General features: G+C 65.0%; 105 protein-coding genes, 3 tRNA genes, 3 pseudogenes and 1 riboswitch (1 of these 112 cut by a window edge). Of the genes and pseudogenes, 45 read left to right on the top strand and 66 right to left on the bottom strand.

Annotated features, from left to right (window positions below; all coding sequences use genetic code 11):
• Positions 1-223: 223 nt before the first annotated feature.
• The 5 genes from clpX to SCLO_RS05005 form a co-directional block, all read right to left on the bottom strand.
• Positions 224-1492 (bottom strand): ATP-dependent Clp protease ATP-binding subunit ClpX, encoded by a 1269-nt coding sequence (gene clpX, locus SCLO_RS04985; RefSeq protein WP_066514248.1) that lies wholly within the window; start codon positions 1490-1492, stop codon positions 224-226.
• 133 nt (positions 1493-1625) lie between these two features.
• Positions 1626-2261 carry an ATP-dependent Clp endopeptidase proteolytic subunit ClpP gene (gene clpP / locus SCLO_RS04990; protein ID WP_066514251.1) on the bottom strand — a complete coding sequence of 212 codons (636 nt, stop codon included), beginning with the start codon at positions 2259-2261 and terminating at the stop codon, positions 1626-1628.
• Positions 2262-2354: 93 nt separating this feature from the next.
• A complete protein-coding gene (locus SCLO_RS04995; protein WP_066514324.1) occupies positions 2355-3332 on the bottom strand; it encodes a glycosyltransferase family 2 protein in 978 nt (325 codons plus the stop codon).
• A 372-nt stretch (positions 3333-3704) separates the two neighbouring features.
• A complete protein-coding gene (tig, locus tag SCLO_RS05000) occupies positions 3705-5318 on the bottom strand; it encodes a trigger factor (RefSeq protein WP_066514253.1) in 1614 nt (537 codons plus the stop codon).
• Between the two features lie 66 nt (positions 5319-5384).
• Positions 5385-5469 (bottom strand) — tRNA-Leu (locus SCLO_RS05005).
• Between the two features lie 128 nt (positions 5470-5597).
• Here SCLO_RS05005 and SCLO_RS05010 point away from each other — a divergent pair.
• Positions 5598-5795 carry a hypothetical protein gene (locus tag SCLO_RS05010; protein WP_066514259.1) on the top strand — a complete coding sequence of 66 codons (198 nt, stop codon included), beginning with the start codon at positions 5598-5600 and terminating at the stop codon, positions 5793-5795.
• Positions 5796-5810: 15 nt separating this feature from the next.
• Here the strand turns inward: SCLO_RS05010 and SCLO_RS05015 are convergent, their stop codons facing one another.
• Positions 5811-6512: an NAD-dependent deacylase gene (locus SCLO_RS05015; RefSeq protein WP_066514261.1), complete on the bottom strand. Its 702-nt coding sequence runs from the start codon at positions 6510-6512 to the stop codon at positions 5811-5813.
• An 85-nt stretch (positions 6513-6597) separates the two neighbouring features.
• On the opposite strand from SCLO_RS05015, the gene dapB reads away from it, so the two are divergent.
• The 5 genes from dapB (at position 6598) to SCLO_RS05035 (ending at position 8835) form a co-directional block, all read left to right on the top strand.
• A complete protein-coding gene (gene dapB, locus SCLO_RS05020) occupies positions 6598-7362 on the top strand; it encodes a 4-hydroxy-tetrahydrodipicolinate reductase (protein ID WP_066514263.1) in 765 nt (254 codons plus the stop codon).
• 4 nt (positions 7363-7366) lie between these two features.
• Positions 7367-8023, top strand: a complete 657-nt coding sequence (gene nth, locus SCLO_RS05025; protein WP_066514264.1) for an endonuclease III — start codon at positions 7367-7369, stop codon at positions 8021-8023.
• 98 nt (positions 8024-8121) lie between these two features.
• Entirely contained in the window at positions 8122-8520 is a 399-nt protein-coding gene (locus tag SCLO_RS05030) for a hypothetical protein (protein WP_066514326.1), read from the top strand.
• A 72-nt stretch (positions 8521-8592) separates the two neighbouring features.
• Positions 8593-8701, top strand: a tRNA-Arg gene (locus tag SCLO_RS23245).
• A gap of 57 nt (positions 8702-8758) precedes the next feature.
• Positions 8759-8835: transfer RNA gene (locus SCLO_RS05035), tRNA-Arg, on the top strand.
• Between the two features lie 139 nt (positions 8836-8974).
• Here the strand turns inward: SCLO_RS05035 and SCLO_RS05040 are convergent.
• The 12 genes from SCLO_RS05040 to SCLO_RS05090 all read right to left on the bottom strand — a co-directional run bounded on the left by SCLO_RS05040 (position 8975) and on the right by SCLO_RS05090 (position 18828).
• On the bottom strand, positions 8975-10390 hold the full coding sequence (locus SCLO_RS05040) for an argonaute/piwi family protein (protein ID WP_066514271.1): 1416 nt from the start codon (positions 10388-10390) through the stop codon (positions 8975-8977).
• Complete coding sequence (locus tag SCLO_RS05045) at positions 10387-11400, bottom strand: hypothetical protein (protein WP_066514273.1); 1014 nt, start codon at positions 11398-11400, stop codon at positions 10387-10389. The genes SCLO_RS05040 and SCLO_RS05045 overlap by 4 nt, the downstream gene beginning before the upstream one ends.
• Before the next feature lie 183 nt (positions 11401-11583).
• Positions 11584-12312: an IS21-like element helper ATPase IstB gene (gene istB / locus SCLO_RS05050; protein WP_096362194.1), complete on the bottom strand. Its 729-nt coding sequence runs from the start codon at positions 12310-12312 to the stop codon at positions 11584-11586.
• On the bottom strand, positions 12299-13813 hold the full coding sequence (istA, locus tag SCLO_RS05055) for an IS21 family transposase (protein WP_096362065.1): 1515 nt from the start codon (positions 13811-13813) through the stop codon (positions 12299-12301). The genes istB and istA overlap by 14 nt, the downstream gene beginning before the upstream one ends.
• A gap of 112 nt (positions 13814-13925) precedes the next feature.
• Positions 13926-15197: a tyrosine-type recombinase/integrase gene (locus SCLO_RS05060; RefSeq protein ID WP_066522486.1), complete on the bottom strand. Its 1272-nt coding sequence runs from the start codon at positions 15195-15197 to the stop codon at positions 13926-13928.
• Complete coding sequence (locus SCLO_RS23250; RefSeq protein ID WP_157080368.1) at positions 15190-15336, bottom strand: hypothetical protein; 147 nt, start codon at positions 15334-15336, stop codon at positions 15190-15192. The genes SCLO_RS05060 and SCLO_RS23250 overlap by 8 nt, the downstream gene beginning before the upstream one ends.
• Entirely contained in the window at positions 15333-17039 is a 1707-nt protein-coding gene (locus SCLO_RS05065) for a recombinase family protein (RefSeq protein ID WP_096362092.1), read from the bottom strand. Before SCLO_RS05065 ends, SCLO_RS23250 begins: the two co-directional genes overlap by 4 nt.
• A 16-nt stretch (positions 17040-17055) precedes the next feature.
• Positions 17056-17358, bottom strand: a complete 303-nt coding sequence (locus tag SCLO_RS05070) for a HigA family addiction module antitoxin (RefSeq protein ID WP_231923350.1) — start codon at positions 17356-17358, stop codon at positions 17056-17058.
• A 19-nt stretch (positions 17359-17377) separates the two neighbouring features.
• The gene (locus SCLO_RS05075) at positions 17378-17674 is read right to left on the bottom strand and encodes a type II toxin-antitoxin system RelE/ParE family toxin (protein WP_066521714.1); all 297 of its coding nucleotides are present in this window, start codon (positions 17672-17674) and stop codon (positions 17378-17380) included.
• A gap of 81 nt (positions 17675-17755) precedes the next feature.
• Positions 17756-17974 carry a hypothetical protein gene (locus SCLO_RS05080; RefSeq protein WP_066521717.1) on the bottom strand — a complete coding sequence of 73 codons (219 nt, stop codon included), beginning with the start codon at positions 17972-17974 and terminating at the stop codon, positions 17756-17758.
• Between the two features lie 8 nt (positions 17975-17982).
• Positions 17983-18195 carry a helix-turn-helix transcriptional regulator gene (locus SCLO_RS05085; RefSeq protein ID WP_066521719.1) on the bottom strand — a complete coding sequence of 71 codons (213 nt, stop codon included), beginning with the start codon at positions 18193-18195 and terminating at the stop codon, positions 17983-17985.
• Between the two features lie 168 nt (positions 18196-18363).
• On the bottom strand, positions 18364-18828 hold the full coding sequence (locus tag SCLO_RS05090) for a hypothetical protein (RefSeq protein ID WP_066521722.1): 465 nt from the start codon (positions 18826-18828) through the stop codon (positions 18364-18366).
• 47 nt (positions 18829-18875) lie between these two features.
• Between SCLO_RS05090 and SCLO_RS05095 the strand changes: the two genes are divergently transcribed.
• The 3 genes from SCLO_RS05095 (at position 18876) to SCLO_RS05105 (ending at position 24838) form a co-directional block, all read left to right on the top strand.
• Positions 18876-19736 (top strand): hypothetical protein, encoded by an 861-nt coding sequence (locus SCLO_RS05095; protein ID WP_123905446.1) that lies wholly within the window; start codon positions 18876-18878, stop codon positions 19734-19736.
• Between the two features lie 81 nt (positions 19737-19817).
• Entirely contained in the window at positions 19818-20618 is an 801-nt protein-coding gene (locus SCLO_RS05100; protein ID WP_123905447.1) for a hypothetical protein, read from the top strand.
• Positions 20619-20881: 263 nt separating this feature from the next.
• Positions 20882-24838, top strand: coding sequence for an NACHT domain-containing protein (locus SCLO_RS05105; RefSeq protein ID WP_231923351.1), 3957 nt, complete (start codon positions 20882-20884; stop codon positions 24836-24838).
• A 68-nt stretch (positions 24839-24906) separates the two neighbouring features.
• On the opposite strand, the gene SCLO_RS05110 is transcribed toward SCLO_RS05105, so the two are convergent.
• The 5 genes from SCLO_RS05110 to SCLO_RS05130 form a co-directional block, all read right to left on the bottom strand.
• Positions 24907-25641, bottom strand: coding sequence for a hypothetical protein (locus SCLO_RS05110; protein WP_066521730.1), 735 nt, complete (start codon positions 25639-25641; stop codon positions 24907-24909).
• A complete protein-coding gene (locus SCLO_RS05115) occupies positions 25619-26950 on the bottom strand; it encodes a PepSY-associated TM helix domain-containing protein (protein WP_231923352.1) in 1332 nt (443 codons plus the stop codon). The genes SCLO_RS05110 and SCLO_RS05115 overlap by 23 nt, the downstream gene beginning before the upstream one ends.
• 113 nt (positions 26951-27063) lie before the next feature.
• On the bottom strand, positions 27064-29523 hold the full coding sequence (locus tag SCLO_RS05120) for a TonB-dependent siderophore receptor (protein ID WP_066521731.1): 2460 nt from the start codon (positions 29521-29523) through the stop codon (positions 27064-27066).
• Positions 29524-29644: 121 nt separating this feature from the next.
• Complete coding sequence (locus SCLO_RS05125; protein WP_066521732.1) at positions 29645-30619, bottom strand: FecR family protein; 975 nt, start codon at positions 30617-30619, stop codon at positions 29645-29647.
• Positions 30620-30727: 108 nt separating this feature from the next.
• Positions 30728-31213, bottom strand: coding sequence for an RNA polymerase sigma factor (locus tag SCLO_RS05130; protein ID WP_231923353.1), 486 nt, complete (start codon positions 31211-31213; stop codon positions 30728-30730).
• Between the two features lie 224 nt (positions 31214-31437).
• Between SCLO_RS05130 and SCLO_RS05135 the strand changes: the two are divergent.
• Positions 31438-31899 (top strand): annotated as a pseudogene (locus SCLO_RS05135) (tyrosine-type recombinase/integrase); the annotation flags it as partial.
• Between the two features lie 107 nt (positions 31900-32006).
• On the opposite strand, the gene SCLO_RS05140 reads toward SCLO_RS05135, so the two are convergent.
• Positions 32007-32639 (bottom strand): tyrosine-type recombinase/integrase, encoded by a 633-nt coding sequence (locus tag SCLO_RS05140; protein ID WP_066521736.1) that lies wholly within the window; start codon positions 32637-32639, stop codon positions 32007-32009.
• A gap of 117 nt (positions 32640-32756) precedes the next feature.
• Between SCLO_RS05140 and SCLO_RS05145 the strand changes: the two genes are divergently transcribed.
• Positions 32757-33047, top strand: a complete 291-nt coding sequence (locus tag SCLO_RS05145) for a type II toxin-antitoxin system RelE/ParE family toxin (RefSeq protein ID WP_007014453.1) — start codon at positions 32757-32759, stop codon at positions 33045-33047.
• Entirely contained in the window at positions 33037-33339 is a 303-nt protein-coding gene (locus SCLO_RS05150) for a HigA family addiction module antitoxin (RefSeq protein ID WP_169925551.1), read from the top strand. Before SCLO_RS05145 ends, SCLO_RS05150 begins: the two co-directional genes overlap by 11 nt.
• 40 nt (positions 33340-33379) lie before the next feature.
• On the opposite strand, the gene SCLO_RS05155 is transcribed toward SCLO_RS05150, so the two are convergent.
• The 10 genes and pseudogenes from SCLO_RS05155 to phaR form a co-directional block, all read right to left on the bottom strand.
• On the bottom strand, positions 33380-34450 hold the full coding sequence (locus SCLO_RS05155; RefSeq protein ID WP_066522499.1) for an IS630 family transposase: 1071 nt from the start codon (positions 34448-34450) through the stop codon (positions 33380-33382).
• Between the two features lie 144 nt (positions 34451-34594).
• A pseudogene (locus SCLO_RS05160) lies at positions 34595-35280 on the bottom strand (IS5 family transposase); the annotation flags it as partial.
• 229 nt (positions 35281-35509) lie between these two features.
• On the bottom strand, positions 35510-35836 hold the full coding sequence (locus tag SCLO_RS05165) for a hypothetical protein (RefSeq protein ID WP_066520735.1): 327 nt from the start codon (positions 35834-35836) through the stop codon (positions 35510-35512).
• 161 nt (positions 35837-35997) lie between these two features.
• Positions 35998-37219, bottom strand: a pseudogene (locus tag SCLO_RS05170) (putative DNA modification/repair radical SAM protein).
• A gap of 153 nt (positions 37220-37372) precedes the next feature.
• Entirely contained in the window at positions 37373-39061 is a 1689-nt protein-coding gene (locus SCLO_RS05175) for a thiamine pyrophosphate-binding protein (protein ID WP_066520733.1), read from the bottom strand.
• A 106-nt stretch (positions 39062-39167) separates the two neighbouring features.
• The gene (gene cbiB, locus SCLO_RS05180; protein WP_066520731.1) at positions 39168-40109 is read right to left on the bottom strand and encodes an adenosylcobinamide-phosphate synthase CbiB; all 942 of its coding nucleotides are present in this window, start codon (positions 40107-40109) and stop codon (positions 39168-39170) included.
• Positions 40102-41082: an aminotransferase class I/II-fold pyridoxal phosphate-dependent enzyme gene (locus tag SCLO_RS05185; RefSeq protein WP_066520729.1), complete on the bottom strand. Its 981-nt coding sequence runs from the start codon at positions 41080-41082 to the stop codon at positions 40102-40104. The genes cbiB and SCLO_RS05185 overlap by 8 nt, the downstream gene beginning before the upstream one ends.
• Positions 41079-41831, bottom strand: a complete 753-nt coding sequence (locus SCLO_RS05190) for an adenosylcobinamide-GDP ribazoletransferase (RefSeq protein WP_322788838.1) — start codon at positions 41829-41831, stop codon at positions 41079-41081. Before SCLO_RS05190 ends, SCLO_RS05185 begins: the two co-directional genes overlap by 4 nt.
• Positions 41832-42035: 204 nt before the next feature.
• Positions 42036-42221, bottom strand: a riboswitch (cobalamin riboswitch).
• A gap of 67 nt (positions 42222-42288) precedes the next feature.
• Complete coding sequence (gene proS, locus SCLO_RS05195) at positions 42289-43815, bottom strand: proline--tRNA ligase (RefSeq protein ID WP_066520727.1); 1527 nt, start codon at positions 43813-43815, stop codon at positions 42289-42291.
• Positions 43816-43908: 93 nt separating this feature from the next.
• A complete protein-coding gene (gene phaR / locus SCLO_RS05200) occupies positions 43909-44484 on the bottom strand; it encodes a polyhydroxyalkanoate synthesis repressor PhaR (RefSeq protein WP_066520724.1) in 576 nt (191 codons plus the stop codon).
• Positions 44485-44575: 91 nt separating this feature from the next.
• On the opposite strand from phaR, the gene SCLO_RS05205 reads away from it, so the two are divergent.
• Positions 44576-45571: an alpha/beta hydrolase gene (locus tag SCLO_RS05205; RefSeq protein WP_231923354.1), complete on the top strand. Its 996-nt coding sequence runs from the start codon at positions 44576-44578 to the stop codon at positions 45569-45571.
• Between the two features lie 48 nt (positions 45572-45619).
• The gene (locus SCLO_RS05210) at positions 45620-46792 is read left to right on the top strand and encodes an acetyl-CoA C-acetyltransferase (RefSeq protein ID WP_066520722.1); all 1173 of its coding nucleotides are present in this window, start codon (positions 45620-45622) and stop codon (positions 46790-46792) included.
• A 43-nt stretch (positions 46793-46835) separates the two neighbouring features.
• On the opposite strand, the gene SCLO_RS05215 is transcribed toward SCLO_RS05210, so the two are convergent.
• From SCLO_RS05215 to SCLO_RS05240, 6 genes are all read right to left on the bottom strand, one after another.
• On the bottom strand, positions 46836-47207 hold the full coding sequence (locus tag SCLO_RS05215) for a tRNA-binding protein (RefSeq protein WP_066520745.1): 372 nt from the start codon (positions 47205-47207) through the stop codon (positions 46836-46838).
• 127 nt (positions 47208-47334) lie between these two features.
• Complete coding sequence (locus SCLO_RS05220) at positions 47335-49347, bottom strand: acetyl-CoA carboxylase biotin carboxylase subunit (protein ID WP_066520720.1); 2013 nt, start codon at positions 49345-49347, stop codon at positions 47335-47337.
• A gap of 140 nt (positions 49348-49487) precedes the next feature.
• Positions 49488-50480 (bottom strand): biotin synthase BioB, encoded by a 993-nt coding sequence (gene bioB / locus SCLO_RS05225; protein ID WP_066520718.1) that lies wholly within the window; start codon positions 50478-50480, stop codon positions 49488-49490.
• Positions 50481-50485: 5 nt separating this feature from the next.
• Positions 50486-52639, bottom strand: a complete 2154-nt coding sequence (gene scpA / locus SCLO_RS05230; protein WP_066520711.1) for a methylmalonyl-CoA mutase — start codon at positions 52637-52639, stop codon at positions 50486-50488.
• A 127-nt stretch (positions 52640-52766) separates the two neighbouring features.
• Positions 52767-53204: a methylmalonyl-CoA epimerase gene (gene mce, locus SCLO_RS05235; protein WP_066520709.1), complete on the bottom strand. Its 438-nt coding sequence runs from the start codon at positions 53202-53204 to the stop codon at positions 52767-52769.
• Positions 53205-53217: 13 nt separating this feature from the next.
• Complete coding sequence (locus tag SCLO_RS05240; RefSeq protein ID WP_066520706.1) at positions 53218-54750, bottom strand: acyl-CoA carboxylase subunit beta; 1533 nt, start codon at positions 54748-54750, stop codon at positions 53218-53220.
• A gap of 121 nt (positions 54751-54871) precedes the next feature.
• On the opposite strand from SCLO_RS05240, the gene SCLO_RS05245 reads away from it, so the two are divergent.
• Together SCLO_RS05245 and SCLO_RS05250 are read left to right on the top strand one after the other, a co-directional pair.
• A complete protein-coding gene (locus SCLO_RS05245; RefSeq protein WP_066520698.1) occupies positions 54872-56287 on the top strand; it encodes a helix-turn-helix domain-containing protein in 1416 nt (471 codons plus the stop codon).
• A gap of 57 nt (positions 56288-56344) precedes the next feature.
• Complete coding sequence (locus SCLO_RS05250; RefSeq protein WP_066520695.1) at positions 56345-57064, top strand: 2OG-Fe dioxygenase family protein; 720 nt, start codon at positions 56345-56347, stop codon at positions 57062-57064.
• A gap of 10 nt (positions 57065-57074) precedes the next feature.
• Here SCLO_RS05250 and gorA read toward each other — a convergent pair whose 3' ends face one another.
• Entirely contained in the window at positions 57075-58421 is a 1347-nt protein-coding gene (gorA, locus tag SCLO_RS05255) for a glutathione-disulfide reductase (RefSeq protein ID WP_066520692.1), read from the bottom strand.
• A 147-nt stretch (positions 58422-58568) separates the two neighbouring features.
• Positions 58569-60074 (bottom strand): glucose-6-phosphate isomerase, encoded by a 1506-nt coding sequence (gene pgi, locus SCLO_RS05260; RefSeq protein ID WP_066520687.1) that lies wholly within the window; start codon positions 60072-60074, stop codon positions 58569-58571.
• Between the two features lie 177 nt (positions 60075-60251).
• Between pgi and lepB the strand changes: the two genes are divergently transcribed.
• The 6 genes from lepB to SCLO_RS05290 all read left to right on the top strand — a co-directional run bounded on the left by lepB (position 60252) and on the right by SCLO_RS05290 (position 66302).
• On the top strand, positions 60252-61076 hold the full coding sequence (lepB, locus tag SCLO_RS05265; RefSeq protein WP_066520684.1) for a signal peptidase I: 825 nt from the start codon (positions 60252-60254) through the stop codon (positions 61074-61076).
• Positions 61073-61744: a ribonuclease III gene (rnc, locus tag SCLO_RS05270; protein ID WP_083949179.1), complete on the top strand. Its 672-nt coding sequence runs from the start codon at positions 61073-61075 to the stop codon at positions 61742-61744. The genes lepB and rnc overlap by 4 nt, the downstream gene beginning before the upstream one ends.
• A gap of 273 nt (positions 61745-62017) precedes the next feature.
• A complete protein-coding gene (locus SCLO_RS05275) occupies positions 62018-62698 on the top strand; it encodes a DUF6975 family protein (RefSeq protein ID WP_066520682.1) in 681 nt (226 codons plus the stop codon).
• A 96-nt stretch (positions 62699-62794) separates the two neighbouring features.
• Entirely contained in the window at positions 62795-63640 is an 846-nt protein-coding gene (locus SCLO_RS05280) for an AAA family ATPase (RefSeq protein WP_066520741.1), read from the top strand.
• A 194-nt stretch (positions 63641-63834) separates the two neighbouring features.
• Positions 63835-64743 carry a GTPase Era gene (era, locus tag SCLO_RS05285; RefSeq protein ID WP_066520681.1) on the top strand — a complete coding sequence of 303 codons (909 nt, stop codon included), beginning with the start codon at positions 63835-63837 and terminating at the stop codon, positions 64741-64743.
• Positions 64744-64793: 50 nt separating this feature from the next.
• Entirely contained in the window at positions 64794-66302 is a 1509-nt protein-coding gene (locus SCLO_RS05290) for an ABC1 kinase family protein (RefSeq protein ID WP_066520680.1), read from the top strand.
• 36 nt (positions 66303-66338) lie between these two features.
• Here the strand turns inward: SCLO_RS05290 and topA are convergent, their stop codons facing one another.
• The 3 genes from topA to plsY all read right to left on the bottom strand — a co-directional run bounded on the left by topA (position 66339) and on the right by plsY (position 70699).
• A complete protein-coding gene (gene topA / locus SCLO_RS05295; RefSeq protein ID WP_096362093.1) occupies positions 66339-68894 on the bottom strand; it encodes a type I DNA topoisomerase in 2556 nt (851 codons plus the stop codon).
• A 126-nt stretch (positions 68895-69020) separates the two neighbouring features.
• Positions 69021-70103: a DNA-processing protein DprA gene (dprA, locus tag SCLO_RS05300; protein WP_066517525.1), complete on the bottom strand. Its 1083-nt coding sequence runs from the start codon at positions 70101-70103 to the stop codon at positions 69021-69023.
• Positions 70100-70699, bottom strand: coding sequence for a glycerol-3-phosphate 1-O-acyltransferase PlsY (gene plsY, locus SCLO_RS05305; RefSeq protein WP_066517523.1), 600 nt, complete (start codon positions 70697-70699; stop codon positions 70100-70102). Before plsY ends, dprA begins: the two co-directional genes overlap by 4 nt.
• A gap of 129 nt (positions 70700-70828) precedes the next feature.
• Between plsY and murI the strand changes: the two genes are divergently transcribed.
• Positions 70829-71632 (top strand): glutamate racemase, encoded by an 804-nt coding sequence (murI, locus tag SCLO_RS05310; RefSeq protein WP_066517556.1) that lies wholly within the window; start codon positions 70829-70831, stop codon positions 71630-71632.
• Between the two features lie 129 nt (positions 71633-71761).
• On the top strand, positions 71762-72982 hold the full coding sequence (gene hemA, locus SCLO_RS05315; RefSeq protein ID WP_066517554.1) for a 5-aminolevulinate synthase: 1221 nt from the start codon (positions 71762-71764) through the stop codon (positions 72980-72982).
• 48 nt (positions 72983-73030) lie between these two features.
• Here the strand turns inward: hemA and SCLO_RS05320 are convergent, their stop codons facing one another.
• Together SCLO_RS05320 and SCLO_RS05325 are read right to left on the bottom strand one after the other, a co-directional pair.
• A complete protein-coding gene (locus SCLO_RS05320; protein WP_174521961.1) occupies positions 73031-73654 on the bottom strand; it encodes a class I SAM-dependent methyltransferase in 624 nt (207 codons plus the stop codon).
• A 20-nt stretch (positions 73655-73674) separates the two neighbouring features.
• Positions 73675-74898, bottom strand: a complete 1224-nt coding sequence (locus SCLO_RS05325; RefSeq protein ID WP_066517552.1) for a DUF3419 family protein — start codon at positions 74896-74898, stop codon at positions 73675-73677.
• 133 nt (positions 74899-75031) lie between these two features.
• Between SCLO_RS05325 and SCLO_RS05330 the strand changes: the two genes are divergently transcribed.
• From SCLO_RS05330 to SCLO_RS05355, 6 genes are all read left to right on the top strand, one after another.
• A complete protein-coding gene (locus SCLO_RS05330; RefSeq protein WP_066517521.1) occupies positions 75032-76024 on the top strand; it encodes a ligase-associated DNA damage response exonuclease in 993 nt (330 codons plus the stop codon).
• A complete protein-coding gene (locus SCLO_RS05335; protein ID WP_066517520.1) occupies positions 76021-77604 on the top strand; it encodes a cisplatin damage response ATP-dependent DNA ligase in 1584 nt (527 codons plus the stop codon). Before SCLO_RS05330 ends, SCLO_RS05335 begins: the two co-directional genes overlap by 4 nt.
• A 31-nt stretch (positions 77605-77635) precedes the next feature.
• On the top strand, positions 77636-77986 hold the full coding sequence (locus SCLO_RS05340) for a GFA family protein (RefSeq protein ID WP_066517519.1): 351 nt from the start codon (positions 77636-77638) through the stop codon (positions 77984-77986).
• A 115-nt stretch (positions 77987-78101) separates the two neighbouring features.
• Positions 78102-79319 carry a saccharopine dehydrogenase family protein gene (locus tag SCLO_RS05345; protein WP_066517517.1) on the top strand — a complete coding sequence of 406 codons (1218 nt, stop codon included), beginning with the start codon at positions 78102-78104 and terminating at the stop codon, positions 79317-79319.
• Positions 79320-79425: 106 nt separating this feature from the next.
• A complete protein-coding gene (locus tag SCLO_RS05350; protein WP_066517516.1) occupies positions 79426-80613 on the top strand; it encodes a carboxynorspermidine decarboxylase in 1188 nt (395 codons plus the stop codon).
• A 146-nt stretch (positions 80614-80759) separates the two neighbouring features.
• Positions 80760-81953, top strand: coding sequence for a type III PLP-dependent enzyme (locus tag SCLO_RS05355; RefSeq protein ID WP_066517515.1), 1194 nt, complete (start codon positions 80760-80762; stop codon positions 81951-81953).
• Positions 81954-82007: 54 nt separating this feature from the next.
• Here the strand turns inward: SCLO_RS05355 and SCLO_RS05360 are convergent, their stop codons facing one another.
• The 8 genes from SCLO_RS05360 to SCLO_RS05395 are packed head-to-tail and all read right to left on the bottom strand — an operon-like array spanning position 82008 to position 91613.
• Positions 82008-83213 (bottom strand): class I SAM-dependent RNA methyltransferase, encoded by a 1206-nt coding sequence (locus SCLO_RS05360; protein WP_066517514.1) that lies wholly within the window; start codon positions 83211-83213, stop codon positions 82008-82010.
• Positions 83210-84568: a bifunctional ADP-dependent NAD(P)H-hydrate dehydratase/NAD(P)H-hydrate epimerase gene (locus SCLO_RS05365; RefSeq protein ID WP_066517513.1), complete on the bottom strand. Its 1359-nt coding sequence runs from the start codon at positions 84566-84568 to the stop codon at positions 83210-83212. The genes SCLO_RS05360 and SCLO_RS05365 overlap by 4 nt, the downstream gene beginning before the upstream one ends.
• Positions 84569-84600: 32 nt before the next feature.
• On the bottom strand, positions 84601-84972 hold the full coding sequence (locus SCLO_RS05370; protein WP_066517511.1) for a hypothetical protein: 372 nt from the start codon (positions 84970-84972) through the stop codon (positions 84601-84603).
• Positions 84953-86674 carry a dihydroxy-acid dehydratase gene (gene ilvD / locus SCLO_RS05375; RefSeq protein WP_066517509.1) on the bottom strand — a complete coding sequence of 574 codons (1722 nt, stop codon included), beginning with the start codon at positions 86672-86674 and terminating at the stop codon, positions 84953-84955. The genes SCLO_RS05370 and ilvD overlap by 20 nt, the downstream gene beginning before the upstream one ends.
• 45 nt (positions 86675-86719) lie before the next feature.
• A complete protein-coding gene (locus tag SCLO_RS05380) occupies positions 86720-87436 on the bottom strand; it encodes an N-formylglutamate amidohydrolase (RefSeq protein ID WP_066517508.1) in 717 nt (238 codons plus the stop codon).
• Positions 87433-88329 carry a 4-(cytidine 5'-diphospho)-2-C-methyl-D-erythritol kinase gene (locus SCLO_RS05385; protein WP_083949084.1) on the bottom strand — a complete coding sequence of 299 codons (897 nt, stop codon included), beginning with the start codon at positions 88327-88329 and terminating at the stop codon, positions 87433-87435. The genes SCLO_RS05380 and SCLO_RS05385 overlap by 4 nt, the downstream gene beginning before the upstream one ends.
• The gene (locus tag SCLO_RS05390) at positions 88316-89941 is read right to left on the bottom strand and encodes a tetratricopeptide repeat protein (RefSeq protein WP_066517545.1); all 1626 of its coding nucleotides are present in this window, start codon (positions 89939-89941) and stop codon (positions 88316-88318) included. The genes SCLO_RS05385 and SCLO_RS05390 overlap by 14 nt, the downstream gene beginning before the upstream one ends.
• 19 nt (positions 89942-89960) lie before the next feature.
• Positions 89961-91613, bottom strand: coding sequence for an electron transfer flavoprotein-ubiquinone oxidoreductase (locus SCLO_RS05395; protein WP_066517507.1), 1653 nt, complete (start codon positions 91611-91613; stop codon positions 89961-89963).
• Between the two features lie 127 nt (positions 91614-91740).
• On the opposite strand from SCLO_RS05395, the gene SCLO_RS05400 reads away from it, so the two are divergent.
• Genes SCLO_RS05400 through moaB form a run of 3 tightly spaced genes read left to right on the top strand, consistent with a single transcriptional unit; the run spans position 91741 to position 94779 of the window.
• On the top strand, positions 91741-92460 hold the full coding sequence (locus SCLO_RS05400) for a uracil-DNA glycosylase family protein (protein WP_066517506.1): 720 nt from the start codon (positions 91741-91743) through the stop codon (positions 92458-92460).
• Complete coding sequence (locus SCLO_RS05405) at positions 92457-94250, top strand: lytic transglycosylase domain-containing protein (protein WP_066517500.1); 1794 nt, start codon at positions 92457-92459, stop codon at positions 94248-94250. Before SCLO_RS05400 ends, SCLO_RS05405 begins: the two co-directional genes overlap by 4 nt.
• 1 nt (position 94251) lies before the next feature.
• Positions 94252-94779, top strand: coding sequence for a molybdenum cofactor biosynthesis protein B (moaB, locus tag SCLO_RS05410; RefSeq protein WP_066517498.1), 528 nt, complete (start codon positions 94252-94254; stop codon positions 94777-94779).
• Positions 94780-94861: 82 nt separating this feature from the next.
• Here moaB and SCLO_RS05415 read toward each other — a convergent pair whose 3' ends face one another.
• Positions 94862-95371 (bottom strand): YbjN domain-containing protein, encoded by a 510-nt coding sequence (locus tag SCLO_RS05415; RefSeq protein WP_066517496.1) that lies wholly within the window; start codon positions 95369-95371, stop codon positions 94862-94864.
• 84 nt (positions 95372-95455) lie between these two features.
• On the opposite strand from SCLO_RS05415, the gene SCLO_RS05420 reads away from it, so the two are divergent.
• Entirely contained in the window at positions 95456-96547 is a 1092-nt protein-coding gene (locus SCLO_RS05420; RefSeq protein WP_066517544.1) for a PA0069 family radical SAM protein, read from the top strand.
• Between the two features lie 75 nt (positions 96548-96622).
• On the opposite strand, the gene SCLO_RS23260 is transcribed toward SCLO_RS05420, so the two are convergent.
• On the bottom strand, positions 96623-96793 hold the full coding sequence (locus tag SCLO_RS23260; RefSeq protein WP_157080312.1) for a hypothetical protein: 171 nt from the start codon (positions 96791-96793) through the stop codon (positions 96623-96625).
• Between the two features lie 2 nt (positions 96794-96795).
• Here SCLO_RS23260 and SCLO_RS05425 point away from each other — a divergent pair, with 2 nt between their 5' ends.
• On the top strand, positions 96796-97287 hold the full coding sequence (locus tag SCLO_RS05425) for a flavin reductase family protein (protein WP_066517495.1): 492 nt from the start codon (positions 96796-96798) through the stop codon (positions 97285-97287).
• A gap of 126 nt (positions 97288-97413) precedes the next feature.
• Positions 97414-98001 (top strand): malonic semialdehyde reductase, encoded by a 588-nt coding sequence (locus tag SCLO_RS05430; protein ID WP_066517494.1) that lies wholly within the window; start codon positions 97414-97416, stop codon positions 97999-98001.
• Between the two features lie 249 nt (positions 98002-98250).
• Here the strand turns inward: SCLO_RS05430 and SCLO_RS05435 are convergent, their stop codons facing one another.
• From SCLO_RS05435 to ccmC, 8 genes are all read right to left on the bottom strand, one after another.
• Positions 98251-100179 (bottom strand): potassium transporter Kup, encoded by a 1929-nt coding sequence (locus SCLO_RS05435; RefSeq protein WP_066517493.1) that lies wholly within the window; start codon positions 100177-100179, stop codon positions 98251-98253.
• Positions 100180-100319: 140 nt separating this feature from the next.
• Positions 100320-100964 (bottom strand): tetratricopeptide repeat protein, encoded by a 645-nt coding sequence (locus tag SCLO_RS05440; protein ID WP_066517492.1) that lies wholly within the window; start codon positions 100962-100964, stop codon positions 100320-100322.
• Positions 100961-101371, bottom strand: coding sequence for a cytochrome c-type biogenesis protein (locus SCLO_RS05445; RefSeq protein ID WP_066517490.1), 411 nt, complete (start codon positions 101369-101371; stop codon positions 100961-100963). Before SCLO_RS05445 ends, SCLO_RS05440 begins: the two co-directional genes overlap by 4 nt.
• Positions 101368-101895 (bottom strand): DsbE family thiol:disulfide interchange protein, encoded by a 528-nt coding sequence (locus tag SCLO_RS05450; RefSeq protein WP_096362204.1) that lies wholly within the window; start codon positions 101893-101895, stop codon positions 101368-101370. Before SCLO_RS05450 ends, SCLO_RS05445 begins: the two co-directional genes overlap by 4 nt.
• Positions 101892-103820: a heme lyase CcmF/NrfE family subunit gene (locus SCLO_RS05455; RefSeq protein WP_066517486.1), complete on the bottom strand. Its 1929-nt coding sequence runs from the start codon at positions 103818-103820 to the stop codon at positions 101892-101894. The genes SCLO_RS05450 and SCLO_RS05455 overlap by 4 nt, the downstream gene beginning before the upstream one ends.
• Entirely contained in the window at positions 103817-104263 is a 447-nt protein-coding gene (gene ccmE / locus SCLO_RS05460; protein ID WP_066517484.1) for a cytochrome c maturation protein CcmE, read from the bottom strand. The genes SCLO_RS05455 and ccmE overlap by 4 nt, the downstream gene beginning before the upstream one ends.
• A complete protein-coding gene (locus SCLO_RS24175; protein ID WP_255210239.1) occupies positions 104260-104388 on the bottom strand; it encodes a hypothetical protein in 129 nt (42 codons plus the stop codon). Before SCLO_RS24175 ends, ccmE begins: the two co-directional genes overlap by 4 nt.
• 4 nt (positions 104389-104392) lie before the next feature.
• On the bottom strand, positions 104393-105115 hold the full coding sequence (ccmC, locus tag SCLO_RS05465) for a heme ABC transporter permease CcmC (RefSeq protein ID WP_066517479.1): 723 nt from the start codon (positions 105113-105115) through the stop codon (positions 104393-104395).
• Between the two features lie 189 nt (positions 105116-105304).
• On the opposite strand from ccmC, the gene purF reads away from it, so the two are divergent.
• Together purF and SCLO_RS05475 are read left to right on the top strand one after the other, a co-directional pair.
• Positions 105305-106765: an amidophosphoribosyltransferase gene (purF, locus tag SCLO_RS05470; RefSeq protein WP_231923355.1), complete on the top strand. Its 1461-nt coding sequence runs from the start codon at positions 105305-105307 to the stop codon at positions 106763-106765.
• A gap of 79 nt (positions 106766-106844) precedes the next feature.
• Positions 106845-107558, top strand: a complete 714-nt coding sequence (locus SCLO_RS05475) for an SDR family NAD(P)-dependent oxidoreductase (RefSeq protein ID WP_066517477.1) — start codon at positions 106845-106847, stop codon at positions 107556-107558.
• A gap of 1 nt (position 107559) precedes the next feature.
• Here the strand turns inward: SCLO_RS05475 and SCLO_RS05480 are convergent, their stop codons facing one another.
• Positions 107560-108825: an SAM-dependent methyltransferase gene (locus tag SCLO_RS05480; RefSeq protein ID WP_066517474.1), complete on the bottom strand. Its 1266-nt coding sequence runs from the start codon at positions 108823-108825 to the stop codon at positions 107560-107562.
• A 161-nt stretch (positions 108826-108986) separates the two neighbouring features.
• On the opposite strand from SCLO_RS05480, the gene SCLO_RS05485 reads away from it, so the two are divergent.
• From SCLO_RS05485 to SCLO_RS05515, 7 genes are all read left to right on the top strand, one after another.
• Positions 108987-109463 carry an RNA pyrophosphohydrolase gene (locus tag SCLO_RS05485; RefSeq protein ID WP_066517472.1) on the top strand — a complete coding sequence of 159 codons (477 nt, stop codon included), beginning with the start codon at positions 108987-108989 and terminating at the stop codon, positions 109461-109463.
• Between the two features lie 54 nt (positions 109464-109517).
• Positions 109518-110417 (top strand): DUF481 domain-containing protein, encoded by a 900-nt coding sequence (locus tag SCLO_RS05490; RefSeq protein ID WP_066517466.1) that lies wholly within the window; start codon positions 109518-109520, stop codon positions 110415-110417.
• Positions 110418-110556: 139 nt separating this feature from the next.
• Positions 110557-111780, top strand: a complete 1224-nt coding sequence (locus tag SCLO_RS05495; RefSeq protein WP_066517464.1) for a hydrolase — start codon at positions 110557-110559, stop codon at positions 111778-111780.
• Positions 111777-112796, top strand: a complete 1020-nt coding sequence (locus SCLO_RS05500; protein ID WP_066517462.1) for an arginine N-succinyltransferase — start codon at positions 111777-111779, stop codon at positions 112794-112796. Before SCLO_RS05495 ends, SCLO_RS05500 begins: the two co-directional genes overlap by 4 nt.
• Positions 112793-114055, top strand: coding sequence for an N-succinylarginine dihydrolase (locus SCLO_RS05505; RefSeq protein WP_066517457.1), 1263 nt, complete (start codon positions 112793-112795; stop codon positions 114053-114055). The genes SCLO_RS05500 and SCLO_RS05505 overlap by 4 nt, the downstream gene beginning before the upstream one ends.
• A gap of 32 nt (positions 114056-114087) precedes the next feature.
• A complete protein-coding gene (locus tag SCLO_RS05510) occupies positions 114088-114309 on the top strand; it encodes a hypothetical protein (protein WP_066517456.1) in 222 nt (73 codons plus the stop codon).
• Between the two features lie 285 nt (positions 114310-114594).
• Positions 114595-114903, top strand: the 5' end (the start) of a protein-coding gene (locus tag SCLO_RS05515; protein WP_066517454.1) for a PAS domain-containing protein. It continues 594 nt past the right edge of the window; only the first 309 of its 903 coding nucleotides appear in the window; its start codon is at positions 114595-114597; its stop codon lies beyond the right edge, outside the window.

Below are 114903 nucleotides of genomic sequence, written 5' to 3' on the forward strand. Positions count from 1 at the left end.
GCTTTTCTCTACCTCCGTTCGCCCTGAGCTTGTCGAAGGGATGTCTGGAATCACTCAAAATTGAAATGTTCCGCGCTCCTGCCTTCGCAGAAGCACGTATATGTCTAGGTGTTCAGTCCGCAACCCACCCAAAAGCCGCCTTTGGCATTGAGGGACTATGCAAATCATGAAAAGCCCGCCAGGATCGCTCCCGGCGGGCCTTTTTCCATCCGATGCTGCCCGGTCAGGCGGCGTCTTCGGCGCGCTTTTTCTTGTCGCTGAAGACGCGGATCGGTTCCTTGCTGCCCGCGACCACATCCTTGTCGACGACCACTTCGCCCACGCCCTCCATCGAGGGCAGGTCGAACATGGTGTCGAGCAGGATCGCTTCGAGGATCGAGCGCAGGCCGCGCGCGCCGGTCTTGCGTTCGATGGCCTTTTTCGCGATCGCCGTCAGGGCGTCGTCGGTGAAGCTGAGTTCCACATTCTCCATGTCGAACAGCTTCTGATACTGCTTCACCAGCGCGTTCTTCGGCTCGACCAGAATCTTGACCAGAGCGGTCACGTCGAGGTCTTCCAGCGTTGCGATGACGGGGAGACGGCCGACAAATTCGGGGATGAGGCCGAATTTCAGCAAATCCTCAGGCTCGCTCTGACGCAGCAGTTCGCCGGTCTTGCGCTCCTCCGGCGCGGCGACGTGGGCGCCGAAGCCGATGGACTTGGCTTCCAGACGGTCGCCGATGATCTTTTCCAGGCCCGCGAACGCGCCGCCGCAGATGAACAGGATGTTGGTCGTGTCGACCTGAAGGAATTCCTGCTGCGGGTGCTTGCGGCCGCCCTGCGGCGGGACGCTGGCGGTGGTGCCTTCCATCAGCTTGAGCAGCGCCTGCTGCACGCCTTCGCCCGACACGTCGCGTGTGATGGAGGGGTTTTCCGCCTTGCGGCTGATCTTGTCGATCTCGTCGATATAGACGATGCCGCGCTGGGCCTTCTCGACATTATAGTCGGACGCCTGGAGGAGCTTGAGGATGATGTTCTCCACATCCTCGCCCACATAACCCGCTTCGGTGAGCGTGGTCGCGTCCGCCATGGTGAAGGGGACGTCGAAGGTCTTCGCCAGCGTCTGCGCCAGCAGCGTCTTGCCGCAGCCGGTGGGGCCGACGAGCAGGATGTTGGACTTGGCGAGTTCGACCTCGCCCGCCTTCGCGCCGTGGTTGAGGCGCTTATAATGGTTGTGGACAGCGACCGACAGGACGCGCTTGGCGCGCTGCTGGCCGATCACATAATCGTCGAGCACGTCGCAGATTTCCTGCGGGGTCGGCACGCCGCCATCCTTCTTGCCGACGAGACCGCCCTTGGTCTCCTCGCGGATGATGTCGTTGCACAGTTCCACGCATTCGTCGCAGATGAATACGGTCGGCCCCGCGATCAGCTTGCGTACCTCATGCTGCGACTTGCCGCAGAAGGAGCAGTAAAGCGTGCTTTTGGAATCGGAGCCCGTCAGCTTTGTCATTCGTCATTCTTCCTTCCCTGCCGCCCGCGAAAAGCCGCTTTTGGCGAGGGATATTGATCCAAGGACCATCCTAGCCCGCGGCGCGCCCGTTTCACAAGGGGTGAAAATGGATACGCCGCGGGACAGGAAAGCATCAACCCTCGAATGTTTCCGTAACTGCCGGACGGCTGCTCCATACCTCATCTACCAAGCCAAATTCCTTGGCTTCCTCAGCCTCCAAGAAGGTGTCGCGATCCATCGCACGTTCCACTTCCTCCAGCGTGCGGCCGGTATATTGCACGTAGAGATTGTTGAGGCGGCTGCGGATTCGCAGGATTTCCTTGGCCTGGATCTCGATGTCGGACGCCATGCCCTGCGCGCCGCCGGACGGCTGGTGCACCATGATGCGCGCGTTGGAGAGCGCGATGCGCTTGCCCGGTTCGCCCGCCGCCAGCAGGAAGCTGCCCATGGAGGCAGCCTGCCCGATGCAGACCGTGCCGACCTGGGGCCGGATATATTTCATGGTGTCGTGGATCGCCATGCCGGCCGTCACCACGCCGCCCGGCGAGTTGATGTACATCCAGATGTCCTTCTTCGGATTTTCCGATTCGAGGAACAGGAGCTGCGCCACGATCAGCGAGGCCATATGATCTTCCACCTGGCCGGTGACGAAGATGAGCCGTTCACGCAGCAGCCGCGAATAGATGTCGAAGCTGCGCTCGCCACGGTTGGACTGTTCGATGACGATGGGGACCAGCGCGGCCATGGGGTCGGACATGATATCGGTCATTTTTGCTCTTTTCCGGGTAATTGCTTTTGCCCGATCCCTACATCGGCACAAAAGCGGAATGGTTCAAGGGGGGCCGTGCGCGCTTCGCCCCGTTCAGTCGCGGCGGGCATAGTCCGAAGGCGCGCGAAAGGCCAGATAGGCGAGCCGCCGCACCTCCCTGCGCCCGCGCACCACCGTGTCGAGGATGAGGCCGCACATCGCAGACAGGGTGGCGAGGATCATGAGCCCCGTCACGAGGATCGCGGTGGGGAAGCGTGGCACGAGGCCGGTCCGCATGTAGGTGACGATCAGCGGTTCCGCGAGGATCAGCGCGGCCACCGCGAGCAGCGCCGCGATGACGCCGAAGAAAAGGACGGGGCGCTCGACACGGTAGAGGGTGATGATGGTCCGCAGGATGCGCCAGCCGTCGCGGTAAGTGGAGAGCTTGCTTTCCGATCCTTCGGGCCGCGCGCCATAGGCGGTGACGACCTCCGCCACCGGCATGGCGAGTTCGAGGGCGTGGACGGACATTTCCGTTTCGATCTCGAAACCCGCCGAGAGGACGGGGAAGCTCTTCACGAAGCGGCGGGAAAAGACGCGATAGCCCGACAATATATCGGTGAAGCTGCGGCCGAAAAGCTGCTTCAGAAGGCTGGTGAGCGCCCAGTTGCCGAAGCGATGGCCGCGGCGATAGGCTTCCTCGACCCCGCTCCTGCGGGAACCGACGACCATGTCGAGATTGTCGGCGAGCATGGCGGCGACCATCCGGGGCGCGGCGGCGGCTTCATAGGTCGCGTCGCCATCGGCCATGACGTAGATGTCGGCGTCCACGTCGGCGAACATGCGGCGCACGACATGGCCCTTGCCCTGCTGGCTCACGCGGCGGACGATGGCTCCGGCTCCGGCGGCGAGTTCGCGGCTGCCGTCCGTGCTGTTGTTGTCGAAGACATAGATGTCGGCATGGGGCAGCGCGCGGCGGAAATCCTCCACCGTCCGCACGATCGCGCCCGCTTCGTTATAGCAGGGAAGGATGACCGCGATGCGCGGCGTGGCGATCCCCTCCCCGCTGCTGATTGCCGGAAATTCCTTCATCTGTTCTTCGACCCCTGCCCGTTCATGGCCGTCATGCCCGAACATCCGTTAAAATGGGGTCTGCCATGACGGGCCGGAAATGAAAAGCGATTGCATGTTCTGCAAGGCCATCGTCGGGGGATGGCTGGTTTTGGCCAAAAGGCGCTCATTCAATCTCCGTTCGGGCTGAGCCCTTCACTGAGCGGAGCGAAGTGGCCTCCCTACGGTCGGCCGTGCCCTTCGACTTCGCTCAGGGCGAGCGGAGTTAGGAAAGCAAACCATCCGCTAACCACCCAAAAATCGGCATTCAACACACATGGCAGGATCGCCAAAGGAAAAGCGCCCGGACTTCGCGGGGAAGCCGGGCGCTTGCTCGGTCAAGCCGATATGGCCTTATTCAGCCTTGGCAGCGGCCTTTTTGGGTGCGGCCTTCTTGGCGGGAGCCTTCTTCTCCGCCTTTTCGGCGGCAGGCTCAGCGTCGGCGGCAGCGGCCTTCTTCGCCGGAGCCTTCTTCGGCTTGGCGGGAGCTGCCTCGGCCTTCTCCTCGGCGGCAGGCGCTTCCTCGGCCTTTTCAGCGGCGGCCTTCTTGGGCGCGGCTTTCTTGGCTTTGGCAGGCTTTTCGTCGTGATCGTGGTCATGACCGCAGCCGGGGCCGTGGACGTGGGGCTTCAGGTCCCCGTCATCGGCTTCGATAGCGGCTTCCAGTTCCTCGCGGCTGACGGCGCGGTCGGTGACTTCGGCCTTGTCGAAAAGGAAATCGACGACCTTGTCCTCATAAAGCGGGGCGCGAAGCTGAGCGGCGGCCATCGGGTCCTGACGGACATATTGGACGAATCGCTCGCGGTCCTGCGGACCATATTGCTGCGCGGCCTGAAGGATCAGGCGGTTCATTTCCTGATCGGACACGACGACGCCATTGGCCTGACCGATTTCCGAGAGCAGCAGGCCCAAACGGACGCGGCGCACGGCGATGGCGCGATAATCGTCCTTCTCCGCTTCCATTTCCTTGAGGGCCGCTTCGGGATCTTCCTCATGGCTGGCTTCGTGCTGAAGCTGCGCCCAGATCTGGTTGAATTCGGCTTCCACCATGCTGGGCGGCACGTCGAAATCGTGCGCGGCGGCCAACTGGTCGAGCAGCTTGCGCTTCATATAGGTGCGGGTCAGGCCGTTATGTTCCTGCTCGATCTGGCCCTTCAGAAGCTCCTTGAGCTTGTCGAGGCCTTCCAGACCCAGCGACTTGGCGAAATCATCGTCCAGCTTGGGCTTGTCGCCGTTCAGGATCGCCTTGACAGTGACGTCGAAGGTCGCCGCCTTGCCCGCCAGATGCTCCGCGCCATAATCCTCGGGGAAGGTGACGGTGATGGTCTTCTCGTCGCCCTTCTTGACGCCGGTCAGCTGCTCTTCGAAGCCGGGGATGAACTGGCCCGAGCCGATCTTGAGCTTGATGTCCTCGGCCGAACCGCCTTCGAAGGGTTCACCGTCGATCTTGCCGACGAAATCGATGGTCAGCGTGTCGCCGTCCTTCGCCTTGTGCGAGGCGGCATATTCCTCCAGCGCGCCCTGCTGGGTCGCGATGCGGCCGGCGGCTTCATCGACCTGAGCGTCGGATACTTCGACGGTCAGACGCTCCAGCTTGATGCCATCGGTGCTGGGGGCCGCGATTTCGGGCAGCACTTCCAGTTCGACCTTCACCTCGGCGTCCTTGCCGAACTCGAACGTCTCGTCCAGCTCGACGGAGGGCTGCATGGCGGGGCGCAGCTTCTGATCGGAGATCAGCTTCTGGATGCTTTCCTGAATCGAGCTGTTGAGCGCGTCGCGCTGCAGCGATTCCCCGTGCATCTTGCGGACCAGATTGGCGGGCACCTTGCCGGGACGGAAGCCGGGCATGCGGACCTGCGGCGCGATGGCCTGCACTTCCTTTTCCACGCGGGCGTCGATGTCCTTCGACGTGATGGTCACGGTGTAGGCGCGCTTCAGGCCCTCGTTCAACGTCTCGACAGTCTGCATCTTTTCTCTCAAACGCTTTCTAAGCTGAATATCGTTGGCGCCCGCGATGCGAGGGGCCTGGCGCACTGGTGCGGGCGAAGGGACTCGAACCCCCACATCTTGCGATACCAGAACCTAAATCTGGCGCGTCTACCAGTTTCGCCACGCCCGCATCGGTCGCCGGTCGGCGCGGCATAGAGAAAAGCGCGCGGGAGGGCAAGTGATAGTCGAGAAAAGGCGGGAACCGGCGTGATGCCCGGTGCGTAGAGGAGGAAACGCCCCTTTTTCAGGAGAGAGAATTTGGCCACGCAACCCGATGGCATTCCGCCGCCCGACACGATCGAACCGCAATCGCCGCCCGAAGCGCCTCCCCCCATCGGCCCGGATGAGACGCCCGCCGGCCAACCCGACGAGATCGAGCCGCAGCAGCCCGATTACGACCAGCCGGATCGCGCGCCGCCCGAGGTGCCGCCGGACAGCTTCCCTTCGTCGGAATAATCCACCAAAGCGGTTCTATGCAAGCAGTTCGCGCACCAATTCGGGCACCAGGCTGCTGGCGGGTCCCATGCGGCTTTCGTCGAAATAGACGCTGCCCGCCGAGGGATCGAGATTGAGTTCCAGCGTCCGCGCGCCGACATGCCGCGCTGTCTGCACAAAACCCGCCGCCGGGTAGACCGCGCCGGACGTGCCGACCGAGACGAACAGGTCCGCCTTGCGGATCGCCTCGTCTATGACCTCCATTTCATAGGGCATTTCGCCAAAGAACACGATGTCCGGGCGGAGCCGGAGTTTGCCGCAGCCCGTGCAGGCCGTTTCCGGGGGTAGCGAGCCTGTCCATGGCACCGCCTTCCCGCAGGCGGCGCAGAGGGCGGAGCATAGCTCGCCATGCATGTGGATCAGGCGCTTCGCCCCTGCCCTTTCGTGCAGATCGTCGACATTCTGCGTGACGATCAGCAGGTCGCCCGGCCATGCGGCGTCGAGGGCGGCGAGCGCCTCATGGGCGGAGTTGGGCTTTACGGCGGCCAGCTTCGCGCGGCGCTCGTCATAGAAGCGATGGACCAGCGCCGGATTGCGGGCCAATGCTTCGGGGGTGCAGACATCCTCGACGCGATGGCCTTCCCATAATCCGTCCGGGCCGCGAAAGATGGCGAGGCCGCTTTCGGCGGAAATGCCCGCGCCGGTCAGAATCACGATGTTGCGAATTTCGCTGTCCATCGCACGGATTTAGCGGATGAGCGGGGGATGACAAAGCCCGCTCGCTCTGGCATCGGCGGGCGATACTTCATATTCGGACAGTGACATGACCAGCATAGGCATTTTCGGCGCGGCGGGCCGCATGGGACGCGCCATAGCGCAGGTGGCGGCGGAGGCGGGCATCGCCGTCGCGGGCGGCACGGATCGCGACGGCAGCGGAGAGCTTGCGCCCGGCATCGCCATCGGCTCCGATCCTGCCGCGTTGGCGCGGGAGAGCGACGTGCTGATTGACTTTTCGGTGCCTGCCGCGCTCGCCGCGCATCTGGACGCCTGCGTGGCGGCGGGGAAGCCGGTGCTGGTCGGCACGACCGGGCTGGAGGCCGGGCATCATGCGCTGATCGATAAAGCCGCGAAGGCCATTCCGGTGCTCCAGACAGGCAATACATCGCTGGGTGTCAATCTGCTGGCGGCGCTGGTGGAGCAGGCGGCGGCGCGGCTGGGTGACGATTGGGACGTGGAGATCGTGGAAATGCATCACCGGCATAAGGTGGATGCGCCGTCCGGCACGGCCCTGCTGCTGGGCGAGGCGGCGGCGCGGGGGCGCGGCATCGCTCTCGCCGACCATAGCGAGCGCGGGCGCGATGGCATCACCGGCGCTCGGGCGAAGGGCGCGATCGGTTTCGCGGCGCTGCGCGGCGGATCGGTGGCGGGCGATCATCAGGTGATCCTGGCCAGCGAGGGCGAGCGGATCGAGCTGGGGCATCGCGCCGAGAACCGCGTGATCTTCGCGCGCGGGGCGGTGAAGGGCGCGCTGTGGCTGGGCGGGCAGCCGGCGGGGCGATACGACATGAAGGCGGTGCTGGGCCTCTAGGCGCATGAACAAGGCGCAGATCTTCGAATTTTTCAGCCGTCTGGCGGAGGCGAATCCGGCGCCCCGCACGGAGCTGGAATATGGCAACGACTATCAGTTGCTGGTCGCGGTGGTGCTCTCCGCGCAGGCGACGGACGTAGGCGTCAACAAGGCGACCCGCGCCCTCTTCCGCGAGGTGGAGACACCCGCGCAGATGGTGGCGCTGGGCGAAGAGGGCCTCAAGCAGCATATCAGGACCATCGGCCTCTACAACGCCAAGGCGAAGAATGTGATCGCCCTGTCGGACATACTGGTCCGCGATTTCGGGGGAAAGGTGCCGCGGGATCGCGATACGCTGACCACTCTGCCCGGCGTCGGGCGCAAGACCGCCAATGTCGTGATGAACACCGCCTTCGGGGAGGAGACGTTCGCGGTCGACACGCATATCTTCCGCGTGGGCAACCGGACCGGACTCGCGCCCGGGAAGACGCCGCTAGCCGTGGAGCAGAAGCTGGAGGCGCGCGTGCCGGGGCCGTTCCGGCGGGACGCGCATCACTGGCTGATCCTGCACGGCCGCTATGTGTGCAAGGCGCGCAAGCCCGAATGCTGGCGCTGCGTCGTCGCCGACCTGTGCCGCTACAAGCCCAAGACGCCGCCGCCCGCCGCCGCGAAGGCCGCCTGATCCATTCCGTTCTCGTCCGGTTCAGACAAGTTGTGGCAGGAAAGAGACGGATCGCCATGCCCCGCGTCGTCGTTATGGCATGGCAAAGGAGAATGAACATGCCTTCTCATAACAGCTATCGCCGCCTCGCTTCGCTGGCGCTGGGCGCCGCGCTCATCTGCTCCGCCCTTCCCGCCGGCGCCAAGACGAAGCCCGACAACCTCGTCCCGGCGGGCGATCCGGTCGATTGCGTCCAGATCGTCAATATCCGCAACAGCGACGTGCGGGACGACCGGACGATCGACTTCGTGATGAACGGCGGGAAGGTCTATCGCAACACGCTGCCCAACAGCTGCCCCAGCCTGGGTTTCGAAAAGCGATTCACCTATGCCACCAGCCTGTCGCAGCTTTGTTCGGTGGACATCATCACCGTGCTGCAAGGTGGCGGCCCCGGCCTGATGCGCGGCGCAAGCTGTGGCCTCGGCCAGTTCCAGCCGATGCAGAAGACCGCGAAATAAGATTGCCGCGAAAGGCATTTTGATGCTGGCGCGGGCCGCTTCCCTTTGCTAAGCGGCCTGCCACGGCGATATGCACTCGTAGCTCAGCTGGATAGAGCGCTGCCCTCCGAAGGCTGATGTCAAGCGGAACGAATGTGAGAAGGAGGTCGAAAAACACTTGAAATACAGCGCTTTGAGAGCACCGAGGTTGGCGCTTTCAACTCTCAGATTTTTCGCGTAAGCACCGCGTAAGCATAATGCACCCGTAGCTCAGCTGGATAGAGCGCCACCCTCCGAAGGTGGAGGCCACACGTTCGAATCGTGTCGGGTGCACCAAATTCCGCCGCCGGGCGCCGTTTATGCGCGTAAGCCGCACAGGCTACGATCGGCGCAAACTCAGTGTTTGCATGATCGTAGGCACGGCGGTCATCGACGGGAAAAAAGTTCGAGTCCTGTGGGGTGCAACGAACTTTCATTACATGAAGAATCGGAATTGGTAGGGTGTGCTGCCAAGATTCGTCATGCGCTTGAGGACACGCGCAAGCACCTTCGCATAACTCATCGTTACGGGTAGCGGATCATACAGCCCATCATTGTTCCAGTTCATCTTCGACAAGGCGAGCGCCGCGCGGGCGCTGTCGTCCCACGTGCCGTGCCCGGCATGGCGGACAAGTCGGATCGGACGCGGCGTGCCGCGCTGACCCTGAAAATAGGTTTTCGATCCCAAAGTCTCCACGGCGCCGTGCATCCACAGTAGTGCCTCGCGCTCGCCAAGCCCGATCAGTGAGCCACGCTTGACTGGAAACGCCGCCGCCTTACCTCCGGGACTGGCCTGGTCGCGTTCCCAACGCGCGCCGCGCCAGCCCACATCCTCGACCACTTGGATCAAATCGACCGCTTCGCACAGCGGTAGCGCCTCGAAACAGCCGAGCACTTCGGCATCTTTGAACTCGGTTGATTTGTGGACCATCACCCGGCGCGGCGAGCGTCCGCCATGTCGGTGGCGATACAGCGTCATCGACCGCGTGATGACACGGAACATCTCGGCCTGTGACAAAAAGGGATTATCGCGTTGCACCTGCACATCTGCCGTGTCGTAGGCGATAAATTCCAGGCCAGCGCCCTCCGCGTCGAACACCTGGCTACAACAAGTCACAAATCGCGGTTTGTCGGCACCGTTCGACCGCACCGCATAGGAAATGCCGATATAGGCTGTTTCTGGATCCACGTCGGCTAGCTTCCAGGGAACGCCGCCGGCCTTGGCATACAGCGCCAGCCCGACTCGCCACATCACGCTCGCACGGCAGCGATAAGCGAGCGCCTTGTCTTCGCGAACGATCTGGATCGGCATCCCGCGCGCGGCCGTATAGGCTTTGAGATGATCGTGGAGATCGAAATCGTCCCCCGTGCCATAGAAGCCACGCTCCCATCGCTGCGGTAGGTAGATGAACAAGACGTCGAACTCGCTGCGGAACGCCTCAAGCGGCTGGATCGCACGAACGAGCTGTTCGGCGAGCAACACGTGCGGCATCGCCGATTGCGCCATCTCGCTCTCAAACGATCCGTCCAGCTCGACACGGCATTTCTTGGTTGCCGCCGTCACGCGCATGTCGAACACGGTATTGAAGCCCGGCCAATCCGGCAGATAGTCGGTTCGCTCGACCGGGCGCACGCTCTGGCTCAGCTCACGCATGAATGCGAACAGTCGCTCGGACTCGCCCTTCGGGGCCAGCGTCGCTACGCGGATCGGCGATTGCACCAAACCGCGCGAATGGGGGCCGAACCGCTTGAGCCCGCGCAGCGGATGAATGTCCCGCTCGCTCGTTCGCTCGGGATGAAACACCAGCTCGGGTTCCGGATACCATATGGTCGGGGCGATCTCGCTCGTCATGGCTGTACCAGCTTAGAGAAGGCCGTGTTTTTCCCGACTGCGAAGCGAGCATCGATCCCGTCGCCAATCGACAGCGCCGGAAGCGCTTCGCCGGCAAGGTGCTTTGCCCAAAAATCGATAAGCCGATCGAGGTCACGATTATAGCGTTTCACCGTCCGTTCGCGCGCGAAATCGGCGGTGATCGCTTTGGTCGCGTCCGTGACACCCTCAAACACGATCTTTGGATCAAGCAGCAGCCAAAGACCGTCGTCCGCCCAGTCAAGCCGGACCCCGACCCCCTCGTGCCATTTCAGGTCCGGGTGTTTGGGCATGGTGCCAGTCGTCTGACGAGTTATCGCGCGAAGCCCATCCCATGCGCTGTCGGCGGCATCTACTGGCACGAGCAAATCAGCGCTGCGGCGGCGGATCGCACGAACATTCTTGGCGGCACACAGCGCCTCTACCAAGGCGTCGCGTAGCAGGCCACGTTCGCCGGACTCATAGCGCAGGCGCCGCTTCTCGAAGGTGGCCAGATCGAAAGCAGTGATTCCGAACGGGTCGAACACTCGACGGAACTCGGCATCGCTGCCGAAACCGAGCACGCCCGCTTGCGTGCGCGTCACGATCAGGCGTGCGTTCGCCTCGGCGACAGCGGAGCGCGCCGCTGCGACACCCTCGATCGTGCATACCAGCTTGCGGCAATTGGCCGGGATGGTGACGGCAAGCCCGTTGAGCCGAATGAGGGGCCAGCCCCGCTGGCCGGAGGGCTCGGGAGCGCCCGACACGCGCGACCGTCCTGTTGCCAGTGCGTTGAGAGCGGATGTGTCGAGCGCGGGCAGCAGCCGCACGAGATCACGCAATATCTCATCGAAGCTCTCAATCCGCACCAGCCCGCACTCAACGCCCGCGTCGCTGGCGCGCTGGAGAAGTCGGATGACCCGTCCGAGCGGTGGATCGCTGCCGCGATGCAGCCAGAACAGTCCGCCAGGATAACCGCCCGGCTGATCGAGCGCCGTTTCAAGCGCGTCCATCACTGAATGTCAAACGGCGTTCAAAAGGGACCCCCGATCGGCGTCGAAGAGGGACCCCCTTTTTCGGATATGATGTTGGTTTGTTGAAGATGGCCTTGCGCTGCGTGCGGCGGAGGGCGGGCGTAGCCCGACCGGAGGCGCGCGCAGCGCAAGATAGATTTTTGAAGGCGCCGAAGGTAGCGGTCAGCTGCGGTTTTTGAAGCGCCAGCTGTCGTTGCCCGTCTCGATGATATCGCAGTGGTGGGTGACGCGGTCGAGCAGCGCCGTAGTCATCTTGGGATCCCCGAAGACGGTAGGCCACTCGCCGAAGGCAAGGTTGGTGGTGATGATGACGCTGGTGCGCTCATAAAGCTTGCTGATGAGGTGGAACAGCAACTGCCCTCCCGAGCGTGCGAACGGCAGATATCCAAGCTCGTCGAGCACGATCAGATCGAGCCGCGACAGCTGCGCCGCCAGGGTCCCGCCTTTGCCGATCCGGGTCTCCTCTTCGAGGCGTGTCACCAGATCGACGGTGTTGAAGTAGCGGGCGCGAGCGCCCCTTCGCACGACATTGGCGGTGATCGCGATGGCGAGGTGGGTCTTGCCTGTCCCCGTGCCGCCGACCAGCACGATATTGCGGCGAGGCGGGAGGAAGGAGCCATCGTGAAGGGAGCGGATCATCTCCTCATTGATCGGTGTGCCCTCGAAGCTGAACCGCTCCAGGTCCTTCACCACGGGCAGCCTCGCAGCCGTCATCCGATAGCGGATGGAGGCTGCATCCCGGTGGGTCGCCTCAGCACGGAGCAGGTCGGTCAGTATCTCCATGGTGGTGCGCTTGCGCTGGAGGCCGGTGGTGACCGCCTCGTCGAACGCCGCCGCCATGCCCTTGAGTCCGAGGCCGCGCATCGTGTCGATCATATCATGCCGCTGCATCATAGCCTCGCAGCAGATCATAGCGGGCACAGTCGGCGAGCGGAGGATGCTGCAGCATCCGGTCTTCCGAAGTGACGATGCTGTGGGGTGTCGCCGGCTCGCGGCGCCGGGAGAGGATGTTGAGGATCAGCTCGTCGCTGGCCGTTCCGTTCGCCAACGCTTCGCGCACGGCAGCCTCTACCGGCTCCAGGCCATCGGTGAGCACCGCCGAGAGGACCCGCACGAACCTGCGATCGGCCTCGTCCCCGGTGCCGAGCCTTCGCCGTAATCGGTGCAGGGCGGGCGGCAGATCCCAGTCCTGGAACGGTGCGCCGTTACGCAGCGCGCCGGGCTTGTGCGCGAGGACCGGCAGATAATGCCAGGGATCGTATATCGTGCGGTTCCGACCGAAGTGGCGCTCATGCTCCCCGACGATCGCATCGCCGCAGCGTATGACGATGCGATCGGCATAGGAGCGCACCTGAACGGTCCGGCGTGCGGCCGTCGACATGACCGAGTAGCGGTTGCGATCGAAGCTGATGAGGCAGGTGCCGGTGACGGCATGCTCGCTCTCATGGAAGCCGTCGAACGGTGCCAGGATCGGCTGCAGGGCCGGTCGCTCCATATCCAGCGCCTCGGCGACGGTAATATCCCCGCGTTCGGGATGGGCATGATGCTCGGCCCAGCGCCGGCACTCGGCCTCCAGCCACCCGTTGAGCTCGGCCAGGCTGGCGAACCGGAGTCGCGGCTGGAAGAAGCGGCCTCGGATCGTCTGGACCTGCTGCTCGACCTGGCCCTTCTCCCATCCCGCCGCCGGCGAGCAGGCGGTCGGCTCGACCATGTAATGATCGGTCATGATCAGGAAGCGGCGGTTGAACACACGCTCCTTGCCGGTGAACACGGCCGTCACCGCCGTCTTCATATTATCGTAGATACCGCGTCGCGGCACACCGCCGAAGAACGCGAACGCCCGGGCATGGGCATCGAACAGCATCTCCTGGCCCTCGCGCGGATAGGCCCGGACATAGGGTGCGCGCGAGTCGCAGAGACGCATATGCGCCACCTTCACCCGCATCGGCTTGCCGGCGATCTCCACATCCTCGTGGCTCCAGTCGAACTGGTAGGCCTCACCCGGCTGGAAGGTCATCGGGATGAACGCCGGTGCGCCTTCGCCAGCATCCTTCCGCCGCGCAGCACGCCAGCGCGCCGCATAGCGGCGCACCGCATCATAGGATCCATCGAACCCCTCGCGCACCAGCAGGTCATGGATACGCGTCATCCGTAGCCGATCGCGGCGGCCGCGCCCCTCGTTCTCCTCAAGCAGCGCATCGAGACGATCCTGATAAGGACCGATCCGCGGCAGCGGCTGGACTTTGCGCTGATAGTTGAACGCCGCCTCCGGCGACCGGATCGCCTTGCGGACTACCTTCCGCGACAAACGAAGGTCGCGCGCGATCGCCTTGATCGCCTTCCCCCCTGCATGCTCACGCCGAATCCGAACCACTGTCTCCACGATCAACATCCCGTTCTCGCCAACTGATCAAAACCAGTCGGCCGACTAAATCCCCGGGATGAAGGGGTCCTTTTTGCACGCCGATCACCCCACGAAGGGGGTGCCTATTGCACGCTGATCCTCAGTCCCGGTCCAGGGCGTAGGCCGTCTGTTTGAACTCGATCCCATCCAGAAGCCCCTGAATGTAGCCCGAGATAGTGTCGGCGGCCATGATGAGCGCGGTATCGAGCGTATGGATGTAGTTGCTCGTGACCGATCCCTTCGCATGCCCGACCAGCGCGGCGATCGTGACTTCGGTGAAGCCGAGATCGTTGGCGATACTGGCGAAGCTGTGCCGCAGGACGTGTGGCGTGATGTCGGCGAGCGCGGTGTCCGCGAATATCTGCTCCCAATGGTTGGGGAAGCTCCCGAACGCATTGTCATCACCCTGGCCGGGAAAGACGTAGGTGCCGGTCTGCTCCTTCCGGCGGTTTTCGAGATACTCCACGACAGGCAAGCCGATCGGACGGATCGAGCTTCCTTCCTTACTGTCGATCAGCCGGAGACAGCTTGAATCGGTGTCAGCCTCGCTCCAAGCCAAGGTGATCATCTCGGTCCGACGGCATCCGGTGAGCGCGAGCTGCCGGATGATGTCGACCGACAACTCATACTTCCCGTTCTCTGCAGCCTTGGTCAGGATGTCGCCGAGCAGGCGATATTCGGCCTCGGTCAGGCGCCGTCCGCGCACATTGTCCTTCGGCCGCCGGACGCCGTGGACGGGATTGAGGTCGATGATGCCTGCTTCAACCGCGTAGGTGAGGATGCCGCCGAACAGTCCGATCGTCCGGGTAGCCGTTCCGGCACCGCCGCGTACGATGGCGCGGCCGCGCAGCTTCTTCGTCTTGACGCTGCAGCGGGTCTTGCCGGCCATGATGTCTTTCAGGGCCTTCGTGATGTCGGCCTTCACAAGGTCCTTGACCCTCCGAGTGCCGAGCAAGGGCACGATGTGGCGCTCGATGCGTCCTGTATCCGAGAGGATCGTGCTCGCCTTCTTTGGCCGGCCACCCTTACCCAAGATGAGGCCAGCCTTGAGATCAGCGACGTAGAGGTCGCACAGCTCCTTGACGGTGATCGCCTTGTTGTCGAGCTGCTTCTCCTCGGCGGGATCTTCACCCTGAGCGATGCGGCCTAGTTGGACCTTCGCTTCCTGGCGCGCGCGCTCGGGCGTCCAGATGCCATGCAAACCGATGGTGAACCGACGCGAACGCTTGCCGAGGCGATACTGGATGACGTAGCTGCGCTTTCCCGACGTGAAGACACGGAGGCCGAAGCCGGGAAGTTCGTCGTCCCAGATGACGTAATCTTTGGAGCGGCTTTCAGCGGCGTCAACGACCCTTTTGGTGAGCTTAGACATGGGCTTTCTCCGAGCCGACAGCGCTCTCTCGCGTAAGCATCACGTAAGCAAGCGGGCGAAAACTGTGGCGAGACAGAGCGTACTTCCGGCGGAAGCCGAAATCAAATTCTTTAGCGATTACAGGGAGATAGGCGGTCATCGGCGGCTCCTGGCGTTTATTGGCGGAGCCAGCGATAATCCCTCCGAAGGCAGAGGCCACAGGTTCGAATCCTGTCGGGTGCACCACTTCGGAACAAAGCTGGGCACTGGCCCCAGCTTTGTTCCCGGACCCGGTTTTCCGGCGAGAACCTCGAACAGCCGCGATTTCGAGCCGATGATGCGAACCTCGCCTTCGTCCACTTCCACGTGCTGGGCGAGCGCACGCAGGTGATCGCGGCGGTAGCCGCCACCCTCGATCCTGATTCTCTGACGGGCGGTGCTGGCGAAGCTGGCGAGCATGTCCGGGGTGATCGACTTGCGCCCTGAGCTGTCCAGCGAGGCGATGGCCCGCTCGGCATCGACGCGGGCCTGATCGCGGGTCGCCTTCAAGGTGGCGATGCGATCCTTGAGATCGGCATCGTCGAGGTCGGCGATGCCGGATTCTATCGCGTCGAACAGCCGCTTCAAGCGCTGGTCGGCTTCCGTCGCCCGCTTGTTGAGTTCAGCGATATGCGCGCGCTTGCGTGTGGTGCGCTCCTCACGCCGGTCCAGCACGCTGGTCAGGATGGTCTCCAGCCGCTGCGGCTGCAACAGGCGGTCCTCAAGGTGCCCCGCGACGAGATCGTCCAGCTTCTCCATCGGCACGGTCATGCCGGTGCAGCCGGTCACGCCCTGCCGCGCCTTGGTGGAACAGGTATAGTAGCGATAGCGCCCGCCCTTGCCGGTGCGGATGGTCATGGCCCCGCCACATTTCGCGCAGTGGATGAGGCCGGTCAGCAGAGTGGGGCCGCCCACTACCTGCGGCGGCGCAACCCTGGGATTGCGGGCCTTCATGCGGGCCTGAACGGCATCAAAGATCGCCTGATCGATGAGGGCGGGCACGTCAACGACGACAATCTCGGAAGCCGGGTTCCGCTTGCGGCCCTTGCCGGTCCGGTTGAACTCGTGGCGGCCGGTGTAGGTCGAGCGGGTCAGAATCTGATGGACCGCGCCGACACCCCAGCGCCCGCCGTCGCGGGTGGTGATCCCGTTGGCATTGAGCCAGGTGGCGATGGCCTTGACGCCCATAGGGCCGTTGGTGCCGTCACCCTGCGAAGCGAGACTGAATATCCGCCGCACGGTATCGGCGTGCAGCGGGTCGATCTCGATCTTCTTCTTGGCCTTGGCCCCGCGCTGCTCGGCCACGACCGTGCGATAGCCGATGGGTGGGAGCGAGCCGTTCCAGAAACCCTGCCGTGCATTCTCGCGCATGGCGCGCAGCACATGCTTGGCGGTTTCCTTGGACTGGTATTCGTCGAACAGCGCCATAATCTGCCGCATCATGTTGTGCATCGGATCGTCGCCCATTTCCTGGGTGATCGAGACGAGGCGGACGCCGTTCTTGGCGAGCTTGCGGATGTAGAACTCCAGCTCGAAGTGATCGCGGAAGAAACGTGAGAAGCTGTGAACGACAACGACATCGAACGGAGCGGGCTTGGACGTGCCCGCCTCGATCATCCGCTGGAACTCCGGGCGGCGATCATTGGTGGCGGTGGCTCCCGGCTCGATGAAGGTTTCGACGAGCTGGTAGCCGCGCGCCTCGCAATAGGCTTCTCCCTGCCTCTGCTGATCGGGAAGCGATACGGCATGTTCGGCCTGCCGGGCGGTCGAGACGCGCAGGTAAAGCGCCGCGCGCTGCTGGATGGTGGAAACAGGGGCGTTCATCGAGATATCTCGCTACTCAGGCTGCGTGCTTCAACGGGCGGGCACGCTCGACCCGCTCACGTTCCCTTGGCGTGTTCATCACTTCCCACAGGTCGTTGCGCCGCTGGAGGTTGAGCCAGAAGTCGGGAGTGTTGCCGAATACGCGGGCAAGAATGAGCGCGGTCGCAGCGGTGATGTTCCGGCGGTTTCCGCACAGTTCGTTGACGTGCTTGCGCTGCACGCCCATCGCTTCGGCCAAGGCGCCCTGGGTCAGCCCCATCGGCTCCATGAATTCCTCGGTCAGGATTTCGCCGACAGAGGCCGGCTTGCGCTTAGTCATCAGCATTGTCGCCTCGCTTTCATCGGTAGCTGTGGTCGTCCAGATAGATCCCGTCCGCCTCTCCGTGCTCCCCGTCCCAGCGGAAGATCAACCGCCATTGCTGGTTGACACGGATCGAATGAAACCCCGCCAGATTGCCGCGCAGCTTCTCGAAATGATTACTGGGCGGCACGCGAAGGTCCGAATCGGATACGGCATCGTCAATCATCTGGAGCTTGCGGAACAACCGGGCTTCGAGGTCGGACGGGATATTGCGGGAGTGGACATCATCCACGAAAAAGGCCCGCAGCCAGTCATCCCGAAAGCCGACGATCATTCGCTTCTCCGTTGTTGAGGCTATGTACCGCACTATGACCCAAATAACAAGGGTTAGTTGGGGCCCTGCCGGGCAAAGCGTTCAGATGTCGCCGAACAGTTCGTCGAACAGGTCGCCGAACCATGCCTCGAACACGTCGATTTCGGCCTCGCTGACCGGCACCGGGTCGAGCCAATCGTCCGTGACCGTCCAGGTCGCAAGGTCATGCTTGGGCGGACGGCCCATTGGCAAGCGGTAGCCCAGCAGCGCCTCAAGCTGCTCGGAAGCGGTCGGCGGATATTGCTTGCGCGGGCGGACCATGAGGCGGTTCAGGCGCGCGGGCGATGGGCGCTGCGATGCCAGCCCGCCGGGTCGGCGATCCAGGCGTCGATGGCGCTCTCGTGCCACCCCGCGCCGTGGGTGCCGATCTTGAGCTGCGGCGGGAACGTGCCCTCGGCGATCTTGCGGTAGATGCTGGATCGGGACAGGCCGGTGCGGTGAAGCACGGTCCTCATGCGGATGATACGCTCGGGAGGCTGCATAGTTTTGGAGTCGCTCGCTGGATCGTTGCAACATGCCCCGGAACCCAGCAGGACAGCTGCGCACCGAGCGTGCAAGAGCTGTGGATGGAGCGTAGCAGGCTGGCGCAGAAAAACAGGCAATCGGCGGGTAGGTGTCCACCTGGATACAGGCAGGCACCCGGCATCGACCTACATCCCGATGCCGATGCCCCGCCCGATTCCATAATCGATGCCGTGCTTGAAACACAGCTCCCGGCCGATCGATCGCTGCGAGTCCATCGCGATGCCAAGCGCAGCCTTGCGGTTGGCGAGCACCGATTTAAGCTGGGGATCGCGTTCGAGCTTGTAGGCCATTTCGCCCATCGTGCGGCGGGTGGCGCGATAGCCGCCGATGTCGCTGCCCTGGTATTGAGCAAGGCTCTTCGCTTCCAGCTTCTTCCAGTTGTCGATGAACCGGTCGGCGCGCTTGCCGAGGTCGGCCCGATCGGTGCGGATTTCGGTTTCGAGCTGGAGTGCGGTGATGGCGCGCTGGACCCTGCCGCTGGCCGCTTCGGCGGGAAGCGCCGGGTTCTTGGCATAGGCGGCTTCGGCATCGCGCCAACCAAAGGGCCGCACCTCCTCGAACGCCTTGCGGGAGTCGGTCAGCTCGCGCATCCCGCACGGTCGACGTGCGATCCCTCATTCATGCTTGCTGCGTGACATTGAGTACGACGCCTATCGCCTGCGGCAAGGTGTCCGTCGTTCCCGTGATCTCGGTAGGGTTTCCTGCGCCGGATATTGCTATCCACGGCGGCGACCGGGATTCGGCACTGCTGCGGTCCGCCAGCGAGGCACTTGAGGCCGCATCGCCGGGTGGCATATCGACTGTGTCGCCCGCCTACGAAAGCGACATGGCTAAGGCCGCCGCACTGCTGTCGGCGGTGGCAAGCGCGCCCACACTTGCATGGCAACCTGTGCGGAATGCCGAAAGCGCCTGCGAAATCTTGTACCGCGAGGCTTTGCTGCGGACCGTCGATGCGCATGGAGTCGCCGCGTCGGCCGGTGCCGCCGTGCAGGCGATCGAGCGGCTTGAGTGTGGGCCGGCGCTCGACTGCCTTATTGTGTCAAAGGTTCCCGACCTGCCTGCCGAAATGCTGCGCACGAGCGTCGCCGGGCCTCCCGCCCCTGCCGCCGCATCCCCCGACGCAGTCGCTGGCGCGACGCTAAATGAAGTTGCCGCGTCGGGCCAGGCGCCGGGCGGCTCCGCGCTTCAGATCGGATTTGAGTTCGGCAATGTTACCCCGACGGGCAATGCCCAGGCGATCCTGGACCAGATCGCGACGCTGGCGGCCAGCGGGCCGGTCAACGTCATGATCGTCGCCAGAGATACCGAGAACTGGGACCCGGCGAAGCGCGACAGCCTGCTCGACGAGCGCCTGGCCGCCATCGTTTCCGCGCTGGCCAACCGCGGCATCGCGCCTGCCGCGATCGCCGTCACCTGGCGTCCCGATCGCGCGGACACGTCCATTCATCGTGACGGGCCCGGCTTGCAGGAAATCGCGCGCATCCAGGTCCGAAAATGAAAGGAGAAGGAGAATTAGGTGGCCCGCAGCCGGTCAAGATTCCGCATTTTGAAATTTAGATCACCAAACAGGGGATTATCCATGAAAAGAATGACTTCACTTCGTTCCACGCTGCTCGCAGGCGCAAGTATAGCCGTTGCGGGCTTCGGATCGTCCGTCTTTGCGGCTCCTGCCTATACGGGCCCGTCCGTCAATGTCATAGGGGCGGCCACGCTCGACGCGCAGCAGTCCAATGGCACCTATGAAGGCCTCTCCGCCGTGACGCTGGGCGCCAACACCGATGGCGTGATTTCCGTCCTGCTCAACAGCAACGACCCCGATGTCTATGCGCTGACGGGCGGCACGGTGACCGTGGGCACGACGGGCGCGGGCAACGGCAATACCGCAAACGCGACCGGCTATGCCAACACCGCCAGCCTCGCGCTTGAACTGACCTCGGCCAACACGCTGACCGGCTCGGGCTCCGCCAACGTGCTGGCGACCGCTAATTCGGGCTCTGTCACCCCGGTGGGCGCCACGGTCACCGCAACCGACGATCTTGGCGTGCATGTCGCGCAGCAGAACAACGGCGTCGACGCGACGGTGACGAACGCCACGCAGATGAAGATCGCTCTCGACCATGGGGCAGAGAACAGCACGCTCACGCAGGCGGGCAACGCCATCAGCGGCACCGGCGTGCTGAACTCCACCAACTCGTCGTTCACCGGCTCGAACGTCAATGCCTCGACCGCCTCCCTCGGTTTCGGCTCGGCCCAGTCGAGCGTCGCGTCGAGCCTGTCGGTGACGGTCGGCGGCCTTAACACCGTCACCACCTCCAGCGACGCCGACGAGGATACCTTGGCCCGAAGGGGGGACGTTAGGTTGGAGCTGCGTAAACCTTGAATAGCGTCACTCAATGGCGCGTCGTTTGATGACATTCCTCTCGTCGATGTCGAGAGTGAATGTCGGCTATTGGAGAGCGACCGAAACTGGGGCCCAAAGCAGGAGGCTGACTTCTGGGCCGTCAGCAGAACGTCGGTTCGAATTGCAAGCACCACGAAATCGGCCACGATTTGCTCGTGGGGAGCGACGGTCGCTCCGGAGGCTGCGGACAGCTATTTGAACACCCTTAGCGGATCGGCTCGCAATTGCTTAGACTGCGGGTCGTGACTGATTCCGATCCCAATCCTTCATTCGCCGAAGCAGCGCCTAACGAAATCAAGAATCATGCCCGGGGCGCAGCACCTGCATCGGGTCTGAACTTTCAAGCTGTTGTGACAGCAATCGCGGCCGCTCATTTTCTCGATGGCAGCAAGATTGGATGGCTCGACGAACTGACGGATGACACGCCGATGGCGATCTGGGCCGAAAGTGGCGGGCCGGGCGACGATGTCCGCCTCGAATTGCGGTCAGCGACGGCTGAAGTGCAGGCCAAGCGCGGCCTCACCGCAAATGCGAGACTATGGGACGCGATGCTCGATCTCGCGCGCGGCGTGCACGCGGGCCGGATCGACTTTGGCATTCTGGCTGTCTCTCCAGACAGCAGTCAGACCGTCACGCACCATCTCGAACAGAACCTGCGCCATATCGGCAGCGGACGCACCGATCGGCTTCACGATGTCGGGCGCAAATGGATCGCCAAGCTCGAATCTGCCGGTCTCGATCCGGTCACCCTGTCGCGCGCGATCCGTATCCAGACCGTCGCCGCAACCGACGGTAATGTCGACGCGATCCGCGCCGCGAAATCCATCCTAACACGCATTTGTGGCAGCGCGGCGATGGCCGATCTCGCCTGGCAAGCGTTGGTCGAGGGCGCGCACGCCCTAGTCGCTCGCAAAGGGCGATGGGATTTCCTGGCAGTCGTCCGACTGCTGTCCGCGGCCGGTGTCTCCCTCGGAGATGCGAGCAGCCCGGTCGGCGCGACTGCGAAGGTGATCGACTGGGCAAGAACCTCCAATCAGACTTTCACGGTGTTTGGTGCGGGGCGTCCGGTCTTGCTCGACGCCGCTTGGATACCGCTTAGTGCACGCCTGATCGACCGAATGACGACACCTGCCGACCCCGCCGCCGCGATGGCGCGGTACCGCGATGTGGAAGCGCGACGCTGGGGGCCCGAGCGCGAGGAAATCTACGACGCCGAATTTCTTGGATGGTTCAAGCGCAGGGGCGTGATCATTGCTGGTCCGGGGCTCGGCAAGTCGACCTTGTTGCGGCGGCAGGCGCAGCGTTACGCCAGGGATGGCTATCCCGTGCTGAGGGTCTCCTTGCGCAGGGTCGCTGCAAGCCTTGCCGCCGGGGAAAGGTTCGAGACGGCCATCCTGCGGCTCGGGCTGGAGGGGTCCGGCATCGACGAGTCCCAACTGGCGAATGTCGGCGCGGACGGCTGGGTATTGCTTGCCGACGGGCTGGACGAATGCGGGCCCGCGCAGGAGTTAGTCGCCGAGGCCTTGAACCGTTTCAGCCTCGGCCATCCGGCGTGCCGGATCCTCGTGACGACCCGCCCGATCGGCTATGAGACCGCGGCATTGGCGGACTGGCAGCACTATGAATTGGTCCGGCCGGAAGGCAGCAGCGCGACGGCGCATGTCGGTCGCCTGGTCAGCGTGATCGCCCCTGAAGGCAGCTTGTCGGCTGATGCCGGCTATGCTGTCGCAACGAAAGCATTCGGGCGGAGTGAACCGGCCAATGCCATTGCGACCGACCCGCAACTTCTGGGAATGGCGGCCTCGCTCATCGCCCGGAACGAGCCGCTCGGACGATCGCGGATCGAGCTGTTCCAGCGGCTCTTTTCCTCGGTCGAGAGCAACGCTGCGGCGAAAGCCAGCAACGCCGCGATCGATCTCGATCTCTGCCATGCTGTGCTCGACCGCATCGGCTGGCGACTGACCGAAGATTCGCTGAGCGGATATGACTCCATTCTCGCCCATGTCACAGTCGAGATGACGGCGTTGCTTGGGACGACACCCCTGGCGGCGGCCCGGCAGGTGCGCACCGCGGTGCAGTTCTGGGAAGAAATCGGCGTCATCGAGCGCGTCCATCACCGCAGCACGGCGCTCCTAGCCTTCGTGCACAAGAGCTTCGGCGAGTATGCCGCCGGCCGACTGCTCGCGGGGCCGGATGCCGGCAAACGGGCCGACGCACTGGACCGGATCGCGACCCTGCCCGATTGGGCGGAGGTCATGACGTTTGCCGCCAGCCTCGGCGCGGGCGTTGAAGTGATCGATGCGCTCCTGTCCGGACAAGAGGTGAAACGGGCGGTGGAGATCGCGGCTGACCCTGCGGTCGATCTAACCAATCCGGATGCCAAGCGTGTGACGAAGACGGCGTTCGCCGAGGTCGACAGGGGCCGCGATCGTATGAAGATCGGCTTCGCGCTGATTGGCCTAGCGGCGCGCTATCCCGCCGCGGTCGGCCCAGAAGCAGCCGCGCGCATCGAGAGTACCGACGCAAGTATCTGCCGCATCGCCTGGGCCTGCGCGGTGGAGGCGGGCTCGGAATATCATGACCCCGATGTCGCGGCGCAGCGAGCCCTCGATATGCTTCGGCGCGAGGATTCGGGTGTGCGGTCGTCCCTGATGGGCGGCATCCGGCTGATCACTTCCGATGGCGCCGAGATCGCACCGCGGATGGCGCTAACCAACCTCAAGGTTCTGGTGAAGCGCTGGCCCGCCTCCGACATCGAGGCCCATGCCGAGCAGCTGATCGGAGACGGCAATCGCGTTTCCGTCTCCTTTGTTCAGGACGCGATACGCATCATCAAGCCGCTCGGCATCGATCTGAAATGGCCGCGGGAGTATAACAGCTCGATCTCCCAGCTGATGCAGCCGGACGGTGCCTATCGCGCCGCGGAGAAGAAGGCGCTCGAAGGACTGCTCGATGCCATTTCCCAGGCTATCGGCTTGGACCGAGCGGACGCCCCTACGACCACATTGGACTTCGCGCTGCACCCGCCGCTACAGATTGCGGGCCTGATCCGGATCATCAGCTTTTGGGAAGTACCTGGAAGTGATGTCTGGGCCTGGACCGAACCTTATGACCGCGCGCCTGTCGCCGAGCTGCTAAGGATCATTATCACCCTGTCCGGGTTCGATAAGGCCCGCCTGGCGCGTGAGGTCGCGACCATCCGGCAGAAGCTTGCCGAAGGCGTGCACCGGACCTTTTTCGGCGTGCTCGACGATGTCCACCATGTTCATATCGACGATCCGCAATGGGAACCCCTGGCGCAGATCGAACCCGATCTTGCGCTGGTCGAAAAGGCACTCGGTCATGAATCGGTGTGGGTCGTGCAGGTCGCGACCGAAATCCTCGCGCATGCCGAACTGAGGCCAGAGCGCATCGCGCAAATGCTCGCCACGACATCCGCGCTCGGCTTTGCCTCGGCCGGCTATCTGGCGACGCGGCTTCCCGAGCCCATTGGCAGCGACCTCATCGTCGAACGTCTGGAAGGCCCCCCTCAAGTCGGGCTGCGGTATCTCTTTCGCCAGCTCGGTTCGACGAACATTGCCTGGACGCCGCGCGTCGCAGCCGCCACCGAAAAGCATCTGCTGGCCCAATCCCACTGGACCGCAATCGCCGCCGCCCGTTTCGCCCTACAAAAAGCCGAGGCAGGCGCCGAGATCGATCCCGATTTGCTGTGGCGGGCATATCGGCACTGGCAGTCCCATGAACCGAAGCCAACCGATGAAGGGTCCATTCCGGACAGCCCGCGCGATGCGCTGTTCAAGGCATTGCTGGTAGGAGACGCCGTTTCCGACACGGCACTTATCGAGGCGAGCGGGGACCGTCATCATGACGTGGGCAAAGCCGCAACCGAACGGCTTCTATCTCGTGCCGCGCAGGATCCGATCGTCGTCCGGTCGATCGGCGAGGCGATCGAAGCCGGGTCGGCCGGCCCCCATTTCTTGCGCCAGTTCCTTTCGCAGCGCCCGTCCCTCGACCAGAAAACAATCGAGGCGATCGCAGGGCGATTGGAAGATCCCAGTCCGCAGTGGCGGCTTGCTGCCACTGGAATATTACAGGGCGACTATCTGCCTTCGGATCGGGTTCGGCATTACGCCAGCATCCTATCGGGCGACGACCAAGTCGAGATTTGCGAGGCCGTCTCGTCGATTGCGGTCGATTGAGCCGACTCTTGCAATGGATCCGCCTTCGACACGGCAAAGCGCCTGCCCTCCCGGACGAACGGCAGGTTCTAGGTTAACCACGGCTCGAGCTGAACGGCCGAGAATAGGGCGCGTTGCCGATCGTCCACTTCGATCAATTCTAACGACAGTTTTTGCCGCGAGCTGACATTAGCTGTGTCGGCGCTGAACAGCTGATCCTGGTCGGAAGCCGTATAGACGACGCCCTGCTGGCGGGCGCTGCGCGCATCGCCGGGGTAGCGACGATACTTTTCCAATCGCGCGAGCACGCGGCCTTCCCAGGTGTCGGGGGCATTGCTCGATGCTTGCGGCGCTGGTGATGCCGGTGCCGTCCTGGGCGCGGCCGTCTCCGGCTGTGGCGGCGTCGGGGCCGGTGGCGCGATCGGTTGAGCCTGCGGTGCCGGCAGGGTGGCGACGGGCGCAATCGTCCGCATGATCGGTTCGACCTTGGGCGGGGTCGGCTTCTTGTCCTGCTTCTCGATCGGCTTGGGCGCTTCCTTCGGTTTGGGCGGTGTCTCGGGTGGCGAGGCGAGCGGGAGCAGCGTCACCACCAAGGGAGCGGCCGGCTTCGGCGGCGGCGAGCTGACCTCGAACGACAGGAACAGGCCCACCGCCACCAGCGCATAGATGCAGCTCGTGCCGACGAACGCCAGCACCCGCCGTCCGGGCGGCGGCGCATAGCCGTGGCGCTCCGCCGGGATCGGCAGGACGATCGGCGCGGCATCGGTGTCATAGTCGGCCGCCATCGCGTCCTCCGATGGCTCAGGACGAACGAGCGCGAGCATGGTGCGGCCTCCCTTGTCGGGCGCGGCGGAGATGGTGCGCGATCACCAGCAGCGGGGCGGCGAGCGCCGCCCAGGACAGCCACCACCAGATGCCGCCCTCGCCGATCAGCGCTGAGATCAGGCCGAACAGCGTCAGCACGGCCAAACCGATCGGCCAGCCCCATTGCGCCGCGAAGGTAGCTTGCCGGCGCGGCTTCATTCGGCGGGTTCCACCACCGGCATTGCGCCATGAGGCGCGTGGGGGGGGCTTCGCGGCCCTTTCCCGTCTCGGGCGGGCGATCCACAGATAGAGGCCGCTGCCCAGCACGACGATCGTTACCAGATCGAGCAGCGCCCAAAGAATCTTGAGCGGCATCCCGCCATAGTCGCCGAAATGCAGCGGTCGGGAGACTTCCAGTGCGCGCAGATACCAGGGCATCCGTACCACGGCCGTCAGCTTGCCCGTGCGCGCATCGACGAGAACCGGACTAAATAGCCTCTCGGTCAACGGCGATGCGCCGTGCGCCCAAATTAGGTAATGATGGGGGCTCCCATCATCGTCGCCAGGGAAAGCAATACTTGTTGCAGTCATTCCGGGTAGTTGGTGCAGCGCCGTTTTGATTGCAGCCTGCGGTGAAGAAAGTTCATTCGGATTTGGTGGCGTTTGTCCCTTCCACGGGGCCAGCATCTCCTTCACGTCTGTTTGCTGCCAGGCCGCGAATAACGGCGTCGAAAGCTCATTCATTACGCCCGTCGCACCGACCACGAACGCCCAGGCGAGGGTTACAACCCCAAGGAGATTGTGAAGGTCGAGCCAGCGCGTTCGTTGCGAACGTTCACTACGCACGACGCCAAATTCGAGCTTTCGGGTAAAGGGACCATAGAGAACGGCCCCGGAGACGATGGCAGCTAGGAAAAGAAGGCCGATCCCACCAAGAAATAATTCACCCGGCAAACCGGCAAACAGGTCCATGTGCAGCCGCAGCATGATGGTGATGAAGTTCATGCGTCGTTGGCCTGGCGGCTTCGACTGCCCGATCACCTTCCCTGTATGAGCGTCAAAGCGGACAAAATGCTTTAACTTCGGATCAGATTCTAACGCTTTGAACGAAGGTGCCAACCATATGTAAACTTGGGGCTCATCGTCATCTGTGAATATAGATGTGACGATCTGGCCCGGATACATGCTCTTGGCAGCGGCCATCAGATGATCCACGTCCTTGCGAGCCGTTCCAGCGGGAACGCTAGCATAAGGCGGTTTTGGGTTACTCAGATCAGCGATCTCCTCCGCGAAAATCAGCGGCAAGCCGGTTAGGCAGAGGATCAGCAAGAAGGTTGTACAAACAAGGCTGGACCATTTGTGGACCCACCGCCATCTGAGCAAAGCGGTCGGAGGGGATTTTACCCCCTCAGACCTCCGCAATGCTGCAACAGGCCTTGGCATCAATATTTGCCCCGTAGCGAGATCATGAAGCTGCGAGGCTCGCCGTAGTAGTTTCCGCGACGAATACCCGTCAGGGTTGTATAATAGCGTTTATCGAAGATGTTGTTGACATTAACACTCGCAGAAAGATTCGGGCTGATTTGATAGGCTATGCGCGCGTTGGCGAGAGCATAACTTCCCTGAACGAGACGGAAGGCACCATCATCGACATAGAATCGCGTCTGAAATTGAACGCCGGCACCGACCGACCACGCCTTCAAGTTTGACGGCAAGGTGTAATCCGTCCAGACCTTGAAAAGATGCTTGGGCGTCGTTGAGTTGAAAACCTGTCCTTGAGCGTCAGGGTCTCGAATATACTTGGTTTCTGTATAGGTGTAACCCGCCGAGACTTTCCAGTCATGAGCCAGATCGCCAGTCGCTTCCGCTTCAAATCCGCGACTACGAACTTTCCCCTGGGCGACAGAAAAATCCTCATGGTCCGGATCGGTGATGGCACGATTGGTTTGCTCAATCTGGAAGAGGGCAAAAGACACATTGAGTCTATCTTCGAAGAGACCTCGCTTGATGCCTAACTCATAGTTCTTGCCCACCACGGGTGGAAGGATCCCACCTGTGTAATCTGTGGCAGATTGAGGCTGAAAAATATCGGCGTAGCTGGCGTATAGAGAGGTGTCAGGGTCAACCTTGAAGACAAGGCCACCGTAGGGTGTAAAAATGGCGTTCTTCTTCGATATTTCGGGCGGGAAATATAGGAGGGCAGGCTGGTCATAGAGGGCTTGATTTTCCCACCATGAAAGCCTTGAGCCAAGAATGACGGTTAGGCTATCGCTGATGCTCAGTCGCGCAGTCGCGTAGATACCAGCCTCCTTATCCGTGCCATGAACCCGGAAGCTATAAACGCCGTTGAATTTGTATTCTGGCACAGCGTAGGGGTCGAAATTGAACACGTTGACGGGGGGCGGCGGAGTCACCGGGCTCATGTTCTCGTAAGAGAACCCATTTTTACGTATCCTCGCTGTCCCGCCAATCAGGATCGTATGATCACGACCAAATAGGCGCAGGGGGCCGGTCAGAAACGCATCGATGCCAGTCTGCTTGTCGCGGTAATCCGGGTTTGACAGATAATTCAGGCGTGGCCCAAGCCCGGTCACAGGGTTGGCGGCACCAAATACGCCGACACTATATAGATTGTTATGTCCCGTGGCCCGACGAAATACGGCTTTCGCGTTCCAGCGACCAATACTTTGACTAATCTCCGCGAAAGCCTCTTGGTCATTGAAGCGGAATCTATTCAACGCCGAATCTAGGAAGGTCGATCGAGAGAAGTTCAGATCGGCTCCGGTCGTGGCGCGCGGGAGACCATTGAGAGTCGGGGTAGATCGGCTACCCATGTAGTTATAGCCTGCGGTGATCTTCGTTGTGTCGGTGAGATCATACTCGGCAATGCCGTAAACAAGCCACCGTCGCTGATGCGCGACATCGTAGAAGTAGTCGTTATCCTGAAACGACCCAACTACCCGAACACGCAAACGGCCAGCCTTGTCTAACGGACCTCCAACATCCAGTTCAGCGCGGTAGTTGTTCCATGATCCAGCACTTACCGCGCCGGAGATCGCAAGCTCGGATGTAGGGCGTTTTCTAACCAGATTGACCGATGCAGATGGATCGCCTGTACCTTGGAGAAGGCCGTTGGGGCCGCGAAGCACCTCAACGCGATCATACATCGAGAGATCGGCGCTTAGAAGCGTATCTGTATCAAGGCGCGTTGGAAGGCCGTCGATTTGCAATATTCCCACTTCGAATCCCCGCACAGTGTAGCTGTTGCGTTGGGTTCCGTTCGTGGAGATAGAGACGCCGGTTGCCTGAGCCATCGCGTCCGAGAGAGTGAATAAATTCTGATCCTCGATCCGCTGGCGCGTGACTACACTGACGGATTGAGGGATGTCGCGCGGGTTTAAGACTGTCTTCCCGATGGTGACGGCGTTGGTAGTATAGGACTTTGTTCGCTCGGTTGTGGCGGCGGAGGATGGAAGGCTACCGCCGCTGGCATAAGTATCAGAGCCTCCCTCGACCCGCACCGGACCGAGCTGCACCGCACCGGCGTCGGCCGTGGGCGCGCGTTCGAGGGTGAACATGTTCGGGCCGGTCTGGCGATAGGTGAGCCCGGTGCCGGCGAGGATGCGTGAAAGCCCCTCGGCCGCGCCGAAGCTGCCTTTGAGACCGGAGCTTGTGGCGCTTTGCGTCAGCGGCGCATCATAGATCAGCTCGACATGCGCCTGGCGCGCGAACTGATTGAGCACGGTCGGAAGTGGGCCTGCCGCGATGTCGTAGCTCGTGGCCTGCTGCGCGTAGGCGGGGGCAGCGCTCAGCGCTGCAACCGAAAGCGAGGTGGTGGCAAGAAGCGCGAGCGCGATCCCGCGAGCCGGGCTTGCCGGGTGGCGTGGGCATGTCAATTTCACAGGTCAGTCCCCCGATCGTCAAAACAGATGGGAGCGCCCGCTATTACTAATGCGAGCGGCTCTCATATGGTTGACGAGTGAGCTTTCCGAAGCGGGACTTCCCGTACCAAAAAATCTGCGATCAGACGAAAATCAGGATAAGCTTGTCGGTGATGTGGACCGCGCGCAGGCCCAGGGACCGTTGCAGCCTGGCGACCGCGCCGACAGGATCGGCGATGCTGAATACGCCGCTGACACGCCGATCGCGCACATTTTGGCCGATGACCCGGATATAGCCGGTGTGGTAACGCCCAAGCTCCGCCACGACTTCCGAGAGCGGGCGGTTCTCGAACACCAGCTCGCCCTGGGTCCAGGCGTCGGCCTCTCCGGCGCGGATCGGCTCTTGTGCACCCCAAGGCCGATCGGGACCATAGACGAGGCTCTGCCCCTCCCTGAGACCGATCGCGCTCGATCCGCCGCGCGCATAGGCGACGCGCACGACATGCTCGGTGACGGCGACGCGCGTGTCGTTGCCATCCTCGCGGATCACGAACCGGGTGCCCAGTGCCGTGCTGCTGCCGCCATTGGCTTCCACGGTGAAGGGCCGGCTGCGATCAGGGGCGACGGTGAACGCCGCCTCCCCTCGCAGCAGTCGCACGATGCGCCGGTCATTCCGGTAATCGAACGCGACCGCGCTATGGGTATTGAGGACCACGCTCGATCCGTCCGGCATGGCGATGGTCCGCCGCTCGCCGGTCGCCGTCACGGCATCGGCACGCAGGCGCATCGGCCAGTCATCGACGAGGCCGATCGCCACGAGCGCAACGCTGGCGGCAACCGCTGTGGAGACCCAGGCGCGCCGGGTACGATGATTGTCGTTCCCATGCGCGCGCACGGGTGGCGAGGGAATCGAGGCGCGGACCGCCGGCGAAGGCTTGACGCCGCCAAGATCGGACCAGACCGCTTCCATCTCCGCGAACGCGCGGGCATGGCGCGGATCGGCGGCGAGCCAGGCCCTCAGCCCGGATTCGTCGCCCAGCAGTCCGTTGTCGCGATCCGCGAACCAGCGTGCCGCTTCGTCGGCGATGTCCTTCGGTATCGGTTGGTCAGCTGGCACGAACGCGCTCTCCCCCTGGCGAGCGGCTTAGGTCCGTCGCTATGGGCCTTCTGACTCTTAGACGATTGAAAATCGAGGATGAGGACTGTCGGATAGAAATAATCGGCGTCACGCGTCGGGATCATCCTGCATCCTGGCATGGCAATGGCGCACGGCGATGCGGACATGCTTGGCGACGGCATTGACCGTGATGCCAAGGCGCGCGGCGACTTCACCCGGGGTCAGGCCGTCGATGCGGCGGAGCACGAACACTTGCCGGCAACGCAGCGGCAGCTCTTCCAGCGCCGCCTCGAAGCGACGCATCCGTTCGCTGTCGAGCATCTGGCGATCGATCGACGGGGTGTCGGACGGCACGTCGGGCGTTGGATCGAACATCTCGAACAGCGCATCGTGCCGCTTCTCCGCGCGTAGCCAGTCGGTCGCGAGATTGGTGGCGAGCCGGTTGAGGAAGGCGCGCTTATTCAGGATGGGCGGGTCGTCATCGATCCGCTGAACCTTGAGATACAGGCTCTGCGCAACGTCCTCCGCCGCCGGCTCGCTGCCCAGCATCCGCGCGAGCCGGCGCACGAGCGACGAACGCTCCGCGATCAGCATACGGGACAGGGCAAAGGCGTTGGTCGGCATTGCCGCATAGTCTTAGCAGATTGCGAACCACTCGCAACAATCTGCTGCGGTCAAGCGGCCAGACGGTAGGTTTTGCCATGAGCGGGCATTCGCTGGCCGACCGGCCACGTCTTAAGTTGGTCGGCACAGGCCCCAAAGCAAGTCGCGCGCGCAAACGTTCTTCATATGGCCAATGTGGCCATAGGAGAACGACCATGGAGATGCCTGAAACCGAACTCACCGCCACCAAGCGCCCGGTCTGGAATGCCGGAAGGACCGTCGGTGCAAAGCGGGCTCTGAAACCAAAGCAGATCTGGGAAATCCGGTTTTACCTCAATCAGCGCCGCCGCCTGCGGGATCGGGCGCTTTTCGATCTGGCGATCGATAGCAAGCTTCGGGGCTGCGATCTGGTGCAGATGAAGATCGGCGACATTGTCAGCGGCGGACAAATCCGAACGCGGGCAATCGTGATGCAGCAGAAAACGGGACGGCCCGTTCAGTTTGAGCTGCTGCCGGATGCTCGGGCGAGCCTACTGGCTTGGCTGGATCGGCGCGGCGGCACGGTGGACGACTATGTCTTTCCCAGCAGGGTCGATCATAATGGGCATCTCAGCACTCGCCAGTATGCCCGGCTTGTCGATGAATGGGTAACAGGAGTCGGTCTCATGCGAAGCGATTAGCGCCGACTTAGCTGTCATTCGTGGGGGCGGATTCACTCGTTGATACCTGCCGGTCGTTCATATGGGCGAACCGGCTTCCCTGAGATATCGAGAAGCCGGAATTTTCAAATTTCGGTCCGTTCGGACAGCGTCAAAGCGTCATCAATATCCACGCCAAGATATCTGACCGTATTTTCGATGTTGGTGTGACCGAGCAGGATTTGCACGGCGCGAAGATTGCCTGTGGCTTTATAGATCAGTGCCGCCTTTGTCCGCCGCATCGAGTGGGTGCCATACTCTCGTTTGTCGAGGCCGATCGTCGACACCCATTCGTCGACGAGGCGCGCATATTGCCGTGTGCTCAAGTGACCAAGGTAATCGATCCTGCTTGGGAATACGAAGTCACGGATCGTTCCGCCGCGCCGATCAAGCCATGCTTTTAGGCTTTTGCGTGCCTCCGACATGATCTCGAATTGCACCGGACGGCCCGTCTTTTGCTGGATAACGGTCGCACGATCACGAAAGGACCCTGCGCTGATCAGGTCGCCTATCCTGATCTTGACCAGGTCGCAGCCACGCAATTTGCTGTCGATGGCAAGATCGAACAGGGCCCGGTCACGCAGACGCTTGTGTTCGTCGAGATAGAAACGAATTGCCCAGATATCGCGCGGCTTCAGTGGGCGCTTCGGCCCAACATTCTGCCCTGCATTCCAAGGGCGCCGATCATGTATGGCTGGGTCGAGGTCTGAATGTCCCATGATAGTTCTCCGATAGCCGGAATTGGCCAGCGCGAGTATAGTCCTCATGCCCGGCTACCTTAAGACAAGTGTCGCGCGACACTTGACGATCTCACATTGCTGCGCTATATCCCGGGAATGGAAATCGAAAGCATCAGGCACAAAGGCCTGCGCCGCTTCTTTGAGACGGGCAACGCTAAAGGCCTGGTTGGGGATGCTGGGCGATTGCGTAAGATGCTTGCTTTCATCGACGCTGCGGAAAGCTTCGAAGAGCTGTCGGTGCCTCCGAATTTCGGATTGCATGAGCTGACAGGTGACCGGAAGGGAAGCTGGTCGATGACGGTTACGAGAAACTGGCGGATGACCTTCGGGTTGAATGACGAAGGCGCGCTAATCGATATGGATCTGGAGGATTATCATGGCGCTTAAGATGCACCCTTCGCTGGCCGTCCACGTTGGCGACTGGTTGAAGACGGAAATTGTGGAACCCGCGCAGGTTAGCGTGACGACTTTGGCCCAGCATTTTGGCGTATCGAGGCAGGCCTTGAGCACCTTACTGAATGGCAATGCGAACCTGTCTGCCGATATGGCCATCCGGTTTGAGAAGGCCTTCGGCATCAAGGCCGACACTCTATTGCGGATGCAGACGACTTATGAGCTGGCCCAAGCCCGCGAGCATGAGCAGGATATTAAGGTTCAAAAGTTCGCTAGAGCAGCCTGAACCGCGAACATAACGTCATTAAAAGTCCTAGTGCACTGACTCAGTCGGTTGGTACAGGCAGCCGCCTGAGTTTGGCGAGAATGGTCTCGGCCGGCTTGGTCCAGACGAAGGGCTTAGGGTCGGCGTTCTGCTTTCGGATGTAAGCGCTAATGGTGTCCTGGAGGTCGACGACGGAGGTGAAGACGCCGCGCCGGATGACCCTTCGGGTGAGCGCCGAGAAGAAGTTCTCGACGGCGTTGAGCCATGAGCCCGAGGTCGGGGTGAAATGGAACACCCAGCGTGGATGATCGGCGAGCCACTCCAGGACCTTCGGATGCTTGTGGGTGGCGTAGTTGTCGAGGACGGCGTGGATCACCTTGCCGGCAGGAACGGCGCGCTCGACGGCGTTGAGGAACTTGATGAACTCCTGGTGCCTGTGCTTGGGCATGCAGCGACCGACGACTGTGCCGTGGAGGACGTCGAGCGCGGCGAACAGGGTGGTCGTGCCATTGCGTTTGTAGTCGTGCGTCATTGTTCCGCATTTGCCCGGCTTCAACGGCAGACCGGGTTGGGTTCGGTCGAGGGCCTGGATCTGGCTCTTCTCGTCGATCGAGATGACGACGGCGTGAGCCGGCGGGGCCATGTAGAGACCGACGATGTCTTCGACCTTGGCGGCGAAGGCGGGGTCGCTCGATCTCTTGAAGGTTCGCAGACGGTGGGGTTGGAGGTGATGGACCTGCCAGATGCGCTGGACGGTTCGGAGCGAGACGCCGAAGGCTTTGGCCATTGCGCGGCCGGTCCAATGGGTCACGGCACCGGGCGGTTCGGAGCAGGTCAACGCAACGATCCGTGCGACGACGGGCGCGGCGATCGGCGCCGTACCGGGCTTGCGCGTCTTGTCGCGGAGAAGACCATCGACGCCTTCCTCAGCGAAGCGCTGTTGCCAGCGCCAGACCGCAGGTCGGCTGACGCCGGCGCGGCGGGCCACTTCGAGCACCGGCAAGCGGTCGCTGGAGAGCAGCACGATCCTGGCGCGCAGCACATGCTTGAGCGGGCAGTTGCGGTCGCCGACGATTTGTTCAAGCCGAGCACGGTCGGCGGCGTTCAAGAGGATGTTGACGGTCTGGGCCATGACGGGAGAGTCGCATGTCCTAGACGATTTGTGAATCTCCCGTCTGCGTCATTGCACTAGGTTGGGGACTCATTTGCTCCACTCTGCGACGACGGCGACGAGAGCGATAGCGGCGAGATAGTTTTGGGCGTGTCGGTCATATCTGGTGGCGATGCGCCGCCAGTTTTTGAGGCGTCCGAAGAGCCTCTCGATGACGTTTCTCCTTCGATAGATACGCCGGTCGAGAGGATATGGTGTTCGGCGCGAAGCAGTTGAAGGGATCACGGCTTTGACGTTTCGGGCGGTCAGCCAGTTGCGCAAGCTGTCGGCGTCATAGGCTTTGTCGGCGAGGAGACGCCTTGGTGGAGCGACCGTACCGAGTAGCGGAATGGCGATGCTGATGTCTGCGATGTTGCCGGGTGTCAGGGTGATGGCGACCGGTCGGCCGCGATCGTCGGCCAGGCAGTGGATCTTGCACGTCCTGCCGCCCCGTGAGCGACCGACCGCTTCTTCATACTCCCCCTTTTTGAGCCTGCCGCCGAACGGTGGGCTTTGACGTGGCTGCTATCTATCGACAGTTCTTTCGGCACAGGCCCCGATGCCGCGACCTTCTCGAAAAGGCGCTGCCAGATGCGCCGCTGAGACCAGCGGTTGTAGCGGTTATAGATCGTTGTGGGCGGCCCATAAGCGGCGGGTACGTCGCGCCAGCGGCAGCCTGTCTTGAGCACGTGCAGGATGCCCGAAATCACCGTTCGATCGTCAACTCTCGGCTTGCCAGCTTTGCCATGCGGCAGATGTGGCTCAATCGCTAACCATGCCTCATCCGACAGCCAAAACAGATGGCGTGACATACTCTCTCCTGCACAAACTCACAGAGACAGGATATTTATCTCATAATATCAAACAGGTGTATAGGTTCTCAACGTAGGCGCTGTCCCTGAAAGCAGTCGTCTGCTCATGTAAGCTGATTTGGCGCCTCTTGGGCCGTGTCGTACTGGTGGCTGTGCGATAGGAAAGCTGGAATGTAGCCGCGCGCTCGCTTTCGGGCTGACATTTCTCCCGGATCGTTGGTCTACCGATTCAGTTCCCGTCCTCGGCATCCGGATCGGGCGTCAAGATCGGCCAAGGGCGTCCTGACGCAAAATCGGGATGGCGTGGTTCCGATTCTGGAGCACCGTACTCGTCCCGGAGTTTGTCTATAAGATTGAGACAGCGGGCGGCGGGGTCATCCTTGCCGCCGCTGCTTGTCATCGCCAGCAGCTTCCGGCGCAGTTCGGCCGCCGGGACGGGCACGACATTGTAAGCACCCTCCCAGTTCTCTGCCGGGACGTGGTCCGTGACAGCGCTTTGGATCGACTGCCACGTCATGAACGAACGTCTGGTTTTCCTCTCAAAATCGATCAGCATCAGTATGCCGTCCGTGCCAGGGTCTTCAGCAACTGCGCTAGCTAGCAAGGCAAGGCGCGATCGGGGAACAGAAGAAAGAAGCAGACCCCCGCTCCCGCGAGGACAGCGAACGCGAGCGCAGAACGCAACACTAAACCGATACCGACTGACAGCGCTTCCATTTACCCATCCCAGACAAGGCGGACGCGAAGGTCGCCGCGATCGATCAGCGAGGTCGGTCGCCAGTCCGCCGCAATGATGAATGGACGCAGCTTCGCCACCGTCCGGGTCAGGCGCGCAAGATCGTCGAGGCGAAGGTCATGAAGGCACCGCGCGCGCAGGATCGCCGCGACGGCGCGCGTTCCAAGGCCCGGCACCCGCAGCAGCGCTTCGCGCGGGGCGCGATTGATATCGACTGGGAACAGGCCGCGAAACTTCAGCGCCCAAGCCAGCTTCGGATCGATATCGAGCGGCAGCATGCCCTTGTCGTCCGCTGCCTCCTGCACCTCCCCGGTCGAGAAGCCATAGAAACGCACCAGCCAGTCCGATTGGTAAAGCCGATGCTCGCGCATCAGTGGCGGTCTCTTGAGCGGCAGGACCGCGCTGGCGTCCGGAATCGGGCTGAAGGCCGAATAATAGACGCGGCGCAGCTGGAACCGATCATACAACATATTGGCTCGGCCAATGATCTGGCTGTCGCTCGCGCCGTCCGCGCCGACGATCATCTGCGTGGACTGGCCGGCAGGCGCGAAGCGCGGCGCATGGCGAAAGCGTTTGCGCGCATCCCTGGCTTCGGCGATCGCATCGCCGATATCGGCGATCGCGCCTTCAATCTGCACGCTGTTCTTGTCAGGAGCGAGTCGCGACAATCCCGGTTTTGGTCGGAAGTTCGACATTGATCGATACGCGATCGGCCCAGAGCCCGGCCTGCCGCACCAGTTCGGGGTCTGCTTCCGGAATGGCCTTGAGGTGGATATAGCCCCGGAAGCCGTGCTCCTCCCGCAACATGCGGGCGACTTCCACCAGTTGCTCCATCGTGTGTGAGGAAGATTTGATGATCCCGGACGAGAGAAACAGGCCTTCGATATAATTGCGGCGATAGAAGCCGAGCGTGAGATCCACGACTTCCCGCGGCGTGAAGCGGGTCCGTACGACGTTGGAGCTCTTCCGATTGACGCAATAGTGGCAGTCGAAGATGCAGTGGTTGGTCAGCAGAATCTTGAGCAAGGAGATGCAGCGGCCGTCCGGGGCATAAGCATGGCAAATGCCCATGCCCTGCGTGGAGCCGATGCCCTTCCCATCCCGGCTATGCCGCTTCGACGTCCCCGACGATGCGCAGGATGCGTCATATTTGGCCGCATCCGCCAGAATCGCCAACCGATCGCCGACTCCCATGTTCTTCATATGTACTATATATGTTCTTTTATTCCTGTGCGCCAATGATTCTGCGACGAACGGTAAATTTGCAGAAGGGGGCGCAGCGATAGTCTTTCCCGGCTCCAAAGGAGAGCGTTGCTCGATGCAATGCGCGCCTTTGGCCGCCGTTCGTCCCTCGGACTACCGCCCTACCTCGAAGGCCGCGTGCCGCACGGCTTCCAACGTGGTGCCGGGCGAAATCGCATCCGGATCGAGCAGGCAATGGAGGATGGCAGGCTTGCCCGACGCGCTGGCCCGATCGAAGGCGTCGGCGAAATCGGATGTCCGCGCCACCGTCTCCCCATGGCCTCCAAAAGCCCGCGCATAAGCGGCGAAGTCGGGATTGGTGAGTGCCGTCGCGATGGGCCGTCCGGGAAATTCCCGCTCCTGATGCATGCGGATGGTGCCGTACATCCCGTTGTCGATCAGGATGACGATGATCGCCAGCCCATATTGGACCGCCGTCGCGAATTCCTGCCCGTTCATCATGAAGCAGCCGTCGCCCGCAAAGGCGATCACGGCGCGTTCGGGGAACATCCGCTTGGCCGCGACCGCCGCGGGAACGCCATAGCCCATCGACCCCGATGTCGGCGCAAGCTGCGTCCCGAACCTCTCGAAACGATGGAAGCGATGCACCCAGGTCGCATAATTGCCTGCGCCGTTGCACAGGATCGCATCCCGCGGAAGCTTCTCGCGCAGCCATGCCATCATCCGCGCGGGGTGGAAATCGCCGGGGCTGACGATCCGCTCCGGATCGGTCCAGGCGAGGAAGTCCGCCCTGCCCGCTTCGCGGAAATCCGCGCGCGACGGCGACGGCGATGGTACGGGGCCGACGCCCTCCAGCGCCGCGGCGAACGCTTCCGGAGCGGCGTTGATCGCCAGCACCGGCCGATAGAGTTTGCCCAGTTCCGATGGATCGGGATGCACATGGACAATCCTCTGTTCCGGCTCGGGGATGGAGATCAGGCCATATCCCTGGCTCGGCACCTCCGCCATGCGCGCGCCGATCAGGAGCAGCAGGTCGGCGTCCCTGACTCGCGCGGCCAGCTTCGGATTGGCCCCGAAGCCCAGATCGCCGGCAAAGCTATCGTGGCTCGCCGGAAACAGCATCTGCCGCCGGAAGGAGACGGCCACCGGCAGATCCCATCGCCCCGCGAACGCCGCCACCTGATCCACGGCCACCTGCGACCAGCGCGATCCGCCCAGAATGGCCAGCGGCCGCTTCGCTTCGCCCAGCAATTGCCCCAACCGCGCCATCTGGCCGGCGCCCGGATGCGCTTCCACGACGGCAGCGCACACGGCATCCCCTGCCTCCACGCTTTCCCGCAACATATCTTCCGGCAGGGAGACGAGGACCGGCCCCGGTCGCCCCGACATGGCCGCATGGACGGCGCGGCTGACGATCTCCGGGATGCGTTCCCCATTGTCGATTTCGGCCACCCATTTCGCGATCGAGCCGAACACCGCGCGATAATCCAGTTCCTGAAACGCGCCCCGGTCGCGGACATCCCGTTCGACCTGCCCGACGAAGACCAGCATCGGCGTCGAATCATGCTGGGCGATATGCAGGCCCGGCATGGCGTTGGCCGCGCCCGGCCCTCGCGTCACGAAGCAGGCCGCGGGACGGCCCGTCAGCTTGCCATGCGCTTCGGCCATCATCGCCGCGCCGCCCTCGGCCCGACACACCGTCACCTTGATCGGGCTGCCGATCAGCGCGTCGAGCACGGCCAGATAGCTTTCGCCGGGAACGCAGAAGATATGGTCGATCCCATGGATTTCCAGCTGGCGGACCAGGCATTGGGCGGCGTTGCGTCCTTTGGCTGCGCTCATTTCCGCATTTCCCTCATGCCATCCATGGATTTCACGCAGGCGCGCGCCCCGCGCGGCTTTCCTTCCTGGAGGATTATCGCATGCGCCCTTCCCGCGCCAGCATGCATCATCGAATGAGCAACGGCATGGCCGCCGCTCCGATCCAGAGTATAGCGCAGGCGCGCAGATAGACCCGCAATGCCCGCTGGATGTCTTGCGCGAAAACCCGGTCACGGCCTTCGCCGATCCACGGCTTGTCATGGGCCACGCCATCATAGCTTACGGGTCCGGCGAGACGCAGCCCCAGCGTTCCCGCCATCGCCGCCTCCGTCCATCCCGCATTGGGAGAGGCATGTTTGCGCGCATCGCGCCACATGATGCGCCAGCCTCCTCCGCCGGCCAGACAGATCACCGCCCCGCCCAGCCGCGCGGGCAGGAAGTTCATGACATCGTCCGTCCGCGCCGCGGCCCAGCCAAAGGCGCGCCAGCGTTCTTCCTTGTGACCGATCAGGCTGTCGGCGGTGTTGATGGCCTTGTAGGCCCAGATTCCCGGCAGCCCTCCGACGATCAACCAGAAGAGCGGCGCGGCCACTCCATCGCAGAAGCTTTCCGACAGGCTCTCGATCGCGGCGCGGGCGATGCCGGGTTCGTCGAGCGTTTCGGTGTCCCGGCCCACGATCATCGACACGTCCTGCCGCGCACGTGCCTCATCGCCCTCCCCCAGATGGCGGGCGATCGGCCGGACATGCTCGAACAGGCTGCGTTGCGCGAGGGCGGGCCAGGCAAGAATCGCCATGCCAAGCCATGCAAGGGAACCGAGCCAGCGGCGGCAGAGCCCTTCCAGCAGAAGAGCGCCGCCGGCCGAGACGGCCAACAACAGCATCACGGTCAGAACCCCGATAGCGCGGCGAAGCCCCGCGCTCCATCGCGCTTGGTTCCCGTAACGTTCGGACAGGGTGATGATCCGGGCGAAGAAACCGACGGGATGGCCGATCCGGGCATAAAGCGCGCGCGGCCATCCGATGACCGCATCGAGGGCAAGGGCCGCGAAGGCGATCGGCTCAGCCAAGGAGGGCCCTTTGCAGGCGGTCGAGCGCCTCCTCCGTTTCGGGGAGGCCGATCCGCAGCCAGCGGGGTTCGTAGTCGAAGGGACGCGTCAGGATGGTCTGTTTCGCCAGTCGCTCGAACAGCGCCATCGCATCGTCGGCCACGATCAGCCGGAACAGCGGACAGGCGCCGACGGGCGAGTATCCGCAGCCCGTCAGCACATCGTCCAGCCGCCGTCTTTCGCGGGGCAGGCGCTCCCGCATCGCCGCGATCCAGTCGCGGTCGGCATAGGCGGCTCTCCCGATGGCGATGGCGGCGGCGGAAACCGGCCATGCCCCAAGCTTTCGCCGCATCCGGCCGACGATGGCTTCCGGGCCGAGCAGGAAGCCGAGCCTCAAGCCCGCCAATCCGAAGAATTTGCCGAAGGAGCGGAAGATGAGCAGCCGTCGATCATCCGCTATATCCCGCGCCAGACTGGTCGCCGGATCGCTGTCGGCAAAGGCTTCGTCAACGATCAGCCATTCCTCGTCCGCTCTGCGGTCGGCCAGGTCGAGCAGCGCGTCGCGCGGCCAGCAATGGCCGTCGGGATTATTGGGATTGGCGAGAATGATGGTGCCGCCATCCGGACTCTCCATCGCCGCCGCCGTTATCGCCGAGGATAGCGGGAACATATCCTCATGCGTGCGATAGCAGGGGGCAAGATATCGCGCGCGCGGGCCGAGCAGATCGCTGGCCAGGCGCAGGCCCGTTTCGGTTCCCGGAAGGGCGCAGACATGCCGGGGGTCCACATCGAAATAGACGGCCGCGATTTCCTCCATCTCCCGCAGATCGGTTTTCGAAGGCAGGCCGCGCCAGTCGATGGCCATCCCCGCCGCGCCCGGCCAGCCATGCGGGTTGATGCCGGTCGACAGATCGATCCACGGATCGCCGCCTTCGCCGAACCACGCCCGCGCCGCGTCGAGATCGCCGCCATGCCATGTCCATGGGCTTTTCATGACAACCGCGCTCCCACGACCAGCGCCATCAGGAGCGCGGCTTCGATCCACTCGATGCCAGCGCCGTGGCCGTCACCGGAAATGCCGCCGATATGGCGCTTGATCCACCAGCCCCAGAGCGGAATCAGGATGAGGGCAACGAGCAGGGCCGGGAACAGAAAGGAAGCGGCAAGCGCCGCGCCTGTCCATGCCAGCATATCGAACGGGCGCACGGCGCCCCGGAAGCGGGAAGCCAGACCTTCGTGGAGCGGCGGCAGCCCATAGGTCCAGATCAACGGGCCGATCCGGGCGATGAAGGGAATGGCGACGAGCCCCAGCCATGGCGGACGGGCGGGGCCCGGCAGAGTGAGGAGGGCGTGGACCAGCACCAGCTTGCCCAGGAGCAGGAGGACGATGGCGATGGCGCCGAAGCTGCCGATATGGGGATCGGTCAGCGCGGCCATCATCCTTTCGCGATGGCCATGCGCCGCGCCGCGGGCGTCGGCGATATCCGCCAGTCCGTCGAGATGAAGGCCGCCCGTCACCGCGACCCACAGAAGCAGTCCGGTCAGCGCCCCGACCCATGGATCGACCAGGCCGCCAGCCCAGATACCCCATGTGACGATCAGGCCCACGATCAGGCCGACGGCGGGGAACCAGCGCATGGCCGGGGGGAAATCGGCAGGCGTGAAGGCGATCCGGGGTGTGGGCAGCCGGGTCAGGAACTGCGTGGCGATGATGAAGCCCTTCACGGCCGCGCCCCTGCCCATGGGTGGAGGGAGCGTTCGCGATTCCATGAAGGAGATGGCGAAGTGATCGTGTTTCGGGATTCGGGGGGCATGGTGGACCTTCCGCAGCGAGGGCCGGCCCGGAGGAGGCGGACGGGGCGGGTGCCGCCGTCCTGCCTGCCGCCCGGCGCGGTGGGACTGTCGCCACGCGGGGGAGCCCGTCCGCATGGCGCACCCTGGCCGCGCGGAGAACGACTGCGGCGGGCCGGTATCCTGGCTTGCGGGTCAGGGCCGGATGCGCCGCCTTCTCAGAACCATGCGATTCCAATGACTTATGGCGCGCGGCTATCCGCTCACAGTTGCAGGGGCAGCTGAGGTTCTTCCCCTCATTCCCGTTTATCCCTTTCGGGAACCTGTCGCATGGCGCGGAATAGGAAAGTTATGATCCCGCGTCAATCGAGGCCCGACCGGCGGCCGACGCCCCGCGCCGTCCGCCCCCTTAATAGGAGCGCCCGACCAGAACGCGCTCGACCGCCGCCTGCCCGGTGAAGATGCAGGCGCCGTCGGCCGCTTCCGCATCCAGCGGCACGTTGCGCAGGGTCAGCTTCTCGCCCTTCAGCCATTCGACCACCTTGTCGAGCGCCGCGCCGGTCGGCCTGCTCCACTGGACGAGCGCCCAGCCCGGCTTCGCGCTGGCGGCGAAATAGGCCTTCAGGGCATCCAGCGACGCAATATCCTTGTCCACATGGCCGTGCAGCCGGCCGTGCGCCTCGGCGAACAGCGCCCGCTGGACCTCTTCCAGCGCGGCGGCCGCTCCGGCGATGAAATCGTCCCGCGGCACGACCTGGCTGTCGAGCTTTCCATCCGCCCGATAGAGCCGGTCGCGGCGCAGCACCGACACATTGCCGCCGGCGACATCCCGGCCGCCGACCTCGATCACGATCGGCGCGCCCTTCTTGACCCAGCCCCAGCGCTTGTTGGCGGCCTTGGCGGGGCGCTTGTCCAGCAGGGCGCGGACAGGCTCGCGGAACACGTCCCTGCCGTTCAGCTCCTCCACCAGCGCGGCGCAATAATCGAGGATCGCGGCGTCCTCCTCCGTATCGCGCAGCATCGGCACGACGACGATCTGATAGGGCGCGACACGCGGCGGCACCCGCAGCCCGTCATCGTCGCCATGCACCATGATGAGCCCGCCGATCATGCGCGTGGACATGCCCCAGCTGGTCGTCTGGGCCAGTTCCTGCTGCCCTTCGGCATTCTGGAACCGGATATTCTGCGCCTGGCTGAAAGTGGTGCCCAGGAAATGGGACGTGCCCGCCTGAAGCGCCTTCCCGTCCTGCATCATCGCTTCGATGGAATAGGTGGCGACAGCGCCCGGAAAACGCTCATTTTCCGGCTTTTCGCCCGCGATGACCGGCAGCGCGACGCATTCCTCGGCGAAGCTGCGATAGACTTCGAGCATCTTCATCGTCTCGTCCATCGCTTCGTCGACCGAGGCGTGGGCGGTATGCCCTTCCTGCCAGAGGAACTCGCTGGTGCGCAGGAACATGCGGGTGCGCATTTCCCAGCGCACGACATTCGCCCACTGGTTGATGAGCACCGGCAGGTCGCGCCAGCTTTGCACCCAGCGGGAGAAAGCCGCGCCGATCACCGTTTCGGACGTGGGACGCACCACCAGCGGCTCTTCCAGCTTCGCTTCGGGGTCCGGCACCATCCGGCCGTCCTTCTGGATCAGGCGGTGATGGGTGACCACCGCCATTTCCTTGGCGAAGCCGTCCACATGCTCGGCTTCCTTCTCGAAATAGGAGAGCGGGATGAAGACGGGAAAATAGCAGTTTTCGTGACCCGTGGCCTTGATCCGCTCATCCAGCAAGCGCTGGATGCGTTCCCAGATGCCATAGCCCCAGGGGCGGATGACCATGCAGCCGCGAACGCCGCTTTCCTCCGCCATGTCGGCTTCGGAGACGACCGCCTGGTACCAGGCGGCGAAATCCTGTTCACGGGTGACGGAAAGGGCGTGTTTCACAGGGCCTGCCTTGGATGTCTGAGTGCGAATGATGGCGCGCCATAGGGCAAGCGCGCCGTTTCTGTCGACCCCCCAAGCGTCGCAGGCAGGACTTTAGCCGAGCTTGTCGATCTTGGCGTTCAAGGCCGCGAGCTGGGCCTTGAGGCCGGCGATCTCGTCATCCTTGCTTTCGTCGGAACGGGCGTCGGAGCGGGACGTTTTGGCGGCGGGCGGGGTGGCGCCCGCGCCGAAGGCATGGGTGGCGGCCTCGAACATCTCCATGTTGCGCTTGGCGATTTCCGCGAAGGGGCCGCCGCCGAAGGCGCCCTTCATCGCTTCCTGGAACTGCTGCTGGTTCTTGCGGAACGCCTCCATGGACGCTTCGAGATATTGCGGCACCATGGACTGCATGGAATCGCCGTACATGGAGATCAGCTGGCGCAGGAAATTGACGGGCAGCATGTTCTTGCCGCGCTGTTCCTCCTCCATGATGATCTGGGTCAGGACATTATGCGTGATGTCCTCCCCCGTCTTGGCGTCCACGACGACGAACTCGCGCCCCTCGCGGGTCATCTGCGACAAAAGATCCAACGTGATGTAGCTGGAGGTTTCCGTATTATAGAGCCGCCGGTTCGCATATTTCTTGATGATCACCGGTTCGGATTCGTTCGTCGTCTTGGACTTCGCCATGGAAATCTCTCCCACTCCTGTTCCTTCCGCATTAGCACAGGGCGATGCCGCGCCGCAACATGGGCCCCGCCCCCTGCCGCTTTTCCTGGACATGCTGTGGCGGGAGACGGAGGACGACCCGGACCTGCGCCGCCGCGCCTTTCTGGGCCTGCGGAAATATCAGTCGGCGGAGCGGCCCGTCCCACCCCCTCCCCCCGCCGTGGCGGCGTCGGCGGGACAGGCGCGATTGCTGCGATACGGCACGGGAAAGCGCGGCGCGCCGGTCGTGTTCGTGCCTTCGCTCATCAACCCGCCCACCGTGCTCGACCTGTCGGAAAGCCGGTCCATGCTGCGCCACATGGCCGCGCAAGGCCATGACGCCTATCTGGTCGATTGGGGGACGCCGGCGGCCGCGGATTCGATGCTGGGGCTGGAAGGCCATGTCGCGCGGCGATTGGTTCCGATGCTGGAAACGCTGCCGGAGCCTCCCCTTGTCGTGGGCTATTGCCTGGGCGGCAGTCTGGTTCTGGGCGCGGCCATGCTGCATCCCGTCCGCGCCATCGCCACCATCGCCGCGCCATGGCATTTCGACGGCTTTCCGCAGGCCGATCTCGACCAGATCGTCGGCTTGTGGAGGGGGGCCAAAGCCACCTGCGAACGCCTGGGCTATGTGCCGATGGAGGTTCTTCAATCGGGGTTCTGGGCGCTCGACCCGCGCCGCACCGTCGGGAAATTCGCGGCCTTTTCCGACATGGCGCCGGGGACGGACGACGAACGCGCCTTCCTTGCCGTGGAGGATTGGGCGAATGGAGGCGCGCCCCTGACCTTCGCCGCGGGACGCGATCTTTTCGAGACATTCTATGACGGGAATGTCAGCGGGTTGGGGCAATGGATGATCGGAGGAAAGGCCGTCGATCTTCCATCCCTGTCCTGTCCCGCCTTGTCCATTCGATCCGCGACCGACCGGATCGTCCCGGCCAGCGCGGCCCCCCGCCTGGCCCAGGGCCGGACCCTGCAAATGGGCCATGTGGGCATGATCGTCGGGCGGCAGGCGCGCGCGCTTCTGTGGAATCCTTTGTCCCAATGGCTTTGCGACCATGGCGGATGATGTTATGTGCGCTTGCGAACAAAAATCTCAGCATCGAGGACCTGAACCGTGTCAGACATCGTCATCACCGCCGCCAAGCGGACCGCCGTCGGCAGTTTTCTGGGCGCTTACGCCAATACCCCCGCGCATGAACTGGGCCGGACCGCGATCGTCGCCGCCCTCGCGCAGGCGGGACTCGCGCCGGAGGAAGTGGACGAAGTCATACTGGGCCAGATCCTGACCGCCGGGCAGGGACAGAATCCCGCGCGGCAGGCCGCCGTCAACGCGGGCATCCCGGTCGAGCGCACGGCCATCGGCATCAACCAGCTTTGCGGGTCCGGGCTGCGCGCCGTGGCGCTGGCGGCGCAGGCGGTCAAATCGGGCGATGCGCGGATCATGATCGCGGGCGGGCAGGAGAATATGTCCATGGCCCCCCATGCGCAAAATCTGCGCGGCGGCGTGAAGATGGGCGCGCTGTCGCTGGTCGACACCCTGATCCTGGACGGCCTGACCGACGCGTTCCACAATTACCATATGGGCATGACGGCGGAGAATCTGGCGGAGAAATACCAGATTTCCCGCGACGCGCAGGACCAGTTCGCCGTCGCCAGCCAGAACAAGGCGGAGGCCGCCCGCGCCGCCGGCCGCTTCAAGGACGAAATCGCGCCCGTCACGATCAAGGGCCGCAAGGGCGACATCGTGGTCGACAGCGACGAATATATCCGCGCCGGCGCCACGCTGGAGGCGATGCAGGCGCTGAAGCCGGCTTTCAAGAAGGATGGCTCGGTCACCGCGGGCAACGCCAGCGGCCTCAATGACGGCGCGGCCGCGCTCGTCGTGATGAGCGGAGCGGAAGCGGCCAGGCGCGGCGCGACGGTCATGGGGCGCATCGCCTCCTTCGCGACCTGCGGCGTCGATCCGGCGATCATGGGCATCGGCCCCGCTCCCGCCACGCGCATCGCGCTGGAAAAGGCGGGCTGGGCGCTGGGCGACCTCGACCTGATCGAGGCCAATGAGGCTTTTGCCGCGCAGTCCCTGGCCGTGGGGCAGGAACTGGGCTGGGACCCGGAAAAGGTGAACGTCAATGGCGGCGCGATCGCCATCGGCCATCCGGTCGGCGCGTCCGGCGCGCGCGTGCTCACCACCCTGCTCTACGAAATGCAGAAGCGCGACGCCAGAAAGGGCCTCGCCACATTGTGCGTCGGCGGCGGCATGGGCGTCGCCATGTGCATCGAGCGTTGAACGGAAGACGGGAGCCGCAGGTCAGCCGGTCGGCGGCTTCCGGTCAGAAAAGCCGTGAGCCGTTCGGGACCGGCTGGTCGGGAGCGAAGAGGACGACCGCTCCCTGCGAGTCCGCGAAGCCCAATGTCAGCACCTGCGACATGAACTTGCCGATCTGGCGGGGCGGGAAATTCACGACCGCCGCGACCTGACGCCCCGGCAGATCGGCGAGGTCGTAGCGGTCCGTGATCCGGGCGCTGGATTTCCTGCATCCGATGGCGGGGCCAAAATCGATCAGCAGCTTGTAGGCCGGCTGGCGCGCTTCGGGGAAAGGTTCGGCCGAAACGACGGTGCCGACCCGGATGTCGACCTTCAGGAAATCGTCGAACAGGATCGCATCGGCGGCGGGAGCGGCGGGGTCATGGGAAGCGTGCATGGCCCGACGATAGGCCATGGGGCGGCAGGATCGCAATCGCCTTCCATCCGCCATCGGCCGGTCGACCGGCGGAAACGGCCGGGCGCAAGGGAGGCCGCGGCCTTCCCGTCGCGCCCGGCGGACGCGGTTATTCCAGTTCCAGGATGATGGCGTCGACCGGCAGGCTTTCGCCCTGCGCCGCCGACACGTTCTTCACCACGCCCGCCTTCTGCGCGCGCAGGATATTCTCCATCTTCATCGCCTCGATCACCGCGAGCGGCTGGCCGATCTCCACCTTGTCGCCGGCCTGCACGTGGAGCGCGACCAGCAGGCCGGGCATCGGGCAGATGAGGAATCGCGAAAGATCGGGCGGGATCTTCTCGATCATATGCTTGGCATAAGGCGCGGCGTGCGCGGGCAGGATGCGCAGCTTGTGGCTGGCGCCATGCGCGGTCAGGACGAAACCGGCGCGGACCGGCGCGATCCGGACCGCCAACTGCTCGTCGCCGAACTCGGCTTCGATCAGACGGTCGCCGGGCGTATATTCCAGGCTCATGTCCAGCGGTTCGCCGTCGACGGCCACCTTGTCGCCCCGGATGACGACATCGTGCAGCGCCCCCTCTTCTCCCGCGCCGATCCTCACCTGCCAGCCGGTCGGGGCCCGCAGCTTCCTGCCGAGCTGGCCGTCGATGCGGCGCGCGCGGTCGGCCTGCGCCATGGCGGCGAAGGCCCCGATCGCGGCAAGCTTGCGGAGCAGGTCCGGCGACGCGGGCGCGCCTGTGAACCCTTCGGGATATTCCTGCGCGATGAAGCCCGTGGTGATGTCGCCCGACCGGAAGCGCGGGTGCTGCATCAGGGCCGACAGGAAGTCGATATTATGGCCCGGCCCCTCGATCTCGAACCTGTCGAGCGCCTCGATCTGCTTGTCGATGGCCTGTTCGCGCGTGGGCGCCCAGGTGATGAGCTTGGCGATCATGGGGTCGTAGAACATGCTGACCTCGCCCCCTTCCTGCACGCCGTCGTCGACGCGCACCAGAGCGCCCGTCTCGTCAGCGCCGGTTTCGGGCGGCGTGTAGCGGATCAGGCGGCCCGTCGAGGGCAGGAAACCGCGATAGGGATCTTCGGCATAGACCCGGTTCTCGACGGACCAGCCGTTGATCTTCACATCGGCCTGGGTGAAGCCCAGCTTCTCGCCATTGGCGACGCGGATCATCTGCTCCACCAGATCGAGGCCGGTGATTTCCTCCGTCACGGGATGCTCGACCTGCAGGCGGGTGTTCATTTCGAGGAAGTAGAAGCCGTCGCCGGTCTTGTCCGTGCCCGACACGATCAGTTCCACCGTGCCCGCGCTGAAATAGCCGACCGCGCGCGCCAGGGCGACGCATTGTTCGCCCATCTTCTTGCGCATTTCGGGGCTGACGAAGGGCGACGGTGCTTCCTCCACCACCTTTTGATGGCGGCGCTGGATCGAGCATTCGCGTTCATTGAGGTAGACGATATTGCCGTGCTGGTCGCCCAATATCTGGATTTCGATATGGCGCGGGCTTTCGATGAACTTCTCGATGAACACGCGGTCGTCGCCGAAGCTGTTCAGCCCCTCGCGCCTGGTCGCCTCGAACCCTTCGCGCACGTCCTGCTCGCTATAGGCAAGGCGCATCCCCTTGCCGCCGCCGCCCGCCGACGCCTTCATCATGACCGGATAGCCGATCTCGTTGGAAATCTTCACCGCATGTTCGGTGTCCTCGATCACGCCGACATAGCCGGGGACGACATTGACGCCCGCTTCCATCGCAAGCTTCTTGGACTCGATCTTGTCGCCCATGGCGGCGATGGCGTTGGCGGGCGGGCCGACGAAGACGATGCCCGCCTCGTCCAGCGCCTTGCGGAAGCTTTCGCGCTCCGACAGGAAGCCATAGCCCGGATGCACCGCATCCGCGCCGGTCGCCTTGCATGCCTCGATGATCTTGTCGGCCAGCAGGTAGGATTGCGCGGCGGGCGGCGGGCCGAGATGAACCGCTTCGTCCGCCATCAGGACGTGGGGGGAACGCGCATCGGCGTCGGAATAGACCGCCACGGTCTTGATGCCCATCTTCCGCGCCGTGCGGATCACGCGGCAGGCGATCTCGCCACGGTTCGCGATCAGGATCTTGGTGATTGCCATCTTTATCCTTGCCCTCGTCCTTGGTTCCAAAATCCGTTCAGGCCGCGCGAAGCCGAAGCCCTCGCCCGAGCGCAGCGAAGGCACCTCGCTCTGCTCGGTGGAGCCCTTCGACTTCGCTCAGGGCGAACGGAGATAAATGCCTATTCAGCCGCCTCCAGATGCCCGTGCGGCTGGGCCATCATCGGCGTCAGGCCCAGCTTGCCGAGCAGCGCGCTGTCCTTGTCGTCGCCCGCATTGGCCGCCGTGAGCAGCTTGTCGCCGGTGAAGATGCTGTTCGCGCCCGCCATGAAGCAGAGCGCCTGACAGGCTTCGCTCATGCTTTCCCGGCCCGCCGAGAGGCGCACCATCGACCGCGGCATGACGATCCGCGCCACGGCGACGGTCCGCACGAACTCGATCTCGTCGATCCTGGCGAGCGGCGTGTCGGCCAGCATGTCGCCCAGCACCGTGCCCTTGACCGGCACCAGCGCGTTGATCGGCACGCTTTCGGGATGCGGCATGGTGGCGAGCGCGTGGAGGAAGCCGATGCGGTCGCCCCGCGTTTCGCCCAGTCCGACGATGCCGCCGCAGCACACGTTGATGCCCGCATTGCGGACATTCTCCAGCGTCTCGATCCGGTCCTCGAAGGTCCGGGTGGTGATGACGTTGGCGTAGTTTTCCGGCGAGGTGTCGATATTATGATTGTAGTAATCGAGGCCCGCATCGGCGAGCTGCCTCGCCTGCCCCTCGCTCAACATGCCGAGCGTCATGCAGGTTTCCATGCCCATCTGGCGCACGCCCTTCACCATCTCGATGAGCCTGGGCATGTCGCGATCCTTGGGATTGCGCCATGCCGCGCCCATGCAGAAACGGCCGGAGCCATGGTCTTTCGCCTGCGCCGCCGCTTGCAGCACGGCCTGCACGTCCATCAGCTTGGTAGCCTTGAGGCCGCTTTCCGCTTCGGTCGACTGGCTGCAATAACCGCAATCCTCCGGACAGCCGCCGGTCTTGATCGACAGCAGGGTGGAAAGCTGCACTTCATTGCGCGGGAAGTTCTCGCGGTGGATCGCCTGCGCTTCGAACAGCAGGTCGTTGAAGGGCAGGTCGAACAGCGCGGCGATTTCCTCGCGCGTCCAGTCGGTACGGGGTGTCATCTGGCTCAAGCGGCTTCCTCCAGCCCCGGCGGGGGCATGTTGTGGCCGAGGAGGCGCAGCACGTCGGCCGCGCACTCCACGACATTGGAGCCGGGACCATAAATGCCCTGCACACCCGCGTCACGAAGGAAGTCGTAATCCTGTGGCGGAATGACGCCCCCCGCGATCACTTTCACGTCATGGCGTCCCGCCTCCCGAAGCTCCCTGATGAGTTCGGGGATCAGCGTCTTGTGCCCCGCCGCGAGGCTCGACGCGCCGACCACGTCCACGCCCGCGTCGAGCGCCAGCACCACCGTTTCCTCCGGCGTCTGGAACAGCGGGCCGGACACGACATCGAAGCCCATGTCGCCAAAGGCCGACGCGATGATGTTGGCGCCCCGGTCGTGGCCGTCCTGCCCCATCTTGGCGATGAGGATCTTCGGCTTGCGACCAAGGCGCCGCTCGACGGCCTGCACACCGTCAAGAACCTGTTTCCAGCGGCTGTCGTCCTTGTAGGGCGCCGCATAGACGCCCTTCACCGGCGTCGGCACCGTGCCGTAGCGATCGAAGCTCTCCTCCATGGCGGAGCTGATCTCGCCCAGCGTGGCGCGGGCGCGGGCGCATTCCACGGCCAGCGCGAGCAAGTTGTTCTCGATGCTCGCGGGGCCGGCCGCGCCCTTGCGCAGGGCGTCGAGCGCCGCTTGGCATTTGGCCTCGTCGCGTTCTGCCTTCATCTTGTTGATGCGGGCGATCTGCGCTTCGCGGACCTTGGTGTTGTCGACCTCCAGCGTCTCGAGCAGGTCTTCGTTCGCGAGGCGGTATTTGTTGACGCCGACAATCACGTCCTCGCCCCGGTCCACGCGGGCCTGGCGGGCGGCGGCGGCTTCCTCGATCATCGCCTTGGGCCAGCCGGCCGCGACCGCCTTCGCCATGCCGCCTTCACCCTGGACGCGGTCGATGATCGCCTGCGCCTGGTCCACCAGTTCCTGCGTCAGCGCCTCGACATAATAGCTGCCGCCCAGGGGATCGACGACATTGCACATGCCGGTCTCTTCCTGGATGATGATCTGCGTGTTGCGGGCGATGCGCGCGGAAAAGTCGGTCGGCAGCGCGATGGCTTCGTCCAGCGCGTTGGTGTGGAGCGACTGGGTGCCGCCCAGCATCGCGGCCATCGCCTCGATGGTGGTGCGCATGACGTTGTTATAGGGGTCCTGCTCGGTCAGCGACACGCCGCTGGTCTGGCAGTGGGTGCGCAGCATCTTGGAGCGTTCGTCCTGCGCGCCCAGCGTCGTCATGGCGCGGTGCCACAGCACGCGGGCGGCGCGCAGCTTCGCCACTTCCATGAAGAAGTTCATGCCGATGGCGAAGAAGAAGCTGAGGCGTCCGGCGAACTTGTCGATGTCGAGGCCCGACGCCACGCCATATTTCACATATTCCATGCCGTCCGCGATGGTGAAAGCCAGTTCCTGCACCTGCGTCGCGCCCGCTTCCTGCATGTGATAGCCGGAAATGGAGATGCTGTTGAACTTGGGCATCTCCCGCGACGTGTAGCCGAAAATGTCGGAGATGATCCGCATCGAGGGTTCGGGCGGGTAGATATAGGTGTTGCGGACCATGAACTCCTTCAGAATGTCGTTCTGGATGGTTCCGTCCAGCAGCTTGCGATCGACCCCCTGCTCCTCGCCCGCGACGATGAAGAAGGACAGGATCGGGATGACTGCGCCGTTCATCGTCATGGAAACCGACATCTGGTCGAGCGGGATGCCGTCGAAGAGGATCTTCATGTCCTCGACGCTGTCGATGGCGACGCCCGCCTTGCCCACGTCGCCCACGACGCGGGGATGGTCGCTGTCATAGCCGCGATGGGTGGCCAGGTCGAAGGCGACCGACAGCCCCTTCTGCCCCGCCGCGAGGTTGCGGCGGTAGAAGGCGTTGGATTCCTCGGCGGTGGAGAAGCCCGCATATTGGCGGATGGTCCAGGGACGGCCCGCATACATGGATGCCCGGACGCCACGGGTGAAGGGCGCGAAGCCGGGAAGGCCCGGATCGACCTTGACGTCCTCGCTCGTGTAAAGCGGCTTGACGTCGATCCCCTCCGGCGTGCGCCAGGTGAGGTCCTTGCCCTTCACTTCCCGGGACGCGGCGGCGGCCCATTGATCCAGCGTCGGCTTGTCGGTCATAACTCACTTCCAATCCGTGCGGGCCGAACGAAGTCGAAGCCCTTGCCTGAGCATAGCGAGGACATCTCACTGCGTTCGGTGAAGCCCTTCGACAAGCTCGGGGCGAACGGAGCGGGAGCCTCGACGGTCAATGCGCCTCCCTGGGCGTCTCCATGATCTCGGTCAGCACCCCGTTCATGTCCCTGGGGTGGACGAAGAAGATCGGCGTGCCGTGCGCGCCGATGCGGGGTTCGCCCAGCACCTTCTTCCCCAACCCCTCGAACCATGCCTTCGCTTCATGGATGTCGGGCACTTCATAGCACATATGATGCTGCCCGCCCGCCGGGTTCTTGGCGATGAAGCCGTGGATCGGGCTGTTCTCGCCCAGCGGCTCGATCAGTTCGATCTGCGTGCCGCCGGTGCCGTTTTCGCCCGGCGTGTCGACGAAACAGACCTTCACGCCCTGCGCGGGCAGGTCGAAAGGCGCGTGGATCTTCGTCGCGCCCATCACGTCGCGATAATAGGCGATGCTGGCCTCCAGCGAAGGCGTGGCGATGCCGATATGGTTCAATCGTCCCAGTTTCATGCCTGTCCTCCGCTCACAGCGGGATATTGTCGTGCTTCTTCCACGGATTCTCCAGCGCCTTGTTGCGCAGCTTGCGCAGGCCCAGCGCGATGCGCTTGCGGGTCGAATGGGGCTGGATCACCTCGTCGATGAAGCCCTTGCCCGCCGCCACGAAGGGGTTGGCGAAGCGGTCCTCATATTCCCTGGTGCGCTCGGCGATCTCCTCGGGCGTCCTGCCGCGGAAGATGATCTCCACCGCGCCCTTCGCACCCATCACCGCGATCTCGGCGGTCGGCCACGCATAGTTGAGGTCGCCGCGCAGATGCTTGGAGGACATCACGTCATAGGCGCCGCCATAGGCCTTGCGCGTGATGACGGTGATCTTGGGCACGGTCGCCTCGGCATAGGCGAAGAGCAGCTTCGCGCCATGCTTGATGATGCCGTTATGCTCCTGCGCGGTGCCCGGCAGGAAGCCCGGCACGTCGACGAAGGTGACGATCGGAATCTCGAACGCGTCGCAGAAGCGGACGAAACGCCCCGCCTTCTTCGACGAATTGATGTCGAGCACCCCGGCCAGCACCATCGGCTGATTGGCGATGATGCCCACCGTCTTGCCCTCGATCCGCCCGAAGCCGCACAGGATATTGCCCGCATGGGCAGGCTGGACCTCGAAGAAATCGCCTTCGTCCACGACCTTGCGGATCAGTTCGTGCATGTCATAGGGCTGGTTGGCATTGGCCGGGACCAGCGTGTCGAGGCTTTCGTCCACCCGGTCCCACGGATCGGCGCTGGGGCGCTCCGGCACGGGCTCGCGGTTGGAAGCGGGCAGGAAATCGACGAAATCGCGCACGGCCAGCAGCGCTTCGATGTCGTTTTCGAACGCCACGTCGGCCACGCCCGACCGGGTGGTGTGGGTGACCGCGCCGCCCAGTTCCTCCTGCGTCACGACTTCGTTGGTGACGGTCTTCACCACATCCGGCCCGGTCACGAACATGAAGCTCGAATCCTTCACCATGAAGATGAAGTCCGTCATCGCGGGCGAATAGACCGCACCGCCCGCGCATGGGCCCATGATGACGCTGATCTGCGGCACCACGCCCGACGCCAGCACGTTGCGCTGGAAGATTTCGGCATAGCCCGCCAGCGAAGCCACGCCTTCCTGGATGCGCGCGCCGCCGGAATCGTTGAGGCCGATCACGGGCGCGCCGACCTTCATCGCCATGTCCATGATCTTGCAGATCTTCATCGCGTGCCGTTCCGACACCGCGCCGCCATAGACGGTGAAGTCCTGCGAGAAGACATAGACGAGGCGGCCGTTGATCGTGCCCGATCCGGTGACGACGCCGTCGCCCGGAATATGCTGTTCGTCCATGCCGAAGTCGATGCAGTTATGCTCGACATACATGTCCAGCTCTTCGAAGCTGTCCTCGTCCAGCAGCACTTCCAGCCGCTCGCGCGCGGTCAGCTTCCCCTTGGCGTGCTGCGCGTCGATGCGGCGCTGGCCGCCGCCCAGCCGGGCGGCATCGCGCTTCGCTTCAAGCTGTTCGATGATGGCAAGCCTGGACATGATAGACATTTTCTCCGGTCGGTCGGACGGGTATGGATGCCCCTTTCCAGCCTTTGGCGCTTTTCGCAAATGCAAATTTGCCAATTTGCAAATCACGACTTCGCAAATTATGCCGTGGGGCATGGCACGTGGCAATCGCATCTTCGCCGGTCCCAGGCTCCGCCAGCTTCGGATCGATCATCGCATGGACCAGGCCGCCATGGCGCAGGCGCTGGGGATTTCCGTCTCTTATCTCAGCCAGTTGGAGAATGACGACCGGCCGCTGACCGCCAAGGTGAAGGCCGCGCTGGCCAGCGCCTTTCCGACCGACTGGGCCAGTTTCGACAGCCGGGAGGAAGAGCAGCTCCTGGGCGCGTTCACCTTCGCGCTCACCCATCCCGAATTGCCCGGAGCGGCGCTGGAGCCGGAGCGGATCGAGAAGCTGCACCTGCAATTCCCGGAGTTCGCGGCGCGTTATCTCGATCTCTACAACGCCCATATGCGCGCCAACGAGCGGATCAACATGATCGAGGAAGCCATCGCCAACGATCATGCGGTGCAGGCCCGCCTGCCGTGGGAGGCGGCGCGCGACTGGTTCCACGAGGCGGGCAATTACGTCCATTCGCTCGACTGCCTGGCGGAGGACATGGCCGCGAGCCTCACCGCCGGGCAGGTGCTGGACGAAGGGATGCTGGTGGAGGCGCTCGCCCGGCGGCACGGCATCGAAACACTGATCGCCGACACCCCGGATTCCGCGCTGCGCAGCTATGATGCCGGTGAAAGACGGCTGTTCGTCAACGCCGCCCTTCCCACCGAAAGCCGCAAGTTCATGCTGGGGCACCAGCTCATGATGCTGGAGGGCCAGACGCAGATCGCCGACATCGTGGCGAAGGCCGCCTTGTCCGTGACCGGCGCGGACCGGCTGCTTTCCATCGGCCTTGGCAATTATGCGGCGGGGGCGCTGCTGATGCCCTATGCGCCGTTCCGGGAGGCGGCGCGGGAAAGCCGCCACGACATCGACCGGCTGGCGCGCCGTTTCGGCGTCAGCTTCGAGCAGGCCTGCCACCGCCTCTCCACGCTGCAACGGCCGGGGCTGCGCGGCATCCCCTTCTTCTTCTGCCGGGTCGACATGGCGGGCAACATCACCAAGCGGCACAGCGCCACGCGGCTGCAATTCGCCCGTTTCGGCGGCGCCTGCCCCCTATGGAACGTGCATGAGGCGGTCGCCATCCCCGACCGGATCAACGTGCAGCTGGGCGAGACGCCGGACGGGGTGCGCTATGTCTCCATGGCGAAAGGGCTGGTGAAGCCTTCGGGCAGCTATGCCCGCACGCCGCGCCGCTATGCCGTGGTGCTGGGCTGCGAGGTCGCCCATGCGGCGAACTTCGTCTATGCCGACGGGCTGCGGCTGGAGGATGAAGGCGCGGCCACGCCGATCGGCATCACCTGCCGCCTGTGCCCGCGCCAGAGCTGCGACCAGCGCGCCTTCCCGCCCGCCGACCGGCCGATCCATGTCGATCCGGACAACCGGCAGATCGTGCCCTATTGGATCGGTTGAGCCAGTTTGGTCCGATTGGCCCTGTCGAAGGGAAGGGTCCGCCCTTAAGGCAAGGCGATGGCGTCGAACCCTGCCCTTTCCTCCCTTCCCGCCGGCTTGCGCGACGACCTGGCGGCGCGGGGCTATGCGCGGCTGGCAGGCCGGGAGACAGGGGCGCTGCTCGGCGAGGCGGCGCAGGCATGGGAGGATTTCGCGCGGAGCTGGGACGACCTGGGCCCCGATCTCTATATGGCGGACGGCGGGCGCTACCGCCGCCGCCGCCATGCCGCTTTCCGTTGCGAAGGCGGGTTTTTCACCCGCAAGCCGCACCAGCCGCATTTCCAGAGCCGTGACTATAATCCGCTGAACGGCGACGTGCAGCGCTGGTTCGATCCGGTGGCGGATGCGACCGCGGACCATCCGGTCATGCGGGCCATCTTCGCCCTGTGCGCCGAAACCTTCACCGGCCGCGCGGGACGCTGGCATGTGGAGATGCACCTGTTCCGCATCGAAACCGGCCGGGGCGAAACGGGCAGGCCCACGCCCGAAGGACTGCATCGCGACGGCGTGGACTGGGTCTTCGTCATGCTGGTCGAACGGCGCAACGTCCGCGAAGGGGTGACCCGCATCGGCGCGCCCGACGGCGCCCCGCTGGGCGAATTCACGCTGACCGAACCGGGCGACGCGGTGCTGATCGACGATCATCGCATCCTGCACGGCGTCACCGAAATCCATGCCGTCGACCCGGACCGCCCGGCATGGCGGGACGCGCTGGTCGTGACCTTCGCGGCGGAATAGCCCGGCCCCCTTATTTCAAAAGCACCAGTTCCTCGGCCATGCTGGGGTGCAGCGCCACCGTGTCGTCGAACTGCTGCTTGGTGAGGCCCGCCTTCACCGCGATGGCGGCGGCTTGCAGGATTTCGGGCGCGTCCGGCCCGATCATGTGCAGGCCCACCACGCGGTTGGTGGTCGCGTCCACCACCATCTTGTAGAGCGCCCGCTCCTCCCTTCCGGCCAGCACATTCTTCATCGGGCGGAAGTCGGACGTATAGACCTTGACCGTGCCGAGCATGTTCTTCGCCTGCGCTTCGGTGAGGCCCACGCCCGCCATCGGCGGATCGCTGAACACGGCGGAGGGAACGCAGTCATAATCGACCGTGCGGGGATTATCGCCGAACACCGTATCGGCAAAGGCATGGCCCTCGCGGATCGCCACCGGCGTCAGTTGCAGCCGGTCGGTCACGTCGCCCACCGCATAGATGCTCTCGCAACTGGTCCGGCTATGCGCGTCGACCTTGATCGCGCCCTTGTCGTCCACCTCGACCCCGGCCTTTTCAAGGCCAAGGCCGTCCGTGTGGGGCCGCCGTCCCGCCGCGAACAGCAGGACGTCGCAGGCGATCGGATCGCCCTCCTTGAAGTGGACGCTGAGCGTGCCGTCCTCCTGCTTCTCCACCCGGTCGAGCGGGGCGTTGAAACGGAACTGGATGCCCTTCCCCACCGAAATCTGCATCAGCCGGTCGCGGATGCTCTCGTCATAGCCGCGCAGCAGCGTGGAGGAGCGGTTGACCAGCGTCACCTGACTGCCGAACTGGTGGAAGATGCCCGCGAACTCATTGGCGATATAGCCGCCGCCGATGATGGCCAGCCGTTTGGGCGCCTCGTCCAGATGGAACATCTCGTTCGAGGTGAGGCCATGCTCCGCGCCCTCGATGTCCGGCACGACCGGCCAGGCGCCGGTGGCGACCAGGATATATTTCGCGCTGACCTCGCGCCCGCCGGCGAGCCTTACCGCATGGGGACCGGCGATGGTCGCGCGTTCGGGGATCAGTTCGACATGGTGGCTGTCGAGCGTGTTCTTGTAGAGCCCTTCCAGCCGGTCCACATCGGCCAGCACATTGTCGCGCAGCACCGGCCATTCGAAGGCGCAGTCGGGCACGTTCCAGCCGAAGCGACGGGCGTCCTTCAGATCCTCGGCGAAATGCGCGCCGTAGACGAGCAGCTTCTTGGGCACGCAGCCGCGGATGACGCAGGTGCCCCCGACCCGATGCTCCTCCGCCACGGCGACCTTCGCGCCATGGGCGGACGCCACGCGGGACGCGCGCACGCCCCCCGATCCCGCGCCGATGACGAAAAGGTCGAAATCATAATCGCTCATGCAAGCCTCCGCTGGGTATGCCGCGCATATGGCGGCACCCCGGCGGAGTTACAAACGGGATTTTGGATGGAGCGGAGAGCGGAAAGCCCGGTTTCCAGCATGCACCGCTTAATGGCAAGCTTTGGCCAAAACCGCCCGCCAACCCCATCAAACCCCGCCCAGGGCGATGTCGATCAGCGCCATGGTGGACGGATCGAAGCCCTTGGGCCCGTCCGCCTCGATGGATTTGGCGATTTCCTTGCCCAGTTCCACGCCGAACTGGTCGAAGGGATTGATCCCCATCAGCACCGCATTGGCGAAGGTGCGATGTTCGTAGAAGGCGATGAGCGCGCCCAGCGCCTCCGGCGTCACATCGTCGAGCAGGATCGTGGTGGAGGGCCGGTTGCCCGGATAGGCGCGCGCCGGATCGTCGGGATTGTCCCGTCCGCGCATCAGGGCCGCGCCCTGCGCGAAGCAGTTGACCAGCAGCGCCCGGTGATGCGCCGGATCGAGGGCATGGCCCGGCTCGATGGAGGCGACGAACTCGACCGGGGCGATCACCGTGCCCTGATGCAGAAGCTGGAACACCGCATGTTGCGCGTCCGTGCCCACGCCGCCCCAGGTGATCGGCGCGGTGGGACCGTCCACCGGATCGCCGTCGCGGGTGACGCTCTTGCCGTTGCTCTCCATCTCCAGTTGCTGAAGGTAGGAAGGCAGCAGCCGCAGCCGCTCATCATAGGCGAAGAGCGCGCGGGTCTGGCAACCCATCACCCGCGCATAATATTGGTCCGCGAAGGCGGCGATCAGCGGCGCATTCCCGCGCGGATCGGACAGGCGGAAATGCCGGTCCATCGCCGCCGCCCCTTCCAGCAGGCTTTCGAACGCGTCCCAGCCCAGCGCCAGCGCGGCGGGAAAGCCGATGGAGGACCAGAGCGAATAGCGCCCGCCCACGCTTTCGGCGAAAGGCAGGATGCGCGTTTCGTCGACGCCCCATTCGATCGCCCGGTCCGGCGAGGCGGTGAGAGCCACGACCCGGCCATAGGGATCGTCCACCCCCGCCTCCACCATCCAGTTGATCGCGCTCGCCGCGTTCAGCATGGTCTCGGTGGTGGTGAAGGTCTTGGAGGCGACCGCGATCAGGGTGGCGTGGGGATCGAAGCGGTCCATCGCCCGTTCCAGCGCGGTGCCGTCCACATTGGAGACGATGGCGACATCGTAGCGCAGCCCGTCGCCGCCCAGCGCATCGACGATCAGGTCCGGCCCCAGCGCCGACCCGCCGATGCCGATATGCAGGATATGGCGGACCGGCCCCAGCGCCTCCGCCTCGATCGCGTCGATCAGGGCGCGCATCCGGGCATGGAACATCCGCGCCCGCGCCACGCTGTCGGCATTGCCCTCGCCCCGTTCGGCGGGATGCTCGGCCGCGCGGCCTTCGCTGTTGTTGACGGGCTTGCCCGCGAACAGCGCGTCGCGCCAGCCGGCAAAGTCGCGTTCCCGCGCCAGTTCCAGAAAGGCGTCCATCAGATCGTCGGTCAGATGCGTCTTGGACCAGTCGAAGCGGATCGGCCCCCGCGTCAGAACGAAGCGGGACAGCCGGTCGGGATCGGCGGTGAAGATGGTCTTGAGATCGGCTTGCGGAAGGCGCGCGATGGCGGCCTGTGCAGGGGACGGCATGGGGAAATCCTCTTATGATGTTGGTCGACACCGACGCTGCACCTGTCGATTCTTTCCCTCTTTAGCCAATGCCGGGACGATTTGCATCGCCGCCCGTGCTTGACGCGGCTCATCCAAGCCCGCAAAAGCCGCGACAGGCCGCTTTGCCGGCGCCACGAAGGGACAATCAGAACGAGCATGAGCGCAAAATCGGAAACGCGGGATTTCCTCTGGTTTCTCGCAAAGCTGGCGGTGTTCGTCTTTGTCCTGCGAAGCTTCATCGTTTCGCCGTTCAACATCCCGTCGGAATCGATGCAGCCGCGCCTGTTGATCGGCGATTACCTGCTGGTCGCCAAATGGCCCTATGGCTATTCGCGCTATTCCCTGCCCTTCGGCGTGCCGCTGATCCCCGGCCGCATCTTCGCCTCCACGCCCGAGCGCGGCGACGTGGTGGTGTTCAAGGCCCCGCCCAGCCAGAAGAACGACTATATCAAGCGCGTCATCGGCCTGCCCGGCGACATGGTTTCGGTCCGCGGCGGCACCGTCTATCTGAACGGTCAGGCCATCCCGAAGAAGCGGGTCGCCGATTTCGTGATCCCGGTGACGCCCAACATGGTGGACGCGGCGCGGAAGGAAGGCAGCCCGTCCCCCTGCTACCGCCCCGATTTCGAGGAAGCCGCGCCGGAGGGGGGCCGCCAGTGCCGCTACCCCCAATATCGCGAGACGCTGCCCAACGGCAAAAGCTACAACGTCCTTGACCTTGTGCCGGACGGCGCGGCTGACGACCGCGACACGGTGCTGGTGCCCGAAGGCCATCTCTTCATGATGGGCGACAATCGCGACCGCTCCGCCGACAGCCGCTTCCCGGCGGTGGAAGGCGGCGGAATCGGCCTGGTTCCCGAGGAAAACCTGGTGGGCAAGGCGATGGTCTCCGTCTTTTCGACCGACGGCGGCGCCAACTGGTTCCTGCCCTGGACCTGGTTCACCGCCGCCCGCTGGAGCCGCATCGGGGAAGGCTTTTGAGCAAGCCCGACACGGCGGGCTGGCTGAAGGCGCTGATCGGGCGCGCGCCGCATGATCCCGCCGCCTTCGCGCAGGCGCTGACCCATGGCAGCGCGCATTCCGCCAATTATGAAAGGCTGGAATTTCTGGGCGACCGGGTGCTGGGCCTGCTGGTCGCCGAATGGGTCTATGCGCGGTTCGCGGGCGAGCCCGAAGGCAAGCTCTCCCGCCGGTTCAACGCGCTGGTGTCGGGCGAAACCTGTGCCGAGGTCGCGCGCGCGGCGGGCGTCCCCGCCCATCTCGTCCTTGGCAAGCAGGCGCGCGACGATGGCGCGAACGACAGCGACAATGTGCTGGGCGACGTGATGGAGGCCCTGATCGGCGCGCTCTATCTGGAGGGCGGCCTGGACGAAGCGAGGGCGCTGGTGCATCGCCTGTGGGGCGACCGGGTGGACACCCAGACCAGCGCGCCGCGCCATCCCAAATCCGCGCTTCAGGAATGGGCGGCCGCCAACCGGCGCAAACCGCCGGAATATGTGATGACGGACCGATCCGGCCCGCACCATGCGCTGCGCTTCACCGTCACCGTATCGATCAAGGGCGCGGGCGAGGCCAGCGCCACCGGCGGGTCCAAGCAGGAAGCGGAAACGGCGGCGGCCAAGGCCCTGCTGGAGAAGCTGCCGGGCTGAAAGGCGGCGGTGGAGGGCGGACGGCGAGCCCATGGGACGACCTGCCTCCCGCCCGCTTCCCGGACAGCAAGCACGCCAGGCGCGAGCAGGCTTCGGCCGTCTGCCGTCCATCTCCATCCATCGGGCCGGGCCGGACCGTCGAACGGTGCGGTTTTGCGGGCGAGACGAATGAAAAACGGGTATTCGGGCGATCGGCTTAACGCCTCCTTTACCCCGCTGCGATAGCGTTCCCTTTCGGCCTTAAATGCATGCAGGCACAGGGATTTTCGGGTGATGAACGAGTCGGCGCAGCGCCATCAATGGAAAGACATAGCGGATATATTGGAGGCGCTGGTCACCGCCGACGGCACCGGCGCCCATTCCTATGCCCATCAGGCGGCGGGGGACCAGGGCATGCGCGACGCGCTGCTTTCCCTTTCCGACCTTGCCGATGCGGCCTATTATCTCTGCCTGCTCCATGGCCGTCATCCCGGCGTCATCGACCATGCCGCCACCCGTTCGGCCGACAATGCCGCGCGCCAGTGGCTGATCCAGGCCGCCGACGGCTTCGCCCGCGAGCGCGCCTATCTGACGCAGGTGACCGTCGCCGTCGGCCCCGCGCCCAGCACGGCGGGGCAGGCCGATTGCGAAACCACCGTCAGCCAGCAGCGCCACGCGCTCGACATGCTGGCCCAGTCCGACCGGCGCGGCTGCGCGCTGGGCGCGGCGATCGCGCTGGTGCTCGACTGGCGGGCGGTGCGCCGCGTGCTGGACAAGGCCGCGATCCGGGTCGGCATCGAACCGGCCCCCTCGACCCTTCCCGACCGCGCCGCCACCATGGCGGTCGCCCGCGCCATCGGCGGGGATGAAGCCATAGACCGCGCCATCCAGTTCGGCGCGCGCCAGCTGCTCAGCCAGCATCGCGGGCTATGGGATCTGCTCGCCGCCCGCGCGCAGGTCCGCGCCCGTTCCTGACGGGCATTGGTTCCACCGCACCGCACAAACGCATTGCGCGGACGGTCCGCTTTGCCTAGTCCGTTCGGCGGATGGACAGCAAAGAGCGGAATGAAGATGCGATTTGAAGGCACGCGGGATTATGTCGCTACCGACGATCTGAAGGTCGCGGTCAACGCCGCCGTTCTGCTGCGCCGCCCGCTGCTGGTGAAGGGGGAGCCGGGCACCGGCAAGACCGTGCTGGCGCAGGAGATCGCCAAGGCGCTGGACGCGCCCCTCATCGAATGGAACGTCAAGTCCACGACCAAGGCGCATCAGGGCCTCTATGAATATGACGCGGTCGCCCGCCTGCGCGACGGCCAGCTCGGCGATCCGCGCGTCCACGACATTTCCAACTACATCCGCAAGGGCAAGCTGTGGGAAGCCTTCACCTCGCCCGAGTTGCCCGTCCTGCTGATCGACGAGATCGACAAGGCCGACATCGAGTTTCCCAACGACCTGTTGCAGGAACTCGATCGCATGGCCTTCCACGTCTACGAAACGGGCGAGACCATCGCCGCGAAGGAACGGCCGGTCGTCGTCATCACCTCGAACAACGAGAAGGAACTGCCCGACGCCTTCCTGCGCCGCTGCTTCTTCCATTACATCAAATTCCCCGACCGCGAGACGATGCAGGCCATCGTCGACGTGCACTTCCCCGGCATCCAGAAGATGCTCGTCAGCAAGGCGATGGACATCTTCTACGACATTCGCGAGGTGCCGGGCCTCAAGAAGAAACCCAGCACCAGCGAACTGCTCGACTGGCTGAAGCTGCTGCTCAATGAGGACATGCCGCTCGACGTGCTCCAGAACAGCGACCCGACCAAGGCGATTCCGCCCCTCCACGGCGCGCTGCTGAAGAACGAGCAGGACATCATGATGTTCGAACGCCTCGCCTTCATGGCGCGGCGGCAGCAGCGATAAGGGCGGCGGCGGTGGAGTCGTCGGGAGACCGCCTTCCTCCATGCCGCGATGCAGCAAGGAAGGGATAGCGGCAGGCCCTGCCATGGCCGCGGACGGAAATTCGGTCGTCCCTCTGGCGGCTGGACGCTCTTCGACATAAGGGATTCGCAAGGGAACGGAAACGCCCGCATGCTCGCGGGACAAAGGAGTTTTGATTGACGGTTGACCCAGACAAGCAGCGCTGCGGCGTGGTCGCCATCGTGGGCGCGCCCAATGCGGGCAAGTCCACGCTCGTCAACGCGCTGGTGGGGCAGAAGGTGGCGATCACCAGCCCCAAGGCGCAGACTACGCGCACCCGCGTCATGGGCGTCGCGATCGAGGGCGACGCGCAGATCGTGCTGGTGGACACGCCCGGCATCTTCGCCCCCAAGAGGCGGCTCGACCGGGCCATGGTGCAGGCGGCATGGGGCGGCGCGCAGGGCGCGGACCTGATCGCGCTGATCGTCGACGGCAAGGCCGGGCTGGGGCCCAAGGTCGAACCGATCATCGAGGCGCTGTCCGGCCGATCCGAGCGCAAATGGCTGATCCTGAACAAGGTCGACATCGCCGCCAAGGACAAGCTGCTCGTCCACACCCAGAAGCTGAACGACGCGCTGGGCTTCGAGGAAATCTTCTTCGTGAGCGCGGCGACGGGCGACGGCCTGCCCGAACTCAAGTCCGCCTTCGCCGCCGCCATGCCGGAGGGCCCCTGGCACTTTCCGGAAGATCAGGTGTCCGACGCCACCGACCGGATGCTGGCCGCCGAGATCACGCGCGAGCAACTCTATCACCAGCTCCACGCCGAGCTTCCCTATGCCGCCGCCGTCGACACGGAGAAATATTCCGAGCGGGAGGACGGGTCGGTCGAAATCCACCAGCAGATCCTCGTCGCCCGCCCGACCCAGCGCGCCATCGTGCTGGGCAAGGGCGGCCAGCGCCTCAAGGAAATCGGGTCGAAGGCCCGCGCCGAACTGGCCGCGCTGCTGGGTTGCAAGGTCCATCTCTACCTCCACGTCAAGGTGAAGGAGGATTGGCAGGAGGATCGCGGCATCTATCGCGACATCGGCCTCGACTGGGTGGAATGACGGTTCGGAGCGCAAGCGCAACGATTCCCCGCCCGGATCGTTGAGCGGCCATGCTCAAGACTTTGGTAGTCGCCGCCCGCGACCGGGAACGCCTTGCCGAAATCAGCGCCGTCGCCGCCCGCTACGGGCTGGACGTGCTGCTCGCGCGGCTGGGACTGGGGCAGGATCGCGATTCGGGCAGCGAGCCGCCCGACCTGCCCCGCCGCACGCGCCAGGCGCTGGAGGCGCTGGGACCGACCTTCGTCAAGCTGGGCCAGATCCTCGCCACGCGCCGCGACCTGCTGCCAGACCCATGGGTCGCCGAGTTCGAGAAGCTGCACAGCGAAGCGCCGACCCTGCCCTTCGACGCGCTGCGGCCAAGGCTGGAGGAAGCGCTGGGCGAGCCGCCGGAAACCGCCTTCGCCCATTTCGATACGGCGCCGCTGGCCGCCGCCTCCATGGCGCAGGTGCATCGCGCCACATTGCGCGACGGAAACGAGGTGGTGGTGAAGATCCGCCGCCCCGGCATCCGTCAGAAGATGCAGGCGGACCTGCGGCTCATCACCCATCTGGCGGCCATCGTGGAAAGCGGCAGCCGCGAAGCGCGCCATTTCCAGCCCCGCGCGCTGGTGGGGCAATTGCTCGACACGGTGCTGGAGGAACTGGATTTCACGCAGGAAGGCCGCAATGCCGACCGGCTGCGCGAAGACCTGTCCGGCCATCCCGGCGTCGTCATCCCCGCGATCCACTGGCGGTTCAGCAGCGAAACCGTGCTGGTGATGGATTATGTCGCCGGGGTCGCGCCCCGCGACGGAGAGAGCTTGCGCGCGGCGGGCATCGATCCGGCCGCCATCGCCGATCTGGGCGCGGAACTGGTGCTGGACATGGTGCTGGTCAACGGCCGCTTCCATGGCGATCCGCATCCGGGCAACCTGCTGTGCCTGCCGGGCGACAGGCTGGCGCTGCTCGACCTCGGCCTCATCGGCCATGTGAGCGCGCGGCGGCAGCAGGAGTTCCTGACCTTCATCCTCGCGCTGCGCTCCGGCGACGCGCCGACGCTGGCGGACACGCTGGCGCTCTGGTCGGCGGGGAGCGGCGTCGCGCGCGAACGCATCCTGACCGCGGCGGAGCATCTGACGGCGCGGCACAGCAACGGGCCGCTGGTGCTGGGCGCGCTGGTGGCGGATTTCTTTCCGTTGCTGCGGAAGGAGGGGCTGGTGCTGCCGCCCGATCTGGCGCTGATCTTCAAGGCGCTCATCACCATGGACGGCGTGCTGAACGCGATCCAGCCGGGCTTCGACCTGTCGGAGGCGATCCAGCGCGCGCGGGGACGGCTGGTGATGAACCGCCTCGCCGCCAGCCGCTCACAGGACAAGATCGTCGCGCTGCTGCTGGAGGCGTCGCGCATCGCCGACGACGCGCCGCGCCTGTTGCGGGCGTTCACCCGAAAGCTGGAGACGGAGCCGGAGGCGCAGCGGTCCGGCCCATCGGACGGGGCGATCATCGCGGGCGCGAAGTGGATCGCGGGCGCGGTGCTGGCGGCAGGAGCGCTGGTCGCCCTGATGCTCGGCCTGCGATGATCGGGCGGGCGCCCGCGAAAGCAGGCGCGCGCGCCACTACTCCGCCGCTTCGGCCTTCTTTTTCACGGAAGCCTTCTTCGCAGGGGCTTTCTTCGCCGCCGCCTTTTTGGGAGCCGCCTTCTTCTTGCCCTTCTTCGCCGGAGCCGCCGCCGCGCGCGCATCGATCAGTTGCGCGGCTTCCTCCAGCGTCAGAGCATCCTGCTCGATGGTCTTGGGCAACGTCGCATTGGTGGTGCCGTCGGTGACATAGGGGCCATAGCGCCCCGCCATCAGCTTGATCTCCGCCTCGGTGCGCGGATGCTTGCCCAGCACCTTGAGCGGCTCGCGCCCGCCCGCCGAACGCCCGCCGCGATTGGCGGCGTCGGCCAGCTTGGCGACGGCGCTGTTCATCCCCACCTCGAAAATCTCGGCGGTCGAGGACAGGCGGCCATATTTGCCGTCATGCAGCAGATAAGGCCCGAAGCGCCCGATATTCGCCACGATGGGCTTGCCCGTTTCCGGATGCAGCCCCACCTCGCGGGGAAGGCTCAAGAGCTTCACCGCCCAGTCCAGCGTCAGTTCGCCGTCCGGCAAGTCCTTGGGGATGGAACCGCGCTTCGCCTCCTTGCCCTCGCCCATTTCGATATAGGGGCCAAAGCGCCCGGATTTCCGCACGATGTCCTGTCCGGTCTCGGGATGCTGGCCCAGCACTTCCGGCCCCGTATCCTCGCCCTTGTCCCCGCCGGGCTGCCCGAATTTCCGCGTATATTTGCATTCCGGATAGTTGGAGCAGGCAATGAACGCCCCGAACCGCCCGCCGCGCAGCGACAATTGCCCGTCGCCGCACATCGGGCAGGCGCGCGGGTTCGACCCGTCCGCCCTGGGCGGGAACAGCATGGGTTCGAGGAACTTGTCCAGCGCCGCCGTGATGTCGGACGGCTTCTGCTCCATCACCTCGGCGGTCTTGGGCTTGAAGTCGCGCCAGAAGGCTTCCAGCACCGCCTGCCATTGGGCGCGGCCGCCGGAAATATCGTCCAGTTCCTCCTCCAGCCCCGCCGTGAAGTCGTAGGACACATAGCGTTCGAAGAAGCGTTCCAGGAACGCCGTCACCAGCCGCCCGCTTTCCTCGGCGAAGAAGCGGTTCTTCTCCACCCGCACATAGTCGCGGTCCTTGAGCACCTGAAGCGTCGAGGCATAGGTCGAAGGCCGCCCGATCCCCAGCTCCTCCAGCTTCTTGACAAGGCTCGCTTCGGAATAGCGCGGCGGCGGCTGGGTGAAATGCTGCTCCGCCGTCACCTTCTTCTTCGCCGGGGCATCGCCCGCCGCCATGCGCGGCAGCAACTTGCCGTCCTCGTCATCGCTGTCGTCGCGCCCTTCCTCATAGAGCGCGAGGAAGCCGGGGAAGATCACCACCTGTCCCGTGGCGCGCAGGGCGTGCTGGCCCGTGCCGTCCACCATATCGACGGTCGTGCGTTCCAGCCGCGCCGACGCCATCTGGCTCGCCAGCGCGCGCTTGAAGATCAGGTCGTAGAGCCGCGCATGATCGCCTGAACCCACCTTGTCCCGGCCGAACTCGGTCGGGCGGATGGCTTCATGCGCTTCCTGCGCATTCTTGGCCTTGGTCTGATACTGGCGCGGCTTCTCCGGCAGATAGCCGCCGTCATAGCGCTCCGCGATGGCCTTGCGCGCGGCGGAGATGGCGCTGCCGTCCATCTGCACGCCGTCCGTCCGCATATAGGTGATCGCGCCGTCCTCATAAAGCTGCTGCGCGATCCGCATCGTATGGCTGGCGGAGAAACCGAGCTTGCGCGCCGCCTCCTGCTGCAAGGTCGATGTGGTGAAGGGCGGCGGCGGATTGCGGGTGAGCGGCTTGGTCTCGACCTTATCGACCGTGAAGCGCCCGGCCTCCACGTCCGCCTTCGCGGCCATGGCGTCGCCTTCCTTGCCGATGGTCAGACGGTCGATCTTCTCGCCGCGCCAGCGCACCAGCCGCGCGGTGAAGCCCTGCCCGCCCTGCTCCATCTCGGCCGCGACGGACCAATATTCCTGTGCAACGAAGCTCTCGATCTCGCGCTCGCGATCCACCACCAGACGCAGCGCCACCGACTGCACGCGCCCAGCCGACTTCGCGCCGGGCAGCTTGCGCCACAGTACCGGCGACAGGGTGAAGCCCACCAGATAATCCAGTGCCCGCCGCGCCCGATAGGCGTCGATCAGATCCTCGTCCAGGGCGCGGGGGTGCGCCATCGCGTCCGTCACCGCCTGCTTGGTAATGGCGTTGAAGGTGACGCGGTCCACCTTCTGCGGCAACGCCTTCTTCGCGCGCAGCACTTCCTGCACATGCCAGCTGATCGCCTCACCCTCGCGGTCGGGGTCGGTGGCCAGGATCAGGCGGTCGGCCTTCTTCGCCTCGTCCGTGATGGCCTTGAGCTGCCTGCCCTTGTCGCCATAATTCTCCCACTGCATCGCAAAGCCCGCATCGGGGTCCACCGATCCGTCCTTGGCCGGCAGGTCGCGGATATGGCCATAGCTGGCGAGCACATGGAAATCGCCGCCCAGATATTTCTCGATGGTCTTCGCCTTGGCGGGCGATTCGACGATAACTAGCTGCATTCAAGCCCCGGTTCTGAAATGTCCTCACACGTACGCGCGAGTCTGGAAGGCGCCCATGGCAGGCGTCAAGCGGCGGAGTGATTAAGTGGGAAGTCCTTCAAAGGCCAGCAAGTCTTTCTTATCCCCTCAACGCAGGCTGACGCGGCTGCCCGCATGACGGTCCAGCCGCCCGGCCAGTTCCAGCTCCAGCAACACGGTCTGCACCAGCGAAGGCGCCAGCCCGCACAGCCGCATGACTTCATCCACCGGAGCGGGCGCCGGTCCCAAAAGGGCGATAATCGCGGCCCGTTCCTGCTCCGTGACATCGGTGCCGGCGGGCTCGGCCAGGAAATCCATGCGTCCCTGCCGCACCATCCGCGCGTCGAGCGAACCGATGGCTTCCATCACATCGCCGCCATTCTGGATCAGGATCGCGCCCTCGCGGATCAACTGGTTGCACCCCTGCGCGCGCGGATCGAGCGGCGATCCGGGCACGGCCATCACCTCCCGCCCTGCCTCTCCCGCCAGCCGCGCGGTGATGAGCGAACCGGATTTGGGCGCGGCTTCCACCACCACCGTGCCCGCCGCCAGTCCCGCGATGATGCGGTTGCGCGCCGGGAAATGGCGGGCGAGCGGCTGCGTGCCGGGCGGATGTTCGGTGACGAGCAGGCCGTCACGCGCCACCTGATCCTGAAGTTCGGCATTTTCTGGAGGAAAAACGACGTCGATGCCGCAGGCGATCACGCCTATGGTGCCGCTGGCGACCGATCCCTGATGCGCGGCGGTGTCGATGCCCCGCGCCAGCCCGGACACGACCACCGCGCCCGCCTGCCCCAGTTCCTGCGCCAATGTCCGGGCAAAGCGGCACGCCGCCGCCGAAGCGTTGCGTGCGCCGACGATGGCGACGCAGGACCGGGCGGCAAGCGCAACATCCCCTTTCACGATCAGCGCGGGCGGCGCGCCTTCCATCTGGTCCAGCAGGAAGGGATAATCCGCATCGCCCATCAGGAGGTAACGCGCGCCCAGGGAACGGCTTCGCGCGATCTCCGCCTCCACGGCCCGCGCATCGGCGACCTGCCCCTTGCCGCCGCCCCGCGCCGCCAGATCGGGGACGGCGCGCAGGGCTTCCCCCGCCGTCCCGAACCGCGCCATGAGCTGCCGGAAGCTGACCGGCCCGATCCGGGGCGAACGGATCAGGCGCAGCCGGTCGAGCCGTTCCTGTTCGCTCACCCCTTGGACGCTCCGATCTTCGGTTCCATCCCGTTCGCGAGCCGCGCGATATTGGCGCGATGCCGCCACAGCACGATCAGCGCCAGCGCCAGCGTCACCGGCAACAGGTCATAGCGCCCCAGCGCCGCCATCGCGACCGGCGCGCTCGCCGCCGCGCCCATGCCGCCGACCGACGACCAGCGCGTCCCGAACAGCGCCGCCAGCCACACCAGCGCGAACACGATGCCGGCGGGCCAGTAAAGCGCCGTCACCACGCCCATCATCGTCGCCACGCCTTTGCCCCCGGCAAAGCGCAGCCAGACCGGATAGCAATGCCCGATGAAGGCCATCGCCCCCGCCATGGCCCCGCCGCCGCTGACCAGCGATTCGCCGATCAGCACCGCCGCCGCGCCCTTGGCGAGGTCCAGCAGGAGCGTCGCCGCCGCCAGCCCCTTGCGCCCCGTCCGCAGCACGTTGGTCGCGCCGATATTGCCCGATCCGATCTGCCGCAGGTCGCCCGCGCCCATCGCCCTCGTCAACAGCAGGCCGAAGGGGATCGACCCCAGGACATAGCCGATCAGCAGGACGGCAGCGGGAAGAAGCCAGGGAATTGTCATGATCTCACCGAACAGGAGTTGCGGCGCGACCATAGCGTTCCCGCCGCATCCGGCAATGACGAAGCGCGCCTTCCCGCCACTTCCTCCCCGGTTGACAGCCGCGACCGGCGCGGCGAGATGTGGACATTCATGAAGATCGCACCCACCGCTCCCCTGCTTTTCTTCGATTCCGGCGTCGGCGGGCTGTCCATCCTCGGCCCGGCCCGGACTCTTCTTCCGACCGCGCCGGTCATCTACGCCGCCGACAGCGCGGGCTTCCCCTATGGGACGAAGAGCGAGGCGGAGATCGCCGCGCGCGTCCCTGCCCTGCTGGGGCGGCTGGTGGAACGCTACCGCCCGCGCCTGGCGGTGATCGCCTGCAACACGGCCTCCACCATCGCCCTGCCCGCCGTGCGCGCCGCGCTGGACATTCCCGTCGTCGGCACCGTCCCCGCGATCAAGCCCGCCGCGCTGCTCTCGAAAAGCCGGGTGTTCGGCGTGCTCGGCACCGATGCGACCGTCCGCCAGCCTTATGTCGACCGGCTGGCCGCCGAATTCGGCAGCGATTGCCTGGTGCTGCGCCACGGCAGCGCCGCGCTGGTGCAACTGGCCGAAACGAAATTGCGGGGCGGGCCGATCGACCCCGCGATCGCCCGCGATGCGCTGGCCGGATTGCTCGACCAGCCGGGCGGCGAGCGGATGGACGTGGTGGTGCTGGCCTGCACGCATTTCCCCCTGGTCGAAGCGGAACTGAGCGCCGCCGCGCCCCGCCCGCTGCGCTTCGTGCACGGCGGCGAAGGCATCGCCCGGCGCATCGCCTATCTGACGCAGGGACAGCCCTGGCCCGCCGCTCCCCCGCCCGGCGCGGCGGTGTTCACGCGGGTCGACGACGACGTGCGCGCCCTTCATGATGCGCTCGCCGGCTATGGCCTGGATCGGATCGATGCCCTCTAGGACAAACGGTCCGATTTCTCTGATCGGTATTTCCCCCTATATTTGCGAGCGGTTATCGCTGGTAATAGCGGGCCAGAGCAGGTAAATGCCCGCAACGAGAGGATGTGGGCCAAAGGGATAGGGCTTTTCGTGAACTACAAGCATATCTTCGCTCAGGCGATCGACCGGCTCCACGAAGAGGGCCGCTACCGGGTTTTCATCGACATCCTGCGCAACAAGGGTGCGTTCCCCAATGCGCGATGCTTCCACGGCCATAACGGCCCGAAGCCGATCACCGTCTGGTGCTCCAACGACTATCTCTCCATGGGCCAGCATCCCAAGGTCGTCGCCGCGATGGAAGAGGCGCTGCACGATGTCGGCGCGGGATCGGGCGGCACCCGCAATATCGGCGGCAACACCCATTATCATATCGACCTGGAAGGCGAACTGGCCGATCTGCACGGCAAGGAAGGCGCGCTGATCTTCACGTCCGGCTATGTGTCGAACGAAGCGACGCTCTCCACGCTGGCGAAGCTGCTGCCGGGCTGCATCATCTTCTCCGATGAGCTGAACCACGCGTCGATGATCGCGGGCATCCGCAATTCCGGCTGCGAAAAGCGCGTGTTCCGTCACAATGACGTGGAGCATCTGCGCGAATTGCTGGCGGCGGAAGATCCCGCCGTGCCCAAGCTGATCGCGTTCGAAAGCGTCTATTCGATGGACGGCGACATCGCGCCCATCGCGGAAATCTGCGATCTGGCCGATGAGTTCAACGCGCTCACCTATCTGGACGAAGTCCATGCGGTCGGCATGTACGGCGCGCGGGGCGGCGGCATTTCCGAACGGGACGACGTGGCCCACCGCCTCACCATCATCGAAGGAACGCTGGGCAAGGCGTTCGGCGTCATGGGCGGCTATATCGCCGCCGATCAGATGATCATCGACGTGATCCGCAGCTATGCGCCCGGCTTCATCTTCACCACCTCGCTCTCGCCCGTGCTGGTTTCGGGCGTGCTGGCGAGCGTGCGCCATCTCAAGCAGTCGAACGAGGAGCGCGAAGGGCAGCAGGCGGCCGCCGCGAAGCTCAAGCAGTTGATGCGCGACGCGGGCCTGCCGGTGATGCCGTCGGTCACGCATATCGTGCCGCTGATGGTCGGCGATCCTGTGAAGGCCAAGCGGATCAGCGACATCCTGCTCGCCGAATATGGCGCCTATGTGCAGCCCATCAACTATCCCACCGTACCGCGTGGGACCGAGCGCCTGCGCTTCACCCCCGGCCCGACGCATGACGAAGCCATGATGCGCGACCTGGTGGACGCGCTGGTCGAAATCTGGGACCGCCTGGAACTGGAATTCCGCAAGGCCGCCTGAGGGTTTAACAGGCGTCCGTCCGTTTGCGCGAAGTCGGGAAAGCTTCGTTCAGACCCGGATCAATCCTCCGCGCACCGCATAACCGCGATAGAGCGCGCGGCTGTGCGGGAAACCGCCCATCTCCCCCGCCAGCGCCCTGATCGCGCCCGGCAGGTCCGCGCGCGGCGACACGTGGAAACGTCCCAGCCACCCGAAAAGCCCGCGCCGCCAGAGCGCCGGCCATCCTTCCTGCTGCCCGAAATCGACGATCTCCAGCCGCCCGCCCGGCGCGACATGGCGCGCCGCATGGGCGAGCGCCCCCCGCCAGTCGGGGATCATCGACAACGCATAGCTGATGAACACCCGCTCGAACGTGGCGCGGCCGAACAACGCTTCCGCGTCGAAGGCGCAGGCGTCGCCCCGCGCCAGCGCGGCGCGCTCCGCCATGCCCGCCCGATGGATCGACGCTTGCGCCGTTTGCAGCATCGCCTCCGAAATATCGACGCCATACAGCCGCGTGTGGGGCCAGGCCTTTCCCACCGCGATCAGGTTGCGCCCCGTGCCGCAGCCGATTTCCAGCACCGCGCCGCCTTTGGGAGGGGCAAGATCGGCGATCAGGCCATCGCGCCCCAGCAGATAATATTTGCGGCTGAAATCGTAGATATGCCGCTGCCGCCGATAGACGCTGTCCATCAGCCGGTCATGCGAGCCGCTCACGCCTCTTCCCCCTTCAACCGATAGAGATGCACCCCGCCGTAAATGGCCGAACGGTCGCGGGCGGTATAACCTTGGGAGGCTTCGGCGCTGTAGGACCAGCGCGAAAGCACGGCCTGGCTGACGCGCCCCGGCAGGATGGTCGCCTCGCCCGCCGTGCGGAACAGGACGCGCGCGCCGGGCCGCGCCGTCCGCGTGATCTGCGCCCAGAGCGCGTTCAGCTGCGCGTCGCTCATCCAGTCCTGCGCATCCAGCAGCACGTAACGATCCGCCGAAGCCGCGGGCTGGCTGGCGAGGAAGTCGGTGAAATTGACATGCCGCACGTCGACCCGCCCGACGCGCTCCACCACCGCTTCATGGTTCGCGGCCTGGAGATAGGGGGGCAACGGCCCCTCCCCGCCCGCATAGCCGCGCCCGAACGCCTGCACCGCGAAATAATTGTCCTTGAGGTCGAAGTCGCAGGCCAGCTTTTCCAGCCGCGCCTTCAGCACCTCGTTCATCCGTTCCTCGCCCGCCAGCGCCTCGAACTGGGCGGGCGGGATGCCGAGGCCGAAGAGCGAGGCAGGCTGGCTCGTCAGCCAGCGGGTGAAGGCGCTGTCGAAAATGGGCGAAAGCTCCCGCTCGAATATCGCCCGCTGCTCGTCGCGCGATTGCGCTTCCAGCATCCGCCGGGGATCGACGCCATGCAGCCGCGCCAGCCAATGCGCCGCGCCGATGAACCGGCCCAGCAGCCCATGCCGGTATATGCCGCGCGAAAAGCCGCCGATCCGCCGCCGCCCGATAAGGTCGCGGCCTTCCCAATAGCGCCGCGTCGCCTCATCCAGATGCGGCGCGACGAACCGGCGATAGGCGGCGATGTTGTCCTTGCTGTCCGCGCGCGCGAAAAAGCGATGGAAGCTGGCATGATCCGGCAGGGCCTTCGCGGCCGTCAGCTTCAGCCGATTGAGCGCGATATGCGCGGTGTTGAGGTCCACCGCCGTGATCTTCGCCGGATTGGCCGTCAGGTAGCTGAGCACGTTGCAGCCGCCCGAAGCGATGGTGACGACATGGCTGTCCGGCGCGATCTCCAGCGCCTCCATGTCGACCTCCGGATCCTCCCAGATCTGCGCGTAGACGAGTCCGCGAAAGGCGAAGGTGAAGGCGCGCTCCAGGAATCCCTGCTTCGACAGATGGCGGTGCCTGTGCACGGCCTTCCTCACCCTTTGATGCGCCGATATGGTCATGAAAGCGCCCTTCCGTTCCAAGCGATGTCCAGCCGCGCCGTAGGACGGGGGCATGTCAGTGAAATGACGCGGGGATTGCGGTTCCATGAAAGGCCTTGCGGAACCGACAGGGCGCTTCCCATCTTCTGCCTGCATGTCCCATTGGATCGAGCCTCATCCGACCGGCATCCATGTGCGCCCCGCCAATGCATGGATCGATCCGTCCGTCCCGCGCGAGCGCGCCCTCGTCACCCATGGCCATGCCGATCATGCGCGCGGCGGGCACGGCCATGTCTGGGCGACGCGGGAGACGCTCTCCATCATGGCGCTGCGCTACGGCACGGCGTCGGGCACGGCCGTCGGCTATGGCGAGCCGTTCCGCATGGGCGGCGTCTCCATCCGCTACGTCCCCGCCGGGCATGTGCTGGGATCGGCGCAGATCGTCCTCGAACATGCCGGCGAGCGGGTGGTCGTGACCGGCGATTACAAGCGCCGCCCCGACCCCACCTGCCTCCCCTTCGAGCCGGTGCCCTGCGACATCTTCGTGACGGAAGCGACCTTCGGCCTCCCCGTCTTCCGCCACCCCGACACGGAAAGCGAAGTGGACCGCCTGCTCGCCACGCTCCACGCCAATCCGGAGCGATGCGTGCTGGTCGGCGCCTATGCGCTGGGCAAGGCGCAGCGGCTGATCTGCGAACTCCGGGCCCGGGGCCATCACGAGCCCGTCTATATCCACGGCGCGCTCGAACGCATGTGCGACCTCTATCGCTCCTTCGGCGTGGAGATGGGGGAACTGCGCCCCGCCACCGGCCTTCCCGCCAAGGCCATGCAGGGCGCCATCGTCGTCGCCCCGCCCTCCGCGCTCAACGACCGCTGGAGCCGCCGCCTGCCCGATCCCATCACCGCCATGGCGTCCGGCTGGATGCGCGTGCGCCAGCGCGCCCGCCAGCGCAATGTCGAACTGCCCCTCGTCATATCCGACCATGCCGACTGGGACGAACTGACCGGCACCATCCGCGAAGTCGCCCCCACCGAGACCTGGATCACCCATGGCCGGGAGGAAGCGCTGGCCCATTGGTGCATGACCCACCAGATGCGCGCCCGCGCCCTCGCCCTGGTCGGGCGCGAGGACGAGGACGAAGGATGAGGCCATTCTCCCAACTGCTCGACGGCCTCGTCTACACCCGTTCCCGCAACGGCAAGCTGGCCCTGATCGCCGATTATATGCGCCGCGCCCCCGATCCCGACCGGGGCTGGGCGCTGGCCGCGCTCACCGGCCAGCTCGACCTCAAGACCGTCAAGGCCTCCGCCATCGGCGACATGATCCGCGCCCGCGTCGACCCCGTCCTGTTCGAAATGAGCCGCGACTATGTAGGCGACCTCGCCGAAACCGCTGCGCTCCTCTGGCCCAAGGCGGAGGATCAGCCCGCCGAGACGGACGACGGCTCCCTCACCCTCTCCATGGTCGTCGGCCGGCTCCACGGCATCGGCCGCGCGGAAGCGCCCGCCGCGCTCGCCGCCATGATGGATCACCTCGACGCGTCCGGCCGCTTCGCCCTGCTGAAGCTCGCGACCGGCGGCCTGCGCGTCGGCATCTCCGCCCGGCTGGCGAAAACGGGCTTCGCCATGGCCTTCGATCTCGACGTGGACGATGTGGAGCAACTCTGGCACGCCTTGCATCCGCCCTATGCGCCTCTCTTCGCCTGGGCGGAGGGCCATGCCGATCGTCCCGATCCCGGTCGGACGCCCTTCTTCCGTCCCTTCATGCTGGCCCATCCGCTCGAAGCCGAGAGCGTCGACCTCGACGACTATGCGGCGGAATGGAAATGGGACGGCATCCGCATCCAGATCGTCGGCACCGGCGAGGAAACGCGCCTCTACAGCCGCGCGGGCGACGACATCAGCGCCAGCTTCCCCGACATCGCCCGCGCCTTCACCGGCCATGCGGTGCTGGACGGCGAATTGCTGGTGAAAGGCGAGTTTCAGGGGGGGCAGGCGGCCAGCTTCAACGCCCTGCAACAGCGCCTCGGCCGCAAGGCGGTATCGGCGAAGATGATGAACGACTTCCCCGCCTTCGTCCGCCTCTACGACATCTTGCTGGAGGGCGAGGCGGATTTGCGCCCCCTCCCGTGGACCGCCCGCCGCGAAAGGCTGGAAAGCTGCATCGCCAGCCTCGATCCCGAACGCTTCGACCTCTCCGCCCTCATCGAAGCCCCGGATTTCGAAACCCTCTCCGACATCCGCGCAGGCGCCCGCGACGCCGCCATCGAAGGCGTCATGCTCAAGCGCCGCGACAGCCCCTATGTCGCCGGGCGCAAGGCGACGCTCTGGTATAAATGGAAACGCGATCCGCTGACCGCCGATTGCGTGATGATGTATGCCCAGCGCGGCCATGGCAAACGCTCATCCTATTATTCGGACTACACCTTCGGCTGCTGGACGCAGGACGGCGAACTGCTGCCGGTGGGAAAAGCCTATTCCGGCTTCACCGACGAGGAACTGAAATGGCTGGACCGCTTCGTGCGGACCAACACCGTGAATCGCTTCGGCCCGGTGCGGGAAGTGGAAAAGTCGCTGGTGCTGGAAGTCGCCTTCGACAGCATCCACGACAGCAGGCGCCACAAATCCGGCCTCGCCATGCGCTTCCCCCGCATCGCCCGGATCAGGCGGGATAAGCCTGCGAGCGAGGCGGATACGATAGAGGGGTTGAAACGGCTTATCCAATAAGGCAAAAGCAGGAACATTAGGAGAACATGTCATGGCCTATGAAGGAAGCTGCCATTGCGGCGCGGTGACGTTCCAGGTCGCCGCCGACGCCCCCAGCGAAGCGATGAGCTGCAACTGCTCCCATTGCCGCCGCAAGGGATTTCTCCTCACCTTCGTGCCCGAAGACCAGTTCACGCTCGACAGCGGCGCGGACCGTCTCACCGACTATCAATTCTACCAGCACAAGATCACCCATCGCTTCTGCGCCACCTGCGGCGCGCAGCCCTTCGCCGAAGGAAAAGGACCGGATGGATCGGCCATGCGCGCCGTCAACCTGCGCTGCGTGCCGGACATCGACCTCGACGCGCTCACGATCAACAAAGTCGACGGCGCGAGTTTCTGACCCGCTCTCCCTTCGTGAGAATGTTGTTCCGCATGTCTGACTTTGCGCTGTAACGCGCAGCCCCTATATGGGCGCTTTCGCGCGTCGGCGCGGCTTGAGATATGGAGCAGTGGAATTGAGCAAGGTTCTGGTCATCGGCGCGGGCGGCGTCGGGTCTGTCGCGGTTCACAAGATGGCGATGAACCCGGATATTTTCAGCCACATCACGCTCGCCAGCCGCCGCATCGTGTCTTGCGAGAAGGTCGCCGAATCGGTGAAGGCGCGCACCGGCGTCGCCATCGACGTGGCGCAGGTCGACGCCGATAATGTCGACGAAACCATCGCCCTCATCGAAAAGGTCCAGCCGAAACTGGTCGTGAACCTCGCTCTGCCCTATCAGGATCTGGCGATCATGGACGCCTGCCTCGCGACCAAGGTGGATTATCTCGACACCGCCAATTACGAGCCGCGCGACACCGCGAAATTCGAATATAGCTGGCAATGGGCCTATCACGAACGCTTCAAGGAAGCGGGTATCATGGCGCTGCTGGGTTCAGGCTTCGACCCCGGCGTCACCAGCGTCTTCGCCAGCTACATCAAGAAGCATCTGCTCGACCGGATCGACACGCTCGACATTCTCGACTGCAATGGCGGCGACCATGGCCAGCATTTCGCCACCAACTTCAACCCGGAAATCAACATCCGCGAAGTCACCGCGCCCTCCCGCCATTGGGAAGGCGGCAAATGGGTCGAAGGCCCCGCGCTCAAGCACAAGCAGCTGTTCGACTTCGACCAGGTGGGTGAGAAGAACATGTACCTCATGTATCATGAGGAACTGGAATCGCTCGCCAGATTCTACCCGGAAATCAAGCGCATCCGTTTCTGGATGACTTTCGGCGACGCCTATCTCAAGCATCTGGAAGTCCTCCAGAATGTCGGCATGACCCGCATCGACCCGGTGATCTACAACGGGCAGGAAATCATCCCGCTCCAGTTCCTGAAGGCCGTGCTGCCCGAACCCTCCAGCCTCGGCTCGACGACCAAGGGCAAGACCAACATCGGCGACATCGCCACCGGTGAGAAGGACGGGAAGGCGAAGACCGTCTACGTCTACAATGTCTGCGACCATGAGGACGCCTATGCCGAAACCGGCAATCAGGCAGTCAGCTACACCACCGGCGTCCCCGCGATGATCGGCGCGGCGATGATGCTGACGGGCGCATGGCGCGGCGCCGATGGAGAGGGGGGCGTGTTCAACATCGAACAGTTCGATCCCGATCCCTTCATGGACATGCTGAACAAACACGGCCTGCCCTGGCAGGTGAAGGAACTGGACGCGCCGCTGGACTTTTAAGGGCGACTTTCCTTTCCCTCTCCGTTCGGGCCGAGCCTGTCGAAGCCCTGCACTTTTCTTATGGAAAATCGCGTTTCACAGGCTCGACGCGAACGGAACTGGACCCATGGAAACCAAAGCCGGCGATCCCGGAGCCTTCGCGCATTTCGACCTCAGCCGCGTCCCCTCGCCCGCTTTCGTGGTGGATGAGGCCGCGATTCGCCGGAACCTCGCCATCCTCGCCGATATTCGCGACCGGGCGGGGATCAGGATGCTGGGCGCGCTCAAGGCCTTTTCCATGTGGTCGCTGGGCGGCGTGGTCGCCGAATATCTGGATGGCGTCTGCGCGTCCGGCCTCTATGAAGCGCGCCTCGGCCGCGAGGAATATGGCGGCCCCGATGGCGGCAAGGAAGTCGCGACCTATTGCGCCGCCTACAAGCCGGACGATCTGGCAGAAATCCTGAAAATATCCGACCATGTCATCTTCAACAGCCCCGGCCAGATCGCCCGCATGAAGCCAGTGATCGACGCCGCCCGCGCGGACGGGCAACGCTTCGACATAGGGCTTCGCATCAACCCCCTCCATGCGGAAGGCGAAGTGCCCAAATATGATCCCTCGCAACCGCACAGCCGCCTGGGCTTCCCCATCGACCAGCTGCGCACGGACCATCTGGAAGGCGTGGACGGCCTTCACGTCCACAATCTGTGCGAACAGGATTTCCTGCCGCTCGAACGCACATGGGCCGCGATAGAATCACGGATAAGAACGCACACCAAATCATTGAAATGGCTTAACTTCGGTGGCGGACACCACATTACCCGCGCCGATTACCAGCGCGATTCCCTTGTGGCATTCCTTCATGGAATCAAGGCGGAAACCGGCCTCGAACTCTATCTCGAACCGGGCGAGGCCATGGCCCTCGACGCGGGCATATTGGCCGGCGAGATCCTCGACGTCATCGACAACGGCATGCCCGTCGCGATCACCGACATCTCCGCGACCTGCCACATGCCCGACGTGATCGAAGCCCCCTACCGCCCCGCCATGCTCGATGAGGAGACGGACGGCCCCGCCACCCGGCTGGGCGGCCCCTCCTGCCTCGCGGGCGACATCATCGGCGACTATCGAGTCCCCGGCGGCGCGACTCCGGGACGCCGCATCGCCTTCCTCGACCAGGCGCATTATTCGATGGTGAAGACCAACACATTCAACGGCGTGCCGCTCCCCGCCATCTGGCTGTGGAACTCGGAAACCGACGAACTCAAGGAAATCCGCCGCTTTTCTTATGAGGATTTCAGGAACCGTCTGTCCTGAAGCACGGTTCACGGCCCCGCGCGCAACAAAATTCATGCTAGCGCTTTACAGGGGGGACCCCTCGGCATATATCGCCCTTCCGCTGCCCCATGGGACTTCCACCGCAAGGCAGCTTGAATGCCACGAACCACTGGAGGTCCCTTGAATTGCACAAGCACCATAGCGCGCTGGGGGTAGCGACCACCCTCAAACCGGCAGCACCGGTAACGCTTATTCGTCCCCAGGCAGCAGCCCGGGCCGCCCGCTTCTTCGCCGAGAAGTTTCCGGGCCGCTCGCTCTATGCCGTCAAGGCGAATCCGTCCCCGGACCTGATCCGCACCCTGTTCGACGGCGGGATCACGCATTTCGACGTGGCCTCCATCGCGGAAGTGCGCCTGGTCGCGGAAACGCTGGGGAACCAGGCGAAGCTGTGCTTCATGCACCCGGTCAAGGCCGAGGAAGCGATCGCCGAAGCCTATCGCGTGCATGGCGTGCGCACCTTCTCGCTCGACACGATGGACGAGCTGGAAAAGATCATGCGCGCCACCGGCAATGCCGCCGATCTGGAGCTGTGCGTGCGCCTGCGCGTGTCGTCGGAACATTCCGAACTCAGCCTCGCGTCCAAATTCGGCGCGGAGCTTTCGGAAACGCGTGAATTGCTGATGGCCACCCGCCAGGCGGCGGACGCCCTGGGCATCTGCTTCCATGTCGGCAGCCAGGCGATGAGCCCGCAGGCCTATAGCGACGCCATCGAACGCGTCCGCGCGGCCATCGTCGACGCGGCGGTCACGGTCGACATCATCGATGTCGGCGGCGGCTTCCCCTCGGTCTATCCGGGCATGGAGCCGCCCGCGCTGGAAGCCTATTTCGACGCGATCCATCGCGGTTTCGAAAGCCTGCCGATCAGCTATTCCGCCGAACTGTGGTGCGAGCCGGGCCGCGCCCTGTCCGCCGAATATAGTTCCGTCATCGTGCGCGTGGAGCGCCGCCGGGGCACCGAACTCTACATCAACGACGGAGCCTATGGCGCCTTGTTCGATGCGGCGCATGTCGGCTGGCGCTTCCCCGTGGACCTGCTGCGGGACGAGGAAAGCGGCGCCCAGATGACGGGCTTCTCCTTCTACGGCCCCACCTGCGACGACATGGATCATATGGTCGGCCCCTTCCTGCTTCCCGACGATGTGCAGGCGGGCGACTATATCGAGATCGGGATGCTCGGCGCCTATGGCGCGGCGATGCGGACCGGCTTCAACGGCTTCACGTCCGAAACGGTCGTCGAGGTCGAGGACGAGCCCATGGCGACCCTCTACGCCGATCGCGTTCCCCCGCGCCGTCGCGCAACTGTCATCAAGATCGGCTAGGAAGAAGCCGCTCCCCGTTCGGATTCCCTCGCCACTCCGGTGGCGGGGGACATTTCACGGCCGGCGGAAAATGCCTGCCAGTTCCACATGGGTCGACCAGCGGAACTGCCCCACGGGCTTCACGCTTTCCAGCACATAGCCTCCCGCGACCAGATGCGCGGCATCGCGCGCGAAACTGGCGGGATTGCATGAAACATAGGCCACCGTCGCGACCTTCGAGGCGGCGATCTGCAACACCTGCTCCCGGGCGCCCGCACGCGGCGGATCGATGACGACGGCCGCGAAGCGATCCAGTTCGGGCGGCGTCAGGGGACGGCGGAACAGGTCGCGGTGGTCGGCCGCCAGTTTCCTGCCGCTTCGCCCCGCCGCGGCCTTGAGCGACAGGATCAGGTCCCGGGCGGCTTCCGCTGCGTAAACCGGGCGACCTTCCCCCATGCCCAAGGCGAAGGTGCCGAGGCCGCAGAAAAGATCGGCCACGGCTCCTTGCGGCGGCAGAGCGGACCGAACCGCCTCCACCAGCGCGGCTTCACCGTCCGGCGTCGCCTGAAGAAAGGCAAAGGGCGGGAACCCGACCGCGACGCCGCCAAAGCGGACCGTCACCGGCTCCGGCTCCCAGCGCGTTTCCGGACCGTCGCCCTCATCGATGGTCAACCGGGCCAGCCCCTGCGCGGCGGCGAAATCCCGCAGGGCCTCCTCCGCTGCCAAGCCCTTGACCGTGAGGCCCTCCAGCAACAGGTCGATGCCCTGATCCGCGATCGACATGCGGACATGGCCGCCCTGCCGGTCAGGGAGGAGCGATGCCAACAGATCCCGCAGCGGGTCCAGCAACCCGGACAGGCGCGGGTCCAGCACCTCGCACATCGTCAGGTCGATCAGGCGATGACTGCCCCCCTCGGCGAAACCGATCGCGACCTTCCTGCCGTGACGCAGAGCGCGCAGCGAGGCCCTGCGGCGAGTCCGGGGCGGCGAAATATGGGGAGGAAGGACATGGCGCGCGGCCATCCCCTGCCCCGCCAGCGCCCCCGCGACTCGTCCCGTCACGAAATCCGCATAGCTTTCGTCGTCTATATGCTGGAGTTCGCACCCGCCGCAGACCGGGAAGTGCAGGCAGGGCGGATCGACATGATGCGGACCGAAGCGGATGCCGCCGTCCGCCTCCATCCGATCCCCCGGCGCGGCGAGCGGCGCATGGCGTCCATCAGCGGTCACGCCATCGCCCTTCGCGGCGATGCGGACGATAAGGTCATTGTCGCAGGTCACAGGCGGCGGGCAATAGCGCCGGGAAGCCGTTCGATCAAATCATCCGCGATGAAGGCCGCGCCAGCCCGCCGCGCGGCCTCCCCATGCAGCCAGACAGCCTCGCAGGCCGCCCGCAATGCGTCCCGCGTGACCGCCAGCCTGCCCGCGACGAGGCCCGCCAGCACATCCCCCGTTCCCGCCGTGGAAAGCCAGGACGAGGCGTGGCTTGCGATCCTCGCACGTCCATCCGGCGCGGCGATGACGGTATCCGCGCCCTTATAGACCACGATGCATCGCGACCGGCGCGCCGCTTCCAGGGCGCGGTCGATCTTGCTGCCGGAGCGATCGCCGAACAAGCGGGTGAACTCCGCTTCATGGGGCGTCAGGATCGCGCCGGCGGGCAGAGGGCCGGCGCCCCCTTCCGACAGGATATTGAGCGCGTCCGCATCCAGGACCAAGGGATGGCCGCTCTGGAGAACGATGTTCAGGCGCTCGCGGGCCCGGTCGTCCCGGCCTAGCCCCGGCCCGGCCAGGACCGCCGCCAGCCGCCTGTCGTCCAGCGCCCGTTCCACCTCTGCCGCCGTTTGCGCGCCGATGGTGACGATGGCATCCGGTCCACCCGTCTCCATGGCGGCGGCCATCCTGCGCACCATCCCCGCGCCGGACCGGGCAGCGGCATGGCTGGCGAGCAGGCTTGCTCCCGCCATCTCTCCACCCACGACCGCCACGAGGCCGCGGCTATATTTATGCTCATCCCCGGCGGGCGGATGAAGCGATGGGGGCGCGAGGCGGCCCACATCGGACGGGGCCGCGACGCCGATCTCCGCGCATTGCAAACGTTCCATCCTGCCCGCCGCCGGATAGAGCAGATGCGCAGGCTTCCATGCGCCCAACGCAATGCCCACGCCAAAGCGCGGAACGGGCGAGAGCAATGCGCCGCTATCGGTTTCCACGCCGCTCGGCAGGTCTATGGCATAGCTGTGGCTCGCAAGGTCCACGAGCCTGCCCAATTCCGTGGCGGCCTGCGGGTCCAGCCCGCGCGTCAGCCCCGTGCCGAACAGCGCATCCACCAGTTGCCCGGCGGGCTGCGCATCTTGCAAGGGTTCCACCGGGCCTGCCCATGCGGCGCGGGCCCGAAGGCTGGAGGCCGTGCGGCTCTCTCCCAGCGCGGCAACCCGGACCGGCACGCCCTTCGCCCGCAAGATCCGCGCGATGACGAAGCCGTCCCCGCCATTATTGCCGGGTCCGCACAGGACCAGCACGTCGCGCGATCCCCCCGCCCGCCAGACGATCTCGGCAGCGGCAGCGCCTGCCCGCTCCATCAGATCATATTCGGGAACGCCCGACGCGATCACCGCCTGCTCGGCCGCGCGCATCCGCGCCGCCGTCAGGACGGGATCGCCGATGGTCAGCGGGCTGATCCCGCTATGGTGGCGGGAAGGCGATAACGATTGTCGCCGACGGTCAATTCGATCTGGCGATCTCCGGCAATGTCGACCTGCGCCTGCTCGGAACCGTCGGCCGGCACAAGGCCGCGACCGTCCTTCACGATGGTGAAACGCCGGAAACCGCCATCGGCATGGCGCAGCATCAGCGTATCGCCCTGCCGTTCCGCCACGCAATCCCGCGCCCAGCCGGCTTTCGCGCCGATGGCGCATTCGATCCTGTCGCCGTCACCGGCGGCGGCCGGACCGCCCTCCGACGCCGGCTTGCCGCAGGCCGAAAGGGCGAGGCACAGCAGCCCCGCCCCGATCCATCCATCAAATATCCGCATAGACATGGGTTTCAGCCTTCGCTCCGGGATGCGTCACCGCCCCCTTGTAGGCCGGACCGACATTCTGTGCATAGCGCCACAATGCGCCGGACTGATAATCATTCCGGCGCGGCTGCCAATTCCTGCGGCGTTCGGCCAGAACCGCCTCGTCCACCTGAAGATCAATGGTGCCCGCTTCCGCGTCGATGGCGATGATGTCGCCATTTTCGACCAGCGCGATCGGCCCACCTTCGGCGGCTTCCGGACCGACATGGCCGATGCAGAAACCGCGCGTGCCGCCCGAGAAGCGGCCGTCGGTGATGAGCGCCACCTTCTCGCCCAGACCCTGCCCGTAAAGTGCGGCGGTCGTCGCCAGCATCTCGCGCATGCCGGGGCCGCCCTTGGGCCCTTCATAGCGGATGACGACGACGGCGCCTTCCTTGATCCGGTTGGCCTCGACGGCGGCGAAGGCATCCTCTTCCCGCTCGAACACGATGGCGGGCCCGCTGAATTGCAGGCGATGCATCCCCGCGACCTTCACGATCGCGCCGTCGGGAGCGAGCGACCCTTTGAGGCCGACCACGCCGCCGGTGGGCGTGATCGGTGTCTTCGCGTCAAAAATGACCTTCTGGTCGGGGTTCCACGTCACCTCGTCGATATTCTCGGCCAGCGTCTTGCCGGTGACGGTCATGCAATCGCCATGCAGGAAGCCCTCGCGATGAAGCGTCTTCATCAGCATGTAGATGCCGCCCGCGTCGTGCATGTCCCTGGCGACGTAGCGCCCGCCGGGCTTCAGGTCCGCGATATAGGGCGTCGTCCTGAAGATTTCGGCCACGTCGAACAGATCGAAGTCGATGCCGCATTCGCTCGCCATGGCGGGCAGGTGCAGCGCGCCGTTGGTCGAACCGCCCGTCGCCGCCACGATGCGCGCCGCATTCTCGAACGCTTCCCGCGTGCAGATGTCGCGCGGACGGATATTCTTCGCCAGCAGCTCCATGATCTGCCGCCCCGCCGCCACCGCGATTTCTTCACGCGACTTATAAGGAGCAGGAGCCATATTGCTGTTAGGCAAGGACAAACCGATCGCTTCGCCCACGCAAGCCATGGTGTTGGCGGTATATTGCCCGCCGCATGCCCCATGACCGGGGCAAGCCGCCTTCTCGATGGCCGTGACTTCGGACAGCGGGCAGTTGCCGGCGGCATAACGCCCCACCACCTCGAACACGTCGATGACGGTCAGGTCGCGCTCCTGATAGCGGCCCGGCAGGATCGAGCCGCCATAAACGAAGATCGACGGCACGTTCAGCCGCAGCATCGCCATCATCATGCCCGGCAGCGATTTGTCGCATCCCGCGAAGGTGACGAGCGCGTCATAGCAGTGGCCGCGCACCGAAAGCTCCACCGAATCCGCGATCACCTCGCGGCTCACCAGCGAGCTTTTCATGCCCTGATGGCCCATGGCGATGCCGTCGGTCACGGTGATGGTGTTGAACCGGCGCGGCATCCCCCCCGCTTCGTTCACGCCCCGGCGGCACCAGTCGGCCTGCATGTCGAGCGTGGTGTTGCAGGGCGCGGAGTCGTTGCCCGCCGACGCGATGCCCACGAAGGGCCGGGCGATCTCTTCTTCCGTCAGGCCCATCGCATAATAATAGCTGCGCTGGGGCGCGCGTTCCGGACCGACCGAGACGTAACGGCTCGGCAGTTTCGACTTGTCGAACGTATGAGACATAAAACCTACCCTTCTTGCGCGGGCCTCTTTCCAAAAAAGATCGATTCACGCAAGTCTATTGCGGCAATCGAGCGTAATTTGTGCCAATATTTCCGCAAAGCGCCTCTGCCCCGCTTCTTTCCGAACCAGATCCTGCCGCATCTCGACGCCCAGATAGGGGATGCCGTTGGCTTCGGCATGGCGGTTCATCGTCGCGTTGAGCAGCTTGCCCGAATAGGGTTGCTGGTCCCCGACCCTGAGGCCCGCCGCCTCCAGCCGGGGAATGGCGATCCGCGCGGCGCGATCATCCTCATTATAGAGTATGCCGATGTCCCACGGACGATGCTGATCCGGATCGCTGGCAAGGCGCGGGGTGAAACTGTGCACGGACAGGATGAAAGGTGACGTCATGCCGTCGAGCAAGCGGCCGACCTGATGGTGATAGGGATGGTGGAAACGAAGCATCCGCGCGGCAAGGTCGGCCTGACGATTGCCGGGAATGGCATGGCCGTCGCTCATCACCGGAAGCAGGCCGGGCGCATCCTCCTCCCGGTTGAGGTCGATCACCAGGCGCGACACTCCGCCCAGGATAGCGGTGCAGCCCAGTTGCCGCGCGATCGATGCGCTGACCTCGGCCACGCCGATGTCGATGGCGATATGGTCGCGCAGCAGGGTCGGATCGATGCCCAGGTCGATGTCCCGCGGGACAAGAGCGGAGGCGTGGTCCGCGATGATGAGAATGTCGAGATCGCCGCCGTCGATCTGCGTAAAGGCTTCGTTCATGCCGTTCTGATCCGCGTTTCCATGATCCACCAGCCGGGGTGGTCGATTCTCAGGCCGCTGGCGGCAGCCTGCCTCTGTTCCCCTGTATCGAACAGGGCGAAGCATGTCGCGCCCGATCCGGACATGCGCGACAGGCGCCGCCCGTCCCACCGTGACAGGGCATCGAGCACATCGCAGATGGCGGGCGCGACGGCCATGGCGGCCGCTTCCAGATCGTTGCGTCCCTCCTCGCAAAGCCGCGCCAGATCGTCCGCTCCGAGGGGGCCGCGGTCAACACCATCCCATCCGGCGAAGACGCGCCCGGTCGAAAGCGCGACGCCGGGATTGACCAGAAGCAGCGGCAGTCCCGCCAATCCCGGCACTTCCCGATCCTCCAGCTTTTCGCCGCGTCCGCGCACCAGCCGCGTCCTGCTGTCGAGGCAGGCGGGGACATCCGACCCGATGGCGAGGGCCATGTCCTCCAGCGCGGACGGCGCCACCTTCGCGTCCCAAAGCCGGACCAGCAACCGCAGCGCCGCCGCCGCGTCCGCCGATCCGCCGCCGATGCCGGACGCCAGAGGCAGTTTCTTCGCGAGATGCAGCGCCGCGCCCCTGCTCTCCCCCAGACGGGCTTGCAGGGCCTTTGCGGCCTTCATGACCAGATTGCCCTCGCCCGGATCGAGCGAGGCTGCGAAAGGGCCGCTGACCTGGAGGGTTATGCGGCCATCGTCCGTCACATGCCCGTCAAGCCGGTCGCCGTCCTCGGCAAAAGCGAAAAGGCTTTCCAGATCATGATAGCCATCGTCGCGCCGCGCGCGGACATGCAGCGCGAGGTTGATCTTTGCATAAGCGATTTCCGAGTCTTGCGCGGCGATATTCACAGATTGCCCGAAACCCTGTTCATGGAGCGACATATTCCGGTTTCATGCCCTCTCTCATCTTCGCGGCGAGACGATCGGCCACCGCGCCGTCCGCGAGGGTCGCCGCCGCTTTCCACGCATAGCGCGCTTCGTAACGCCGGCCCGCGGCCCAGAGCGCATCGCCCAGATGCTCGTTGACGGTGGGATCGCCCGGCGCGCCCACCACCGCCTTTTCCAGCACCGGCACCGCCGCCTCGACATTGCCGGTGACGAACTGGGCCCAGCCCAGGGAATCGGTGATCGATGGATCGTCCGGTTTCAGGGCGCTGGCCTTTTTCAGCAATTCCAGCGCCTGATCCACATTCTGCCGCCGCTCGATCTGCGCATAGCCGAGATAGTTGAGGATGATGGGCTCGTTCGGGGCGATTCGGAGAGCGTCTTCCAGAACGGCGCGGGCTTCTTCCCAGCGCCCGCCCTTTTCCAGCGCATTGCCTTCGAACAGGAGGAGCGCCCAGGGAACGGCGTCGGCGGGATAGCGGCCGCGCGCGGAGCGAAAGGCGGCGGCCGCGCCATCGAAATCCCGCCCGTCGGTCAATAACCGGCCCAACTGGATGAAGCGTTCGGGTTCCGCATGGGGAACCGCCGCAAGCGACCGGGCAAGCGCGATGGCGGCGTCATCCTGCCCCGCTTCGTCCAGCGCGTCGACGAGTTCGGCCTTCGCCAATCGGGCCTGATAGCTGCCGTCGGGCACCTTGCGCGCCTCCGCAACGGCCAGTTCGGGCCTTTCATTTTCCGTCAGCAGCCGCGCCGCCACGATCCGGCTGTCGGGTCCCGGATCGGCAAAGGTCGCAATGCGCGCCAGCCGCACCGCCACGATCCCTCCGCCCTCCATCGCATCGGCATCCAGCGCCAGCCGCGCAAGCAGCCGCCCGAATCCCTGCGCCGGCGTCAGCGGGGCGCCCTCCCGGCGCACAGCCCTGTTCCTTCCGCGCGCCATATCGCTGCGCGCGGCGGCGAAATCCGCGCGATCTTCCGGCAGGAGGGAAAGAGCCTGCGCTTGTTCTCCCCATCGCGCGAGTTGCGCGGCGAAAGTCAGACGCATCCGGTCCTGATCGTTCAGACGAGCGGCCAGGCTGGCGCGGATGGCGGGTTCCGCCCCCGCCACATCGCCACGCGCCAAGGCCTGAAGCGCGACCTGTTCATCCAGATAGCGCCGCGCCAGTGCTGCCGATTGATCTTTGGCCACGATCAGAGGAGGCGCATATTTCCCTTCCCCCAGCGAAATCCAGCTACGGACCAGCGGCGTCAAGAAGGCGAAATTGCCTTCATCCGTCATCCGGTCGGTCCAGACCTGCGCAGCCGCCCAATCCTTTCGGTTGAGGGCGTCCGCGACCTGGAGCAGCGTGGCGTCACGCGGCGCCAGCCCCGCCCCGTCGAGCAGCCGGGCGGACCGGAGAGCAAGCGCGAAATCGCCGCTTTCAAGCGCCCGCAGATAGGATCGGCGGGCAACGGCGGCACTGGACGGATCGCCGTCCAGGGCCAGCCGGTAATTCGCCACCGCCAGCGGGGAAGCGCCATCCCCGTCCGCCATGCGCGCGCGCGCATAGGCATGAAGCACGCCGTCCGCCGCCACCGATGCCTCGGCGGCGGCCGGCAGCGCCAGCAGGCCCAGGATGGCGATGCGCCTACATATTGGGATAGTTCGGTCCTCCGCCGCCTTCGGGCACGACCCAGTTGATATTCTGGGTCGGGTCCTTGATGTCGCAGGTCTTGCAATGGACGCAATTCTGCGCGTTGATCTGGAAGCGGGGATTACCCTCATCCAGCCCCACCACTTCATAGACGCCCGCCGGGCAATAACGCTGCGCCGGTTCGTCATAGAGGGGCAGGTTGTAGCCGATCGGGATAGACGGGTCCTTCAGTTGCAGATGGACCGGCTGATCCTCCTCATGATTGGTGTTCGACAGGAACACGGAGGAGAGGCGATCGAAGCTGACCACGCCATCGGGCTTGGGATAGGCGATCTTCTCGCACGCGTCCTTGGGCCAGAGCTTGTCGCAGTCCCGCTTGTGCTTCATCGTGAAGGGCAGGCCGATCTTGAGCGTCCGCATCCACATGTCGATCCCGGCGAGCAGCGTGCCGATGGTGTTGCCGAATTTCGACAGCAGCGGTTCGGCATTCTTGACGAGTTGCAGTTCCTTCGCGACCCAGCTCGACCGCAGGCGGTCCTCATAATCGTGCAGCACGTCGCGGGCACGTTCGTTCTGGATCGCCTCGAACGCGGCTTCGGCGGCCAGCATGCCCGACTTCATCGCGGTGTGCGTGCCCTTGATGCGCGGCACGTTCACGAAGCCCGCCGAACAGCCGATCAGCGCGCCGCCGGGGAAGACAAGCTTCGGGATCGACTGCCAGCCGCCCTCGTTGATCGCGCGCGCGCCGTAGGACACGCGGCGGCCGCCTTCGAGGAACTTGCGGATGTCCGGATGCTGTTTCCAGCGCTGGAACTCCTCGAACGGATAAAGATAGGGGTTGCGATAGCCCAGGCCAACCACGAAGCCCAACGCCACCTGCCCATTGGCCTGGTGATAGAGGAAGCCGCCGCCATAGGCGTCCGTCAGCGGCCAGCCCTGGGTGTGGATCACCAGCCCCGGCTGATGCTTGGCGGGATCGATGTCCCACAATTCCTTCATGCCAAGGCCGTAGACCTGCGGCTCGCTGTCGGCATCCAGATCGAACTGGCGCTTCAATATCTTGGTCAGGTGGCCGCGCGCGCCTTCGGCGAAGAAGGTGTATTTGGCATGCAGTTCCAGTCCCGGCTGATAATCGGGCTTGCGATTGCCCTCGCGGTCGATGCCCATGTCGCCGGTGGCGACGCCCTTCACGCTGCCATCCTCATGATAGAGGATTTCAGCCGCCGCGAAGCCGGGGAAGATTTCCACGCCCAGCCCTTCGGCCTGCTCCGCCAGCCAGCGGCAAAGATTGCCCAGCGATCCGGTATAGGTGCCCTTGTTGTGCATCCAGCCGGGCGTCACGATGTGCGGCATCGCCATCTTGCCGCCCGTGGTCAGGAACCAGTGCCGGTTGTCCGTCACCGGCACTTCGGCCAGCGAACAGCCCTGTTCCCGCCATTGGGGCAACAGTTCATCCAGCGCCCTGGGATCGATCACCGCCCCGGACAGGATATGGGCGCCGATCTCCGACCCCTTTTCCAGCACGCATACCGCCAGTTCCTGTCCTGCGTCGTTCGCCAGTTGCTTCAGGCGGATCGCCGCCGACAGTCCCGCCGGCCCCCCGCCGACGATGACGATGTCGTAGGGCATCGATTCCCGTTCGCTCATATTCCCTCCATCGGGCATACCGGCTGGCTTCTCTCCCCCATCCGGTCGCCGCATTACTCCAACAATCTGACATCTAGCGCGATGAAGATTCTTGACCACGGCGTCAACCTCTGGTCCTGAATGAGCCATGCGGGGTGCATTGCAGATTGATTGGACGGCGGCTGCCGACGCCTATCTGGCGTGGTGGGCGCAGGCCGGAGCGGACGGCGCGGTGAGCGAGCGTCCCGTGAACTGGCTGCGCCCGGTTCCCGCCCCCGGCGCGAAACCCGCCGCTGCCATCCCGGCGCCGGCCATGCCTTCCACCCTCGCGGCTTTCCATGACTGGCTGGCCGGCGACGCGACGCAGCCGGAACGCCGCTGGCCCGCTTCGCCGATCCTGCCCGCGGGACCGCAGGCCGCGCCGGTCATGATCGTCACCGACATGCCCGATCCGGCGGACGTGAGCGCGAACGGCCTGTTTGCCGACCGCACCGGCGCCCTGCTGGACGCCATGTTGCGCGCCATCGGCATGAGCCGCGCGGATGTCTACATCGCCTCCCTCTTCACCGCTCGTCCGCCCGGCGGCATGGTGGAGGCCAGCGACATCGATTTCGCCGCGCGCCGGATGCGCGCCCATGTCGCGCTGGCGGCGCCCAGGCGGCTGCTGCTGCTGGGAGACCGGACCAGCCGTGCCCTTTTGCCGCCGGGCGCCTCCGAGGAGGCCGATGGTTTACGATTTTTTAACCATGATGGCGGCACCCTGCCCGTCATTGCCACATTTCATCCGCGCCTCCTGCTCACCCAACCGGCGGCGAAGGCGGAATGCTGGCGTGTCCTGCAAAGCCTGATCGAGGAAAGCCGTTCGTGATTCGCGCCGCAACCCGCCTCTCCCGCCTCGCCTGCCTGATGATCGGCGCGGCGGCCGTCATTCCCGCAAAGGCCGAAACGACGACATCGATGGCAACCCTGCCGGTGAAGGCGAGCGCTTCGGACTCCGGCCCGCTGCGCCTCAGCGACGGGGACAGGGCGCGTTATGCCGCCATCTTCGCGTCGCTTCAGGACCAGAAATGGGCCGACGCCAAGGCCATGATCCTGTCCCTCGATCAACAGGACCCCATGCGGGCCGTGGCGCTGGCCGAACTCTATACGGCGAAGGATTCGCCGCGCGTCGAACTGTTCGACCTGCTCGACCTGCTCAACAAGGCGTCGTGGCTGCCGCGCGCGGATCAGCTTTCCCGCATGGCCCAGAAGCGCGGCGCGACCATTCTCCCCGATCTTCCGCAGGTGCAGAAACTGGTCTGGCTCGGTTCCGCGCCGCGCCGCGAATATGTGCGCGCGACCAAGACGGACATGCTGGCGCAGAACCTTGCCAGCCGCATCCAGAATTTCGTCAAGAATGACGACCCTGCCGGGGCCGAGGCGCTGCTCGCCACCGGCGAAGCGGGCCTGACGCCGGAGGGGCTGACCGAAGTGCGCCAGCGGGTCGCCTGGTCCTATTATATCGAAAGCGACGATAACAACGCGCGGCGCATGGCCGCCAGGGCGCTCGAAGTGCGGTCGGGAGGCGATTGGGCGGTGCAGGCGCACTGGACGGCCGGCCTTGCCGCATGGCGCCAGAATGACTGCGTGGCCGCAGCCCCGGCTTTCGCCAATGTGGCGGCGCTGGCGGGGAATGCCGACATGCGATCGGCGGGCGCCTATTGGGCAGCCCGCGCCTATATGGTCTGCGGCCAGGCCGAAAAGGTCCAGAATCTGCTGCGGATAGCAGCGCGTTCCGAAGAAACCTTCTACGGCCTCCTTGCCCGCGAATCGCTGGGCCTGCCGCTCGGCGGCGCGGCGGTGGGCGCGCGCTTCGGCGAAGCGGATTGGCAGCAGATCAAGGGCAATCCCAATGTCCGCGCGGCGATCGTCTTCGCCGCCATCGGCCAGTCGGGCAAAGCCGAAGAAGCCCTGCGCTATCAGGCGAAGCTGGGCGGCACCGCGCAATATGACGCGCTGCTGCGCCTCGCCAGCGCGCTCAACCTGCCCGCGACGCAATTGTGGCTGGCCCATAACGGCCCCGCCGGAAAGCAGCCGGAAAGTTTCGCCCGCTTCCCCGCCCCCGACTGGAAGCCCGATGGCGGCTGGCGCGTCGACCCGTCACTGGTGTTCGCCCATACCCTTCAGGAATCCGGTTTCCGCGCCGATGCCGTCAGTTCGGCGGGCGCGCGCGGGCTGATGCAGGTGCGCCCCGGCACCGGCAGCGACATGGGGCTCGCCTCCGCCGCGCAGTTGTTCGTGCCGTCCACCAACATGGAATATGGCCAGCGCTATCTGGAAACCCTGCGCGACATGAGCGCGACCGGCGGGCTGCTGCCCAAGGTGATGGCCGCCTACAATGCCGGGCCGCTTCCCGTGCAGCGGTGGAACACGCAGGTGAAGGACAATGGCGATCCGCTGCTCTTCATGGAATCGCTGCCCTATTATGAAACCCGCGCCTATGTGAACATCGTCATGCGCAACTATTGGATGTACCAGATCCAGGCGCAGGGCAAGGCGGACGGCCTCACCGGCATGGCGCAGGGCCTGTGGCCGACCTTCCCCGGCGCCAAGGGCAGCCGTCTGGTCCGCCTGTCGCGCGCCGAAGGGAAAAGCGTGATGGCGGGCGGCAGCGACTGACATGCCCGTCGACGAAAGCCGGCCGTTCCTTCCGGTCCGCATCGCCGTGCTCACCGTTTCCGACAGCAGGACATTGGCGGAGGATCGCTCCGGCGACGCGCTGGTCGAGCGGATCGGGACGGCGGGCCACATCCTCGCCGACCGCCATGTCGAGCGGGACGAGCGTTCCGCCATCGTCGCGCGTCTTCATGCGTGGATCGACGATCCGCAGGTCGATTGCATCATCACCACCGGCGGCACCGGGGTGACCGGCCGGGACGTGACGCCCGAGGCCCTGGCGCAAGTGCAGGACAAGGAAATCCCCGGTTTCGGGGAGCTTTTCCGCTGGCTGAGCTATCAGAGCATCGGCACGTCGACCATCCAGTCGCGCGCCACCGCCTGCGTCGCGCGGGGCACCTATATCTTCGCGCTGCCCGGTTCCACCGGCGCGGTGAAGGACGCCTGGGACGGCATCCTCGTCAGCCAGTTGGACAGCCGTTTCCGCCCCTGCAATTTCGTCGAACTGATGCCGCGCCTCAACGAACGCTAGAGCATTCTGAAGTCGGCTGGAACAGCCGACGGCCCGCGGAATGCGGAAAACAAAAAGAAGCAGAGCGGGACACCGCGTCGCCTCACGCCTTGGGCGCGGGATTTTCCTTGAAGAACTTGCTGAGTTCACCCAGCATCAGCGCCCACCAGTCCACCACATCGGCGAAATTCTTCCGGTTGAGGCCGCCGATGGTCGCCACGTCATAGCTGACCACCAGCGACTTGTCGTCGGACACCGCCATCTGGCTGAACCGCTTGCTGCTGTTCCACTTGTTGGCGAGTTCGAACGTATTCGCCCCGTCATCCTCGAAGCTGATCTGGAACTGGATCGAGCCGCACTTCTTCCCGTCCTCGCATTCGTAGAAGAAGATCGAATAATTATATCCGCTGGCGGCGCTTTCGATCATCGGATTGCCGGTGGTGGTGCTTTTGGACAGGACCGCCTTGTAACCGGCGGCCTGCACGGCATCGGCCACCGATTGCGGATTGCTGGCGCACACCATGTTCTTGCCGCACGGCTCCTCATCCAGCGCGAAGGCGGGCGTGGCAAAGGCGGCAACCGCAAGGGTGAGACTGGTGAGAATAGCGCGCATGGAACGTCCTTGGCTGGTTTTTCCCGGCCAGTGACCCGATTGCTGCCCCCTTGTCAAATTGTTCACTATATGTTCTATTCACGCATGGCCAACGAAAAAGGCAGGGGCGCGACGCGGAACGAAACGAGCGGCCGTTTCCATCTTCCCGTGCGGGAGGCGGACGGCGACTGGCTCGACGCGCTGCCTGCCATCGACGGTCCCGCGCCGCGCCGCCGTACGAGCGTGACGGTCGAACAGGCCCGCCGCATCATCACCCGGAACAACTCGCCGGACATCGGCTTCAGCCAATCCATCAATGCCTATCGCGGCTGCGAGCATGGCTGCATCTACTGCTTCGCGCGGCCGACCCATGCCTATCACGACCTGTCGCCGGGGCTCGACTTCGAAACGCGCCTGTTCGCGAAACCCGACGCGGCGAAGCTGCTGCGCGCGGAGCTGTCGCGAAGCAATTATGCGGTCGCGCCCATCGCCATGGGCACCAACACCGATCCCTATCAGCCGATCGAAAAGGATTGGCGGATCACGCGCCAATGCCTTGAGGTCCTGGCCGAGTGTCGCCATCCCGTGTTCATCACCACCAAATCGAACCGCATCCTGAGGGACATCGACCTGCTGGCGGACATGGCGCGCGACCGGCTGGTGTCGGTGGCGATTTCCGTCACCTCGCTCGACCCGGCGGTGGCGCGCACGCTGGAGCCAAGGGCGCCCCATCCCCTGCGGCGCATCGAAGCGATCCGCCAGCTTGCGGAAGCCGGCATTCCCATCCTCGCCAGTCTTTCGCCCATCATCCCGGCGATCACCGATCATGAAATAGAGGCGATCGTCGAGCGCGTATCGCAGGCAGGCGCGCGCGAGGCGAGCTATATCCCCATCCGCCTGCCCCATGAAGTCGCGCCGTTGTTCCGCGCCTGGCTGGACGTGCATTATCCGGACAGGGCCGCAAAGGTCATGTCGATCATCCGCGACATGCGCGGCGGGCGGGACAATGATCCGAATTTCACGACGCGCATGAGGGGACAGGGCGTATGGGCCGACCTGATCCGCGCCCGCTTCGTCAAGGCGCGCAAGCGCGCGGGCTTCACGGGCGATCGCCTGATGGTCAGGACCGACCTCTTCCGTCCTCCCGAAGGGCCGCAGATGCGGCTTTTCCAGATCCTCGAGGAACAGGAGCGCTGACCCGGTCCGCCTGTCCTCTTCCGGCCATATCCTCAGGAAAAGGGGGCGCCTCGAACAGCTTCCCTTCCCTATCGGTCATACGCTCGATAATGGGGTGACCAGGGAGGACCTGTCCGAGCCGATTACCGATGCCACGCCCTGTTCGGGCTGGCCCGCCGGCATGAACGCGATCCAGATCGCCAAGAAACCATTTGAAGAATGCGGCCCATAGGGAATATCGCGTCCTGCTTGATTGAGGAAGGCCATTGATGACCGATCTTACGGATGATTTCAAACAGGCGATGCGTCGCCTCGCCACCACCATCGCCATCGTCACGGCCGGCAAGGGCGACGAATGCACCGGCATGGCCGCGACGGCCGTCATGTCCGTCACCGCCGATCCGCCGACGCTGATCGTCGCGGTCAACCGCAACGCCAGCATCGCGCCGCTCTTGGCCGACGAAGAGACTTTCTGCGTCAACCTGCTCGCTGCCCGGCATCAGGGGCTGGTCGGCGTCTTCAGCGGCCAGAAGAAGGGCCGCGAGCGTTTCGAAACCGGCGATTGGCGGCTTGATCCCCATGGCCCCCCGGTCCTGGGCGATGCGGTCGCCAGCATGATGTGCCGCAAGTCCGGCGCGTTCGAAGTGTCGACCCATATCCTCTATACCGGCGAGATCACCGGCATCGTGAACCATCCGGAAATCGATCCGCTGGTCTGGGTGGACGGCACCTTCGCTTCGGCCTCGCGGCTGAAAGGCTGAAAGGCTGAAAGGCTGAACCTCCATCCTTTTGCGGGAAGGAAGTCACCTTTATTCCCAGGCCCCTATCCTTGTCCCGCTGCCTCCGGCTAAGAGGGGCGATCATTCCAAGGCAGGAGAAACCAGTCCGTGTCCGAACATCTTGATGATGCCGCGCTTTCCCAGCTTTTCCTTTCGGCCCGCTCGCGCAACCAGTGGCGCAAGGAGACATTGCCCGACAGCACCTGGCACCGGATCTACGATCTGCTGAAAATGGGGCCGACATCGGCCAATGTGTCGCCCGCCCGCTTCGTCTTCTGCACCAGCGAGGAGGCCAAGGCCCGCGTCGCGAAACATATGTCCGACACCAACGCGGCCAAGAGCGTCGACGCGCCTGCCATCGTCATCATCGCGCAGGACCTGGATTTCGCGAAGAAGATTCCCGAGCTCTTCCCGCACAATCCGGGCGCGCAGCACTGGTTCGGCGAGGAAGCGGTGAAGCAGGAGACCGCCTTCCGCAACGCGACGCTCCAGGGCGCCTATCTGATGCTGGCGGCGCGTTCGCTGGGGCTGGATTGCGGCCCGATGTCGGGTTTCGACAATGCGGCGCTGGACGCGGATTTCTTCGCGGGGACGCAGGTCAGGTCCAACTTCCTTTGCACCCTAGGCCACGGCATCGACGAACCCTTCGACCGCCTGCCCCGCCTCAAGTTCGAGGACGCCTGCCAGATTTTGTGATAGGGTGGATGTTGCATGGGAAAACCCGGTTCCTGCGAGGGGGCCGGGCTTTTTTGACGGTTTTGGGTGGATTGGCGACGGTCCGCTTTCTTCATTCCGTTCGCCCTGAGCGAAGTCGAAGGGCACGGCCGACCGTAGGGAGGCTACTTCGCTCCGCTCAGTGAAGGGCCCTTCGACAAGCTCAGCCCGAACGGATGAAGGAGTATCTGAGAATGGCCGGAAACAGCCAATCCTCGACCCGCACTTCGCTCAAATCTCGACCTGGCTGCCCAGTTCGACCACGCGATTGGTCGGCAGGCGGAAGAATTCCATCGCGCTTTCCGCGTTCCGCAGCATCCAGGCGAAAATCTTCTCCCGCCACAGCGGCATCCCCGGCTTGGACGAAGGCAGCAGCGTCTGCCGCGCCAGGAAGAAGCTGGTGTCCATCATCCTGAACGTCTGGCCGCAGCCGGTGACGTTCTTGAGCGCGGCGGGAACGTCCGGCTCCTGCATGAACCCATATTGCAGCACCAGCCGGAAGAAACCGCGCCCCAGATCCTCCAGCTTGCACCGACCGTCATCCTCGACCACCGGCACGTCCTTGATCTTGACGGTCAGCAGGATGACCCGCTCATGCAGCACCTTGTTGTGCTTGAGGTTATGGAGCAGCGCGTGGGGCACGCCATCGGGGGTCGAGGTCATGAACACCGCGGTTCCCGGCACCCGCACGGCGCTGTTGGCCGCCGACGCCACGAACACCGGGATCGGCATGGCGGCTTCGCGCAGCCGGTCCTGCATCAGCTTGCGCCCGCGCGACCAGGTGGTGAGCAGCGTGAACACCACGAAGCCGATCAGCAGCGGGAACCAGCCGCCATCCGGCACCTTGGTCAGGTTCGCCGCGAGATAGGCCCCGTCGACGATGAAGAATACCGCCAGCAGCGGCGCGGCATAATACCAGCGCCAGCGCCACAGGCGATAGAGCACCACCGTCAGCAGCAGATTGTCGATGAACATCGCCCCCGTCACGGCGATGCCATAGGCCGCCGTCAGGTTGGAGGAGGTCTGGAACACCAGCACCAGCAGGATGACCATCGTCATCAGCCCCCAGTTGACGAGGGGGATGTAGATCTGCCCCGCCGTCGAAGCGCTGGTATGCGCGATCCGCAGGCGCGGCATGAAACCGAGCTGGATCGCCTGCTGCGTCACGGAGAAAGCGCCGGAAATCACCGCCTGGCTGGCGATGACCGCCGCCATGGTGGCAAGCACCACCAGCGGCAATTGTCCCCATTGCGGCGCCAGATGGTAGAAGGGACTGTGCAGCGCCGCCGCGCCCTCCCGGAACAGCAGCGCGCCCTGCCCCATATAGTTCAGCATCAGGGCGGGCAGGACGAAGGCCAGCCACGACACCCGGATCGGACTGCGCCCGAAATGCCCCATGTCGGCATAGAGCGCCTCCGCGCCGGTCACCGCCAGAACCACCGCGCCAAGCGCCAGGAAAGCGGGCAGCGGATCGGTCGCGAAGAACATGAACGCCCAATAGGGATTGAGCGCGAAGACGATTCCCGGCGTCTTCATGATGCTGATGACGCCCAATGCCGCGATCGTCACGAAATAGAGCAGCATGATCGGTCCGAACAGCGACGCGACCCGGCTGGTCCCCCATCCCTGAATCCAGAACAGCGCAAAGAGGATCACCACCGCCACGGGCAGGATCGCCGGGGCCAGGCCGGGATTGTAGACGGCAAGCCCTTCCACCGCCGACAGCACGGACACCGCCGGCGTGATCATCGAGTCGCCGTAGAAAAGCGATGTCGCGAACACGCCCAGCAGGATGATGCCGCCCGACCAGCGCGGCGTCTTCGTCTGGCCGTTGATGAGCGCCAGCAGGGCCAGGCTGCCGCCCTCGCCCTTATTGTCGGCCCGCATGATGATCGAGACATATTTGAGCGTCACGACCAGCATCATGGACCAGAACATCAGGCTGATGACGCCCAATATATGATCGGGGTCGAGATCGAGATGATGATGCCCCGCGAAGGTTTCGCGGAAGGCGTAGAGCGGGCTGGTGCCGATGTCGCCGAAGACGATGCCGATCGCGCCGACGACCAGCTTCGCGGTCGCCTTCTGCCGGACATGGCCGTGGCCATGTTCTTCTTCATCCGCTGCAATGGCCGTGCCGTTGCCCGTCTGTTCAGCCATGAAGGAAACGCCGAATGGTCATGCTTTTCGACACCTGTGCAAGGGGCGAAGCGCTTTCGCCCTGCAAACGGCTGTGGCCCCTATCATGCCTCTTTCACCCGTGCAATGCGCCTGCGCCTGACTGCTCCTATTCGGGACTCCTATTGGGGATTGGCGCCTTCCGATGCCAGCAGGGCGTCGATACGCGCGATATTGGCCTTGAGTTCCGCCTTGAGCTTGCTGCCTTCCGGCAAGGTCTGCTCCAGCGGCGCCCAAAGGTCGCGCGCGGGCTGCAACTGGCCGCTTCTCGCCAGGGCGAGCCCATAGAAGAAGCGCGGCGCGATGGCTTTTTCATCCACGGCCATGGCGCGGCGATAGGCGAACTGCGCGCCCGGCGACACCACGCCGTCGGCATGGTCGACCAGCGCATTGCCAAGGCCCAGCCAGAGATTGGGATCGTCCGGCGTCTGGCGCAGCCCGGACAGTAGCACGTTGGCCGCTTCCCTGGTCTTGCCCTGGCGGCCCAGCCCGTCGGACATCATCAGCCACTGCCCCGCCGGGCCATAGCGTTCGGCCAAAGCCCGCCGCTGCTCCGCCAGCCCCTCGTCGAAGGAGCCCGCTTGCGCCCCGGCGGCCTTGCGGGGGGCCCCGGCCAGGCCCGGATTGCCCTGCCATGCATAGCCCGCCAGCCCCAGGAGCAAGGCGGCCGCCGTGATTTCCCGCGCCATCCGGGGAATGGACACGGCATAGAACAGAACCGCCAGCACCAGCAGCGCGAGGCCCGCGGCGACCACCCATCCCGTCATGGCCGTTTCCTCCGCTTGATTCGCCCGCGCAGCAGCAGCAGCCCCAGCGCCAGCAACACCACCGGCGCGCCCCAGAGCGGCCACAGGATCGGCGCGGCGGTCGGTTCATAGCTCACCCAATCGCCATAACGCTCGATCAGCCAGGCGCGGATATGCTCCGGCTGCTCGCCCGCCATGATCCGCTGGCGAATCTCCGATCGCATGTCGCCCGCCATGCTGGCATGGCTGTCGGCGATGGACTGGCTCTGGCAGGTGAGGCAGCGGATCGTCTCCATCAGCACCCGCGCCTTCTTCTCCAGCGCCGGGTCGTCGATCTGCCGGTCGGCATAGGGCGCGGGCGGCAGCGCGGACTGGGCCAGCACCGGCGCGCCCGCCAGCATCAGCAGAAGGGCCAGCAGCGCCCTCATCGCGCGGCCCTCAGCCGGTCGAGGATCATCGGCACGTCGTCCGCCCGGATGTCGCCGATATGCTGATAGGCGATCTGCCCCTTGCCATCGATCACGAACGTCTCCGGCACGCCGGACGATCCCAGCGCGATCTGCACGGCGCTGCGGGCGTCGAGGCCGATGCGGGCATAGGGATTGCCGTAGCGGGCGAGGAAGCGGTCCACATCGGTCCGCGCATCGCGAATCGCGATGGCGTCGATCTCCACGCCCGCCTGTTTGAGCGCCATCAGCTGCGGCGCTTCCGCCGCGCAGGGCACGCACCAGCTGGCGAAGATGTTGAGCAGGCGCGGCCTGCCGGTCGCAAGCTGCGCGCTCGCCAGCGCGGGCCGGTCGCTCGCCGCCGCCGGAAGGGTGAAGGCGGGCAAGGGCTTGCCCACCAGCTTGGACGTGATGAGCCGGTCGTCGGGCTTGAGCAGCCCGCTCGCGAACAGGCCGAAAAAGCCGAGGAACAGGACCAGCGGCAGCCAGATCAGCGCTTTCCTCATGCCGCCGCCCTCGCCCGCCATTTCATCAGCCATCCGCGCCGCTCACGCCCTATCAGCGCCAGCACGCCGCCCAGCGCGATCATGAAGCCGCCCAGCCAGATGAAGGTCACGAACGGCTTCCACCAGACGCGGACCTGCCAGCGGCCATCCTCCGTTTCCTGCCCCAGCACGACATAAAGCTGCCCGTTCCAGCGGGTCAGCAGCGCCGCTTCGGTCGTGGTCGTCGGCGGGGAAGCGAAGAAACGCGATTGCGGATGGATGGCGATCGCCCTGCCGCCGCCCCGGCTCGCGCTCATGTCCGCCTGCAACGCCGTCCAGTTGTCGCCGGCCATCGGCATGATCTTGTCGAAGTGCAGCTTCCAGCCGGCCGTCTCGATGGTGTCGCCGGGCCGCGCGGCCACCAGCTTCTCCACGGTGAAGGCGGAATCGGACGCCATGCCGCCCAGACTGACCGCGCAGCCCAGATGCGCGATCACCATGCCCCAGGTGAAGAGCGGCGTGCGGCGCAGGTTTCGCTTCCACAGGGGCGCGAGGCTCCCCACGCCCACGCCCGTCGCGACCACAAGGCCGAGCAGGGGCAATAGGCCGATCCGCCCCCAGGCCAGCGCCACGACCAGCGCCAATGTCACGAGCGCGACGATCCCCGGCACCAGCAATCGCCCCGCCACGGCGCGGAAACGGTCCCGTCGCCAGCGCGTGAGCGGCCCGGCGGCCATCGCGATCAGCAGCAGCAGCGCGATCGGCCCCGCGATCCGGTCGAAATAGGGCGCGCCCACCGAAACCTTGTGCCCGAACGCCTCCGTCAGCAGCGGATAGAGCGTCCCGATCAGCACCAGCCCCAATATGACCGACAACAGCAGGTTGTTGACCACCAGCATCGTCTCGCGGCTCACCAGTTCGAAGGGCGCGCCTTCCCGCACGGCCCCGATCCGCCAGCCGAACAGCGCGAACGCGCCGCCGATATAGATCGCCAGCAGGGCCAGGATGAAGCTGCCCCGCTCCGGGTCGACAGCGAAGGCGTGCACGCTCGTCAAAATGCCCGACCGGACGAGGAAGGTGCCGACCATCGACATGGAAAAGGCGATCACGGCCAGCATCACCGTCCACGCGCGCAAGGCGTCCCGCGTCGCCAGCACCGTCACGCTATGCAGCAGCGCCGTCGCCGCCAGCCACGGCATCAGCGAGGCATTCTCCACCGGGTCCCAGAACCACCAGCCGCCCCAGCCCAGTTCATAATAGGCCCAATAGCTGCCCGCCGTGATCCCCAGCGTCAGCATCACCCACGCCGCCAGCACCCATGGCCGCATCGCCCGCGCGAAGGCCGCGTCCACCTGCCGCGTCAGCAATGCTCCCACGGCAAAGGAAAAGGCCACCGACAGCCCCACATAGCCCAGATACAGCGTCGGCGGGTGAAAGGCGAGGCCGGGGTCCTGCAACAGCGGATTGAGCCCCTGCCCGTCCGGCGGCGGCGGATCGATCCGGGCGAAGGGATTGGAAGAAAAAAGCAGGAACGCATAGAAACCCAGGCTGATCGCGGCCTGCGCGCCCAGCGTCGCCATATGGGCTTCACGCCGCAACGCCCGCTCGAACAGGGCGACCGCGCTTCCCGCGACGCCCATCACCGTCACCCAGAGCAGCATCGACCCTTCGTGATTGCCCCACGTCCCGGCGAACTTGTAGAGCCACGGCTTCATCGAATGGCTGTTGGTGACGACCAGCATGACAGACATGTCCGACCGCAGGAACAGCAGGATCAGCAGCACGAAGGCCAGAGCCGTCAACGCGCCCTGCGACACCGCGACGGGCCGCACGGCGCCCAGCAACTCCCCCTTGCCCCCGGCCAGCCCCATCGCGACCAGCGCCAGTTGCAGCAGCGCGAGCGCCCCGGCCAGCCAGAGCGCCGCCAATCCGGCTTCCGCGATCATGGCCTGGCCTTCATCTCGTGGGTTTTCTCGTCATATTGAATCCCCTCCAGCTCGCGCGGCATATAGCGTTCGTCATGCTTGGCGAGCAGGTTGGTGGCGAGGAAGATGCCCTTCGCGTCGAAAGCGCCCTCCGCGACCACGCCCGATCCTTCGCGGAACAGGTCCGGCGCGATGCCGCTGAACCGGGCGGGCACGGTCGCCTTGCCGTCCGTCACGTCGAAATGGATCGTCACGCCGTCCGCCGCGCGCTTCAGGCTGCCGCCCACGACCATGCCGCCCAGACGGATCGCCTTGCCCGGTTCCACGTCCTTCGTCTTCACATCGTCCGGCGTGTAGAAATAGGCCGCCTCGTCCTTCAGCGCCGACGCCGCGAGCAGGCCCGCGCCGATCAGCGCCGCCAGCGCGGCCAGCGCCAGGATCAGCCGTTGATGCTTCGCCTTCATGGCCGCGTCCTGTCCTCCGCCTGTCCTTCAGCCGCCCGCATCGCGCGCCAGCTCTGGATGACGACCGCCGCCGTCGCGACAAAGGCAAGCGCATAGGCCGCCGCCACGAAAGCCCATTGATTCATCGCATTATCCCCGCGCCAGACGCTGCATCCGCGCCTCTATCCGGTTGCGCGCCAGCAGCGTCCGCATCCGCATCAGCACGATCGCGCCGAACAACAGGCTGAATCCCAGCACCGTCAGCCCCAGCGGCCAGAGCAGCGACCCGTCGATGCTCGAACCGCGCAGGGTGATGCTCGGCCCCTGGTGCAGGCTGTTCCACCACACGACCGAGCGGTTGATGATCGGGATGTTGATCGCGCCGACCAGACCGAAGATCGCCGTCACCGGGCTGACGCCGCCTTGCCCCTGCCGCGCGCTGGCGTTGGCGAGCGCGATATAGCCCAGATAGAGGAACAGCAGCACCAGCATGGAGGTCATCCGCCCGTCCCATTCCCACCAGGTTCCCCAGGTGGGTCGCCCCCATATGGAGCCGGTGGCAAGGCAGATCGCGGTGAACAGCGCCCCCGGCGCGGCGATGGCGCGGCCCGCGACGGCGGCCAGCGGATGCTTCCACACCAGTTGCATCAGGGCGGCGATGGCGATCCCGGTCCATCCCCCCATGCCCAGCCACGCGGCGGGCACATGGATATAGAGGATGCGGACCGTTTCCCCCTGCAAATAATCGGCGGGCGTCAGGAAAAGGCCGCAGGCGCATCCGGCCAGCGTCAGCAGCAGCCCCGGCCACAGCAGCCAGCCGGTGAGCGGCCGCGCGATCTTCAAAAACCGGGCAGGATTGGCGAAACGATGCATCGGGACGTCTCTTTAGACGCGCCCGCCGCGCAACGCCAGTAGGGGTTTTCCGACATGCCGGGCAGGGCCGGGAAAAGGGCCCAAGCTTTTTTATGTCAAACAGGCGACAAATGAGGTGCGAGCGACTATATGCGCGGCATCGGCGCCCTATCGGGGCGGACAGGATCGGCTATGGACCCGCTCACACCCATGTTGACTACACATCCGTTCGACGACGACAAGCTGCGCGAGGAATGCGGCATCTTCGGCGTTTCCAATGCTGAAACCGCATCGGCCATCGTGGCGCTCGGCCTTCACGCCCTGCAACATCGCGGGCAGGAGGCAGCGGGCATCACCAGCTGGGACGGCCATGGCTTCCACACGCATCGGGCCATGGGCCATGTCGCGGGCAATTTCGACCGCGACGAAGTGATTCGCGGCCTGCCGGGCCATTATGCCTGCGGCCATGTGCGCTATTCGACCACCGGCGAAACCTCGCTCCGCAACGTCCAGCCGCTTTATGCCGAACTCAATTCGGGCGGCTTCGCGATCGCCCATAACGGCAATATCTCCAACGCCATGAAGCTGCGCCGCGAACTCATCCGCCGCGGCTCCATCTTCCAGTCCACCTCCGACACCGAAGTCATCATCCATCTGGTCGCCACATCGACCTACCGGACGCTGCTCGACAAGTTCATCGACGCGCTGAAACAGGTGGAAGGCGCCTATTCCCTCATCGTCATGACGCCCGAAGGCATGATCGCCTGCCGCGATCCGCTGGGCATCCGGCCGCTGGTGATGGGGAAGCTGGGCGACGCCACCGTCTTCGCCTCCGAAACCGTGGCCTTCGACGTGGTGGGCGGCGACTATATCCGCTCCATCGATCCGGGCGAACTGGTCATCGTCACCCATGACGGCGAAGTGCGCAGCCACCGCCCCTTCGGCGACAACCATCCCCGTCCCTGCATTTTCGAGCATGTCTATTTCAGCCGCCCCGATTCGATCGTCGACGGCTCCAGCGTCTATTCGGTCCGCAAGGCGATCGGCGCGCAGCTCGCCATCGAAAATCCGGTGGACGCAGATCTGGTGATCCCCGTGCCCGACAGCGGCGTGCCCGCCGCCATCGGCTATGCCCAGCAATCGGGCATCCCCTTCGAACTGGGCATCATCCGCTCCCACTATATCGGCCGCACCTTCATCCAGCCTGGCGACAAGGTCCGCCATCTGGGCGTGAAGCTCAAGCACAACGCCAACCGGGCGCTGATCGACGGCAAGAAGATCGTCCTCATCGACGATTCCATCGTGCGCGGCACCACCAGCCTCAAGATCGTGCAGATGATGCGCGAAGCGGGCGCGGCGCAGGTGCATATGCGGATCGCCAGCCCGCCCACGCGACATAGCTGCTTCTATGGCGTCGACACGCCCGAACGCGCCAAGCTGCTGGCGCACCGGCTCGACATCAACGGGATGCAGGAATTCATCCACGCCGACAGCCTGTCCTTCGTGTCCATCGACGGCCTCTACAAGGCGCTGGGCGAAGCGAAGCGGGCCGACATCCGGCCGCAATATTGCGACGCCTGCTTCACCGGCGACTATCCCACCACGCTCACCGACCAGGATGACGCCGTGGTCCAGAACCAGTTCGAAATGCTGGCCGAACGCGTGGTCTGAGGTTCAGACCACGCCTGCCTCCGCTTCCCGCGCCCTGCAAATCGCCCCGCCCCGCGCGGGGACGAATGGAAATCCGATCATGACCGACACTCTTCCTCTTTCCGGCAAGCTCGCGCTCGTGACTGGCGCCAGCCGCGGCATCGGCGCCGCCACGGCCGAGGCGCTGGCGGCGGGGGGCGCGCATGTCATCCTGACCGCCCGCACCAGCGGCGCGCTGGAGGAAGTGGAAGAGCGCATCCACCAGGCCGGGGGCCATGCCACCATCGCCCCGCTCGACCTGATCGACGGGGAAAGCATCGGGCGGCTGGCGCAGGCCATCGGCGGACGCTGGCAGGCGCTCGACATCCTCGTGCTCAATGCCGCCACGCTGGGCTCGCTGGCCGCCGTCCCTGCGATCGACGCCAAGGAATTCGCGCGCCTGCTGACGCTCAACATCGCCGCGCCGCAAGCCCTGATCGCCGCCTTCGACGCCATGCTGCGCGCCAGCAAGGACGCCCGCGTGGTGGCGCTGACCTCATCGGTAGGGGCCGCGCCGCGCGCCTATTGGGGCGCTTATGGCGCGTCGAAGGCCGCGCTGGAAACGCTGGTCGGCGCCTATGGCGAGGAAGTGAAGAACGTCTCCGCCATCCGCACCCATATCGTCGATCCGGGCGCGACCCGCACCGCGATGCGCGCCCGCGCCTTTCCCGGCGAAGACCCCGCCACGCTCAAGGGACCGGAAGCGGTGGCCGACGCCATCGTGGACATGATCGCGGCGGACACGCCCACCGGCTACCGCACGCGGATCGGCTAATTCAGGCGGACTTCACCAGCGTCACCTGCGCCACGTCGATGGTGCCGCCCCGGAACCCGCCTTCGCAATACATGAGATAGTAGCGCCACAGGTCCACGAAACGCTGGTCGAAGCTGGCGGGCAGCCGCCCCGCATCGACCACCTGCTCGAACGTCTCGCGCCAGCGCCGCAGCGTTTCGGCATAATGCAGCCCGAAGCGGGAAACGTCCCGCCACTCCAGTCCCTGCCGTTCCGCAAGTGCCCGGAACCGGCTTTCCGACATCAGCATCCCGCCGGGGAAGACATAGGTCTGGATGAAATCCGCCCCCCGCGCATAGCTTTCGAAGATCGCGTCGTCGATCAGGATATACTGGATCGCCGCCCGCCCGCCCGGCTTCAGCAGCCGATGGATCGCCGCGATATAGTCGGGCCAGTAACGCTGCCCGACCGCCTCCACCATCTCCACGCTGGCGATGGCGTCATATTGACCCGCCGCATCGCGATAGTCGGTCAACAGGATGTTCGCGCCCGACCCCAGCCGGTCCCGCGCATAATCCGCCTGCTCGGTCGAGAGCGTCAGGCCGTCATAGCGCACGCCCCACCGCTCCATCGCCCGCTCGCCAAGCCCTCCCCAGCCGCAGCCGATCTCCAGCAGGGCGTCCCCCTGCCGCAAGTCCAGACGATCCAGGATCGCATCGACCTTGCGCCGCTGCGCATCCTCCAGCTCTTCCGAACGATCCTCAGGGTCCGCGAACAAGGCGCTGGAATAATGCATGTCGGCATCGAGCCACAGCGCGTAGAAGTCATTCCCCAGATCATAATGATAGGCGATGTTCCGGCGCGATCCGACGCGGCTGTTCCGCCGCGCCCAGTGCAGCGCCCGCCCGGCCCAGCGCATAGGCCCCCTCGGCCGCGCCACATTGCCGAGCGCCACGGCATTTTCCATGAACAGCGCGAAAAGCGGCACCGGATCGGGGCTGGTCCACTCTCCCGCCGCCCATGCGCGATACCATCCCGCCGAACCGCCCGTCGCCAGCCGCAGCAGCGCGCGCCAGTGCGCCACATGCACCTCGCACACCGGCCCCGGAGCACGACCGCCCAGGATTCGCCGCGTCCCGTCCGGCAGCGATGCTTCCAGCGCGCCCGCCTCCAGCCCCGCGTCGATCCGGTCGAGCAGCTTGTGGAAGCGCGGCCCCACCATCCGCGCCAGCAGGCTGGCCGGCCCATGGGCGGGAGGACGCCGGAGGCTCAACGCCGCCTTTTTCCGCCGGGGATCGATCGCATTCATGCCATTCGCCTCCGCCTCGGGCCGCTTCGCGCCGCAATGTCGCGCGAAATCCGATTCAATCCATGGACGCGCGCCCTTGCCATGCCTATTTCATGTCCCGATTGTAAACGATGTTCCCGCGCCATGGCGGAGACAAAGAGATATAGGGATTTGCGGCGACCATGCCACAAAATGAAGAACCGGGTTACCGCCCCTGCGTCGGGGTCATGCTTGTCAACATGGACGGGCTGGTCTTCGTGGGCCAGCGAATCGACAACCGGGCGGAAGCCTGGCAGATGCCCCAGGGCGGCATCGACGAAGGCGAGGATGCGAAGGCGGCCGCGCTGCGCGAACTGGGCGAGGAAACCGGCATCGTCCACCGCCATGTGGAAATCATCGCCAAGGCGCGCGACGAGCATTTCTACGACCTGCCACCCGAATTGATCGGTCAGATATGGGGCGGCAAATATCGCGGCCAGCGGCAGACATGGTTCCTCGCCCGCTTCCTGGGAGAGGACAGCGACATCGACATCGCGACCCCGCATCCCGAGTTCCGCGCATGGAAATGGACGGCGCCCGAAACGCTGCCGGACCTCATCGTCCCCTTCAAGCGCAAGCTCTACCGGGACATCGTGCAGGAGTTCCGGTCGCTGATCTGAGTCGGTTCATCCCATCGGGGTTATATTTCGCGGACGAGCGGCTATGAGGGCGCGATGCGCCGCTGCCTGTTTCTATTACCCTTTTTCGTCCCGTCCGTCGCCCGCGCGGAGGAGCCGCCGCTCCTTCCGCCCGCCGTCCGCGAAATGCTGGAAGCGGCCATCGCCAATGGCAATGAGGCGGAAATCGTCACCGTCGCCAAGATCGCGAAACAGACCAATCCCGATTCCTCCGACGAAATCCAGCGCATGGTCGCCAGTTGGAAGGACCGCACCAAGGCTACGCACGACGCGGTGATTCGCGAAGCCCGCTTCATCGAATTGTGGACCGGCCGGATCGAAGCGGGCGGCTTCCGCTCCACCGGCTCCACCAGCGAGATCGGCATCAGCGCCAACGCGACGGCGACGCGGAACGGCATCCAATGGTCGCACAAGCTGACCGCCAGCGCCGACTATCGCCGCGCCAACGGCGTCACCTCGCGCGAACGTTATTTCGCCAGCTATGAACCGCGCTATCAGTTCGACCCGCGCGGCTTCGCCTACGGCCTCGTCCAGTTCGAGCGGGACACGTCCATCGGTTATGACGAACGCTACACCGCCTCGGCCGGTATCGGTTACAAGCTGATCGTCAGCAAGAAGGTGGACCTGACCGTGGACGCCGGTCCCGCCGTGCGTCACGCCAAATATGTGCTCGGCGCGCGCGAGACCAAGGTCGGGGGCCGCGCCTCCATGGACCTTGCCTGGCGCATCACCCCCACGCTGACCTTCAAGCAGACCGCATCGGGCTATGCGGAAAGCAACGTCTTCACGCTCAATTCCCTGACCGCGCTGGAAACCAAGGTGACGAACCGCTGGTCGGCGGCCTTCTCCTACAATGTCCAATATGAATCGGAAACGCTGCTGTCCGCACGGGATTTCGACACGCTGAGCCGGCTGACCCTCAGCTACGATTTCTGAACCTCCTCAATCCTCTCCATCAGGGGAGGATGTGAATGGCCGCAATCCGAAATCCACCCAAACCATTCTTCCTCACAGGAAAGGATTTTCGGCTGCCTTGGGGTGGAGAGGCGCGCGCCGCTCTGTTAGACCATAGGAAATGACAGCCATTTCACCTGCCGAACAAGCGGTTCTGGACCATGCCTCGGCCGCGCCGATGCTGGAGCAGGTGCAATCATGGTCCGCCGTCAACAGCGGATCGCGCAACCTGAACGGCCTCGCCGCCATGGCCGCGCTTCTCGCCGATGCTTTTTCAGCGCTCCCCGGAGACATCCGCCTCATCGATCCCGCCCCGGTCGACAGCATTTCCCCCGACGGCGCGCTGCTTCAGATCGACCATGGCCGCCACCTGCTCCTTTCCGTGCGCCCCGAAGCGCCGGTCCGCGTCCTGCTGACCGGCCATATGGACACGGTGTTCGCCGCCGATCATCCCTTCCAGACGCAGCGATGGCTGGACGATCATGTGCTGAACGGCCCCGGCGTCGCCGACATGAAGGGCGGCATCGCCGTCATGCTGGCCGCGCTTCGCGCCGTGGAGACATGGGAAGGCCGCGCCGCATTGGGCTATGATGTCGTCATCAACAGCGACGAGGAAACCGGCAGCGCCTCCTCGGCGCCCCTGCTGCGGGACATGGCGGCGGGCAAGATCGCGGCCCTCACCTATGAACCCGCCTTGCCCGACGGCACGCTGGCGGGGGCGCGGGCGGGCAGCGGCAATTTCTCGATCATCGTCACCGGCCGCAGCGCCCATGCGGGCCGCAATCCCGAAGAAGGCCGCAACGCCCTGCTCGCCGCCGCCGACCTGGCGCTCCGGCTCAAGGCGGCGAGCGGCACCGGCTTTTCCTGCAACCCGGCCCGGATCGACGGAGGCAGCCCCAACAATGTCGTGCCCGATCACGCCATCCTCCGCGTCAATTTCCGCCCTCGCACCCCCGCCGACGAAATCGCCGTCCGCCGCCTGATCGAAACCGGCATGGAGGCGGTCGCGCGCGATCATGAAGTCGCCATGCACCTCCACGGCGGCTTCGGGCGCCCGCCCAAGCCCATGGACGAAAAGGCACAGGCCCTCTTCGATCTCGTCCGCCGCTGCGGCGCGGATCTGGGCCTGCCGATCGGCTGGCGCGATACGGGCGGCGTGTGCGATGGCAACAATATCGCGGCCTGCGGCGTGCCGGTCGTCGACACCATGGGCGCGCGCGGCGGGGCGATCCACAGCCCGGACGAGTTTCTGATGACGGACAGCCTGCCCGAACGCGCCCGCCTGTCCGCGCTGGCGCTGATGCGGATCGCTCAGGGGCAATATCAGGGGAGGATGACGGCGTGACCTTCTTCATGCGGACCGCGCGGGCGGACGATCTCCAGACGCTCTATGAGATGGCGAAGCTGACGGGCGGCGGCTTCACCAATCTGCCCCCGGACCGCAAGGCGCTCGCCGCCAAGCTCGAACGCACCGGACAGGCGCTCTCCCGCGCGGAGGACGGCATCAGCGACGAACTCATCCTCATGGTGCTGGAAAACGCCCGGACGGGGCAGGTTCGCGGCACGTGCCAGATTTTCAGCACCGTGGGGCAAAGCTGGCCCTTCTATTCCTATCGCCTGGGCGTCCTCACCCAGCACAGCCGGGAACTGGGCCGCACCTTCCGTGCGCAGATGCTCTCGCTCACCACCGACCTGGAGGGTTCCACCGAAGTCGGCGGTCTCTTCCTCCACCCCCGCGAGCGGGCCGAAGGGCTGGGCCTGCTGCTTGCCCGCAGCCGCTATCTCTACATCCGCAACCACCGTCCCCGCTTCGGCGACCGGATCATCGCGGAATTGCGCGGCGTCATCGACGAAGCGGGCGGCTCCCCCTTCTGGGACGGGCTGGCGGGCCGCTTCTTCGGCATGAGCTTTCAGGAGGCGGACGAATTCAACGCCATCAACGGCAACCAGTTCATCGCCGACCTGATGCCCAAGACGCCGATCTACACCGCCATGCTGACCGACAGCGCCCGCGCCGTCATCGGCCTGCCCCATCCCAATGGCCGCGCCGCGATGCGGATGCTGGAGACGGAGGGTTTCACCAATCCGGGCTATGTCGACATTTTCGACGGGGGCCCGACCATGGTGGGCCAGATCGATTCGCTCCGCACCATCGCGCAGGCCCGCGACGTCGCCCTTTCAGCCCTGCACGACAAGGGTGGGGACAAGATGCTGATCGCCACAGGCCGCCTCGCCGACTACCGCTGCACCTGGGGCTTCGTGCGGGAAAGCGAGGACGGCGCGGTGTCGCTGGACGCGGACAGCGCGGCATTGCTCGGCATCGAGCCGGGCCAGCGCTTCACCATGGCGGGCCGGGCATGAGCGTCAGGGAAATCAACTTCGACGGGCTGATAGGCCCCAGCCACAATTATGCGGGCCTGAGCCTCGGCAACCTCGCCTCCGCCCGCAACGCAGGCGCCGTCTCCCGCCCCCGCGCGGCGGCGCTGCAAGGGCTGGAGAAGATGCGCGGCAACATCCGCCTCGGCCTGGCGCAGGGCATCTTCCTTCCCCAATGGCGGCCCGACAATGCGTGGCTCGCCGCGCTGGGCACCAGTGTCAGCCATGCCGAGCCGCCCATCCGCGCGGCGGCCATGTCGGCATCCTCCATGTGGGCCGCCAATGCCGCGACCGTCTCCCCCGCCAGCGACACGGCGGACGGGCGCACCCACCTCACCGTCGCCAATCTGGTGACGATGCCCCATCGCAGCCATGAATGGCCCCAGACGCTGAAACAACTTCAACTCGCCTTCGCCGCGAGCGACGCCTTCACCGTGCACGGCCCCGTCCCCCCACCCTTCGGCGACGAGGGCGCGGCCAACCATATGCGCCTTGCCGAAAGCCATGCCGCCCCGGGCGTCGAGGTGTTCGTCTACGGCGAGGCCGGCGGCCCCTTCCCCGCCCGCCAGCATATCGAGGCAAGCAAGGCCGTCGCTCGCCTCCACGCGCTCGACCCCGCCCGCACCCTCTTCGTCCAGCAGTCGGAAGAAGCCATCGCCGCTGGCGCCTTCCACAACGATGTGGTCGCCGTCGCCAATGAGCGCGTCCTCTTCACCCACGAACAGGCTTTCGCCGACAAGGGGGGCTTCTACGCCGATCTGCGCGCCGCGCTCCCCTGCGTCGAGATCGTCGAAGTCCCCGCCAGCGCCGTCAGCCTGGCCGACGCGATCCGCAGCTACCTTTTCAACGCGCAGCTCGTGACGCTATCCGATGGCGACGGCATGGCCCTCATCCTTCCCACCGAAGCGCGGGAAACGCCCGCCGTCTGGTCCTGGCTCGAACGGATGATCGCGGGCAACGGCCCGATCCGCCGCCTCATCCCCGTCGACGTGCGGCAATCCATGGCGAATGGCGGCGGCCCCGCCTGCCTGCGGCTGCGCGTCGTCGCCGATCCCGCCGACATCGACCCCCGCTTCCTGCTCGGCGAAGCGAAGCTCGACCGGATCGCCGCCATCGTCGCGGATTACTGGCCGGAGGAAATCGCACCGGACGACCTGAACGACACGCGCCTCATCGCCCGGATCGAACAATCGTGGTTAACGCTTGTTGACCATTTGCAGCTTTCGGGCGACTTAATCCCATAGCGGCGGGCGAGACATCGCCAGGTGGGATTGCAATGGAACGGATCAAGCGTCTTTTCACGATCAAGACCAAGTTCGAGGCGTTCCTGGTGATCTACGCCCTCGCTTTGGGCGCGACGGAGCGCGGCCTGGTCTACATGCACCAATATCCGGGTTTCGGCGGCCAGTTGCTCGCCCTCGCCTGCACCGGCGCGGTGTTCATGGCGGGCGGCAAGATCATCGACGCGGTGGAAATGCAGAAAGCCCTGTCCCGCTAGCGCTTGCCGAAAGGTGAAAGCCGCCTGCGCTCCTGTCCCGGACAGAAATCATGGGTGGATTTCAACCATGAGCGCACCCCTCGCGTCTCCTTCACAACAGGAGACACGAAAATCAAGCGTCCACGCTCAGTCAAAATCGAACATCGTCAAAGCAAAGGCAATAGAAAAGAGCTACCTTCTTCTTCCGAAATGGCGTGATTCCTCCACTTCCGATACGTCTGCATCTTCGCCTCTTCCTGCGTCGCTGTATCTTTTTTCTCATAACGATGAGGAAGGGGATCAACCATGCTGAACGATCGTTACGGCCGAAGCGTCCCGGCAGCCGAACTTGTCCGCAATTTCGCCCATTGGCGGGAAGTGGGGGTGCAGGAACCGCTCCTGGTCACCCACCATGGACGCGGAACGCATGTCTTCATGGGGCTTGACCGTTTCCGCACCATGACCGTGAGCGGCCCCGAAGCGTCGGCGGGCGCCGATCCGCTTTCGCACCTGCCCGAATGGATACATCAGGGCCTGATCCTTTGCCGCGCCGACTACACCATCGGCCATGTCAACCAGGCCGCGCTCGCCATGACGCGCCGCTGGGACCGGCAA

The organism is Sphingobium cloacae, assembly GCF_002355855.1.
Classification (GTDB): Bacteria; Pseudomonadota; Alphaproteobacteria; order Sphingomonadales; family Sphingomonadaceae; genus Sphingobium; species Sphingobium cloacae.

Coding starts and splice junctions, on each gene's coding strand:
- SCLO_RS05370 (WP_066517511.1), bottom strand. CDS start 84,972: ATGTCTATGCGGATATTTGATGGATGGATCGGGGCGGGGCTGCTGTGC.
- SCLO_RS05045 (WP_066514273.1), bottom strand. CDS start 11,400: ATGGACGCGCTTGAAACGGCGCTCGATCAGCCGGGCGGTTATCCTGGC.
- SCLO_RS05480 (WP_066517474.1), bottom strand. CDS start 108,825: ATGAATGCGATCGATCCCCGGCGGAAAAAGGCGGCGTTGAGCCTCCGG.
- SCLO_RS05275 (WP_066520682.1), top strand. CDS start 62,018: ATGAACGAGTCGGCGCAGCGCCATCAATGGAAAGACATAGCGGATATA.
- moaB (WP_066517498.1), top strand. CDS start 94,252: ATGCCCGTCGACGAAAGCCGGCCGTTCCTTCCGGTCCGCATCGCCGTG.
- SCLO_RS05185 (WP_066520729.1), bottom strand. CDS start 41,082: ATGAAAAGCCCATGGACATGGCATGGCGGCGATCTCGACGCGGCGCGG.
- SCLO_RS05450 (WP_096362204.1), bottom strand. CDS start 101,895: ATGAGGAAAGCGCTGATCTGGCTGCCGCTGGTCCTGTTCCTCGGCTTT.
- SCLO_RS05150 (WP_169925551.1), top strand. CDS start 33,037: ATGGCGCTTAAGATGCACCCTTCGCTGGCCGTCCACGTTGGCGACTGG.
- SCLO_RS05335 (WP_066517520.1), top strand. CDS start 76,021: ATGAGGCCATTCTCCCAACTGCTCGACGGCCTCGTCTACACCCGTTCC.
- gorA (WP_066520692.1), bottom strand. CDS start 58,421: ATGAGCGATTATGATTTCGACCTTTTCGTCATCGGCGCGGGATCGGGG.
- SCLO_RS05400 (WP_066517506.1), top strand. CDS start 91,741: ATGCGGGGTGCATTGCAGATTGATTGGACGGCGGCTGCCGACGCCTAT.
- SCLO_RS05290 (WP_066520680.1), top strand. CDS start 64,794: ATGCTCAAGACTTTGGTAGTCGCCGCCCGCGACCGGGAACGCCTTGCC.
- SCLO_RS05330 (WP_066517521.1), top strand. CDS start 75,032: ATGTCCCATTGGATCGAGCCTCATCCGACCGGCATCCATGTGCGCCCC.
- SCLO_RS05440 (WP_066517492.1), bottom strand. CDS start 100,964: ATGACGGGATGGGTGGTCGCCGCGGGCCTCGCGCTGCTGGTGCTGGCG.
- SCLO_RS05320 (WP_174521961.1), bottom strand. CDS start 73,654: ATGGACAGCGTCTATCGGCGGCAGCGGCATATCTACGATTTCAGCCGC.
- topA (WP_096362093.1), bottom strand. CDS start 68,894: ATGCAGCTAGTTATCGTCGAATCGCCCGCCAAGGCGAAGACCATCGAG.
- SCLO_RS04995 (WP_066514324.1), bottom strand. CDS start 3,332: ATGAAGGAATTTCCGGCAATCAGCAGCGGGGAGGGGATCGCCACGCCG.
- SCLO_RS05245 (WP_066520698.1), top strand. CDS start 54,872: ATGGCACGTGGCAATCGCATCTTCGCCGGTCCCAGGCTCCGCCAGCTT.
- tig (WP_066514253.1), bottom strand. CDS start 5,318: ATGCAGACTGTCGAGACGTTGAACGAGGGCCTGAAGCGCGCCTACACC.
- SCLO_RS05085 (WP_066521719.1), bottom strand. CDS start 18,195: ATGCAGCCTCCCGAGCGTATCATCCGCATGAGGACCGTGCTTCACCGC.
- SCLO_RS05340 (WP_066517519.1), top strand. CDS start 77,636: ATGGCCTATGAAGGAAGCTGCCATTGCGGCGCGGTGACGTTCCAGGTC.
- phaR (WP_066520724.1), bottom strand. CDS start 44,484: ATGGCGAAGTCCAAGACGACGAACGAATCCGAACCGGTGATCATCAAG.
- SCLO_RS05415 (WP_066517496.1), bottom strand. CDS start 95,371: ATGCGCGCTATTCTCACCAGTCTCACCCTTGCGGTTGCCGCCTTTGCC.
- SCLO_RS05510 (WP_066517456.1), top strand. CDS start 114,088: ATGGAACGGATCAAGCGTCTTTTCACGATCAAGACCAAGTTCGAGGCG.
- SCLO_RS05190 (WP_322788838.1), bottom strand. CDS start 41,831: ATGGGCAGGGGCGCGGCCGTGAAGGGCTTCATCATCGCCACGCAGTTC.
- SCLO_RS05100 (WP_123905447.1), top strand. CDS start 19,818: ATGAAAAGAATGACTTCACTTCGTTCCACGCTGCTCGCAGGCGCAAGT.
- SCLO_RS05240 (WP_066520706.1), bottom strand. CDS start 54,750: ATGTCCAGGCTTGCCATCATCGAACAGCTTGAAGCGAAGCGCGATGCC.
- purF (WP_231923355.1), top strand. CDS start 105,305: ATGTTGACTACACATCCGTTCGACGACGACAAGCTGCGCGAGGAATGC.
- SCLO_RS05155 (WP_066522499.1), bottom strand. CDS start 34,450: ATGGCCCAGACCGTCAACATCCTCTTGAACGCCGCCGACCGTGCTCGG.
- SCLO_RS24175 (WP_255210239.1), bottom strand. CDS start 104,388: ATGAATCAATGGGCTTTCGTGGCGGCGGCCTATGCGCTTGCCTTTGTC.
- ilvD (WP_066517509.1), bottom strand. CDS start 86,674: ATGTCTCATACGTTCGACAAGTCGAAACTGCCGAGCCGTTACGTCTCG.
- SCLO_RS05505 (WP_066517457.1), top strand. CDS start 112,793: ATGAGCGTCAGGGAAATCAACTTCGACGGGCTGATAGGCCCCAGCCAC.
- SCLO_RS05250 (WP_066520695.1), top strand. CDS start 56,345: ATGGCGTCGAACCCTGCCCTTTCCTCCCTTCCCGCCGGCTTGCGCGAC.
- SCLO_RS05220 (WP_066520720.1), bottom strand. CDS start 49,347: ATGGCAATCACCAAGATCCTGATCGCGAACCGTGGCGAGATCGCCTGC.
- SCLO_RS05380 (WP_066517508.1), bottom strand. CDS start 87,436: ATGAACGAAGCCTTTACGCAGATCGACGGCGGCGATCTCGACATTCTC.
- SCLO_RS05060 (WP_066522486.1), bottom strand. CDS start 15,197: ATGTCTAAGCTCACCAAAAGGGTCGTTGACGCCGCTGAAAGCCGCTCC.
- SCLO_RS05455 (WP_066517486.1), bottom strand. CDS start 103,820: ATGATCGCGGAAGCCGGATTGGCGGCGCTCTGGCTGGCCGGGGCGCTC.
- lepB (WP_066520684.1), top strand. CDS start 60,252: ATGAGCGCAAAATCGGAAACGCGGGATTTCCTCTGGTTTCTCGCAAAG.
- clpP (WP_066514251.1), bottom strand. CDS start 2,261: ATGACCGATATCATGTCCGACCCCATGGCCGCGCTGGTCCCCATCGTC.
- SCLO_RS05075 (WP_066521714.1), bottom strand. CDS start 17,674: ATGATCGTCGGCTTTCGGGATGACTGGCTGCGGGCCTTTTTCGTGGAT.
- istA (WP_096362065.1), bottom strand. CDS start 13,813: ATGTTGATCGTGGAGACAGTGGTTCGGATTCGGCGTGAGCATGCAGGG.
- SCLO_RS05040 (WP_066514271.1), bottom strand. CDS start 10,390: ATGACGAGCGAGATCGCCCCGACCATATGGTATCCGGAACCCGAGCTG.
- SCLO_RS05280 (WP_066520741.1), top strand. CDS start 62,795: ATGCGATTTGAAGGCACGCGGGATTATGTCGCTACCGACGATCTGAAG.
- SCLO_RS05070 (WP_231923350.1), bottom strand. CDS start 17,358: ATGACTAAGCGCAAGCCGGCCTCTGTCGGCGAAATCCTGACCGAGGAA.
- plsY (WP_066517523.1), bottom strand. CDS start 70,699: ATGACAATTCCCTGGCTTCTTCCCGCTGCCGTCCTGCTGATCGGCTAT.
- SCLO_RS05350 (WP_066517516.1), top strand. CDS start 79,426: ATGGAAACCAAAGCCGGCGATCCCGGAGCCTTCGCGCATTTCGACCTC.
- SCLO_RS05325 (WP_066517552.1), bottom strand. CDS start 74,898: ATGACCATATCGGCGCATCAAAGGGTGAGGAAGGCCGTGCACAGGCAC.
- SCLO_RS23250 (WP_157080368.1), bottom strand. CDS start 15,336: ATGACCGCCTATCTCCCTGTAATCGCTAAAGAATTTGATTTCGGCTTC.
- ccmE (WP_066517484.1), bottom strand. CDS start 104,263: ATGAAGGCGAAGCATCAACGGCTGATCCTGGCGCTGGCCGCGCTGGCG.
- dapB (WP_066514263.1), top strand. CDS start 6,598: ATGACCAGCATAGGCATTTTCGGCGCGGCGGGCCGCATGGGACGCGCC.
- nth (WP_066514264.1), top strand. CDS start 7,367: ATGAACAAGGCGCAGATCTTCGAATTTTTCAGCCGTCTGGCGGAGGCG.
- bioB (WP_066520718.1), bottom strand. CDS start 50,480: ATGACACCCCGTACCGACTGGACGCGCGAGGAAATCGCCGCGCTGTTC.
- SCLO_RS05015 (WP_066514261.1), bottom strand. CDS start 6,512: ATGGACAGCGAAATTCGCAACATCGTGATTCTGACCGGCGCGGGCATT.
- SCLO_RS05425 (WP_066517495.1), top strand. CDS start 96,796: ATGACCGATCTTACGGATGATTTCAAACAGGCGATGCGTCGCCTCGCC.
- SCLO_RS05145 (WP_007014453.1), top strand. CDS start 32,757: ATGGAAATCGAAAGCATCAGGCACAAAGGCCTGCGCCGCTTCTTTGAG.
- SCLO_RS05110 (WP_066521730.1), bottom strand. CDS start 25,641: ATGCTCGCGCTCGTTCGTCCTGAGCCATCGGAGGACGCGATGGCGGCC.
- SCLO_RS05090 (WP_066521722.1), bottom strand. CDS start 18,828: ATGCGCGAGCTGACCGACTCCCGCAAGGCGTTCGAGGAGGTGCGGCCC.
- SCLO_RS05495 (WP_066517464.1), top strand. CDS start 110,557: ATGACAGCCATTTCACCTGCCGAACAAGCGGTTCTGGACCATGCCTCG.
- SCLO_RS05205 (WP_231923354.1), top strand. CDS start 44,576: ATGCTGTGGCGGGAGACGGAGGACGACCCGGACCTGCGCCGCCGCGCC.
- SCLO_RS05420 (WP_066517544.1), top strand. CDS start 95,456: ATGGCCAACGAAAAAGGCAGGGGCGCGACGCGGAACGAAACGAGCGGC.
- SCLO_RS05395 (WP_066517507.1), bottom strand. CDS start 91,613: ATGAGCGAACGGGAATCGATGCCCTACGACATCGTCATCGTCGGCGGG.
- SCLO_RS05175 (WP_066520733.1), bottom strand. CDS start 39,061: ATGAGCGCAGCCAAAGGACGCAACGCCGCCCAATGCCTGGTCCGCCAG.
- pgi (WP_066520687.1), bottom strand. CDS start 60,074: ATGCCGTCCCCTGCACAGGCCGCCATCGCGCGCCTTCCGCAAGCCGAT.
- SCLO_RS05065 (WP_096362092.1), bottom strand. CDS start 17,039: ATGAACGCCCCTGTTTCCACCATCCAGCAGCGCGCGGCGCTTTACCTG.
- SCLO_RS05435 (WP_066517493.1), bottom strand. CDS start 100,179: ATGGCTGAACAGACGGGCAACGGCACGGCCATTGCAGCGGATGAAGAA.
- murI (WP_066517556.1), top strand. CDS start 70,829: ATGAAGATCGCACCCACCGCTCCCCTGCTTTTCTTCGATTCCGGCGTC.
- SCLO_RS05030 (WP_066514326.1), top strand. CDS start 8,122: ATGCCTTCTCATAACAGCTATCGCCGCCTCGCTTCGCTGGCGCTGGGC.
- SCLO_RS05475 (WP_066517477.1), top strand. CDS start 106,845: ATGACCGACACTCTTCCTCTTTCCGGCAAGCTCGCGCTCGTGACTGGC.
- istB (WP_096362194.1), bottom strand. CDS start 12,312: ATGCAGCGGCATGATATGATCGACACGATGCGCGGCCTCGGACTCAAG.
- SCLO_RS05215 (WP_066520745.1), bottom strand. CDS start 47,207: ATGCACGCTTCCCATGACCCCGCCGCTCCCGCCGCCGATGCGATCCTG.
- SCLO_RS23260 (WP_157080312.1), bottom strand. CDS start 96,793: ATGGCCTTCCTCAATCAAGCAGGACGCGATATTCCCTATGGGCCGCAT.
- clpX (WP_066514248.1), bottom strand. CDS start 1,492: ATGACAAAGCTGACGGGCTCCGATTCCAAAAGCACGCTTTACTGCTCC.
- mce (WP_066520709.1), bottom strand. CDS start 53,204: ATGAAACTGGGACGATTGAACCATATCGGCATCGCCACGCCTTCGCTG.
- SCLO_RS05485 (WP_066517472.1), top strand. CDS start 108,987: ATGCCACAAAATGAAGAACCGGGTTACCGCCCCTGCGTCGGGGTCATG.
- SCLO_RS05365 (WP_066517513.1), bottom strand. CDS start 84,568: ATGCGCGCGGCCGAGCAGGCGGTGATCGCGTCGGGCGTTCCCGAATAT.
- SCLO_RS05445 (WP_066517490.1), bottom strand. CDS start 101,371: ATGAGGGCGCTGCTGGCCCTTCTGCTGATGCTGGCGGGCGCGCCGGTG.
- SCLO_RS05490 (WP_066517466.1), top strand. CDS start 109,518: ATGCGCCGCTGCCTGTTTCTATTACCCTTTTTCGTCCCGTCCGTCGCC.
- SCLO_RS05130 (WP_231923353.1), bottom strand. CDS start 31,213: ATGCTGATCGCGGAGCGTTCGTCGCTCGTGCGCCGGCTCGCGCGGATG.
- SCLO_RS05140 (WP_066521736.1), bottom strand. CDS start 32,639: ATGGGACATTCAGACCTCGACCCAGCCATACATGATCGGCGCCCTTGG.
- SCLO_RS05385 (WP_083949084.1), bottom strand. CDS start 88,329: ATGTCGCTCCATGAACAGGGTTTCGGGCAATCTGTGAATATCGCCGCG.
- SCLO_RS05165 (WP_066520735.1), bottom strand. CDS start 35,836: ATGCTGATCGATTTTGAGAGGAAAACCAGACGTTCGTTCATGACGTGG.
- SCLO_RS05080 (WP_066521717.1), bottom strand. CDS start 17,974: ATGGTCCGCCCGCGCAAGCAATATCCGCCGACCGCTTCCGAGCAGCTT.
- scpA (WP_066520711.1), bottom strand. CDS start 52,639: ATGACCGACAAGCCGACGCTGGATCAATGGGCCGCCGCCGCGTCCCGG.
- ccmC (WP_066517479.1), bottom strand. CDS start 105,115: ATGCATCGTTTCGCCAATCCTGCCCGGTTTTTGAAGATCGCGCGGCCG.